Source organism: Caballeronia sp. GAFFF1 (assembly GCF_023630705.1).
Classification (GTDB): Bacteria; Pseudomonadota; Gammaproteobacteria; order Burkholderiales; family Burkholderiaceae; genus Caballeronia.
This window is the reverse complement of sequence record NZ_JALQEM010000029.1, coordinates 1-99,733: the sequence shown is the minus strand read 5'-3', so window position 1 is coordinate 99,733 and position 99,733 is coordinate 1. Positions and strand designations below refer to the sequence as shown.

96 protein-coding genes and 1 pseudogene are annotated in these 99,733 nt (G+C 64.8%); 50 read left to right on the top strand and 47 right to left on the bottom strand.

The features are described 5' to 3' along the window. Positions 1-240, top strand: a pseudogene (locus NCR37_RS16120) (hypothetical protein); the annotation flags it as partial. A 3-nt stretch (positions 241-243) separates the two neighbouring features. On the opposite strand, the gene NCR37_RS16115 reads toward NCR37_RS16120, so the two are convergent. Next, positions 244-2,376 (bottom strand): serine/threonine protein kinase, encoded by a 2,133-nt coding sequence (locus NCR37_RS16115; protein ID WP_250473864.1) that lies wholly within the window; start codon positions 2,374-2,376, stop codon positions 244-246. 393 nt (positions 2,377-2,769) lie between these two features. Here NCR37_RS16115 and NCR37_RS16110 point away from each other — a divergent pair, with 393 nt between their 5' ends. The 3 genes from NCR37_RS16110 to NCR37_RS16100 all read left to right on the top strand — a co-directional run bounded on the left by NCR37_RS16110 (position 2,770) and on the right by NCR37_RS16100 (position 3,722). Further along, on the top strand, positions 2,770-3,060 hold the full coding sequence (locus tag NCR37_RS16110) for a hypothetical protein (protein ID WP_175941819.1): 291 nt from the start codon (positions 2,770-2,772) through the stop codon (positions 3,058-3,060). A gap of 30 nt (positions 3,061-3,090) precedes the next feature. Further along, entirely contained in the window at positions 3,091-3,351 is a 261-nt protein-coding gene (locus tag NCR37_RS16105; protein ID WP_250473863.1) for a hypothetical protein, read from the top strand. A gap of 155 nt (positions 3,352-3,506) precedes the next feature. Beyond that, positions 3,507-3,722, top strand: a complete 216-nt coding sequence (locus NCR37_RS16100; protein ID WP_248323227.1) for a hypothetical protein — start codon at positions 3,507-3,509, stop codon at positions 3,720-3,722. 10 nt (positions 3,723-3,732) lie between these two features. Here NCR37_RS16100 and NCR37_RS16095 read toward each other — a convergent pair whose 3' ends face one another. Next, on the bottom strand, positions 3,733-8,166 hold the full coding sequence (locus tag NCR37_RS16095) for a DEAD/DEAH box helicase (protein ID WP_250473862.1): 4,434 nt from the start codon (positions 8,164-8,166) through the stop codon (positions 3,733-3,735). A gap of 151 nt (positions 8,167-8,317) precedes the next feature. On the opposite strand from NCR37_RS16095, the gene NCR37_RS16090 reads away from it, so the two are divergent. The 3 genes from NCR37_RS16090 (at position 8,318) to NCR37_RS16080 (ending at position 13,352) form a co-directional block, all read left to right on the top strand. Beyond that, positions 8,318-9,613: a glycosyltransferase family protein gene (locus NCR37_RS16090; protein ID WP_250473861.1), complete on the top strand. Its 1,296-nt coding sequence runs from the start codon at positions 8,318-8,320 to the stop codon at positions 9,611-9,613. A 213-nt stretch (positions 9,614-9,826) separates the two neighbouring features. Next, the gene (locus tag NCR37_RS16085) at positions 9,827-12,226 is read left to right on the top strand and encodes a phosphoketolase family protein (RefSeq protein ID WP_250473860.1); all 2,400 of its coding nucleotides are present in this window, start codon (positions 9,827-9,829) and stop codon (positions 12,224-12,226) included. Positions 12,227-12,230: 4 nt separating this feature from the next. After that, a complete protein-coding gene (locus tag NCR37_RS16080) occupies positions 12,231-13,352 on the top strand; it encodes an acetate/propionate family kinase (protein ID WP_250473859.1) in 1,122 nt (373 codons plus the stop codon). Positions 13,353-13,470: 118 nt separating this feature from the next. Here NCR37_RS16080 and NCR37_RS16075 read toward each other — a convergent pair whose 3' ends face one another. The 9 genes from NCR37_RS16075 to amaB form a co-directional block, all read right to left on the bottom strand. After that, positions 13,471-14,808 carry an MFS transporter gene (locus NCR37_RS16075; RefSeq protein WP_250473858.1) on the bottom strand — a complete coding sequence of 446 codons (1,338 nt, stop codon included), beginning with the start codon at positions 14,806-14,808 and terminating at the stop codon, positions 13,471-13,473. A 54-nt stretch (positions 14,809-14,862) separates the two neighbouring features. Continuing rightward, positions 14,863-15,795, bottom strand: a complete 933-nt coding sequence (locus NCR37_RS16070; RefSeq protein ID WP_250473857.1) for a hydroxymethylglutaryl-CoA lyase — start codon at positions 15,793-15,795, stop codon at positions 14,863-14,865. Continuing rightward, complete coding sequence (locus NCR37_RS16065) at positions 15,792-16,985, bottom strand: CaiB/BaiF CoA transferase family protein (protein ID WP_250473856.1); 1,194 nt, start codon at positions 16,983-16,985, stop codon at positions 15,792-15,794. Before NCR37_RS16065 ends, NCR37_RS16070 begins: the two co-directional genes overlap by 4 nt. Positions 16,986-17,094: 109 nt before the next feature. Then, on the bottom strand, positions 17,095-18,015 hold the full coding sequence (locus tag NCR37_RS16060; protein ID WP_250473855.1) for a LysR family transcriptional regulator: 921 nt from the start codon (positions 18,013-18,015) through the stop codon (positions 17,095-17,097). 6 nt (positions 18,016-18,021) lie between these two features. Continuing rightward, on the bottom strand, positions 18,022-18,408 hold the full coding sequence (locus NCR37_RS16055; RefSeq protein WP_250473854.1) for a PaaI family thioesterase: 387 nt from the start codon (positions 18,406-18,408) through the stop codon (positions 18,022-18,024). Between the two features lie 121 nt (positions 18,409-18,529). After that, a complete protein-coding gene (locus NCR37_RS16050; RefSeq protein ID WP_250473853.1) occupies positions 18,530-19,021 on the bottom strand; it encodes a hypothetical protein in 492 nt (163 codons plus the stop codon). A 293-nt stretch (positions 19,022-19,314) separates the two neighbouring features. Continuing rightward, on the bottom strand, positions 19,315-19,521 hold the full coding sequence (locus NCR37_RS16045) for a hypothetical protein (protein ID WP_250473852.1): 207 nt from the start codon (positions 19,519-19,521) through the stop codon (positions 19,315-19,317). A 165-nt stretch (positions 19,522-19,686) separates the two neighbouring features. Beyond that, positions 19,687-20,859 (bottom strand): NAD(P)/FAD-dependent oxidoreductase, encoded by a 1,173-nt coding sequence (locus NCR37_RS16040; RefSeq protein WP_250473851.1) that lies wholly within the window; start codon positions 20,857-20,859, stop codon positions 19,687-19,689. A 34-nt stretch (positions 20,860-20,893) separates the two neighbouring features. Next, positions 20,894-22,393 carry an L-piperidine-6-carboxylate dehydrogenase gene (gene amaB, locus NCR37_RS16035; RefSeq protein WP_250473850.1) on the bottom strand — a complete coding sequence of 500 codons (1,500 nt, stop codon included), beginning with the start codon at positions 22,391-22,393 and terminating at the stop codon, positions 20,894-20,896. Between the two features lie 210 nt (positions 22,394-22,603). Between amaB and NCR37_RS16030 the strand changes: the two genes are divergently transcribed. Then, the gene (locus NCR37_RS16030) at positions 22,604-23,236 is read left to right on the top strand and encodes a helix-turn-helix domain-containing protein (protein ID WP_250473849.1); all 633 of its coding nucleotides are present in this window, start codon (positions 22,604-22,606) and stop codon (positions 23,234-23,236) included. Here the strand turns inward: NCR37_RS16030 and NCR37_RS16025 are convergent. Continuing rightward, positions 23,230-24,675, bottom strand: a complete 1,446-nt coding sequence (locus NCR37_RS16025) for a cytochrome P450 (RefSeq protein ID WP_250473848.1) — start codon at positions 24,673-24,675, stop codon at positions 23,230-23,232. The genes NCR37_RS16030 and NCR37_RS16025 overlap by 7 nt on opposite strands. Before the next feature lie 338 nt (positions 24,676-25,013). Between NCR37_RS16025 and NCR37_RS16020 the strand changes: the two genes are divergently transcribed. Next, positions 25,014-25,841, top strand: coding sequence for a shikimate dehydrogenase family protein (locus tag NCR37_RS16020; protein WP_250473847.1), 828 nt, complete (start codon positions 25,014-25,016; stop codon positions 25,839-25,841). Positions 25,842-26,065: 224 nt separating this feature from the next. Next, complete coding sequence (locus NCR37_RS16015) at positions 26,066-26,530, top strand: hypothetical protein (protein WP_250473846.1); 465 nt, start codon at positions 26,066-26,068, stop codon at positions 26,528-26,530. Between the two features lie 326 nt (positions 26,531-26,856). Here the strand turns inward: NCR37_RS16015 and NCR37_RS16010 are convergent, their stop codons facing one another. Then, entirely contained in the window at positions 26,857-28,059 is a 1,203-nt protein-coding gene (locus NCR37_RS16010; protein WP_250473845.1) for a hypothetical protein, read from the bottom strand. Between the two features lie 573 nt (positions 28,060-28,632). Between NCR37_RS16010 and NCR37_RS16005 the strand changes: the two genes are divergently transcribed. After that, the gene (locus NCR37_RS16005; protein ID WP_250473844.1) at positions 28,633-29,112 is read left to right on the top strand and encodes a hypothetical protein; all 480 of its coding nucleotides are present in this window, start codon (positions 28,633-28,635) and stop codon (positions 29,110-29,112) included. 3 nt (positions 29,113-29,115) lie between these two features. Here the strand turns inward: NCR37_RS16005 and pdxY are convergent, their stop codons facing one another. Beyond that, a complete protein-coding gene (gene pdxY, locus NCR37_RS16000) occupies positions 29,116-29,994 on the bottom strand; it encodes a pyridoxal kinase PdxY (protein ID WP_250473843.1) in 879 nt (292 codons plus the stop codon). A gap of 396 nt (positions 29,995-30,390) precedes the next feature. On the opposite strand from pdxY, the gene glgC reads away from it, so the two are divergent. The 4 genes from glgC to NCR37_RS15980 all read left to right on the top strand — a co-directional run bounded on the left by glgC (position 30,391) and on the right by NCR37_RS15980 (position 35,520). Further along, on the top strand, positions 30,391-31,665 hold the full coding sequence (gene glgC / locus NCR37_RS15995) for a glucose-1-phosphate adenylyltransferase (RefSeq protein ID WP_250473842.1): 1,275 nt from the start codon (positions 30,391-30,393) through the stop codon (positions 31,663-31,665). A 76-nt stretch (positions 31,666-31,741) separates the two neighbouring features. Further along, a complete protein-coding gene (gene glgA, locus NCR37_RS15990) occupies positions 31,742-33,205 on the top strand; it encodes a glycogen synthase GlgA (RefSeq protein WP_250473841.1) in 1,464 nt (487 codons plus the stop codon). A gap of 70 nt (positions 33,206-33,275) precedes the next feature. Continuing rightward, complete coding sequence (locus NCR37_RS15985) at positions 33,276-34,076, top strand: SDR family oxidoreductase (protein WP_250473840.1); 801 nt, start codon at positions 33,276-33,278, stop codon at positions 34,074-34,076. Between the two features lie 7 nt (positions 34,077-34,083). Next, the gene (locus NCR37_RS15980) at positions 34,084-35,520 is read left to right on the top strand and encodes a dihydrolipoyl dehydrogenase (RefSeq protein WP_250473839.1); all 1,437 of its coding nucleotides are present in this window, start codon (positions 34,084-34,086) and stop codon (positions 35,518-35,520) included. Positions 35,521-35,601: 81 nt separating this feature from the next. Here the strand turns inward: NCR37_RS15980 and NCR37_RS15975 are convergent, their stop codons facing one another. The 3 genes from NCR37_RS15975 to NCR37_RS15965 all read right to left on the bottom strand — a co-directional run bounded on the left by NCR37_RS15975 (position 35,602) and on the right by NCR37_RS15965 (position 38,668). Beyond that, positions 35,602-35,958 carry a hypothetical protein gene (locus NCR37_RS15975; protein WP_206468467.1) on the bottom strand — a complete coding sequence of 119 codons (357 nt, stop codon included), beginning with the start codon at positions 35,956-35,958 and terminating at the stop codon, positions 35,602-35,604. Positions 35,959-36,218: 260 nt separating this feature from the next. Further along, positions 36,219-37,106 carry a 3-hydroxyisobutyrate dehydrogenase gene (mmsB, locus tag NCR37_RS15970; protein WP_250473838.1) on the bottom strand — a complete coding sequence of 296 codons (888 nt, stop codon included), beginning with the start codon at positions 37,104-37,106 and terminating at the stop codon, positions 36,219-36,221. Positions 37,107-37,123: 17 nt separating this feature from the next. Next, positions 37,124-38,668 carry a CoA-acylating methylmalonate-semialdehyde dehydrogenase gene (locus NCR37_RS15965; RefSeq protein ID WP_250473837.1) on the bottom strand — a complete coding sequence of 515 codons (1,545 nt, stop codon included), beginning with the start codon at positions 38,666-38,668 and terminating at the stop codon, positions 37,124-37,126. 187 nt (positions 38,669-38,855) lie between these two features. Here NCR37_RS15965 and NCR37_RS15960 point away from each other — a divergent pair, with 187 nt between their 5' ends. The 6 genes from NCR37_RS15960 (at position 38,856) to infA (ending at position 43,876) form a co-directional block, all read left to right on the top strand. Continuing rightward, entirely contained in the window at positions 38,856-39,818 is a 963-nt protein-coding gene (locus NCR37_RS15960; RefSeq protein ID WP_250473836.1) for a LysR family transcriptional regulator, read from the top strand. Positions 39,819-40,115: 297 nt separating this feature from the next. Then, on the top strand, positions 40,116-41,096 hold the full coding sequence (locus tag NCR37_RS15955) for a M23 family metallopeptidase (protein ID WP_250473835.1): 981 nt from the start codon (positions 40,116-40,118) through the stop codon (positions 41,094-41,096). After that, a complete protein-coding gene (locus NCR37_RS15950) occupies positions 41,083-41,439 on the top strand; it encodes a hypothetical protein (protein WP_250473834.1) in 357 nt (118 codons plus the stop codon). Before NCR37_RS15955 ends, NCR37_RS15950 begins: the two co-directional genes overlap by 14 nt. A gap of 75 nt (positions 41,440-41,514) precedes the next feature. Then, positions 41,515-41,952, top strand: a complete 438-nt coding sequence (locus NCR37_RS15945) for a bactofilin family protein (protein ID WP_250473833.1) — start codon at positions 41,515-41,517, stop codon at positions 41,950-41,952. 161 nt (positions 41,953-42,113) lie between these two features. Then, positions 42,114-43,091 carry a magnesium/cobalt transporter CorA gene (corA, locus tag NCR37_RS15940; protein ID WP_250473832.1) on the top strand — a complete coding sequence of 326 codons (978 nt, stop codon included), beginning with the start codon at positions 42,114-42,116 and terminating at the stop codon, positions 43,089-43,091. Between the two features lie 515 nt (positions 43,092-43,606). Then, on the top strand, positions 43,607-43,876 hold the full coding sequence (gene infA / locus NCR37_RS15935; RefSeq protein ID WP_175941889.1) for a translation initiation factor IF-1: 270 nt from the start codon (positions 43,607-43,609) through the stop codon (positions 43,874-43,876). Between the two features lie 70 nt (positions 43,877-43,946). Here infA and NCR37_RS15930 read toward each other — a convergent pair whose 3' ends face one another. The 3 genes from NCR37_RS15930 to zwf are packed head-to-tail and all read right to left on the bottom strand — an operon-like array spanning position 43,947 to position 47,231. Then, positions 43,947-44,828 carry an HAD family hydrolase gene (locus NCR37_RS15930; protein WP_250473831.1) on the bottom strand — a complete coding sequence of 294 codons (882 nt, stop codon included), beginning with the start codon at positions 44,826-44,828 and terminating at the stop codon, positions 43,947-43,949. Next, complete coding sequence (locus NCR37_RS15925) at positions 44,825-45,658, bottom strand: ROK family protein (protein ID WP_284506911.1); 834 nt, start codon at positions 45,656-45,658, stop codon at positions 44,825-44,827. Before NCR37_RS15925 ends, NCR37_RS15930 begins: the two co-directional genes overlap by 4 nt. A 16-nt stretch (positions 45,659-45,674) precedes the next feature. Beyond that, positions 45,675-47,231, bottom strand: coding sequence for a glucose-6-phosphate dehydrogenase (gene zwf / locus NCR37_RS15920; protein WP_250473829.1), 1,557 nt, complete (start codon positions 47,229-47,231; stop codon positions 45,675-45,677). Between the two features lie 174 nt (positions 47,232-47,405). Between zwf and NCR37_RS15915 the strand changes: the two genes are divergently transcribed. From NCR37_RS15915 to NCR37_RS15890, 6 genes are all read left to right on the top strand, one after another. Beyond that, a complete protein-coding gene (locus NCR37_RS15915; RefSeq protein ID WP_250473828.1) occupies positions 47,406-48,281 on the top strand; it encodes an arylamine N-acetyltransferase family protein in 876 nt (291 codons plus the stop codon). Between the two features lie 12 nt (positions 48,282-48,293). Further along, the gene (locus NCR37_RS15910) at positions 48,294-50,000 is read left to right on the top strand and encodes a peptidoglycan D,D-transpeptidase FtsI family protein (RefSeq protein WP_250473827.1); all 1,707 of its coding nucleotides are present in this window, start codon (positions 48,294-48,296) and stop codon (positions 49,998-50,000) included. Between the two features lie 130 nt (positions 50,001-50,130). Next, positions 50,131-50,463 (top strand): hypothetical protein, encoded by a 333-nt coding sequence (locus tag NCR37_RS15905; RefSeq protein WP_250473826.1) that lies wholly within the window; start codon positions 50,131-50,133, stop codon positions 50,461-50,463. Positions 50,464-50,481: 18 nt separating this feature from the next. Next, complete coding sequence (locus tag NCR37_RS15900) at positions 50,482-50,772, top strand: hypothetical protein (RefSeq protein ID WP_175941902.1); 291 nt, start codon at positions 50,482-50,484, stop codon at positions 50,770-50,772. A gap of 311 nt (positions 50,773-51,083) precedes the next feature. Beyond that, on the top strand, positions 51,084-51,386 hold the full coding sequence (locus NCR37_RS15895; RefSeq protein ID WP_250473825.1) for a hypothetical protein: 303 nt from the start codon (positions 51,084-51,086) through the stop codon (positions 51,384-51,386). Positions 51,387-51,551: 165 nt separating this feature from the next. Then, entirely contained in the window at positions 51,552-51,854 is a 303-nt protein-coding gene (locus tag NCR37_RS15890) for a beta-xylosidase (RefSeq protein ID WP_250473824.1), read from the top strand. Positions 51,855-51,895: 41 nt separating this feature from the next. On the opposite strand, the gene NCR37_RS15885 is transcribed toward NCR37_RS15890, so the two are convergent. Next, positions 51,896-52,771 carry a formate/nitrite transporter family protein gene (locus tag NCR37_RS15885; RefSeq protein WP_250473823.1) on the bottom strand — a complete coding sequence of 292 codons (876 nt, stop codon included), beginning with the start codon at positions 52,769-52,771 and terminating at the stop codon, positions 51,896-51,898. Between the two features lie 120 nt (positions 52,772-52,891). Then, entirely contained in the window at positions 52,892-53,935 is a 1,044-nt protein-coding gene (locus tag NCR37_RS15880) for a HoxN/HupN/NixA family nickel/cobalt transporter (protein WP_250473822.1), read from the bottom strand. A 250-nt stretch (positions 53,936-54,185) separates the two neighbouring features. Here NCR37_RS15880 and NCR37_RS15875 point away from each other — a divergent pair, with 250 nt between their 5' ends. The 4 genes from NCR37_RS15875 (at position 54,186) to NCR37_RS15860 (ending at position 57,800) form a co-directional block, all read left to right on the top strand. Further along, positions 54,186-55,196, top strand: a complete 1,011-nt coding sequence (locus NCR37_RS15875) for a fatty acid desaturase (RefSeq protein WP_250473821.1) — start codon at positions 54,186-54,188, stop codon at positions 55,194-55,196. A 169-nt stretch (positions 55,197-55,365) separates the two neighbouring features. Beyond that, positions 55,366-56,181 (top strand): phosphate/phosphite/phosphonate ABC transporter substrate-binding protein, encoded by an 816-nt coding sequence (locus NCR37_RS15870; protein ID WP_250473820.1) that lies wholly within the window; start codon positions 55,366-55,368, stop codon positions 56,179-56,181. Positions 56,182-56,345: 164 nt separating this feature from the next. Continuing rightward, positions 56,346-57,341 carry a luciferase-like monooxygenase gene (locus NCR37_RS15865; RefSeq protein WP_250473868.1) on the top strand — a complete coding sequence of 332 codons (996 nt, stop codon included), beginning with the start codon at positions 56,346-56,348 and terminating at the stop codon, positions 57,339-57,341. A gap of 213 nt (positions 57,342-57,554) precedes the next feature. Next, on the top strand, positions 57,555-57,800 hold the full coding sequence (locus tag NCR37_RS15860) for a hypothetical protein (protein WP_250473819.1): 246 nt from the start codon (positions 57,555-57,557) through the stop codon (positions 57,798-57,800). Between the two features lie 296 nt (positions 57,801-58,096). Here the strand turns inward: NCR37_RS15860 and NCR37_RS28715 are convergent, their stop codons facing one another. Then, complete coding sequence (locus NCR37_RS28715; protein ID WP_502800535.1) at positions 58,097-58,444, bottom strand: hypothetical protein; 348 nt, start codon at positions 58,442-58,444, stop codon at positions 58,097-58,099. Between the two features lie 511 nt (positions 58,445-58,955). Here NCR37_RS28715 and NCR37_RS15850 point away from each other — a divergent pair. Next, positions 58,956-59,360, top strand: coding sequence for a helix-turn-helix domain-containing protein (locus tag NCR37_RS15850; RefSeq protein WP_250473818.1), 405 nt, complete (start codon positions 58,956-58,958; stop codon positions 59,358-59,360). Between the two features lie 56 nt (positions 59,361-59,416). On the opposite strand, the gene rhaS is transcribed toward NCR37_RS15850, so the two are convergent. The 6 genes from rhaS to rhaM form a co-directional block, all read right to left on the bottom strand. Continuing rightward, positions 59,417-60,430 carry a rhamnose ABC transporter substrate-binding protein gene (gene rhaS / locus NCR37_RS15845; protein ID WP_250473817.1) on the bottom strand — a complete coding sequence of 338 codons (1,014 nt, stop codon included), beginning with the start codon at positions 60,428-60,430 and terminating at the stop codon, positions 59,417-59,419. Between the two features lie 80 nt (positions 60,431-60,510). Then, complete coding sequence (locus NCR37_RS15840) at positions 60,511-61,515, bottom strand: ABC transporter permease (RefSeq protein WP_250473816.1); 1,005 nt, start codon at positions 61,513-61,515, stop codon at positions 60,511-60,513. Further along, positions 61,508-62,548, bottom strand: coding sequence for an ABC transporter permease (locus NCR37_RS15835; protein WP_502800537.1), 1,041 nt, complete (start codon positions 62,546-62,548; stop codon positions 61,508-61,510). Before NCR37_RS15835 ends, NCR37_RS15840 begins: the two co-directional genes overlap by 8 nt. Next, a complete protein-coding gene (locus NCR37_RS15830) occupies positions 62,548-64,059 on the bottom strand; it encodes a sugar ABC transporter ATP-binding protein (RefSeq protein ID WP_250473815.1) in 1,512 nt (503 codons plus the stop codon). The genes NCR37_RS15835 and NCR37_RS15830 overlap by 1 nt, the downstream gene beginning before the upstream one ends. A 14-nt stretch (positions 64,060-64,073) precedes the next feature. Beyond that, a complete protein-coding gene (locus NCR37_RS15825) occupies positions 64,074-64,964 on the bottom strand; it encodes an amidohydrolase family protein (RefSeq protein WP_250473814.1) in 891 nt (296 codons plus the stop codon). 27 nt (positions 64,965-64,991) lie between these two features. Continuing rightward, complete coding sequence (rhaM, locus tag NCR37_RS15820) at positions 64,992-65,306, bottom strand: L-rhamnose mutarotase (protein WP_250473813.1); 315 nt, start codon at positions 65,304-65,306, stop codon at positions 64,992-64,994. A gap of 165 nt (positions 65,307-65,471) precedes the next feature. Between rhaM and NCR37_RS15815 the strand changes: the two genes are divergently transcribed. Further along, positions 65,472-66,428, top strand: coding sequence for a LysR family transcriptional regulator (locus tag NCR37_RS15815; RefSeq protein WP_250473812.1), 957 nt, complete (start codon positions 65,472-65,474; stop codon positions 66,426-66,428). Here the strand turns inward: NCR37_RS15815 and lra1 are convergent. From lra1 to NCR37_RS15795, 4 genes are read right to left on the bottom strand one after another with little or no spacing between them, the layout of a single operon-like run. Then, positions 66,415-67,197, bottom strand: coding sequence for an L-rhamnose 1-dehydrogenase Lra1 (gene lra1, locus NCR37_RS15810; protein WP_250473811.1), 783 nt, complete (start codon positions 67,195-67,197; stop codon positions 66,415-66,417). The two genes, NCR37_RS15815 and lra1, sit on opposite strands and share 14 nt — an antisense overlap. A gap of 11 nt (positions 67,198-67,208) precedes the next feature. After that, entirely contained in the window at positions 67,209-68,387 is a 1,179-nt protein-coding gene (gene rhmD / locus NCR37_RS15805; RefSeq protein WP_175941938.1) for an L-rhamnonate dehydratase, read from the bottom strand. Between the two features lie 26 nt (positions 68,388-68,413). Further along, the gene (locus NCR37_RS15800) at positions 68,414-69,748 is read right to left on the bottom strand and encodes an MFS transporter (protein WP_250473810.1); all 1,335 of its coding nucleotides are present in this window, start codon (positions 69,746-69,748) and stop codon (positions 68,414-68,416) included. Between the two features lie 24 nt (positions 69,749-69,772). Further along, a complete protein-coding gene (locus NCR37_RS15795; protein WP_250473809.1) occupies positions 69,773-70,534 on the bottom strand; it encodes an SDR family NAD(P)-dependent oxidoreductase in 762 nt (253 codons plus the stop codon). Positions 70,535-71,044: 510 nt separating this feature from the next. Between NCR37_RS15795 and NCR37_RS15790 the strand changes: the two genes are divergently transcribed. Together NCR37_RS15790 and NCR37_RS15785 are read left to right on the top strand one after the other, a co-directional pair. Continuing rightward, the gene (locus NCR37_RS15790) at positions 71,045-71,290 is read left to right on the top strand and encodes a hypothetical protein (protein WP_250473808.1); all 246 of its coding nucleotides are present in this window, start codon (positions 71,045-71,047) and stop codon (positions 71,288-71,290) included. 70 nt (positions 71,291-71,360) lie between these two features. Then, complete coding sequence (locus tag NCR37_RS15785) at positions 71,361-71,564, top strand: cold-shock protein (protein WP_175941946.1); 204 nt, start codon at positions 71,361-71,363, stop codon at positions 71,562-71,564. A 66-nt stretch (positions 71,565-71,630) separates the two neighbouring features. Here NCR37_RS15785 and NCR37_RS15780 read toward each other — a convergent pair whose 3' ends face one another. Further along, entirely contained in the window at positions 71,631-72,140 is a 510-nt protein-coding gene (locus NCR37_RS15780; RefSeq protein WP_250473807.1) for a DUF6622 family protein, read from the bottom strand. A gap of 248 nt (positions 72,141-72,388) precedes the next feature. On the opposite strand from NCR37_RS15780, the gene NCR37_RS15775 reads away from it, so the two are divergent. Continuing rightward, the gene (locus NCR37_RS15775; RefSeq protein ID WP_175941949.1) at positions 72,389-73,243 is read left to right on the top strand and encodes a helix-turn-helix domain-containing protein; all 855 of its coding nucleotides are present in this window, start codon (positions 72,389-72,391) and stop codon (positions 73,241-73,243) included. Positions 73,244-73,246: 3 nt separating this feature from the next. Here NCR37_RS15775 and NCR37_RS15770 read toward each other — a convergent pair whose 3' ends face one another. From NCR37_RS15770 to NCR37_RS15760, 3 genes are all read right to left on the bottom strand, one after another. Then, positions 73,247-75,067 carry an ATP-binding response regulator gene (locus NCR37_RS15770; protein WP_250473806.1) on the bottom strand — a complete coding sequence of 607 codons (1,821 nt, stop codon included), beginning with the start codon at positions 75,065-75,067 and terminating at the stop codon, positions 73,247-73,249. A gap of 19 nt (positions 75,068-75,086) precedes the next feature. After that, on the bottom strand, positions 75,087-76,724 hold the full coding sequence (locus NCR37_RS15765; RefSeq protein ID WP_250473805.1) for an ATP-binding domain-containing protein: 1,638 nt from the start codon (positions 76,722-76,724) through the stop codon (positions 75,087-75,089). A gap of 105 nt (positions 76,725-76,829) precedes the next feature. Further along, positions 76,830-77,501, bottom strand: coding sequence for a glutathione S-transferase (locus tag NCR37_RS15760; RefSeq protein WP_250473804.1), 672 nt, complete (start codon positions 77,499-77,501; stop codon positions 76,830-76,832). Positions 77,502-77,605: 104 nt separating this feature from the next. On the opposite strand from NCR37_RS15760, the gene NCR37_RS15755 reads away from it, so the two are divergent. Continuing rightward, on the top strand, positions 77,606-77,776 hold the full coding sequence (locus tag NCR37_RS15755) for a hypothetical protein (protein WP_175941955.1): 171 nt from the start codon (positions 77,606-77,608) through the stop codon (positions 77,774-77,776). A gap of 49 nt (positions 77,777-77,825) precedes the next feature. Here the strand turns inward: NCR37_RS15755 and NCR37_RS15750 are convergent, their stop codons facing one another. Together NCR37_RS15750 and NCR37_RS15745 are read right to left on the bottom strand one after the other, a co-directional pair. Further along, positions 77,826-78,239, bottom strand: a complete 414-nt coding sequence (locus NCR37_RS15750; protein WP_175941956.1) for a response regulator — start codon at positions 78,237-78,239, stop codon at positions 77,826-77,828. A gap of 364 nt (positions 78,240-78,603) precedes the next feature. Next, positions 78,604-79,344, bottom strand: a complete 741-nt coding sequence (locus tag NCR37_RS15745; RefSeq protein ID WP_250473865.1) for an AraC family transcriptional regulator — start codon at positions 79,342-79,344, stop codon at positions 78,604-78,606. 666 nt (positions 79,345-80,010) lie between these two features. Between NCR37_RS15745 and NCR37_RS15740 the strand changes: the two genes are divergently transcribed. Beyond that, on the top strand, positions 80,011-80,178 hold the full coding sequence (locus tag NCR37_RS15740; protein ID WP_175941958.1) for a hypothetical protein: 168 nt from the start codon (positions 80,011-80,013) through the stop codon (positions 80,176-80,178). A 9-nt stretch (positions 80,179-80,187) separates the two neighbouring features. Here NCR37_RS15740 and NCR37_RS15735 read toward each other — a convergent pair whose 3' ends face one another. Further along, positions 80,188-80,574 (bottom strand): hypothetical protein, encoded by a 387-nt coding sequence (locus NCR37_RS15735; RefSeq protein WP_250473803.1) that lies wholly within the window; start codon positions 80,572-80,574, stop codon positions 80,188-80,190. A 278-nt stretch (positions 80,575-80,852) separates the two neighbouring features. Here NCR37_RS15735 and NCR37_RS15730 point away from each other — a divergent pair, with 278 nt between their 5' ends. After that, positions 80,853-81,308 (top strand): hypothetical protein, encoded by a 456-nt coding sequence (locus NCR37_RS15730; protein WP_250473802.1) that lies wholly within the window; start codon positions 80,853-80,855, stop codon positions 81,306-81,308. A gap of 19 nt (positions 81,309-81,327) precedes the next feature. On the opposite strand, the gene NCR37_RS15725 is transcribed toward NCR37_RS15730, so the two are convergent. Then, a complete protein-coding gene (locus NCR37_RS15725; protein WP_250473801.1) occupies positions 81,328-81,543 on the bottom strand; it encodes a hypothetical protein in 216 nt (71 codons plus the stop codon). A 299-nt stretch (positions 81,544-81,842) separates the two neighbouring features. Here NCR37_RS15725 and NCR37_RS15720 point away from each other — a divergent pair, with 299 nt between their 5' ends. The 3 genes from NCR37_RS15720 (at position 81,843) to NCR37_RS15710 (ending at position 84,112) form a co-directional block, all read left to right on the top strand. Continuing rightward, entirely contained in the window at positions 81,843-82,763 is a 921-nt protein-coding gene (locus NCR37_RS15720) for a DMT family transporter (RefSeq protein ID WP_250473800.1), read from the top strand. 72 nt (positions 82,764-82,835) lie between these two features. Continuing rightward, a complete protein-coding gene (locus NCR37_RS15715) occupies positions 82,836-83,258 on the top strand; it encodes a hypothetical protein (protein ID WP_250473799.1) in 423 nt (140 codons plus the stop codon). 269 nt (positions 83,259-83,527) lie between these two features. Further along, positions 83,528-84,112, top strand: a complete 585-nt coding sequence (locus NCR37_RS15710) for a phasin family protein (protein WP_250473798.1) — start codon at positions 83,528-83,530, stop codon at positions 84,110-84,112. A 37-nt stretch (positions 84,113-84,149) separates the two neighbouring features. On the opposite strand, the gene NCR37_RS15705 is transcribed toward NCR37_RS15710, so the two are convergent. Beyond that, the gene (locus NCR37_RS15705; RefSeq protein ID WP_250473797.1) at positions 84,150-84,518 is read right to left on the bottom strand and encodes a DOPA 4,5-dioxygenase family protein; all 369 of its coding nucleotides are present in this window, start codon (positions 84,516-84,518) and stop codon (positions 84,150-84,152) included. A gap of 39 nt (positions 84,519-84,557) precedes the next feature. Continuing rightward, a complete protein-coding gene (locus NCR37_RS28390) occupies positions 84,558-84,689 on the bottom strand; it encodes a hypothetical protein (protein ID WP_284506910.1) in 132 nt (43 codons plus the stop codon). Between the two features lie 96 nt (positions 84,690-84,785). Here NCR37_RS28390 and NCR37_RS15700 point away from each other — a divergent pair, with 96 nt between their 5' ends. The 3 genes from NCR37_RS15700 to NCR37_RS15690 all read left to right on the top strand — a co-directional run bounded on the left by NCR37_RS15700 (position 84,786) and on the right by NCR37_RS15690 (position 88,474). Continuing rightward, positions 84,786-87,095 carry an ATP-dependent DNA helicase gene (locus NCR37_RS15700; RefSeq protein ID WP_250473796.1) on the top strand — a complete coding sequence of 770 codons (2,310 nt, stop codon included), beginning with the start codon at positions 84,786-84,788 and terminating at the stop codon, positions 87,093-87,095. A 58-nt stretch (positions 87,096-87,153) separates the two neighbouring features. Further along, a complete protein-coding gene (locus tag NCR37_RS15695; protein WP_250473795.1) occupies positions 87,154-87,645 on the top strand; it encodes a hemerythrin domain-containing protein in 492 nt (163 codons plus the stop codon). A 91-nt stretch (positions 87,646-87,736) separates the two neighbouring features. Beyond that, the gene (locus NCR37_RS15690) at positions 87,737-88,474 is read left to right on the top strand and encodes a 2OG-Fe(II) oxygenase (protein WP_502800536.1); all 738 of its coding nucleotides are present in this window, start codon (positions 87,737-87,739) and stop codon (positions 88,472-88,474) included. Positions 88,475-88,498: 24 nt separating this feature from the next. On the opposite strand, the gene ribA is transcribed toward NCR37_RS15690, so the two are convergent. Further along, on the bottom strand, positions 88,499-89,167 hold the full coding sequence (gene ribA, locus NCR37_RS15685; RefSeq protein WP_250473793.1) for a GTP cyclohydrolase II: 669 nt from the start codon (positions 89,165-89,167) through the stop codon (positions 88,499-88,501). 142 nt (positions 89,168-89,309) lie between these two features. After that, positions 89,310-90,005, bottom strand: coding sequence for an NADPH-dependent F420 reductase (locus NCR37_RS15680; RefSeq protein WP_250473792.1), 696 nt, complete (start codon positions 90,003-90,005; stop codon positions 89,310-89,312). Between the two features lie 189 nt (positions 90,006-90,194). On the opposite strand from NCR37_RS15680, the gene ahpC reads away from it, so the two are divergent. Next, positions 90,195-90,758 carry an alkyl hydroperoxide reductase subunit C gene (gene ahpC, locus NCR37_RS15675; RefSeq protein ID WP_250473791.1) on the top strand — a complete coding sequence of 188 codons (564 nt, stop codon included), beginning with the start codon at positions 90,195-90,197 and terminating at the stop codon, positions 90,756-90,758. A gap of 151 nt (positions 90,759-90,909) precedes the next feature. Beyond that, positions 90,910-92,496, top strand: coding sequence for an alkyl hydroperoxide reductase subunit F (gene ahpF / locus NCR37_RS15670; protein ID WP_250473790.1), 1,587 nt, complete (start codon positions 90,910-90,912; stop codon positions 92,494-92,496). 84 nt (positions 92,497-92,580) lie between these two features. On the opposite strand, the gene NCR37_RS15665 is transcribed toward ahpF, so the two are convergent. Beyond that, positions 92,581-93,810, bottom strand: coding sequence for a sensor histidine kinase (locus tag NCR37_RS15665; protein ID WP_250473789.1), 1,230 nt, complete (start codon positions 93,808-93,810; stop codon positions 92,581-92,583). Positions 93,811-94,067: 257 nt separating this feature from the next. On the opposite strand from NCR37_RS15665, the gene tam reads away from it, so the two are divergent. Next, positions 94,068-94,844, top strand: coding sequence for a trans-aconitate 2-methyltransferase (tam, locus tag NCR37_RS15660; protein WP_250473788.1), 777 nt, complete (start codon positions 94,068-94,070; stop codon positions 94,842-94,844). Between the two features lie 7 nt (positions 94,845-94,851). Here the strand turns inward: tam and NCR37_RS15655 are convergent, their stop codons facing one another. Beyond that, positions 94,852-95,787: a LysR family transcriptional regulator gene (locus NCR37_RS15655; RefSeq protein ID WP_250473787.1), complete on the bottom strand. Its 936-nt coding sequence runs from the start codon at positions 95,785-95,787 to the stop codon at positions 94,852-94,854. A gap of 152 nt (positions 95,788-95,939) precedes the next feature. Here NCR37_RS15655 and NCR37_RS15650 point away from each other — a divergent pair, with 152 nt between their 5' ends. Together NCR37_RS15650 and NCR37_RS15645 are read left to right on the top strand one after the other, a co-directional pair. Further along, positions 95,940-97,523 carry an aldehyde dehydrogenase (NADP(+)) gene (locus NCR37_RS15650; RefSeq protein WP_250473786.1) on the top strand — a complete coding sequence of 528 codons (1,584 nt, stop codon included), beginning with the start codon at positions 95,940-95,942 and terminating at the stop codon, positions 97,521-97,523. Between the two features lie 583 nt (positions 97,524-98,106). Continuing rightward, positions 98,107-99,733: zinc ribbon domain-containing protein (locus NCR37_RS15645; RefSeq protein WP_250473785.1), on the top strand; the 1,627-nt coding region annotated here is incomplete at its 3' end.

Genomic DNA, 99,733 nt, shown 5'->3' with positions numbered 1-99,733 from the left:
GCCGGCGGGGCGGGGGCGGGGGCGGGCGCCCCCCGCGCGCGGGCGCCGGCGCCGCCCCCCCCCCCCCCGCCCCCCCCCCCCCCCCCCCCCCCCCCCCCCCCCCCCAACGCGCTCGCCGACATGCAGGACATCGCGCGAACCACGCAGCAGACGCAGGCCGAAGCCTACGCGCTCGTGAGCAAGCGCATGGAGGAAGCGTTGCAGGAACTCAAGGCCGCGGTCGAGAAGCCGCAAAGCTAACGCTCACTTTTTCGGCTGTGTCGTGATCTGAACGATATCGACAACCACGCGCTCGCGACCGTAACGGGCCGCGAGCGCGGCGAGCCGCTTGTCGACGGCGCGCAGATACTCGGGCTTCGCCTCGCTGTCGGGGCGCGGGGCGTCGAAAAGCGGCGCGGGCGCGACCGTGAGCACGATCATCTCGGCGCCGAACGGCTTGCCGACCACCCAGTCGCCCATGCTGCCCAGCGTCGCGGCATAGCCGGCCGGCGCCTGGTTGTCGCGAGCATGCGCGTTCGGCAGCAGATGCACGACGCTGCCGTCGAGCATGAAGTAATCCACATTCACGTACGAATCGAAGCCGGGTGTCATCAGTTCGACGATCAGCGGATCGCCTTCGGTAAGCCGCGTCTGGCCGGACCGCGTATGGACGGATGCGGGCCGGCCCGACTGCCGGTTAGTCGTCCAGTAGGGGCCGAGGACCTTGAGCAGATCGCACTTGTCGTCGGCGACCGGCTGCACGCCGAAGTTCGTCGTCCTGACGCCCGGCACGCGCCCGAGCGCGCCCTTCAACTGCGTAAGCCCGTATTTCTCCGACACGAACCCTTGCACGTCGACGGTCTGGTCGTGGACCGATGCAACGAGCGCCGAGCACGGCACGCTCGCGAGGACCGGCGTCACGGCGGCCATCGTGAGCGTCGGCGTCGTGGCGGCGGGGATAGCGGGCGTGATCGCGGGCTTCTCGGGCGTCGGCATGGGCATCGGCGTCGGCGGAGCGACCGCGACGGCAGGCGGCGCATTGACGCTCTTCTTATGCGCGACGACGTAATACGCCGCTCCCGCAATCAGCACGAGCGCGACCGCGCCGATAACGGCTTTCGGTAAGTGCGGGGGTCTCGCCTGCGGTGACCGGGACGCGGCGGGCGGCTCCTCGCTGATCTCATCGAGAAACTGCGCGACAGTCGGCGTGCGCGCTTCGCGCTCGAACGCAAGCGCCGCTTTGAGCGCCTTCCATTGCTTGTTGCCGAGTTGCTCGGGACGCTGCGGCTTCATGCCAGCGCTCTTCGCCTGCGTGGCCGGAACGCGGTCGAACGGATGCTTGCCGGTCAATAGCTCATAGGTGATGCAGGCGAGCGCGTAGATATCGTCGCGCGGGTCGGGCTCGCGATGTTCGAGCATCTCCGGGCTCGCGTACGCGGGCGTGAGCGCGCCGAGGCTGCCGGGATCGAACACGGTGGCTTCGCTTTCCTCTTCCGGGCGCTGGATTGCCCGAGCGATGCCGAAGTCGATGACCTTCACTTCCGACGCGTCGGTCACGAACACGTTCGCGGGCTTGAAGTCGCAATGCACGAAACCGCGTTCGTGCGCGTAGGCGAGCGCGGTCGCCATGCCCTTAAAGAGCGGAAAGACCTGTGAGAACGGCATGCCCCTATAGTTCGGCGTCCGAAGCATCCTGGACAGCGGCTGACCGGAGAGATACTCCATCGTCAGATAGACAATGGCGTTGTCGCGGTCGAAGTCGTACACCGTGACGATATTGCGGTGCGCGAGCTGCTGCGCCTTGCGGGCTTCGCGTTGCAGCGCGATGAGCGATTTCGGGTTGCCGCGAAACTGCAGATTCAGTACCTTGATGGCGACATAGGGCCGCCTGTCCGACGCCTCCAGCTTGCGCAAATCGAGTGCCTTATAGACGGTGCCCATCCCGCCTATACCGAGACACTCCTCGAGCACGAAGCGATTATTGAGCGTGTCGCCGACGCCCTTCACTTGTTCCGTGTCCGCGAGCACTTGCGTCGCCTGGCCCGATGTCGCGCCGCTCGGGTCGCTGCCTGCGCCCGGCGAGTTGGTCACGCGCGGCGGCAATGGAGGCGGAAAATCCGGCGCCGCGCGCATCCGCGTTTCGTCACAGCCGGGCTCGAACGCGGTGCCGGGTTCGCCTTCGAAGCGCGTGCGCGCCGTGTGTTCGATGCGGCGGCGGATGGCGGCATAGATATCCGGCGGCAAGGGATTGGCCGCGTCGGCTTCGTCGAGGATCTGCATGAGCCGCGCGGGCGGGCTGCGCTCGGCGGCCAGTGCGCCGTCGACCCCCGCAAAGAACGCGTCGCGCGACCCGCCGTCGCCCCGGTATGCGCGAAGCGATTCTTGAAAGCTAGTCATCTGTGCGACGCGTTGCGGCTCCGGATGAACGTGGTCGGCCGGCCATGCACTTGTCGTAACAAACGCCGGTGGATCGTTCGATACTAGCCTTCGTATCCGGCTTAAGCAAATGGCGTTTTATCGGCTGCGCGGCATCGCGCACATGTCTTTCGCAGACCGACACAATCGGTTCGGCTGTTGGGTTCGGCGCGGCATCGACGAGCGATCGGGTCTCCGTCTCATGCCCGGCTCGTCGACGCGCGATTCTCGCAAAAGCCCATGAAACAAGGCACTTCCGGCGTATGCTGCCGCGATGCGCCGCGCTTGGCACACCCTATGCGTTGAACTGGCCCGAGCAGACATGTTGCTCGAATCCGCAACCGAACGCGCCATGCGCACCCAAGGAGAACCGCTATGAAGACGCTGACCATCAAAGACCTGCCCATCGCCGAACAACTCGATCGCCGCGCGATGTCCGCCGTGCGAGGCGGCATGGGCTACTTCGTGCCGAGCTTCGACTTCTCGAAGACGTCGCTCTCGTTCAACACGCAGCAAATGGTGCAGCAAGAGCAGAACACGTCCAGCCAGAACGGCGTGAACGTCGCGTTCGCAAGCGACATCGATGCCAAGATCAAGCCGGTCCAGACCGCCAGTAACTCGAGCAACATCAACATCGGCGGCGGTCTGGGCATGCTGCGCGCCTGACCTACGGATCTCTTCGCGAGGAGCACCATCATGTCGTCCATCGTCGTACGGGACTTGTCCCACAACAAGCAACTGGACTGCCGCGCAATGTCCGCCGTTTCCGGCGGGCTATCCTACGGTCCGTATGCGAACGTCAATGTGAACGTCGGCATCCTGCAGAACATCTCGCAGTTGCAGAACGTGCAGGTCAACACGCTCAATGACGTCGGCGTAATCGGAGCGAACTTCGGCGCGCCGTCCATCAACGTGGATCCGAAGCAGTTCGCGAATCTGAAGTCCGCAGTGTTTTAATGCGCCACATGCATCGCTAACGACAAGCGCCCTCAGAGCGTCGGCGGCGAAAGGCTTCGGCCTTTCGCCGCCTGTTGGTTTTTGTTAGACGCAACCACGCGCCCGGTTGCTTTCTATACTCAATGAGACGCGGCACTCACCAAGGAGAAGCAGTCATGGCTGTCATCAAGATCAGGGACCTCGCCGACAGCGTCGAGCTCGACCGGCAAGCGATGGCCAGCATCGCCGGTGGCTCGCGCGAGCGCATGCGTTCGTCGTTTCGCATTCTGCATGCAAACCCGCAGCGCGTAGTCGATTACCCCGGCGTGCCCGTGAAAGACGTGCCCGTGCAGCAACCGGGACCGTTCGTTCACAAGCTGGTATCGAAGTGATTCAGAGCGCTCAGTCCGGAACCGCCATCTGACGCGCGGAAGACGTGCCCAACGACCGCGCGCTTCGTTTGACGAGGGCAAGACGCACGCGCTCGCGCATGGGCGCGTCGGCGTCGCCGAAAACATGCGTCTTGCCCGCGATCACCGCGCCGACCGGCACGCCGTCCAGATAGACCACGCGGTTGCCCGCCAGCGCCGGCACTTTGTCGCCCGGAAGCAGCGTTCCGGCGAGGTTCAGCGGATCGACCGCGCTCAACGCGACGAATGCGCCGTCCTTCGGCCGCCTGCGCATCTCGCGCAAAAGCGGTACGGCCTCGGGCAGCGCGAACTGCTCGCCCGCGAGTCCCGCCACGAAACGGCCGCCGCGTATCTCGCCGCGCGCCTCCAGCCGGTGATAGACGCGCAGCAGATCGCGCCACGGCGGCAGCCATTGCGCCTCGCGTTCGAGCAGCCGCCAGAACACGACGCCGTAGCGCCGAAGCAAGGTGAGTGCGACGTGCTCGGCATCGCCGCCGTCATGGCCGGGGCTTCCGCGATGCAGCAGCGCCCAGCGGCCTGCATCGTCCATTCCGCCGATGAAAAGCCCGCCGCCCGGCCTGCGCGTGCGGCGCGATAACGCGTTGCGCTTGGCGGCGGGCGTGAGCAGCGCGCGCAGACCCGCGAAGCTGTCGGCGTTCACGAGGCCGAGCGCGACGAGTTCGCCGAGCGCGTCCTCCAGTTCGGTGCGCAGCATGCGCGTTTCGGCGAGCAGTTCGTCGAAGAACATCGCGCCGTGCGCCCGCAGTGCATCGAAGACGCGCTCCGCACGCGACGACAGCGCGGGCGCTTCGTCAGGGCGCATCAGCGCATTCCACGCCGCGAGAGCGCGTCGTGGCAGCAGCACGATCGGCGTGCCGCGCACGGGACCGCCCGCAGCGCGCAGCCGTCCCGCCGGACGCGACCACGTGATCTTCCCGGCGCGACAGATTTCGTCGAGCCAGATGCCGGAATAATCAGCGATGCGCGCGGGCAGGATCTCGTCCTCCCACGCGACGGCGGGCGCCTCGAAGCCTTCGAGCTGTTCGAGCACGGCGAGCAACGCGTCGCGACCCTCGCCACGCGCATCGGGCGCGACGCGCTGCCACTCGAACAGGAAACGCATGAAATCCTGTCGCTCGACCGGCTCGATCTCGCGACGCAGCCGCCGCACCGTATAGCGATGAATGCGCGCCAGCAGATGGCGTTCGCACCATTGCTCATCGACGCCAGATGCGCCCGATGCGCTCGGCGTGAAACGGCCGCGCATCACATAGCCTTCCGATTCGAGGCGCGTCAACGCGACCGCGACCGACGACGCCGGCAGAGCCAGCGGCCGCGCGATCTCCGCCAAGGTCAGCGGGCCGAAACCGGAAAGCCGCGCGCGCACGATTTCCACGAGCGCATCGTCGGCGTTCCAGGCCGCGTCGAAGCCGGGCGGCGGCGTGAGGCGCGGGTGCATCGGCGCGCGTTCGTAGACGGCGCGCAGCAGCGACAGGCGCTCGACGGGCGTCCACAAGCCGTCGTGCTCGGCAATCTGCAGCCGCGTCGCGCGGCCGGCGCAGGCCAGCGCGTCGAGCCATGCAGGCCAGCCGTCGCTCGCGGCGGCTTCGGCGTCCGTCACCCCGGCGAGGCTCGTCAACGCCTCGTGCATTTCGTCGGCGCTCGTCACGGTGGGCCACGCTTCCGCCCGCACGCTCGCGATGGCGTCGGCATCGAGCGCGCCGAGATCGTCCGTCGAGTGCGGATCGTTCCAGCGACGCGCGAGCACCGCCTGCGTGCGGCGTTCTTCGAGCGGGGCGTCGTCGAGAAAGGCATACGGCCGCGCCGACAAAATCTCGGCGGCGAGCGGCGATGGCGCAGGCAAATCGCGCGTGACGAGCCGCACATCGCCCGCCTCGATGCGCCGCAAGAGCGCGAGCCACGCGTCGCTGTCCATTGCATCGTGCAGACAATCGTCGATGGTCTGCTGGACGAGCGGATGCGCCGGTACGTCGCGCTCGCCGACGACGTTTTCCGCGCACGCGACCTGATCCGGAAACACGGCCGCGAGCAGGTCCTCGCTTTTCATGCGCTGCAATTGCGGCGCGACCTTGCGCCCGCCCGCGTAACGCGGCAGCGCGAGCGCGTTGGTCGCGTTCCACCGCCAGCGCACGCCGAAGAGCGGCGCGTCGAGCAGCGCCTGAATCAGCACATGCTCGGCGGTGGCCGATTTCAGATAGCGCCACACGTCGTCCAGCATGAAGCTATGGCTGCCGGTCAGCGACAGCACGATCGCGTCCTCGGTCGCCGCCGCCTGAAGCTCGAAGTTGAACGTGCGGCAGAACCGCTTGCGCAGGGCGAGTCCCCACGCGCGATTCACGCGGCTGCCGAACGGCGCGTGAATGACGAGTTGCGTGCCACCGGATTCGTCGAAGAACCGCTCCATGACAAGCGTGTCCTGCGTCGGCAGAACCGAGAGCGCCGCGCGCGAGCGGGCCAGATACTCGACGATTTGCCGCGCCGCTTCCGTGCCGATGCCTGTTTCGTCGGCGAGCCAGTGGACCGTGGCATCGACGCGCGTTTCGGCATCTTGCATCTTGCATGCAGCATCCGGCGTGCAAGAGACAGCGGGCGCTATCTCGCCCGATGCGAGGCGTGCATCGACGTCCGCGCGCAGGCGCGAGATCGCGAACGAAAGCTCATCGCTGCGGCCCGGCGCTTCGCCGAGCCAGAACGGAATGTTCGGCGGCTGGCCGTTCGCGTTCTCGACGCGCACGCGCCCGCCTTCCACCCGCAAGATGCGGTACGAGGTATTCCCGAGCTGGAAGATGTCGCCGGCAAGGCTTTCGACGGCGAAGTCCTCGTTGACCGTGCCGACCTGCAATCCTTGCGGCTCGAGCAACACGGCGAAATCCGCGTTATCGGGAATCGCCCCGCCCGACGTCACGGCGGTGAGCTTGCCGCCGCGCCGGGCGCGCAGCGTGCGGCTGACCGCATCGCGGTGCACGTAAGCGGCACGCACGCCCTGACGCCCCGTGTAGCCTTCGGCGAGCGTGCGCAGCACGGCGTCGTAGCGCGAGCGGTCCAGCGTCGCGTACGGATACGCGCGGCGAATACGCTCGAAGAGCGCATCCTCGCCCCACTCGCGGCACGCGACCTCGGCGGTGATCTGCTGCGCGAGCACGTCGAGCGGCGCGCGCGGAATCGTCAGGGCGTCGAGCTCGCCGCGCCGCACGCAGTCGACAAGCGCGGCGCATTCGATGAGGTCGTCCCGCGAAGTCGGAAAAAGCCGGCCTTTCGGGACGCCGCCGACATGGTGGCCCGAGCGCCCGACGCGCTGCAGAAATGCGCCGATGGAGCCGGGCGAACCGATCTGGCATACAAGATCCACATCGCCGATGTCGATGCCCAGTTCCAGCGAAGCGGTGGCGATCAGCACGCGCAATTCACCGCGCTTCAGACGCTGTTCCGCGTCGAGCCGATGCTCCCGCGCAAGGCTGCCATGATGCGCCGCGACGGCCTCCTTGCCGAGGCGGTCCGTCAGATGCCGCGCCGCGCGCTCGGCCATGCGCCGCGTGTTCACGAAGACGAGCGTCGTGCGATGCTGCGCCGACAATTCCGCGAGCCGGTCGTAGACGCGCTCCCACATGTCGTTGGACATGATCGCTTCGAGCGGCATCGGCGGCAGTTCGAGCGCGAGATCGCGTGCGCGCGCGTGCCCCACGTCGACGATGTCGCAGGAACGGCCTTCCCCCGCAAGAAACTTCGCGACGAGTCCGATGGGCTTCTGAGTCGCCGAGAGCCCGACGCGAACGGGCGGCGCCGCGCCGCGCTCCTCGCACAGCGCGTCGAGCCGCTCCAGGCTCAGGCTCAGGTGCGATCCGCGCTTGCCGCCCGCCACCGCGTGTATTTCGTCGACAATCACGGTGCGCGTGGTCGACAACATGCCGCGGCCGGAGTCGGACGAAAGCAGCACGTAGAGCGATTCCGGCGTCGTCACGAGGATATGCGGCGGGCGCTTCTTCACCGCGTTGCGCTCCTGCTGGGTGGTGTCGCCGGTGCGCACGGCAGCGCGAATCTCCGGCGCGGCCGCGCCCATCTTCCGCAACTCGCGCGCGATGCCGGCGAGCGGCTCTTCGAGGTTCACCCGAATGTCGTTTGACAGAGCCTTTAGCGGCGAGACGTAGACGACGCGCGTCTCGTCGGGCAACACGCCGCCGCCCGAGATGCCGTCGCGCACGAGCTCATCAAGTGCGGCGAGAAAGGCGGTGAGCGTCTTCCCCGAACCGGTGGGCGCCGCGACGAGCGTGGAACGGCGCGCATGAATGAGCGGCCACGCCCGCGCCTGCGCGGCGGTGGGCGCTGCGAAGTGTGCGCGGAACCAGTTGACGACAGCGGGATGAAAGCCCGCGAGGGCGTCGTCGGGCGATGTGGGGTGGGCGGTCATCGAGACATTCTAGGGGTGGTTGCGAAACCGCGTCTTGCATTCTGCATGCCGTTTTCGGACAGATCCCATGCGAACGGGCGTTGATTGCAGCCATCCTACGGCCGTCCTGGCGGGGCTCCCGCCGCTTCCTCTCTATTTGCATGTTCCATTCATGATCGTCATCAGCCTGCTTTCCGATCACGCGCCCGGCGCGCTCGCCAATCATCGCCGGTATGCACGCACTCACGGTTACCGGCACGTCGAGATCGACATCTCGGAGCTGTCCGGCAGCAGCGCGCATGTGCTATGGACGTTCAAGTACGAAACGCTGCTGCAATGGCTGAACAAAGCCGAACCCGGCGCCGTCATCGCGATGTTGACGCAGAACGCCGCGATCATCGGCGCGATGCCGTTGTCTGAGTTGCTCGAAGGCCGCGACTGGCTCCTCACCTGCAAGGACTCGCCGCATCCGCAGACCGATATTCAGGTATGGCGCAACACCGAAGACGTTCGCCGCAAGCTCTATAAGCTCATGACGCAATGCCGGTTCAGCGTCGAGCTTCCCCCGGAAGAAGGCATGCTGCTGAAAGATTTCGAGTCAGTGCACGGCCAGAGCATGATCGGTGGAGTCCATGTGGTCTTGCCCGCTGCGGCGTCGCTCCAAAGCGTGTGGGCGACATGGCCCGCTTTCTCGGTATGCATCCGCGAAGAGCCGCAGCATCGGCGGTTTCGCACGGCGCTGTTCGCGCATATCAACGCATGCATGGCGCGAGGCCTGCCGTTCCTGTCCTTCTTGGGCGGAGAAACGGACGAAACTCGCGCACAAAGCGTTTATCAGCCCGGCCAGCCGATTGCCGTGGTCACCCTCTATACGCCGAATGTCGCTCGCTACGGACGCATTGCTGAGGCAAATTTCAGGCGCTATTGCGCGCGTCATGGCTATACGCTGTATGTTCACCGCGAGATTCCCGCGCATCTGAACGACGGCAAGACAGCCGGCAACTGGCTCAAGCCGGCTCTCTTGCGCGAATACCTGCCGCATCACGAATGGGTCTTCTGGGTCGATGCCGACGTGCTGTTCAACGACATCAACCGCACCCTCGAATCCATCATGCAGGGACAGGACGCCGTATTTGCCCGGGACGTCGGCACCTGGACCTTTAACTCGGGCATCATGGGCTTTCGTCGAACGCAAGCCAACTACGACGCGTTGCATCACATCCTGCATGCATGCTCGCAACTTGACGACAAATCGAGCGTCTATGCGAATAAGGGCGATCAGTACTTCTTCATCCGCGAATACAAACGGCATGCGGACTTCGACGCGACGCGCATCGCGTCGTTCATCGAGTGGAATACGCCGTGGATCTACCGCCGTCCCGACAGTTTCATGGTGCATTACATCGGCGTGTGGGAAGACAATAAAGCCTTGCTGATGGATTACGATCTGGCGCAGTCCGCCATGTAATGAGCCGCGTCTGCGTTCTGTCAAAACTTCGTCGCGAGAACACAAGTATGATGTTGCGCGACGCTTCTACATTCCTCTCACATCTCGGGAGCGCGCTCTCGATACGCCCCTGAAATCCACTGCGTTTCATCACAGGACTCCGACACAGCCGAATCACTCGCATCAAGCCGCAAGCCGACGCTCGACCCGAACTTTCACCGCAAGGAGAAGCAATTGAACGACGACGTCCAAGGCAAGACCGCGACGCACACCCCTCTCGCTCCCGACCTGCTGCGTAATATCGACGCCTATTGGCGCGCCGGCAATTACCTCTCGGTCGGCATGATCTACCTGCGCGCCAATCCGTTGCTGCGCGAGCCGCTCAGGCCCGAACACATCAAGCGACGTCTGCTCGGCCATTGGGGCTCGGACCCCGGCCAATCGTTCGTATGGGTGCATCTGAACCGCCTCATCAAGCGCGACGATCTCAACGTCATGTTCGTCTCCGGACCCGGCCACGGCGCGCCCGCGACGCTCTCGAATTCGTATCTCGAAGGGCATTACTCGGAGATCTATCCGGACCGAAGCCCTGACGAGCGCGGTATGTTGCGACTCTTTCGCGCGTTCTCGTCGCCGGGCGGCATCGGCTCGCATTGCACGCCGGAGACGCCAGGTTCCATTCACGAAGGCGGCGAACTCGGCTACAGCCTGTCCCATTCTTTCGGCGCGGCCTTCGACAATCCCGACTTGATCGTTGCAACGATGGTGGGCGATGGCGAAGCGGAAACCGGCCCGCTCGCGACCTCGTGGCATTCGAACAAGTTTCTCAATCCAGCGACCGACGGTGCGGTGCTGCCGATTCTCCATCTGAACGGCTACAAAATCGCCAATCCGACCATCCTCGCGCGTATTCCGCACGACGAACTCGAAGCATTGTTCAAGGGCTATGGCTACGCGCCGTATTTCGTCGAGGGCGATGAGCCCGAGGCAATGCATCAGTTGATGGCCGCGACGCTGGAACGCTGCATCGGCGACATTCGCGCGATACAGCAGCGCGCTCGCGAAAACCCTGCCGATGTGACGCGTCCCCGCTGGCCGATGATCGTGCTGCGCTCGCCGAAAGGCTGGACAGGTCCGAAGGAAGTCAATGGTCACAAGGTCGAAGACTTCTGGCGTTCGCATCAGGTGCCCGTGCTCGATCCGGCGACGAACTACAAGAGTCTTGCGGTGCTCGAAGACTGGATGCGAAGCTACAAGCCGGAAGAACTCTTCGATGAAGATGGACGCCTTGTCGAAAGCCTGCGTGAACTCGCGCCCGTGGGCGGCCGGCGTATCAGCGCTAATCCGCACGCAAACGGCGGCTTGCTGCGGCAAGCGCTCGATATGCCGGATATCCGCGATTACGCCTTCGAATTCAAGAGCGCGGCGAGCGTCTATCATTCGCCGACGATGGTCCTCGCTACCTTCCTGCGCGATGTTATCCGTCGCAACATGCAGACCTTCCGTCTCTTCGGCCCGGATGAAACGGCAAGCAACAAGCTCGACGGCGTGTATGAAGCATCGGGCAAACGCTGGCTCGCGCAGATCAAACCCGAAGACGCCGACGGCAGCGCGCTCGCAACAGATGGCCGCGTGATGGAGATGCTTTCCGAGCACACGCTCGAAGGCTGGTTCGAAGGCTACGTATTGACGGGCCGTCACGGCCTCTTCGCGACGTACGAAGCGTTCGTGCATGTGATCGATTCGATGTTCAACCAGCATGCGAAATGGCTGGAGAAAGCGAAGAACGAACTGTCGTGGCGCGCGCCTGTGCCGTCCATCAATTTGCTCATCACGTCGCTTGTCTGGCGTCAGGACCATAACGGCTTCACGCATCAAGACCCCGGCTTTCTCGATGTCGTCACCAACAAGAGCCCGGAGGTCGTGCGTATTTATCTGCCGCCGGATGCGAACTGCCTCCTGAGCGTGGCGGACCATTGCCTGCGCTCGCACGACTATGTGAACGTGATTGTCGCGGACAAGCAGCCGCACTTGCAGTACCTGAACATGCAGGACGCGATGGTGCATTGCGCGAAAGGCATTGGCATATGGGACTGGGCTTCGACCGATCAGAACCACGAGCCGGATGTGGTCATTGCATCCGCGGGCGACATCGCGACAATGGAAGCCCTTGCCGCCGTCGAGATTCTCAAGACGCAATGCCCTGACCTGAAGATCCGCTTCGTCAATGTGGTGGATCTGTTCAGGCTCATGCCCGACACCGATCATCCGCACGGCTTGTCCAATCGCGATTTCGATTCGCTTTTCACGCGCGACAAGCCCGTGATTTTCAACTTCCATTCGTATGCGTCGCTTGTGCACAAGCTCACGTACAACCGCACGAATCACGACAACATGCACGTGCATGGGTACCGCGAACGCGGCAACATCAATACGCCGTTCGAACTCGCCATCATCAACGGCGTCGATCGGTACAGCCTCGCTATCGACGTGATCGACCGCGTGCCGGGTCTTTCGAGCACGGCGGCGCATACCAAGGAAATGCTCAAGAATCAGATCATCGAGAGCATTCGATATGCGCATGAGGAAGGCATTGATCGGGACGAGATCCGCGAATGGACGTGGAAGGGTTGATGCGATGACACAAGGCATCGTGGTGTTGAATAGCGGCTCGTCGTCGCTGAAGTTCGGCGTGTTCGTGCCGCGCCATGACGACGAACATGCGCGCGACGAACATGCGTGGCTCACCGGCAGCGCGAAAGGCATCGGGCGCGAGAATGGATCGCTTTCCATGCACTCGGCGGATGGCAGCATCGATATCTCGCAGGATCACCTGATGGAGTCGCAGCACGACGCATTGCAGCGCGTCGCCGATGCCCTTCGCGAGCACCTGGACGAGCCGCTTGCGGCGGTGGGGCATCGCGTCGTGCATGGCGGCCCGCGTGTGCGCGCGCATTGCGAACTCACGCCGGAGGTGAAGAAACGCCTCAGCGAAGCGGTTGCATTTGCGCCGCTGCATCTGCCGCAGTCGCTCGCGTTGATCGACGAAGCGCAACGCATCTTCTCCGGCATCCCGCATTTCGCATGCTTCGATACGGTGTTCCATCGCACGATGCCGGACCGCGCGACGCGCTTTGCGTTACCGCGTGACTATGCGCAACGCGGCGTCGTGCGTTATGGCTTTCACGGCCTGTCCTATGAGTACATCGTGAGCACGCTGGGAGACGCAGTGCCCTCGCGCGTCGTGATCGCTCATCTCGGGTCCGGCGCGAGTCTCTGCGCGGTGAAAGACGGCCATTCCGTCGATACGTCGATGGGCATGACACCGACAGGCGGCATCCCGATGGCGACGCGGAGCGGCGATCTCGACCCGGGCGTGATCATTCATCTGCTGCGCAACGAATCGCTCGACGCGGACGCGCTGGAAGCGCTCGTCAATCGTTCGAGCGGCCTCAAGGCGCTGTCGAATTCCGACGACGACATGCAGACCCTGCTCGCCCGCCGCGATCAGGGCGATGCAGACGCGACGCTCGCTATCGACGTGTTCTGTGACGCGATCCGAAAGACCATCGGCGCCTATGCGGCCGTGCTCGGCGGGCTCGACCTGATCGTATTCACCGGCGGCATCGGCGAGCACAGCGAGGCCATTCGCGCGCAGATACTCGAAGGACTGGCGTTCCTGAACGCGCCGCATCGCGCCGTGCCTACCGATGAGGAAACGCAGATTGCGCGTCATTGCCGGAGCTTGCTTGCCGGCTGACACTGTGTTGACCGCATGCTGATTGCATCTTGCACGGTGCATCTTGCATGCAGCATGCAAGATGCAAAACGCCCGGCGGCAGCGATGCTCGCCGGGCGCTCGTCCTACCGATCAGGCCTCAACGCGGACTTGCGGCAGGGTCTCGCTGCCGCAACGCCTGCGGCAAGCCGAACAGCAACAACAGCGCACAAACGACGCTCATCGCGCCAATTGCATACAGCGCGGGCGTCGTGCTGCCGGTGACATCGCGGATACGCCCGACCATCACCGGGCTCACGATTCCGCCCAACTGCCCGAGCGTGTTGATCAGCGCGATGCCGCCCGCCGCGCCGGCGCCCGTCAGCAGCTTCGGCGGCAATGCCCAGAAGGCGGGGATCGAAGCAATGACGCCCGCGCCCATCACGCCGAGCGCGACGATCAAAAACGTCGTCTGCTTGTCGAAAGCGCCTGCCGCGAAGAAACCCGCCGCCGCCATCAGTAGCAGCGCGCACACGAACTTGCGGCGTTCGCCGGAAGTGTCGGACATGCGCCCAACGACGACCATGCACACCGCTCCGCAAATGTACGGAACCGCCGTCAACAAGCCGATGATCGTCGGATTGTGCGTACCCGCCGCGCGGATCAGATGCGGCGCCCAGAAGTTGAGGCCGTATGACGCGATCTGGATCAGAAAGTAGATGAGGCCGAGCATCAGAAAGCCCGGTGTCCGGATTGCGCCGAAGAGCGAATGACCCGTCGAGGTCGCCTGACTTTGCGTCGCGATCTGGCTCTTGAGCGTGCTCTTTTCCGCGCCGGTGAGCCATGCGGCATCGTCGATGCGGTCCTTCAACACCTTGAGCACGAGCACGCCCAGCAGCACGCAAGGCAAGCCGCCGAGCAGGAACAGCCAATGCCATCCCGCGATGCCGAGCACGCCGTTCATATGCCCGAGTACGAGGCCCGACAACGGCGCGCCGACGAGCCCCGAGAATGCCGATGCGAGAAACAGCAAGGACGTGATACGCCCGCGATAGCTCGCCGGAAACCACAAGGTCAGGTAGTACAGCACGCCGGGCGCGAAGCCGGCTTCCATTGCGCCGATGACGAAGCGCAGCGCATAGAACTGCCATTCAGTCTGCACGAAGACCATGAGCGCGGTCGCGATTCCCCACGAGATCATGATGCGCGCGATCCAGCGCCGCGCACCGACCTTGTACAGCAGCAAATTGCTTGGCACCTCGAATATGACGTAACCGATCACGAAGAGGCTTGCACCGAGACCGTAGGCGGTATCGGAAAAGCCGAGCGTGCTTTGCAGCTGGAACTTCGCGAAGCTGATGTTGATGCGGTCGAAGAAGGCGAAGAGATAACACAGCATGATGAGCGGCATGAGCCGCCATGCCACTTTGCGAACGATGTCGCTGGTGTTCTGCCAGGCCTGCGGCTTGTCCGCGGCGGATACGCTTAGATCGCTCATGATTGTCTCCTTGTTTGTCCGTCCGTGATCGACGTTGTTATCGGACCGGCTGCTTCAGATGGTTCGGACGTAGTCGGGCACCGGATGCAGGTTGCTATTGCGCCCGGCTTTCGCCAGTTGCCCCGGCACCTCATGGCCGACGAGCGCAGGCAGCGTCCGGGACAGCGCGATAAGTCTCTCCAGATCGATGCCCGTCGGAATGCCCATCTCGTCGCACATGTTCACGAGGTCTTCGGTGCAGATGTTGCCGGATGCACCGGGCGCGAACGGGCAACCGCCCAGCCCGCCTAATGCGGCATCGAAGCGTCGCGCGCCGGCGTCGTATGCGGCCAGCACGTTGGCGAGGCCCAGACCGCGCGTGTTATGGAAATGCAGCGTCAACGCAGCAGCCGGAACATGTTCGAGCACGCGCGATACGACGCGCTCGACCTGACGGGGATTCGCCATTCCCGTCGTATCCGCAAGCGTGATCCCTTCCATGCCCATCTCGCGATAGCTGCGGACAATGGACACGACGCGATTTTCATCAATGCGGCCTTCGAAAGGACAGCCGAACGCCGTGGCTACCGTGCCATTCAAACTTATATTCGTTATCCGAACTATCTCCGCAAAGCCGTCGAGCGATGCTTCGCAACTCATGCGCATGTTGGCGCGATTGTGCGTCTGGCTTGCCGACATCACGAGGTTCAGCTCATCGGCTCCTGCCGCGACCGCGCGCTGTGCGCCCTTCACGTTCGGCACGAGTGCGACGTACACCACGCCCGGTGCGCGCCGGATGCCGTGGAAGACCGCATCGCCGTCGCGCAGTGCGGGAATCGCCTTGGGAGAGACGAACGAGCCCGCTTCGATGCGGGTGAAGCCGCACGCCGACAGCCCGTCGATCAGCGCGATCTTGTCTGCGGTCTCGACCCATTTCGCTTCGATTTGCAAGCCGTCGCGTGGCGCGACTTCCTGCACGATCAACCGTTCGCTGTAGTCGCGCGTCATTGGACGGCTCCTTCGGCGCGCAGCCGTTGCACGTCGCTTTCGTCGAAGCCGAGGGAAGCGAGCACGCTTTGCGTGTGCTCGCCGAGAGCCGGTCCCTGCCAGCGCACTTCGCCCGGAGAGTCGGAGAGCTTCGGCACAATGCCCGGCATCTTGACCGATACGCCGCCCGGCAAGCTCGCCTGCAACAGCATGTCGCGCGCCTGATAATGCGCGTCGCCGATGATGTCAGCGACCGAATAGATGCGGCCGGACGGCACGTCCGCGTCTTCGAGGGCGGCCAGCACGTCATGCATCGCGTGATGCGATGTCCACGCGCCGATCGCTTCATCGAGCATCGCGCTTTGGCGCACGCGGCCATCGTTATGAGCGAGCGCGGGATCGTCGGCGAGATCCGGGCGGCCGATGACATTCATCAGGCGCTTGTAGATGGGATCGCTGTTGCCCGCGATCACCACGAAGCCGCCGTCTTCCGTGCGGTACGTGTTCGACGGCGCGATACCCGGCAAGGCACCGCCGCTTCGCTCGCGGACGTGCCCGAGCAAGTCGTACTCGGGAACCAGGCTTTCCATCAGGTTGAACACGCTTTCGACGAGCGATACATCGACGACCTGCCCGTCGCCCTGCCCCGTCTTGACGCGCAGCAGCGACATCAACGCGCCGATCACGCCATGAAGCGACGCGAGCGAATCGCCGAGACTGATGCCGACGCGCGCCGGCGTGCCGTCCGCGTCGCCGGTTGTATACCGAATGCCACCCATCGCCTCGCCGATCGCGCCGAAGCCCGGACGATCGCGGTATGGACCGGTCTGTCCATAGCCGGAGATGCGAACCATCGTGAGTTTCGGGTTTATTGCATGCAAAACGTCCCAGCCGAGCCCGAGTTTTTCGAGCGCGCCCGGCCGCATGTTTTCGATGACGATGTCCGCATCGGCGGCCAGACGCTTGATGACGTCCGCCCCGTCGGGCGACTTGAGATTCACGCAAACGGACTTCTTGTTGCGCGACTGGAGATACCACCAGAGCGACGTGCCCTCGTGAAGTTTTCGCCATTTGCGAAGCGGATCCCCGCCATTGGGCGCCTCGATTTTGATGACTTCCGCGCCGAACTCGGCCAGCATGCGCGCGGCAAACGGTGCGGCAATCAGCGTGCCGATCTCGATGACGCGAATGCCCGTAAGCGGTCCGCTCATGTGCTTGTCTCCGTGACTGTATCGTTGAAAACAAGCTTATGGGCGGCGCATGCACTGCGTCCAACCGCATTTCGGCAAGCACCGTTCGTCAAACGCGAACGCTCGGCGATCAGCGCTGCGCGGCTTCTATCGAACGAAGATGGTCATATAGCAGCCGGCTTACCGGGGAGAGCGCCGTCGCATCGCGCACGACGATTATGAGACTGCGCGCGGCCCACGCTTCGTCGAGCGGAACCGCCGCGAGTCCGAGTTGCCGCCCCATCGCCTCGAACACTGCAAGCGGCAACACGCCGACGCCCATGCCAGCCTGCACCATGCGGCACACGGCATCGAAGCCGGGCACGTGAATGCGCAGCCGCAGCGGCTTGCCCGCCTGCCGCGCGGCGAGGTGCGTGCGCGCGTTGATGGAACTGGCCGAATGCAGGCCGATGTGATCGAAGTCGAGCGTATCGGCGAAGGACACGCATTCGCGCCTGGCGAGCGGATGATCGCCCGGCGTGACGATAATCAGCCGGTCATGTCGATAATGCGTGCTTTCGAGGCCGCGCGTATCGGCTTCGCCCGAACAGATGCCGAGATCCACAAGGCTGTCCAGCACGCCATCCACGATGCCGCCGCTCGGCCGCTCTTCGAGATCGATCTTGATCTGTCCGTGCGCGGCGGAGAATGCCCGCAGGTCTTCCGGCAAAAACTCCACGATGGCCGAGAGGTTCGCCATCATGCGCACGTAGCCGCGCACGCCGCTCGCATGCTCGGCCAGTTCGATGCCGATGTTCTCGACATCGCGCAGCACGCGGCGGGCGTGATGCAGTAGCGTCTCGCCGGCGGGCGTCAGCGCCATGCCGCGCGCCTTGCGTTCGAAGAGCGCGGCGCCGACGGCCTGCTCCAGTTCCAGCAGCCGCTTGCTGGCCGCCGACACCGCGATGGCCTCGCGATCCGCCGCACGGGTGAGCGTGCCTTCCTCGAAGACCGCGACGAAGAGCTGAAGTGTCGTAAGGTCGAGACGCCGCAGCAGGTTCTTGAGCGCCATGACCGTTCAGCGCGCGTATTTGAAGGTTCCCTGCGCGCTCGCGATCATCACGCGATCGTCGATCCACGCCTCGCCGCGCGCAAAGTAAACGGAGCGTCCCTTGCGTTCGAGAAAGCCTTTGGCCACGACCTTATCGCCGATGCCGCGATCGAGATAATTGACCGTGAGCGAGAGCGTGAAGCCGTGAATGGGCGCGGATGCCGTCGTGAAGAGACCGGTGTAGCCGCAGGCGGCATCCAGCAGCGTCGCAATTGCTCCGCCCTGCAAGATGCGCTGGCGGTTGAGATGGCCTGCATGTATCGGCATCGTGAATTCGGCGTAGCCGTCGCGCCACGCGGTCAGTGTCGCGCCGAGTGCTTCGAGGAAAGGATTGTCGAGATCCAGATTCGCCAACTGTGCGTCTCCCTGCGTCAGTGCTTCTTCGTCGCGTCGACTTTTGAGCTTGGGAGGATTGTGCCATTGCAGGGCCGCGCCCGCGCGCGCCGGCACCGGCACCGGCGAAGACGACGCAGGTTCAGCGCAGACGAGGCTTGAGGTGAAGCGCGATGAGCGTCAGCGTGGCGAGCTTGGTCACGCATTCGACGGTCGAGAGAACGGCGAGCCATGGCGCATGCCCGAACTCGCCGGGGAGTTCGGGCGCAATGGCGAGCACGCTCGTGACGCACACGAACAACAGCAGATAGCGCGCAAAGCGCCGCCCGCGCAGCGCAAGCCCCGCGATCAGCATCAGGAGCGCCTTCGCGGTCAGCACGGCGGCGATCTGTTGACCGCGGCTGTCGGCGTCGATTTCCCACGGCACTTCGAACAGCGACCACGCGACCATCACGCACGTCGACGCCGCGAGTGCGCCGCGCAGGCGGTCCGCTTCCTTGCGCACGTCGATGAACGACCGTCCGCGCGCAGGCGAGTCGATGCGATGCGCACGGCCGTCGATTTCCGACGCGACGGTGGACAGGGAAGGCGGCAATCGGGGCTCGACTGCCGCGCGTTCATCGACGTGCATCATACGGCGCTCCAGTCGATACGCGAACAGACGCGGTGAGGCGTTTCATGCGGACAGTCAGCATGCGCCAGCGTAGGGGTTCAAAGAAAACGGATTCGAGCGACGCACTGTGCTCTTCTTGCGTCGGCGCAATTGCCTTCTAACGATGAAATGTAGCGAACCGACCGCGACCACTGCGCGTCCTCTACGATACGCAAATCCGCCGTGCAGCGCGAATTGCCTTTGTCTATCGATATTCGCTGCGCGCCCATTCTCGAATGCCGAATTGCCGCGCAACGAATCGCAGTGCAAAACGCCTAGTTATATCCGCGAACCACGCAGGACTTTTGTTCCTCTTCTGTTTTTTCTCCCGCGAAACGGCCGCATACATCGGCAACATATTCCGGTTCGGCGCACACCTGGCTAGAGCGGTGTGAAGCCGTTGCAGTGGATTCGCCCGGTGCCTGTTGGTCATCCATCCATTCTGCAAAATGCGCGTGCTGCGTGTTAGATCGAGCATCCATCTTTCGCCTCCTGTTTACCCTCGAATAATCGAGACATATTCAGCATGCGCTTCCTCGGGCCAACTGGCCCTAGTGGATTTCATCGATAGACTTGGGGGAAGACGGTGCCGATCATTTAAAGAGTGCAGTTCAAAGCGTATTCGCGACGTACGAAACAGCATTACGCTAAACGACGTTTTTCTCCACGATCGGCCGGCCTTCCATGACACGCGCCCAACCGAGCGGCGATAGATCGAGTGTCGTGTAGCGGCCATTCAAAATCAGTTCGCTGACGCCGCGCCCCGTTGCAGGACCGTGCTGCAAGCCGTGTCCGCTGAAGCCGCTTGCAAAGACGCAATTGTCGATGGCCGGATGAAAGCCGATTATCGCGTTCTGGTCCAAGACGTTGTATTCGTAATAGCCGGACCAGCAGTGCTCGACCCGCAACGCCTCGAATTGCGGCACGCGATGCGCAAGCGTCGGCCAGATCACGTCGTCGAAAAGGACGTGGTCCACTTCGTCGAGCGGAAGGTCGTCCGGGTCGTTATCCGCCGATGGCGACGTCCCGCAGATGTACGTGCGCCCTTCCGGGCGGAAATAGACGCCGGTCGGGTCGATCAGAAGCGGACAGGCGTCGAGCTTCGCCGGCGACGACACGTTGAAGATGCTGCGTCGCCGCGCGTGTACCGGAAGGTCGATGCCGAGCATCGCCGCAATGGAACGCGACCAGGCGCCGGCCGCATTCACGACCACATCGCATGAGTACGCTTCGCCGTTCGAAGCGCGCACGCGCGTCGCGCGCCGCCCTTCCCGTTCGATGCCGGTCACGTCTGCCGTCACGTAACGCGCGCCCAACGACTGCGCCTTGCGTCGCAACGCCTGCACGAGGCCGTAGCCATCGAACCAGCCTTCGCCACGCTCGCCGAATGCGCCCGCCGCCAGATCGTCGGTATTGAGCCACGGAAAGCGCGCCCGCAACCCGGCGGGATCGAGCAGCGTGATGTCGGCGCCGAGCGCGCGTTGCATCGCGTGATTCTCGCGCAACGTGTTTTCGCCGCGCGGCGTCGCGAGAAAGAGATAACCGCCCTCGTGCAGGTCGATGGACGGCCGCTCGCCGTTCACTTCGAGCCGCGCGCCGATATCGCGCAGGAACTCGATGCCGAACAGCGACATGCGCACGGAAAGCGGCGTCGAGAATTGCTGGCGGATCGATGCCGCCGACAACGCAGAGGACGAGCGCGCGTAAGTCGGATCGCGTTCGATCACCGTGACCTGCACGCCCGGGTCCGATGCCCGCAGGAAATACGCGACCGAACTCCCGATCACGCCGCCACCGACGATCACTACCTGTTGAGTCACGCCGCCCCCGTCGCAGTCGTTTGCGTTGAACGCTTCAGCCCAGATTGAAGTCGATGCCCTGAGCGAGCGGCAATTCGGACGAGTAGTTGATCGTGTTGGTCGCGCGGCGCATGTATGCCTTCCACGCGTCCGAGCCCGATTCGCGTCCGCCGCCCGTTTCCTTTTCGCCGCCGAACGCGCCGCCGATCTCCGCGCCGCTCGGCCCGATGTTCACGTTTGCGATGCCGCAGTCGCTGCCCGATGCGGACAGGAATCGCTCGGCCTCGCGCAGGTCCGTGGTGAACGCGCACGACGACAAGCCGTGCACGGCCGCGTTGTTCAGCGCAATGGCTTCGTCGAAATCGCCGTAGCGCATGACATAGAGAATCGGCGCGAACGTTTCCTTTAGGACCACTTCGGTTTGCGCGGGCATTTCGACGAGGGCGGGGCGTACATAGTAGCCGTTCTCGCAGCCTTCGACCGTCACGCGCTCGCCGCCGAAGACCTTGCCGCCTTCGCCCTTCGCCTGTTCCAGCGCGTCCTGCATGCGCGCGAACGACTGCACGTCGATGAGCGGGCCCATCAACACGCCGTCGTTCAACGGATTGCCGATCGGCACTTTCGCGTACAGGTCCTTGAGACGCGCGACGGTTTCATCGTAGATGCTTTCGTGGACGAAAAGACGCCGCAGCGACGTGCACCGCTGGCCCGCCGTGCCGACCGCCGAAAACAGAATGCCGCGCAGCGCGAGATCGCGATTGGCCGTCTGCGAGACGATGCCCGCGTTATTTCCGCCGAGTTCGAGAATCGAGCGGCCGAAGCGACGCGCGACCTCGACACCCACCGCGCGGCCCATTTCCGTGCTGCCCGTCGCGCTGACGATATCCGAGCGCTTGTCCGCGACGAGCTGCGTGCCGATGTCACGGTCGCCGATCACGACCGCTGAGAGTCCCGGCGGCGCGCTGCCGAATTCGTCGAGCGCTTCGCGAAAGATGCGATCCACGGCGAGCGCGGTCAGCGGCGTTTTCTCCGAAGGCTTCCAGACAACGGCATTGCCGCACACGAGCGCGAGCGCCGCGTTCCACGACCAGACCGCGACCGGAAAATTGAACGCGGAAATGATGGTGCACACGCCGAACGGATGCCACGTCTCCGCCATGCGATGCCCCGGTCTTTCCGATGCGATCGTCAGGCCGTAAAGCTGCCGCGACAGGCCGACGGCGAAATCGCAGATGTCGATCATCTCCTGCACCTCGCCGAGTCCTTCCTGCAGGATCTTGCCTGCTTCCAGCGAGACAAGCCGCCCGAGCGCAGTCTTCTTCTCGCGCAAGCGATTGCCAAGCAGCCGCACGAGTTCGCCGCGCCGCGGCGCGGGCACGTTGCGCCAGTGAGCGAACGCGGTGCGCGCCTGAGCGAGCGTGGCGTCGACCTGGGCGGCGGTGTGGCGCTTCACGCGCCCGATGACCTGCCCCGTGATCGGCGACGTGACGGCGAGATCGCCGTCCTCGACGAGCCCCGCAATGCCGAGGTCGGAAAGAATCGATTGAGCGTCCACGGTGAAATCCTCTCGTGCTGCTGCGTTGAACGGTGCGCCAATGTGTTTCTGATCAGAAACTTTGCGCGGTTGCGGAAGACTATACGCGCGGATGCCTCACGTCACAATGCCGCCAATATACGGGTTCTCCCGAGGGTGCGTCGGCTTGCCAGCGGTGCGGTCGACAGCCGTCCTGATGTTATTATCGGAAACAAAATTTCCTCCCTCACGATGACTACCCTCCCGACCCGCCAAGCGCCCGAGCAGTCCGCAGCCGATCTCGGCCGCCGCGTCAGACAGGCGCGCGTGGCGCAGGACATGACGCTGGAGACGGCGAGCCGCATGTGCGGCGTGTCGCGCTCGGCGCTTTCGAAGATCGAGAACGGGCTGATGTCGCCCACGTTCGATGTGCTTCAAAAAATCGTGCGCGGCTTGCGGATCGATCTGGGCGAACTGTTCGGCAACACGAGCGCGCCGAGCGCGAGCGGAAGGCGAGCGCTCACGCGCCGCGATCAGGGCCAGCGCCACGCGTATCGCGGCTATCAGATGGAACTGCTCGCCACCGAACTCGCGCACAAGGCGATGCTGCCGTTTCGCATCCGCATCTCCGCGCACACGCTCGACGCCTTCGACGATTGGGGCCGTCACGAAGGCGAGGAATTTCTGTATGTGATCAGCGGCAGCGTCTGCCTGTACTCGGAACTCTACGCGCCGACGCATCTGCACGCCGGCGACAGCATCTACTTCGACAGCCGCACTGGGCACGCCGCGATTTCGACGAGCGAAGAAGACGCCGAAGTGCTGTGGATGGCCACCGGAGGCGGTGTGCCCGCGGCCCCGGCGTCCGCACCGGATGCTCAGTGAGAAGCCACGGGCTTGTCACGCAACTGAAGACGCATCGGCATGTCGCTCGGCACCATCGTGAAGGCGCAGACTTCGCGGATGTTCGCCGGATCAGTCGCCAGCCGCGCGACGAAGTTCGCCGTCAGCATCGACACGACGAGCCGCATTTCCACCGACGCCAGATACCGCCCCGGACACACGCGCGGCCCCGCGCCGAATTGCAGCCAGGCGCGGGTTTCATGCGTCGGCGCGTTCGCGTCTCCACCTCGCCGACGATCGCGCAGCCACCGCTGCGGGTCGTAGCGCGCGGCATCGGCGAAATGGCGCGCATCGAGCATGGCCGGGCGATTCAGCATGAACATCTTGGTGCCGGCCGGCAAGTGCACGCCGGACAGCCGCACGTCTTCCAGCGGTTCGAACGACAAATACGGCGCGACCGGATGCAGGCGGCTCGCCTCGGTGCACACGGCTTCGCACGAATCGAGCGCGCGCATCGCGTCATAGGTCGGGCACACGGGCGCGTTGCCGAGCGCGTGGCGAGCATCGGCGGCCACGCGCGCCTGAAGCGCTTCGTCGGTCCCGAGAAACAGCAGCGCCCAGGCAATCGACGTCGCCGTCGTGTCTTCCCCCGCCACCAGTAGCGTCATCACGTTGGCGGCGACGTCGTCGTCAGTGATGTCGGCGCCGGGCGCATCGCGCAGGGCCAGCATCGCGTCGAGCAGATTGCGCGGCTCGTTCTGCGTCTGCATGCGTTCGCGCGCACGGGCCATCAGCGCGCGAATATAGCGATGCACTTCGGCCATCGCGTGTTCGAAGCGGCGGTCGCGCGGCATTTTCAGATAGCGCCAGTAAGCGAACGGCGCATTGACGCGCGACATGAGCATCGGCAGAAGAAGCGCGAGATGCTGCTGGATGAGGTCGCCTTCGCGTTCCAGCGTGTTCGGGTCCTCGCCGAAGGCGAGCGCGCTCGTCGCATCGACCGTGAAGCGCTTCAGGTCCGCGATCATGTCGACGACGCGCCCGGCCCGCGCCGCCGCTTCCCAACGCCGCCGCAGCCGGTCGGTGATGGCCGCGAGCGTCGGATAGAACGCCTTGATGTGCGGAATGGAAAGCGCCTGCATGACGAGGCGGCGTTGCGGCAGCCAGGCCGCGCCTTCGACCGAAAAGAGCCCGTTGCAGCCGAACTCCTTCAGCACGGATTCGATCGGCTCGTAACGCCGGTAGCGATGTGGCCGCTCGCGCATCACGGCATGGCTCAATTCGATGTCCGACCACACGGTGACCGGCGTGCGGCCGAGCCGGAAGACGTACGGCGTGCCGAGTTCCGCGGCCCAGCGTTCGAGCGTCAGATGATGCGTCGCGGGCGGCAGCTGATGCAGGTTGCCGATGAGCGGCAGACCGCGCGGCGACGGCAAGTCGTGGACTTCACGCGCGGGAGCGATGGCGGTCGCGACTGACATGATCGGCCTCCGAAGGGGCTTGATCTGCAAAGGATAGTGCAGGGTCAGCGGGTCGAGGGCGTGCGTTGCTTTGCGTTCGGACACATGTTGACCAATCGCGCACCGCGCAGAGGCGTCAGCAGCCGCTCACCGGCTCGGTCATCTGCCTGCTATTAAAGACGCTGTTTTTGCTTGTGTGTTCCTCTCTTGAGTCGGTGTAGCCGTCGCGGCTCGACCGTTAGTTGCTTCTGACGGCGAACTTCATTGAAGCGCTTTTCAATCTCCACTACAGTTCGCCATCCACGCTTTTTCACATCGACGCACGCACCCCCCGCGCGTCCAACGGAGAGACCCGACGCATGGCGCAGGACACATCGTTTTCCGCATCGCTCGATGCGGGCTTGAGCGGCGCGACCCGCCTGTATTTCATCGTCGGCGATCCGATCGCGCAGGTGCGCTCGCCCTCCGGCGTCACGGCGGCGATACGCGCGGCCGGCCGCGACGCGATCGTCGTTCCCGCGCACGTCGCGCCGGCCGATCTCGACGCCTTCTTCGCCGGCGTGACGCCGATGCAGAACGTCGACGGCATCATCATCACCGTGCCGCACAAGTTCAGCGCCGCGCGGTACTGCCGCACGCTCACCGGCGAGTCGAAGTTCCTGGGCGCGACCAACATGCTCCGACGCAATGCCGACGGTACGTGGCACGGCGGCATGTCCGACGGCGTCGGCATGGTCGCCGCGCTCATCGACGCAGGCTGCGAGCCGGCTGGAAAGCGCGCGCTGTTGATCGGCGCGGGCGGCGCGGGCTCGGCCATCGGTCAGGCGCTGATCGAGGCCGGCGTGGCGTCGCTAGCCGTCCGGGATTTCGATGCCGAGCGCACCGGCGCGCTCGTCTCGCGGCTCGCCTCGCTGGGACGCGGCGCGGTGCGCATCGCCGATGACGGCGACGCGCCGACACACGACATCGTCGTGAATGCGTCGCCGGCCGGCATGCGCGCAGGCGATGCGCTGCCCTTCGACGTATCGCGCCTTCCCGCGACGACGTTCGTCGGCGATGTCGTCACCAAGCCGCCCATCACGCCATTTATCGAAGCCGCCCGAGCGCGCGGCTGTCCGACCGTCACGGGCACGCAGATGTTCGGCCGCGTCTGCGACGCCATGGTGGATTTCCTGCTGCGCGATTGAATCGGCGGCTGGCGGAATCGGACGAGTCTGGTTCAAATAGGCACGGCGCTGCTGCACCATACCGCGGCGCGCGCGCCTCCCTCAGCCGCGCATGCCGGCTGCCGTCGATACATCGGCTCGCCGCCCTTGTCGGGCGGCTCTTTTTTGTCCGATGCTTCGCGGCCTGTGCGGCATAGACGCTCGTCGTCGAACGGAGGGTTTTCAGAAGTTCAATGAAGGCTGCAATGAAATCGTATCAACGCATCGTCAAATGCCCGGCGCTGGCTGGCGTCGCCGTCGTCGCATGCGCGCTGCTCGCGGCGTGCGCAAGCGGTCCGGGCGCATCCGGCGCGCTTCCCGCCGACGCCCGGCTCGCCAACGGACGCATCGCGGACAAGCAGTACCTGACCACGGTCGCAACCGGCGCGGCGTCGTCGTCGGGGCCGGCGGTGAGCGTCGGCGGCGGCGGCGTGGGCGGCAGCGGCTGGAGCGGCATCGGCGCGGGCGCGGGACTGAGCTTCGATCTGACGAGCCTCTTCGACAAGGCTCCGGAGCAGACCGCGAAGGTATATCGCTACGGCGTGCAGACCCGCGACGGCGCGAAGCGGGAAATCGACAGCACGCTCGACGTGCAACCCGGCGCATGCGTCACGACGATCGATTCCGCGCAGCCCGGCTATCCGCGTCTGATGCCGTCGAACGAGTGCTGATTCGCTTGGATGGCGTCGGGCTTCGGCGGCGGACACCGCTAGGAATGCGCGAATCGCGATAATCCCGCCAACGCGAAACGCAGTGCTTCCAAATGCCGGTTGAGTCGGCCATCCGGCCTTGCGATACTCACCTGCATCCCGTTGTCTCCTCACGCGTCCGTTCCCCCGTTCGGGACAGTCTCGCAACGGACGCGCTCTCGCCGCCTACCCCGGGCGGCTTTTTTTTGCCCGGCGCAATGGAAACGGGCGGCGTTCACCGAACGCCGCCCGCTTGCCTCGACGCCGTTTCCGGCGACGCTTACCGCTTATCGCTTATCGCTTATCGCTCATTGCGGCTCGTACCACGAGTACGTGGGGAGCGCACTGACCGGCGAGCCGATCTGGAAAGTAATATCGCGATGCGAGGTCAGCACGATATCGCGCGGATCGCCCAGGTAACGCCGGGAGTCGCCGTTGTCGTTGATATAGACCACGACGTTGCCCTGAATACCCGCGACGTTCGTCGTCGTGAGCGGCTGGCCCCAGATGTCGAACAACTGCCCGAGCGTGTAGGTCTTCACGTTCGGCGTTTCGATATGGACGATGCCGGTCTGGTCATGCGTGTGCATCTCGTAGTTGCAGCTTCCCGGAATGCCGACTTGTTTCGGAAATTGCAGCCACTGACCATCCTTGATGATCGCGACGTGCGCGTGGACGTGGAACGTCTCGGCCATGCCCGCGGCGCAGGTGATGCCGTCGATGGTCGTGCCCGTCGCCGTGCCGCCGACCGGCCAGGCAGCCGTATCGCCGACGACGCCGCCATAGACCAGCGTGACCGGATTGTTGTTGAACGCCGGCGGATCGATCCACGTGTAGGTCGGAATCTGCGCGGGCGGCGTGCCGATGACAAGCGTCACTTCGCCGTGCTGCGGCAAGACGAGGCTGGCGAGATCGCCCGTGTACTGTTGGAGCGCGCCGCCCGTGTTCACCCATGCCGTGACCGGCCCGGTGATGCCCGCCACGTTGGTCGAGGAAAGCGGCTGCCCCCACACGGCGAAGAACTGGCCGAGCGTGTACGACGCATTGCTCGTTTCGTCCATGCGAATCTTGCCGGTGTTGTCGTTGGTATGCACCGGATAGACGCAGCCCGTCTGCAACGCCAGGGTCGGCGCGACAGTGCCGATATTCGCGGGCAACGCCAGCTGTTTGCCGTTCTGATAGATGGACAGATGCGAGTAGCTGTACGTATTGCCCGCGACCGCGCAATTCAGGCTGCTCACCTGCTGGCCCGCGCCGCCGCTCGCGGTGGAGCCGCTCGCCCATTGCGCCGCGCCGAGTGCCGTGCCGTCGACGACTTGCGTCGCCGCAGCGAGTGTCGGCGTGGCGCTGGTTGAACTGCCGCCCGACGAAGTTCCGCCCGAACTCGTCGTCGTGGTCGTGCCCGTTCCGTTCGAACTGGTCCCGCCACCACCGCCGCCGCAACCGGCAAGTAAAACCAACGCGGCCGCCGAAGCGAGGGCGCTAATCCAATAAGTATGTTTTCCTTCCATGTCTCAACTCCGCCTATCGTTAAATAAATTCGTTGCGGCATGCGTTTTCAGGCGCACAACGCTCCGCGATGACATGCGCATGCATGCCTTCTGCGTGAATCGAGCATCAACAAAACGTCGCGCACGACATAAGACCGGGCGAAACGGGTGTTTCGCTCGGAGGCGCTGGTCTCATGCGCGCAAGTTTTGCCTATATGGCTTTTGCATGCGGTCGAATTAGCCCGACGCACGCACTGGCCACAGAATCACGCCCTGACGGGCGCTGTTTGTAATGGCTCAAAGATTCTGAGCAATAAAGAAACGTACACCTGCGAATGGATAATTCGCTGGTGGAACGAAGCGTAACGTTCAAGGCTAATTGCCGCAAGTGTATTTGTCGGGCAATTAAGCGTTTGTGGTTATCGCGCGGCTATTAGTCATTCAAATGACGGGACAATAAGAATGCGGAAGACAAAACAAAGCATTAATCCGCAATGTCGCGGCTAACGCTAATTGACACTCGCCGGCGCCGCGTGAAAGCATCCACGCGCATTGCCTCGTGCAAACCGCGCCGCTCTCTATCGGAGTGCTCACATGATATTTCACGCGTCCATTCCCGCCCGCGACCCGAAACACGTCGCGCACGTGCTCGCCGAACTATGGGACGGCTTCGCCGCGCCCTTCTCGCCGTTTCCCGATGCATGGATGGCCGTCGCGGGCGACGAGCGCGGCAGCATCATCGAGGTCTATCCGAGCGATCGCGTGATCACGCCCGGCGGCGGACACGAAACCAGCGTGAGCTACGGCGCGGGCACGGTCGAGCGGCCGCAATACAGCGCTTTCCATATGGCTATCGCAACGCAGCGCAGCGCCGCCGAGGTGCTGGCCATCGGCGAGCGCGAAGGCTGGCGCGCCGTGCGTTGCACGCGCGGCGACCATTTCTTCGACGTGATCGAGTTCTGGATCGAGAACGCCACGATGCTCGAATTCCTCACGCCCGAGATGCAAACCGAGTATCTGGCGTTCGCTACGCCCGAGAACTTCAGGGCGATGGCGGCAGCGGCTGCCGCCTGATCTTCAGCGGGCGGCGGGCGCGTTACCGGTCACGCGAATGGCGGGAAAGCGGTCGGTCGGTTTCGCGATCTCGTCTTGCGACGCCACGATCTCCAGTTCGTAGCGGCCCGCCTCGTAGGTGGCCTTGACCACGGCATTGACCGCCGCGAGCGAATGTTCGAGCGCGTTGCGAAGCGAATCGCCGAGCAGCGTGCGCGCGACGAACACCGCGCTCGTGAGATCGCCGACGCCGACCGGCTGCCGCGCGAACGGATACAGCGGCCGCTGCGCGAACCATGCCTCGTTCGCGCTGACGGCGAGCATGTTGAACGTATCGGCGCGGCTGTTGCGATCCAGCAGATGCTTGACGAGCACGACGCGCGGCCCCCGCGCGATGACTTCCCGGCAGGCATCGACCGCTTCTTCGACGGTCTCGATGGTCCGCCCCGTGAGCTTCTGAAGCTCGTTGTGATTGGGCATGATCGCATCGGCGACTTCGGGCATCGTCGTGACGAGAAAATCTTCGATGCCGGGCGCGACCGTGCAGCCGCCCTCCACGCCCATCACCGGGTCGCAGAAGTAAAGCGCGCGCGGATTCACGGCCTTCACCATCTTCACGATCTCGACGACGGCGCGGCCCTGCTCCGTCGCGCCGAGATAGCCGGAGAGCACCGCGTTGCAGCGCGCAAGCACGCCGATCGCGCCGATGCCTTCGATCACGCTTTGCAGTTCCTCCGCATCCACCACGCCGCCGGTCCAGCGGCCATATTGCGTGTGATTGGAGAACTGCACCGTGTTGAGCGGCCAGACGTTGACGCCGAGCCGCCGCATGGGAAAGACCGCCGCGCTGTTGCCCGCATGCCCGAACACGACGTGCGACTGGATACTCAGGACATTATTCATGTTGTCATTTCCGGACTGGCGTAAGAGCGGTCAAAGTCGATTGGGCGGGCCATTGTGTATTGTGCCGCCCCAACGCGCGGCGCGGCATCGCGTGCTCGTTATAAATTGCGGCGCCGCATTTTGTCCAGTCGCGCGCATGCAACAGCGCCGCCGCGTCGCACCCGCGTGCCTTGCGACGCGCGCTCTGGCATATGCCTTGCTCAGTGCGCTCGACGACCAATGCCTGCCGGCAACAAAAATTCGAACGCCAGCCCCGCAGGATTCGAACGCGCGCCGATAATGCTACGAACATCAACGCGCGCACCGCCCGACGCAGCGGCCGCCAACCCTCGAGGACGAAGCACCGCCTAGCATCCACACGACATCAACAGACGCAGGTCAAAATCAGGAGCCGACATGGAGACGCCGTCAAAGAATCGCACCGACTTGCAGAAGTCCACGCTCGCAATCGTCCTCGCCGGCGGTCGCGGCACGCGTCTCGGGCCGCTCACGGACAAACGGGTCAAGCCCGCCGTCCACTTCGGCGGCAAATACCGCATCATCGACTTCGCGCTGTCCAATTGCCTGAATTCGGGCATTCGCCGCATCGCGGTGGTCACGCAGTACAAGGCGCATTCGCTGTTGCGCCATCTTCAGCGCGGCTGGGGTTTCCTGCGCGGCGAGTTCAACGAATTCATCGATATCTGGCCGGCGCAGCAGCGCGTCGATTCGAGCTGGTATCGCGGCACCGCCGACGCCGTGTTCCAGAACCTCGACATCATCCGGTCGATCGCGCCGGAATTCATCATCGTGCTCGCGGGCGATCACGTCTACAAGATGGACTACACGCGCATGGTGCTCGACCACGTCGAGAGCGGCGCGGACTGCACGGTCGGCTGCATCGAAGTGCCGCGCATGGAGGCGGTGGCCTTCGGCGTGATGCACGTGGACGAGAACCGCCGCGTCACCGCGTTCCTGGAGAAGCCCGCCGATCCACCCGCCATGCCCGGCAAGCCCGATGTCGCGCTCGCGAGCATGGGCATCTACGTGTTCAGCGCGAAGTATCTGTATCAGCTGCTCGAAGAAAACATCGCCGCGTCGAGCACGGACCACGATTTCGGCAAGGACATCATTCCGCGCGTCGTGACGAGCGGCCGGGCGATCGCGCATCCGTTCGGCATGTCCTGCGTCACCTCCGACAACGATCCGAACGCGCCCGCCTATTGGCGCGATGTCGGCACCGTCGATGCCTACTGGGCCGCGAATCTCGATCTCGCCTCGACCATTCCGCAACTCGATCTCTACGACCGCAAATGGCCGATCTGGACCAATCAGGAACAGTTGCCGCCCGGCAAGTTCGTGCGCGACCTGAACGGCCAGCAAGGCGCGATCACGAATCTGCTGGTATGCGGCGGCTGTGTAATCTCCGGCTCGCAGGTGTCGAAGTCGGTGTTTTCGTCGGCGGTGCGGGTGCACTCGTTCTGTAACATCAATGAGGCAGTCTTGTTGCCTCAGGTGACGGTGGGCCCGAGTTGCCGGTTGCAGCGCGTGGTGATCGACCGCGGCTGCACGGTGCCCGAGGGACTGGTGATCGGCGAGGATCCCGAAGAAGACGCCGCGCGGTTCTTCCGCACCGAGTCGGGCGTCACGCTCGTCACGCGCGAGGCGCTCGCGCGGCTCGCCGAGCGCTGATCGCGAGTCCAGGCCGGACGGGGCGGGCGCGCCGCTCGCCCGATAACGCAGTCAACCATAATCGACGGGAGCGCCGATGACCGTATGCGTGCTGCATGTCGCAGCAGAGATGTTTCCGCTTCTGAAAACCGGCGGCCTCGCCGATGTGGTCGGCGCGCTGCCGCCCGCGCAATCGCAACTCGGCGCGGACGTGCGCGTCGTGTTGCCCGGCTTTCCGGCCGTGATCGCCGGGCTCTCCGATATCCAGCCGGTGACGAGCCTCGGCGCGGCCTTCGGCGCCGGCGAGGTGCGGCTCGAACGCGGCGTATTGCAGCCGCACGGCGTCGTGGTTTATGTGGTGCGCGCCGATCAGTTCTATGACCGTCCGGGCAATCCGTATCTGGACGCGTCGCACAAGCCGTACGCCGACAGCGACCGCCGCTTCGCGCTGCTCGGCTGGAGCGCCGCGCGCATCGCGACGGGCGCCGATCCCGCGTGGCGGCCGCATATCGTCCATGCGCACGACTGGCACGCGGGCCTCGCGCCCGCGTATCTGCGCGCGTTCGAGCGTGGCGGCGCGCCGCGCGTGCCGACTGTGATGACCGTGCACAACCTGGCGTATCAGGGCGTCTTTCCCGCGTCGCACTTCGGCGCGCTCCAATTGCCGGCGGATTTCTTCGCGGTGGAAGGCGTCGAGTTCTACGGTCAGACTTCGTTTCTCAAAGCCGGCCTGTACTACGCGGACCGCATCACCACTGTCAGCCCGACCTACGCCCGCGAAATCCAGACGCAAGCGCAGGGCGCGGGCCTGCATGGCCTGCTGCAGACGCGCACGCACGACATCAGCGGCATTCTGAACGGCGTCGACTATGCGATCTGGAGCCCCGCTATCGACGACGCGATCGCCACCCGCTATACCGCCGCCAAGCCGGCCGGCAAGAGCAAGTGCAAGACGGCGCTACAGGAGCGCATGGGACTCGCCCGCGACGACGACGCGCTGCTCTTCGGCGTCGTCAGCCGGCTTACGGAGCAGAAAGGCATCGATCTGCTGCTGTCGGCGGTGCCGGAGATCGTGCAGCGCGGCGGGCAACTCGTCGTGCTAGGTACCGGCGACCCGGCGCTCGAAACCGGCCTCAAGAACGCCGCGGCGGCGCATCCGGGCGCGGTGGCGGTCGAACTCGGTTTCGACGAAACGCTCTCGCATTCGATCATCGCGGGCAGCGACGTCGTGATGGTGCCGTCGCGTTTCGAACCCTGCGGGCTCACGCAGTTGTACGCGCTCGCGTACGGTTCGTTGCCGCTCGTGCATTGCGTGGGAGGCCTCGCGGACACGGTCGTCGATTGCTCGCTCGAAAATCTCGCCGACGACACGGCCACCGGCTTCGTGTTCGACCGGTTCCAGCGCGCGGGCATGGTCGCGTCGATCCGCCGCGCGTTTGCGCTGAAGGCGCGGCGCACCGAGTGGAAGACGGTCGTCAAACGCGCGATGACGCAGAACTTCGGCTGGGAGACGGCGGCGCAACGCTACGCCGAGGTCTACCGGCAACTTATCGGCGCGTGAGAAGGCGTCGCATGTCGGGCGCGCACCTTGCTGCGGCTCCACATCGAATTAACCGACACCAGGAAGGCTCATGCAAAAAGCCCTCGCAGGCCAGATCGCGCTCGTGACCGGCGGCAGTTCCGGCATCGGCGCGGGCGTCGCTAAGGCGCTCGCGGACGCCGGCGCGCACGTCGCCATCAACTATCACTCGCACGGCGAGCCGGCTGAGAAGCTCGCCGACGAGATCGCGGCGCTCGGCGGCGAGGCGTTCGCCGTCGGCGCGGACGTGTCAGACGAGCAATCCGTCGACGCCATGTTCGATGCCGTCGTGCAGCGCTACGGCACAGTAGATATCGTCGTGGCGAATTCGGGCTTGCAGCAGGACGCGAAGTTCGTGGACATGACGCTCGACGAGTGGCGCAAGGTCATCGACACGAATCTGACCGGGCAATTCCTGACGGCGCAGCGCGCGGTGCGCGAGTTCGTGCGGCGCGGGCCGCGGCCGGTGTCGAAGGCGCTGGGCAAGATCATCTGCATGAGTTCCGTGCACGAAGTCATTCCGTGGGCTGGACATGTGAACTACGCTTCGTCCAAGGGCGGCATTCAGATGCTGATGAAGTCGCTCGCGCAGGAAGTCGCGCCGCAGCGCATCCGCGTCAATTCGATCGCGCCCGGCGCGATCCGCACGCCGATCAACCAGGACGCGTGGGATTCGAAGGAGGCGCTCGACCGGCTGCTGACCCTCGTGCCGTACGGACGGATCGGCGAGGTCGACGACATCGGCCGCGCCGCCGTCTGGCTCGCGTCCGATGACAGCGATTACGTCGTCGGCACGACGCTCTTCGTCGATGGCGGCATGACGCTGTATCCGGGTTTCGCCGATAACGGCTGAGTCGCCTATGGACCCGATGAAAGTGGATGTCGCCGTGATCGGCGCGGGCACGGCCGGCATGGCCGCGTTCCGCGCGGCACGCGAGGCGGGCGCGAACGCGGTGCTAATCGAAAGCGGCGAACTCGGGACGACATGCGCGCGCGTCGGCTGCATGCCGTCGAAGCTGCTGCTCGCCGCCGCGAACGGCCTGCACGACGCGCGCGCGCTGGCGGCGCGCGGCATCGAAGACACGCATGCGCTCGATGCCGACTGGGCGCGCGTCATGGACTACGTGCGCCGGGAGCGCGATCATTTCGTTCGCGGCGTGATCGAGGAAACGGAAGCCTTTCCGGACGGCTCCATCCTGCGCGGACAGGCGCGCTTCGAAGCGCCGGGGTGCCTTCGCGTCGGCGACGACACGCGCGTCCAGGCGAAGAGCGTCGTCATCGCGACGGGCGCGGCGGCAAGCGTGCCCGACGAGCTCAAGGTCTTTGGCGACAAGCTCATTACGAGCGACGATCTCTTCGAAGTGCGCACGCTGCCCAAGCGCATGGCCGTGTTCGGCACCGGGCCGCTCGCGCTGGAACTGGGACAGGCGCTCGCGAGACTGTCGGTGGAAGTCTTCATGTTCGGCAAGAACGGCAGCGTGGCGGCGCTCTCCGACACGCCGGTGCGCGACGCGCTCACGGCGGCGCTCGCCGACGAGTTCTATCTCGATCCGGACGGCGACATCGAACACATGTCGCTGGAAAACGGCCGGCCGACGCTGCGCTTCAAGTCGCGCGACGGCGCCACGCGCACCGAGCAGTTCGACCTCGTGCTCGCCGCCACCGGCCGCACGCCGAATCTGAAGCCGCTCGCGCTGGAACATGCGGGCATCGAACTGAACGAAAAGGGCGTGCCGCGCTTCGACGAATCCACGATGCAGTGCGGCGACAGCGCGACCTTCATCGCCGGGGACTGCGACGGCACGCGTCCGTGGCTACAGGATGCCGCCGACGAAGGCAAGCTCGCCGGCGAGAACGCCGCGCGTTTCCCCGACGTGCAGCCAGTAAAGCGCAAGATTCCGTTCTCGATCGTGTTCTGCGAGCCGCAGGTGGTCATCGTCGGCGCGTCGTACGAATCGCTCGACAAGCAGATGACGGTCACGGGCGCGGTGTCGTTCGAAATGCAGGGACGCAGCCGCGTCATGCGCCAGAACCGCGGCCTTCTTCACGTCTACGCCGACGCAAAAACCGGCCAACTGCGCGGCGCGCAAGGCTGCGGCCCGGCGCTGGAGCACGTCGGCCATCTGCTCGCGTGGGCGATCCAGCTCGACCTGACGCTCGACGACGCCTTGAAGCTGCCGTTCTATCACCCGGTCGTGGAGGAAGGCTTGCGCACGGCGCTGCGCGACGCCAGCAACAAGTGGTACGCCGAACGCGCCGCCAAGCCGCCGAGCCTGGCGAGCGCGGCGGGCTGCTAGCACGGCGTGTCTCGCAAACGAAAAAGGCCGGCGTCGAAACAGCCGGCCTTTGCTTTGTGACGACTAAAACTGCGCCGCGGATCAGCTTCCGCTCAACCCATATTGCAGCGCAAGGTCGAATCCGAGCACGACCATCGAGCAGAACAGCCCGAGCAGCAGATTCGCCAGCCGGTGTCCGACATCTTTATGGCGCGTCAGCACGGCCCCCGCGAGGAACGCGATTTCCACGATAACCTGCATGGCGAACACGGCGATCATCAACGCGAACTCGTAGCCCATCGCGTTGAAGTTCATGAAGTTGAAGCCGTTCACCGCGACCCAGGATCCCACTCGCCAGGCTTCGTATGCCAAAAGCAGCAACGGAAAGAAATAGCTGGCTACGTAAGTCGGCATCGTGGCATGCCGGAGTTCCATATTCAAATGACGTGTAACTTGCATCGCGTGCTCCTCATCTGATCGCCCGAAAGACCGGGCTCGTCGCCTGCATCGGAGGCGCGCGCGACACCGTTTCTCCTGGAGCGGAACTCACGGCACACGCGCGTCGTGCTTTCAGAATAGGACATTTTTTTGGAAAGCGAATCATCGTAATCCCGATGACTCCGTCGCATAAGGCGAAGCGAGACGCATTGTGCAGTGCAACTTAATAAAGCAGTTATAGCGAGCACCTGATTCGGCACGCACGTGCGTGCCGAACCGACTCAGTCATGCTTGCCGTACAGCTTGATGATGCCTGAAAAATCGAGCCCGCCGAGACGTTGCTGACTCATCGACTGATAGAGTTGCTGCGCGATTGCGCCCATGAAAACAGGCTGCTTTGCGCCGCGCGCAGCGTCGACGGCAAGACCGAGATCCTTGAGCATCAGGTCCGCGCCGAAGCCGCCGCTATAGTCGCGCGATGCCGGCGCAGTCTCGACAATACCCGGATAGGGATTACACGTATCCGAGCTCCAGCAGCGCCCCGTTGACGTGTTGATGATTGCAGCGAGCTTCGCCGGATCGATACCCAGCGTTTCACCGAGCTTCATCGCTTCGGCAACGCCGATCATCGAAATGCCGAGCAAGAGGTTATTGCAGATCTTCGCGATCTGTCCGGTGCCCGTTTCGCCGCAGCGCACCATGTTCTTGCCCATGCCCGAGAGCACCGGCCGCAGCCTTTCGAAGAGTGCCTCGTCCGCGCCGACCATGAACGTGAGCGTGCCCGCCTGCGCGCCGACCACGCCGCCCGAGACCGGCGCATCCGCGAACGGATTGCCATGCGCCGCCGCGGCCTCTCCGATGAGCTTCGCGGTGGCCGGATCGATCGTGCTGCTGTCGATGAGCGGCACGCCCGCGCTCGCGCCTGCCAGCACGCCGTCGTCGTTCAGATAGACCGATTTGACGTGCGGCGCGGCGGGCAGCATCGTGATGACGACCTCCGCGCCTAAAGATGCTGCGCGCGGCGAACCGGCGAGCGTCGCGCCCGCCGCCTTGGCCGCGTCGAGCGCGGGCGGCGAGAGATCGAAAGCCGTCACCGCGTGACCCGCTTTTAGCAGATTCGCGGCCATCGGGCCGCCCATGTGGCCTAGTCCGATAAAACCAATACGCATCGCGTGTCTCCTTGTCGTTATCGGAGCGAGATGGTCGTGTTCACGCCGTCGTTCACGGTGGCGTCGTCGAACCAGCGCGCCGTGACCGTCTTCGTCTGCGTATAGAACTGCACGACCTGCTTGCCGTACGGCCCCAGATCGCCGAGCTTCGAGCCGCGCGAACCGGTGAAACTGAACGACGGCACCGGCACCGGAATCGGAATGTTGATGCCGACCTGCCCGATGTCGATTTCGCTCTGGAACTTGCGCGCCGCCGCGCCGCTCTGCGTGAAGAGACCGACGCCGTTGCCCATCGGATTGCGGTTGACGAGCGCGATGGCGTCGTCGAGCGTGGCTGCTTCCAGCACGCACAGCACCGGCCCGAAAATCTCCGTCTTGTAGATGGCCATGTCGGGGCTCACGTCCGAGAAAACGGTCGGGCCGATGAAGTTGCCATTCTCGTAGCCGGTGACGGTGATATCGCGGCCGTCGAGCGCGAGCGTCGCGCCCTCTTCCACGCCCTTCGCGATCATGCCGAGAATCCGCTCCTTCGCCGCGCGGGATACGACCGGCCCGAGGTCCGCACCCGGTTCCGTGCCCGCGCTCACCTTCAGCGAGCGCGCCCGTTCGACGAGATCCGGCAGCCAGTCCTTCGACGCGCCCACGAGCACGACCACCGACGTCGCCATGCAACGCTGCCCCGCCGCGCCGAAGCCCGCGCCGGCCAGCGCGTTGAGCGTCTGCTCCTTGTTCGCGTCCGGAAGCACGACGGCGTGGTTCTTCGCGCCCATCATCGACTGGACGCGCTTGCCGTGCTGGCTCGCCAGGTTGTAGACGTGCGTGCCGACCGCCGTCGAGCCGACGAACGACACCGCCCTGATATCCGGATGGGTGCAGAGCGCATCCACCACATCTTTGCCGCCATGCACGACGTTGAGCACGCCCGGCGGCACGCCGGCTTCCATCGCCAGTTCGACCAGTTCCATCGTCGAAAGCGGGTCCTGTTCGGACGGCTTCAGCACGAAGGTGTTGCCGCAGACGATCGCCATCGGGAACATCCAGAGCGGGATCATCGCGGGGAAATTGAACGGCGTGATGCCGGCGCACACGCCGATCGGCTGGCGCAGCGTGTACGTGTCGACGCCGCCCGCGACGTTCTCCGCGAATTCGCCCATTTGCAGCGTGCCGATGCCGCACGCGTGCTCCACCACTTCGAGGCCGCGGAAAATATCGCCTTCTGCGTCGGCGAGCGTCTTGCCCTGCTCCGCCGTCAAGGTCTGCGCGATGCGCTTCATGTTCTGGCGAATGAGGTCCTGAAAGCGGAGCATGAGCCGCATGCGCGTGCCGAGCGGCGTCGTACGCCACGTCTCGAACGCCTTCTGCGCGGCGCCGACTGCCGCGTTCACCTCGTCGGCCGTCGCGAACGGCACGCGGCCGACGACTTCCTGCGTCGCCGGATTGACGATGTCGCGCCATTCGCCGGTTTTCGATTCGACGAACTCGCCGTCGATCAGCAATTTGGCGGTCCGCACGGACGCGCCCGGGCGCACACCCTGCGCCGGATGTTCAGCAACGATATTCACGGTTGACTCCTCGATTGGAACGGTGCGGAGAAAGGAGCGAAGACGCGCGGGCGTGACGCGGACAGAGCGTCGGGTGGAAAGGCATGTCGTCTCCGTTATAGGTCTCGGCCCGCTATGCGGCAGGCTCGTGCCTTTGAGTATAGTTATGCAAAAGTCCGCCCCGGCACTAGAAAAACACCCGACCGATATGCAAAAACGCCCGAAGTTCGACGCCGCGAAACTGAACTGGGACGACCTGCGCTATTTCCTCGAAGTGGCGCGCACGCAGCGCGCGAGCGGCGCGGCCAAGCGCCTGGGCGTCGATTACACGACGGTCGCGCGGCGCGTGCGCGCGCTCGAAGACGCGCTCGGCACGCTGCTCTTCGACAAATCGCGCAGTGGCGGCTTCGTGCTGACCGCCGAGGGCCAGCGCCTGCTCGGCTTCGTTGACGCGATGGAAACCACGGTGCAATCCGCCGCCGAGCAGATCGCCAACACGGGGCACGCGCTGTCGGGTCACGTGCGCGTCGGGTCGACGGAAGGCTTCGGCTGCTTCTTTCTCGCGCCGCATCTCGCCCGTTTTCAGGACGCGCATCCGAACATCTCCATCGACCTGTTGCCGGTGCCGCACTTCGTGAGCCTCTCGAAGCGCGAGGCGGATATCGCGGTGACGCTCGAACGGCCCGAGCAAGGTCAGTACGTCTACACCAAGCTCTGCGACTATCGACTGAAGCTGTACGCGACGCCCGGCTATCTCGACGGCCACGCGCCGATTCGCGCAAAAGACGACTTGCGCGAGCACCGCTTCGCAAGCTATATCGACGATCTCGCGTTCAGTCACGAACTGCTGTATCTGGAGCGCGCGGTGCCGGGCGCGGTGTCGCGCTGGCGCAGCACGAGCGCGATCGCGCAGTATCACGCCGCGTTGCAGGGGCGCGCGCTCGCCATCCTGCCGTGCTTCATGGCGTCGCCCGACGCGCGGCTCGTGCCGGTGCTGCCGGAAGAGATCGTCGTGACGCGCGCGTTCTTCCTGTCGTGTCGCGAAGACTTGCGCAGGCTGAGGCGCATCACCGCCGTCTGGGACTACCTGCGCGCCGCCGCCGAGCTGAACCACGCGTTCCTCATGGGTGACGCGCCCGAGATCGGCTGGGTAGACATCAAGTCATCCTGAACATACTTTCGAGATAGGTTCAACCTTTTTGACGTTGTTGGCGCGCCCAAGTGGTTTAATGGCCGCTTTCCGCCGATGCGTTCACGCATCGGCAATCGGCATCATCCGCCGGATTCGTATTAATTTGATTCGCCATCCCGACGAACTGTCGGCGCGCCGGGCGCCGTGCGGCATAATCGCCGGCCCGCTTTATCGCGTCGTCCGTCGCGGCGTTGCTATCTCAGTGAATCGATTGAGCTTTCTCCTAATTCAACCCTGTCCGGACGCGCGCGCCGGCTCACTGCACGCCGTTCGCTGATGTCGTTCGTCATCTGGTCAAGACGCTCCGTGTCGAGCCAGCGCGTGCGCTTCGTCGAAGCGCGCACGGCCCGCACCATCGCCGTCATCGGACTGATTGCGCTTCTGATCGCCGCGCTCGCGCTCGGCATTGCCATCGGCACGACTTTCGCACGCAGTCATCTCGGCGAGGAGCAGGCGTTCGTGTCGCGCCGCTCGTACGAGATCGAGCAGCTCGGGCGCATCGACGCCGACATCGGGGCGCTCGTGCCGCGCGTCGCGGCGCTGTCGGCGCAGGTCGGCGAGTTGCGCGACTTCGATAACCGGCTGAAGGCCGCGCCCGGCGCGGGCACGGCGGCCGGCGTGCACGACGTGCCGCCGCTGCCCGACAGCGAAGGCGCCGCCAGCGCGCTCGACGGCGCGGGCGGTCCGGAACTGCCGCCGCGTCTTTGCAACGCGGAGCGCGCGCCGGACGGCACGCCTTCGCAGCGCCTCAAGAACGCGCAGAAGGTTATCGGCTGCCTGAGCGACACGCTCTCGCAGTTGCAAGGCCAGGCCATCGCGCATTACACCGCGTACATGGCGTTTCCCGGCCGCGATCCCGCGCCCGGCTCGCACTTCGGCTCGCCGTACGGCAACCGCATCGATCCGTTCACCGGACACGTGAGCTTTCATCCGGGGCTCGATCTCGTCGCGCCGAGCGGCACGCCGATTCTCGCGAGCGCGGGCGGGCGCGTCGTTCAGGCGGGCGAGCGCAACGGCTACGGCAACGCAGTGGATATCCGCCACGGCAACGGCACGGTGACGCGCTACGGCCACGCGTCGCGCATTCTCGTGACCGAAGGCCAGTACGTGATGCCGGGCGACGAGATCGCCGAAGTCGGCTCGACGGGCCGCTCGACCGGGCCGCATCTGCACTTCGAAGTGATCGTGGGCGGCGCGCAGCTCAATCCGAAGCCTTATCTCATGCTCTTCAGGCAGAAACCCAATGCGCAAGGCTGATTCGAAGCGTGTCTCGCTTAAGCTGACCCAACGTTCCTATTCGCTCACGCCCAAGCGCAGCACCGCGTATATCCCCGGCCTGATCGCGGCCATCTGCGCGGTCGGCGCGCTCGTCGCGGCCGGCTACGCGCTCAAGACCTCGCACGAACAGGCGCGCAAGCTGGACGTGCTCTGCGCGCCGCCCGTCTCCGAGCAAAAGCTGCGCGAAGAACTGGCCCATGCGCAGTTCGCGCTGGAACAGCAGACGGCGGCGCGCGCCGCGCTCGAACAGCGCGCCCTGCAAAGCGCCGCGCAGATCGAGCGGCTGCAAACCGACCTCGCCTTTTTGAAGAAGCAACGCTGATTCATCCGACCGACCGAGCACGCAATCGCGCGTGATCGTCGGAAGCCACCCTTTACCGCATCACAAGGAACCGCCATGTTCTCATCGAAGAAAGATTCGCAAGGCGTCAAGCCGGCCAAGCTCTCCACCCTGATCGCGCAGAATGTCCATATTTCGGGCGACCTCGAATTCAGCGAAGGCCTGCGCATGGACGGTCAGGTGACCGGCAACGTGACCGGCCGCGCCGGCGACGAGTCGCTGCTCGTCGTGAGCGATCAGGGCGCGATTCACGGCAACGTCAGCGCCTACGACGTCATCATCAACGGCCGCGTGGTCGGCGACGTGATGGTCGCGCATTTCGTCGAACTCCAGTCGAATGCGCATGTACAGGGCAACATCTACTATCAGAAGCTGCGCATGGACGTCGGCGCGACGGTAGAAGGCAAGCTGACCAAACTCGACGCGATGCAGTCGAACGTGGCCGCGCTGCCCGCCGCGGAAGTCGTGCCGCAGCTCGACTACACGGCAAGCTGAACGCCGCGCGCGCTTGCAAATACAGGGCGCGTGGCGTGTCGCGATCCGCTAAGATTTCCACGAGGAAGTCCGCGCCGCGCCTGTCGTGCATCTTGTGCGTCTTGTGCATCTTGCAAAAAGGCCGCGCGCGGCTGTTTACATCGAGATAACAAGGGCGCCCCATGCTGGTCAATTGCGCGGCTTATCAGAACGGCCGAAAGCTCGCAGACGTACAAATCGACGACATCAATGCGTACCGGGACCTGCCCGATTCGTTCATCTGGGTCGCGTTGAAGGAGCCCGGTCCGGGCGAGCTCGCGCACATGGCGCATCAGTTCGGCCTGCATGAACTGGCCGTCGAGGACGCGCAACACGGGCATCAGCGCCCGAAGATCGAGGAGTACGGCGATTCGCTCTTTGCTGTGTTCCATACCGTCGAATTCGACGAGGAAGGCGAACTGCTCGTCGGCGAGATCAACGTTTTCGTCGGGCGCAACTACGTGATCTCCGTGCGCAACCGCACCACGCAAGGGTTCCAGGAAGTGCGCAAACGCTGCGAGCGCGAGCCGCAGTTGCTCAAACACGGCCCGGCGTTCGTGATGTACGCGCTCGTCGATGCCGTCGTCGATCGCTATTTCCCCGTGCTGGAAGCGCTCGGCAACGCCCTCGACGAAGTGGAAGAGCGCATCTTCGAGCGTAACGGCTCGGCGGCGTCGCGCGAGATCATCGAAGACCTGTACTCGCTCAAGCGCCGCATGACGCTCATGCAGCATCACACGGCGCCGCTGCTCGAAGCCGTGAGCAAGCTCTACGGCGGGCGGCCGCCCGGCGTATGCGCGGGCATGCAGGAATATTTCCGCGACGTCTACGACCACCTGCTGCGCATCGTGAAGACCATCGAAGGCCGCCGGGAAATGATCGTGACGGCCATTCAGGTGAACCTCGGCCTGATCGCGCTCGCGGAAAGCGAAGTCACGAAGCGCCTCGGCTCGTTCGCCGCCCTTTTCGCGGTCCCGACGATGATCGCCGGCATCTACGGCATGAACTTCCATCGGATACCGGAGCTGGACTGGACGTATGGCTATCCGGCGTGCATCGGCGCGATGTTGCTGGTCGATATCGTGCTGTTCTGGCGCTTCAAGAAGGCAGGTTGGTTATAATACGGGTTCGGTGCCACCGCATCGCATGAACACAGCATCACTCGCCGGGCACCGCGCAAGGAACTTTTGCGCGGTTTCCTCTGTCTAAACGGGATTCTGTCGAGACGCAGCCTCAGTGCCTGGTCAGTAGCTTGTATTTCCGCTTTCTGACCGCACTTGCCAGTCACAGCAGACCCATTCACCGCATCACACCGCACGTCGGCACTCGCGGCATCGCCCTGAATCCCGGTCGAAGCCTCGCAGAGAGCCGGCGTCGCCGTCCCGGTCATGCCGGCCAGGGGCTTGCCGCTCGAAGGCGAGTTCCGTCGTTCCGGCCTATGCCGTCAAGCTCGCCACGAGCCTGAAAGCAAGACGCGGCGCGTTCGTCGTTCGAGCGCGCCGGACCACGCCCGACTTCGCTTCCGACGCGTTGCAGCGGCGATGCGCTGTGCGCACCGTCGCCCGCCGACACTCGGGAATGCCGTTGCGTGGCGTCGAGCGGCGCGGCACCCACTATTACTTGAACAGGAGCTCAAATGGCGAAAGAAGAACTAATCGAACTCGACGGTATCGTTGACGAAGTGCTTCCCGACAGCCGCTACCGCGTGACGCTGGACAATGGCGTCGTCGTCGGCGCTTATGCCTCGGGCCGCATGCGCAAGAACCACATTCGCATTCTGGCCGGCGACCGCGTGACGCTGGAAATGTCGGTGTATGACATGACCAAGGGCCGCATCAACTTCCGTCACAAAGACGAACGCGCAAGCGGCGGCGGCGCAGCCCGCGCGCCGATGCGCCGCCGGTAAGCGCGTCCCGAAACAGCCGTTAAGCCGTCCAGCACGCCAGTGCGAGCCGGCCGGCGTTTCCGGAACCACGCTACAACCCACGCGCCGACAAGAGCGCGTTGATTCCCACCGCGAAGCCGTCCTCGTCGTTCGTCGACGAGACGAGGCTCGCGCGTCGTTGCACCGCCTCCGACGCCTGTCCCATCGCAATCGACGTCCCCGCAATCTCGAACATCGCGATATCGTTGGTCATGTCGCCGAGCACGGCCACGCGCTGGAGCGGCACGTTGCGGCGCTTCGCCAGTTCGCGCACCGCGTCGCCCTTGTTGGCGAGCAGATGCGTGATGTCGAGGTAATAGCTCTGCGACCGCGCCGCGTTCGCGCGCCCTTCGAGTTGTGTCTGCAACTGCGCTTCGACGCGTTCGAGCAGCGGCGCGTCCGCCGTCGAACCGACGATCTTGTCGACGGCATCCAGATCCACATCGTCGAAACGCTGCACGAGCACGCCGTCATAGCCGACCGTGCGCCGTTCGCGCGGCACATACGCGCCGTCGGGATTGGTCAGATACCACACGTCGCCGACGAACACCCACGCATCCACGCCCGCGGAGGCGAGCGCCTCCAGCGACGTCTGCACGGCATCGCGCGGCAGCTTGTGCGCGGCGAGCACTTCCCACGTGCCCGGCTGAACGAGATTGCCGCCGTTATACGACGCATACGGCATGTCGACGCCGAGCGTCTCCACGATATAGCGCATGCCCGCGCCCGGCCGACTACTCGCGACGGTGAACCCGACCCCCGCTTGCCGCAGACGCCGCACCGCGTCCTTCGCGGGCTCGCTGATCGACTTGTCGGTGTGGAGCAGCGTGCCGTCGCAGTCCGAGACGATGAGTTGGACGTGCGCGAGCGCCTCGAACGCGGCGGCGGCGTCGCCGCTTATGCTGTGCAAACCGAATTGGTCATTGGCATTCATGAAGGCGCTCCTTCGCGCTGATTGAAGTCGGAGAGTTGGCGAGTCTCGCGAACCGAGCGCGGATGCCACAGCTTCGCGCCGCCCTCGATGCCCGCCGCGTTCGATACGACCGCCACGTTCGGCGGCAACTCGAAGTTCAGATGGGTGGCGTTGCCCCCGCCGATCCAGAGCTTGTCGAAATTAACGAGCGTGTCGAGGATGCCGAGCACCTTCTCGACGCGGCGGTTCCAGCGCTTGTTGCCGGCCTTCTCGCGCGCCGCGTTGCCGATGTATTCGTCGTAAGTTCGGCTCTTGGACACCGGATGATGCGCCAGTTCCAGATGCGGCATGAGTTCGCCGTCGCGAAAGAGCGCGGTGCCCGCGCCCGTGCCGAGCGTCAGCACGAACTCCAGACCGCGACCTTCGATAGCCGCGAGTCCTTGCATTTCGGCATCGTTGATCATGCGCGCCGGCATGCCGCCGAGACGCTGGGAGATCATGTCCGCTAGCGGCACGCGCTGCCAGTATTCGTTGCCGAGATTGGGCGCGGTCAGTACGACGTTATCGCGCACCACGCCCGGAAAGCCGATCGAAATGTGCGTCGGCGGCTCGGCAAGAATCGGCTGCACGAGCGCGACGAGCGTATCGACGACCACGTCGGGCAGCGCGGGCTTGGGCGTCGGCACGCGCACGCGCTCGCTCTTCATCTCGCCGTCTTCGGACAGCACCGCGGCCTTAAGCCCGGTCCCGCCGATGTCGATGGCGAGAATGCGGTCCGCCTTCACCGCGCCCTTCGCGGTGGTCACGCGTTTTCTTTGCTTCGTTCGGGTTTCCGCGCTCACGCTTGTCATCGTTGTTATCCAATGTTCAGTTCTTCTTGCGGTTGTCGGTCAGCGGACGCCACGCGCGGCCGTCTTCTGCGAGCAGACGGTCCGCCTCCTTCGGGCCGGCGCTGCCCGCCGCGTAACCATGCACGGGCAGTTCGCCGTCTGGATGCAGCACGCGATCCACCGCAGCCCACGCCGTCTCGATGCTGTCGGCGCGCTGAAACAGCGTTTCGTCGCCGAGCATGCAGTCGTAGAGCAGCGTTTCATAGCCCACGTTCGCGCGCTCGGCGAAGAAGTCGCCGTAATCGAACGCCGAGCGCACCGCGCCCATCTGCATCACCGGGCCCGGCACCTTGACGTTGAAGTCGAAGGTCGTGCCGTGCGCCGGGTCGATACGCAGCGTGTAGACGTTCGGCGTCAGTTCGTCGACGGGCGTGTCGCGGAACAGCCGGAACGGAACCGCCTTGAGCTGCACCGATATCTCCGTGCGGCGCTCGGTCAGCCGCTTGCCGGTGCGCAGATAGAACGGCACGCCGGCCCAGCGCCAGTTTTCGATGAAGACGCGCGCCGCCGCATAGGTTTCGGTGCGGCTGTCCTTTGCGACGCCGGGCTCTTCGCGATAACCCGGTCCCGCCGCGCCGGCTTCATATTGCCCGAACACCACGTCCTGCGCCGAAAGCGGCTTCATCGCGTCGAAGACTTCGGCCTTTTTGTCGCGCACGGCTTCGGCGTCGAAGGAATTGGGCGGTTCCATCGCCACCATGCCGAGCAACTGGAAGAGATGGTTCGGCACCATGTCGCGGAACGCGCCCGTCTGCTCGTAGAAGCTGCCGCGCCCTTCCACGCCTATGGTCTCCGACGCCGTGATCTGCACGTGATCGATGTATTCGCGCCGCCAGACCGGCTCGAACATCGCGTTGGCGAAGCGCACGGCCAGAATGCTCTGCACCGTGTCCTTGCCGAGGAAATGGTCGATACGATAAATCTGCGATTCCTTCGCATAGGCGAGGATGCAGCGGTTGAGCGCCTGCGCCGAAGCCAGGTCGGTGCCGAACGGCTTTTCGATGACGAGCCGCCTGAACGCGCCGTCTTGCTCCTCCAGCAGTCCGGCGCGCCCGAGATGTTCCGCGATCGGCGCAAAGAACCGGGCGCTCACGGCGAGATAGAACACGACATTGCGGCTCTTCATCTCGGTGAGACGCGCTCCGAGCCGCGCGAAGGCTTCCTCGTCGTCGAACTCGCCCGCGAAGTATTCGAGCTTGTTGGCGACGCGGTTCCACGCGTCTTCGTTGAGCTTCGACGTATGGAAGGTGCTGGCCTTGTCGGCGGCGAACTTGCGCAGCGACTCGGTGAGTTCGTCGCGCCACGCGGAGGTCTCGCGCTCGCCGTGATTCACGCCGATGATCTGCATGTCGTCGTCGAGCAGACCGTCGGCGGAGAGGTTGTAGAGCGCGGGCATCAACAGCCGCCGCGTGAGATCGCCGCCCGCGCCGAAGATCACGAGCGTGCACGCAGGCGCGCGGCGCTTTGCTGCGGGCGACGCTGAAGACGGGTTCGAAGCACTTGCCTGACTGCTATTGTCTGCATCATTCGGCATGACGTGGGTGTCCTCATCCGTTGAGCGAAAATGGAAAGACCTTCGGCGACGCGGCACAGTTCAATCGCGCATCGCTTCTTACGGCGCCCGCTTCGTTTGTAGGCTATCTGTAATTTTCCGCTTCGCGTGTCGTAGAATGCTTGCGCGACTTCGCAGCACGAGGCCAACACCGACATGACTTCACCCGACACGCTCATCGACCTGCCTGCCTACTTCGCACGCATCGGCTTCGGCGGCGGCGACCGGCCCGCGCCCACGCTCGACACGCTGCGCGCGCTGCATCTGCTGCATCCACAGGCGATACCGTTCGAGAATCTCGACGTGCTGCTCGGCCGTCCGATCCGGATCGATCTCGCTTCGATTCAGCGCAAGCTCGTCATGAACCGGCGCGGCGGTTACTGCTACGAACACAATCTGCTTTTCCGCAGCGTACTCGAAGCACTGGGTTTTCGCGTGAAAAGCTACGCGGGCCGCGTGCTGTGGGGCCGCGATGCGTCGGTCATGCCGCCGCGCTCGCACATGCTGCTCGTCGTGGAACTGGACGAAGGCGCGTTCGTCGCGGATGTCGGCTTCGGCGGCATGACGCTTTCCGCGCCGCTCGCGCTGCAAGGCGGTCTGGAGCAGATCACGCCGCACGGCGCATTCAGGCTGCAACGCATCGACTGGGACGCGGGACTGCCGAACTATCGGATGGAAGCGCTGATCGACGGAACGTGGACGGCCATCTACCGCTTCGACTTCGATCCGCAATACGACATCGACTACGAGATGTCGAACTACTTCGTCTCGACGTATCCGCAGTCGATCTTCGTGCATCACCTGCTTGCCGCGCGGCTCGCGCCCGGTCGCCGCTACGGTCTCTTCGACCAGCGTCTTTCCCTGCACGACGAGCGCGACGGCACCACGCATCGCGAACTGGTCGGCGTCGAAGCGCTTCGGCGCGTGTTGAGCGAGGACCTCGGCATTCGTCTGCCCGATGCGGACGGCTCCATTGCCTCGTCCGATCTCGACGCCGCGCTCGCGCGACTCGCGCAGTCCGATCCCGCCTGACGCATCGCGCCGATGTTCAAGAGCATTAAAACGCGCGGCCGCCGCGAATTCCACACGCATCATCGCAGCGCCATGCTCGCGCAACGGCTGCCCGCGTGGCGTTCGACGTTCGTGCTTGCGGGCGTCACCGCCGCGTTCCTCGCGCTCGCCGGGCGCGCGCTGTGGGTGCAGGTGGTGGATCACGCGTTCTATATCGGCGAAGGACAGAAACGCTACCAGCGAACGCTCGCGCTCGACGCCACGCGCGGGCGCATCGTCGACCGAAACGGCGCGATGCTCGCGGTCAGCCTCGCCACGTACGAAGTCTGGGCGAGCCCGAAGCGTTTCGACGCCGCCCGCGCCGACGACATCGCCAAGCTGCTCGACTTTCCCGCGAGCGAACTCGGCCGCCGCATCGGCACGGATCGCAGCTTCGTGCTGCTCAAGCGCCAGGTCGATGCAGAGACAGCCGAGCGCATCGCGGAAATCGGTCGCGCGGGCATCACGCTCGTGCCGGACACCAAACGCTTCTATCCCGAAGGCGAATCGGCGGCGCATGTCGTCGGCTTCACGGACAACGAGGATCGCGGTCAGGAAGGCGTGGAGCTTGCCGCCGACGCGCGCCTCGCCGGTTCAGCCGGGCAGCGCGAAGTCATCCGCGACCGGCTCGGGCGCGTGGTATCGCAGATCGGCGAAACGGAGATGCCGCAGAACGGCGAGACCATCCACTTGACGATCGACCGGCGCATCCAGCAACTCGCGCATTCGCAGCTCAAAGCGGCCGTCGCGAAGCATCGGGCGCGCGCCGGAAGCGTCGTCGTGCTGGACGCGAAGAACGGCGAAGTCCTGGCGCTCGCCAATTACCCGAGCTTCGATCCGAACGACCGCCGCCGTCTCACGGGCGACCAGCTTCGCAACCGCGCGCTCACGGATACCTTCGAGCCGGGGTCGACTATCAAGCCGCTCGTGGCCGCGCTCGCCATCGACCTGGGTCACGTGCGGCCGGACACGCGCATCGACACGAACCCCGGCACGCTCAAGATCGGGCCCAATGTGATTCACGACACGTCGAATCATGGCGTCATCACCGTGTCCGAGGCCGTGCAGATGTCCAGCAACGTGGCGCTGACGCAGCTCGCGCTGAAGATTCCCGCGCGGACCATCTGGGACAAGTACCGCGAATACGGCATCGGACAGGCGCCGGAACTGACGTTTCCCGGCGCGGCCACGGGACGGCTGCGCGCGCCGGAGCGCTGGAAGCCGATCGAGCAGGCGACGATGGCCTACGGCTACGGCCTGTCGCTCTCGCTCCTGCAGATCGCGCAGATCTACACGGCGTATGCGGGCGACGGGCGCTTTCATGCCGCGACGCTCATCCACGGCGAAACGCGCCGCGCGGGCACGCCGGTCGTGCAGCCCGCGACGGCCGCCGCCGTGCGAGACATGCTCGAAATGGCAATGGGACCGAACGGCACCGGACGCGCCGCCGCGGTCGAGGGCTATCGCGTCGGCGGCAAGACGGGCACGGCGCGCAAGCAGGTCGGGCGGTCGTATGCGGCGAACAAGTATCGCGCGTCGTTCGTCGGCATTGCGCCGATGAGCGATCCGCGCGTGATCGTCGCCGTGATGATCGACGAGCCGTCGGGCGGCGCGTACTACGGCGGGACCGTCGCGGGGCCGGTGTTCTCGGGCATCGTCGGAGGCACTTTGCCGCTCTTGGGCGTGCCGCCGGACGCGTAACCGAGGCGCTGCGCCTGAACAAGCGGAGCGCGTGCGGGCGCGGAGGTTGCTGCCATCGACACTGCGCCGAACTGTAAGACGCTGTGCTCTAATGGAGCGTTCGATTCCATACCCTCATACCGGGAAGATCATGAAGAAACTTGCCGCGGCCCTCGCGCTGCCCCTTCTCATTGCCGCTTGCGGCCGCTTTCATAACGAAGACGCCGGCCAGCCGGAAGTCGAAGCGGCATCGACGCATAACGAAGTTGCAAGCATCGTCCAGTGCATTACCGAGGAAGCCAAGAAACACAACGCCACCTATAAGCAGACGGCGATTCCGCAAGGCACCATGCTCGAATTCGGCGACTCGAACGTCGTCAAGGTCCGCTACGACAACGGCGAGACCACCTACCGCTTCTACCCCGGCGAGCGCCACGTGTCGAACATGTGGATCGAAGGCGCGGGCAAGAAGTGCGCGCCGTGAGCGGACGGGCCTAGCATCATGCGCTCTACACGGGCCATCAGCGCCGTCGAACGGCTCAAGACGCGCAGCGGCAATCCGCATTACGCGGCCGTGAGCATGCCGGGCGGCTACTTCTATCTGGTAGAACGCGCAGCCGAAGGCTCGAAGAAGCTGTGCGAGCCGTTGCCGATGGACGACTTCATCGCGTTCGTCAACGCGCGCGAACCCGCGAAACCGCGCAAGGTCAGCAAGCTCGACGAAGCGCTCGAAGCGCAGATCGGACGCAGCGGCAAGCGCGCGGAAAAGCCATCTTCCGACGACGCGGACTAGCCTCGCCGCCCGCCTCAGCATGCTCGGCGTGGCGCGGCGCAGCATCGAAAAACGCGCGAACCCCTTCATCAGTGTGCGATGACAGACGGAGGGAACAGGCCCCCGTTGCGTACATTTTTGCCAACGGTCGTACCGTTGGCAGCCGCCAAGCAAGACTGCGGATCACGCCTGCCGGTCACGCCCGAACAATTCAGAAAATGAGCAAGGGCCGCCCGCGACGTTTCAATAGAAAGCGCGTGGGTGAACGGGGTGCCCGTGCGATGGGAGACGCGAGACAGCGTCACGCCGCGCGGCTGAGAGGAAGACCAACAATGAAGAAGAAAGGCGACACCAAGGGCAGCCTGCTGCCCTCGGCGATGGCGGACGTCGAGTTGCAGCACATCGAACGCGCCGTGGCGCAGCTTCGCGCGATGAAGAGCCAGTCGTCCGGAACGCTCAACGTCGAATACTGGCGCGAGCGGCTCGCGGCCGTCGTCAGCGGCTACGCGCTCGTGCCCGCGCAGAAGCAGCGCATTCAGGCGCTGCGCGCGGCACTCGATGCCGTCCACATTCATCCACGCGACGGCGGCAGCCGCAAAAGGTCGACCAATAGGCTTTGGGCGAAAGCGGCCTGACCGCCGCTTTCGCCACCCGCGCCACGTGCGCGACGCTCATCGCCCGCACGGTCCGGCCGGCGGGCGCGCAGGCTCGCCAGCGAGAGGTTCGAGCCGCCATGGCGGAGGCGCTCCTCAGGCATCGTTCGTGCTCGGCTCTTGACTCACGAACTGCACGGAGACCTCATGTCCGCATCACGCAAAAGAATCGCCGCCACGCTGCTCGCGGGCTTCGCCGCCGCATACAGCGCGTGCGCCAGCGCGCAGATTACGAAGCCCGAAGGCTCGGATCAGCAGGAAAACCGCACGTCCGATTCGACCGCGCGGGCCAATCCGTCCGGCGTCGCAGTGCATGAGACGCAGAAGCCGCAGTCGAAGGACGCGGCGGGCGCATCGCGCGGCCCGACCGTCGGCAAGGAACACTCGACGAACGGCGCCGGCGGCTTCAACAACGGGCTGTACGGCACCGGCGCGGGCAACAACAAGTAGCGCGCGCCGCGCCGTACGTCGGCTTAGTCCGCTTAGTCCGCTTAGTCCGCGTTCTGCGGCGTGCCGTTGATTTCCGGCGCGATGGCGGCGTGATTGACGATCGCGACCAGCGACACGCCGCCGAGAATATTCCCGATGAGCGTCGGCGCGAGGAACACGAGGATATAGTCGGAGACGCTCGCCGCGCCCGACATGACCGCATAAGCCGCTTCGACGGAGCCCGCGATCACGTGCGAGAGCTTCGCGACCGCGACCGTGTACGTCACGAGCAGAATCGTGAGCAGACGCGCCGATTTCGCGCTCGGCAGCAGCCAGACCATCAACGCGATCAGCCAGCCCGCGAACAACGCTCGCGCCAACGTCACGCCGAAGCTGCCGGAATACGGCGCCTTCGCGACCTTGGCGAGCGCCTCGGTCACTTCAGGCGAGAACACGCCGGGAAGTTGCAGCAGGCCCGCGAAGATCGCCGTGCCGATCAGATTGAACACCAGCACGATGATCCACAGGCGCAAGGTCTTGGCGACCGTCTTCATGTCGCGGCGCGTGAGAACGGGCAGCACCGCCGTCAGCGTGCTTTCCGTGAAAAGCTGCTGCCTTCCGAGAATGACGAACACGAAGCCGATGGTATAGCCGAGACTCGTGACGAGGTGGCTCCCCTTCGACTCGGGCACCGCGCTTTCCAGTATCGACTGGACGAGAAACGAGAAGCCCATCGACAGGCCGGCGGCGAGCGCGGACCACATCAACGCGGCGAAAGTGCGCTCCATCGCCGCCTCGCCTTCCTCCCGCACGATTTCGTGAATGACGAGCGCGTGCGGCGTGGAATGCTCGGCCGCCTGTTCGCGTTGTGCATCGTCGAGATTCGGTGATTCCGCGCCTGCGGAACCCTCGCGCGAGCCGTCCTGCGTATCTGCCATGGTTGTGTTCTCCCTGAGAGCCGTTCGATGCCGGAACCGATGAACGGCAGGCGCTCATCGACAGCAGAAACGATGCCCGCATCAGGAAAACGAAAGCTGGCGCGAAGGCGAAAGTCGAAGCTAGCGCGCGATGCCCGAGTCGAGCGCGTCGTCGGCGGCATCGTAGCCGCGCCACCTGTAGAGCAGCGCGGAGGCCAGCCAGCATGCGGCGAAGAGGCCGATGACCGCATAGCCGAGCGCGCCGAAGTGGTCCGAGAGACGCGCGGCGAAGTCCCACAGCCCGCCTTTGAGTTGCAGGCGATCCGCGAGCAGGCCGAGCGCCTCGACGCTGCCGACGAACACCGCGATCACGACCGAGGCCAGCGTCACCGTGAGGTTGTAGTAGAGCTTGCGCACCGGCTTCATGAATGCCCAGCCGTACGCGCCGACCATCAGCAGGCTGTCGGCGGTATCGACCAGGGACATGCCGGCTGCGAACAGCACCGGGAACACGAGGATCGACCATACCGGCATGCCGCGCGCCGCTTCGGACGCGGCAATGCCCATCAGCCCGATCTCGGTCGCCGTATCGAAGCCGAGGCCGAACAGGAAGCCCAGCGGATACATGTGCCAGCTCTTGCCGATCAGCGCAAAGAGCGGCCGTGCGATGCGCGCGAGCGGGCCGCCTCCGACGACGAGCAGGTCGGCATCGTCGTCGTTCAGCGCGTCGCCGCGGCGCGCGCGCCGGAATGCGCGCCACACGCCGCGCAACACGACCAGATTCATCGCGGCGATGGCGAAGAGAAAAAACGCGGACACCGACGTGCCGATGAGCGCGCCGATTTCGCGGAATGCCGCAAAGCGCGCCTGCACGGCGAGCGCGGTGGCGGCGATGAGCGCGGTCGCGAGCATCACGACGGTCGAATGTCCGAGCGAGAAGAATACGCCGACGGAGAGCGGGCGCTCGCCGTGCTGCATCAACTTGCGGGTGACGTTGTCGATGGCGGCGATGTGATCGGCATCGACCGCATGGCGAAGCCCGAGCGAATACGCGAGCAGCGACGTGCCCATGAGCAGCGGATAGTGACGAAACGCGATGAGCGCCCAGAGCCACGCGAGCACGTTGAACGCAATGAGTCCGGCGAAAAGACGCGCGGAGCGGGCGGAATCGGTGGGTCGGGTCATAAGGGCGCGTGGCGGCGAAGAACCGGGGACAGCGTCAGAGAATACCTTGCTTCGGGTCGCGGCCAATATTCGCGTGCGGGCACGCGGCCGTGCGGCAGACGCGCATTGATTCGACATCCTATTCATTTCTTGGCGAAAGAGCGCGAAAAAACCGCTGCAATTCGCGCTGCGCGAAAAACATAGGCGTATTCGTTCGTTGGGCTTGCGGCGGCTCGCGGCTAACATGGCCCTTCGCCTTTCAGAGCCCGCCATGCCACGCTATCTCGACGACGCCCAACGCGATGCAATCCAGGATCGGCGCGCGTCGTGGCGCTGGCGCAGCGAATGGCCGACATGGCTCGTGATCGTCGCGGTGTACGGCGGCTGGTTCGCCGTCGCGACGAGCGCGCGCGCGCTCGGCATGCCGCTCGCGCTCGGGCTGCTCGCGGTGTTGTCGTGCTGGTACATGTCGCTACAGCACGAGTTGCTGCACGGGCATCCGACGCGCTGGCCGCTCGTCAACATGCTCTTCGGACTCGCGCCGCTCGCCGTGTGGTTTCCGTATGCGGTCTATCGCGCGTCGCATCTGCGTCATCACGACGATGCGCATCTGACCGTGCCCGGCCGCGATCCCGAAAGCTACTTCGTGACGCCCGAACAGTGGGCGAGCGCGGGCGTCGTATTGCGTGGCGCGATCGCCGCGCGCAACACGTTCGTGGGCCGCGTGCTGATCGGGCCGTGGTTCGCGATCGCCGCGTCGTGGCGGGAAGCGGCGCAGGCGATTATCGATCGCGACTGGCGGATCGTCGCGAGCTGGCTCGTGCATCTCGCCGCGCTGGCGGCGCTCGCGTGGTGGCTCGACACTCGATGCGGCGTGCCGTGGCGCGCGTTCGCAGGCGTGGGCTATGCGGCGCTCGCGCTTGCTTCGGTGCGATCGTTCCACGAACATCGCGCGGCCGGCGCAGAGCGTGAGCGAACGGTCATCAACGAGGCCGCGTGGCCGTGGCAGCTGCTTTTCCTGAACAACAACTACCACGCGGTGCACCACGACCTGCCGGGCGCGCCGTGGTTCGCGCTGGCTGCAATCTATCGCGAGCGGCGAGACGCGTATCGGGCGAGCAATGGCGGGTTTGTCGTGGAAGGATACGGCGAGTGGTTCCGGCGGTATGCGTTCGCGGGGGCGGTCGCGCCGGTGCATCCGTTCGCGGGCTCGGGCGAGGACACAGCAGTGCGAACGTTCGGGCATCCGGACGGCGCCAAGGCGGCTTCGGGCGGCTTGTGACGCGGGGACCGGCCGGTCCGTTCGGCAGGCTTGACGCTGCATCGCCTCGACGGCCGCACGGCAAACCGTCTGTTACGAAGACGGAGACGCCGCAGGCCTAGTCCTTCCATGGCGAGACGCGCCGCTGCGAATACCGCTACGATGCGACATCCCCTGCCAGTACCCGACGATGCACTGGACCGCCGCCCTGCCGATGTACAACGTCACGCCTGCGCTCGCCGCCGACTGGCGCGCGTTGCTCGATGCCGTGCACGCCCGGCTCGCCGACAGGCTGAAGGCCCGCGGCGATACGCTCGGCATCGCCGACGCCGTTTCCGACCTGAGCGCCTTCTGGCTGCGCGAGGACCTGCTGCTGTCGCAGACGTGCGGTTATCCGCTGCTGCATGCGCTCGATGATCGCGTGCAACTGGTCGCCACGCCCGATTTCGACGCACCCGGCTGCGAGAACGGCGGCTACCGCAGCGTGCTCGTCGCGGGCGCGCATGTCAACGCGGCGTCGCTCGCCGACTGCCGCGGGCTGCGCGCCGTCTACAACGACGACGATTCGAATAGCGGCATGAACCTCTTCCGTCATGCCGTGGCGCCGTTTGCGCAGGGCTCGCGCTTCTTCGATTCCGTGGCGAAGAGCGGCGGACATCTCGCGTCGCTGCATGCGGTCGCGATCGAGCGAAGCGCGGATATCGCCGCCATCGACTGCGTGACGCTCGCATTCGTGCGCGCGCATCGGCCGGAACTGGCGGCCGGCGTGCGCGAGCTCGGCGTGACGGCGAGCGCGCCCGCGCTGCCGTTCATCGCGTCGAAGCGCGTGCCGCGCGAAATCGTCGATGCGCTCGCCATCGCGCTCGGCGATACCGTCGCGCAAGACTCGGCACTCGCGCGCCGGCTGCGGCTCAAAGGCTTCCTGCGCCTCACGCAGGCGGATTACGCGCCGATTCTTCGCTACGAACGCGAAGCGGCGGAGCGCGGCTATCCGGTGCTGGCATAGCGTCGGCGGATACTTCGCTCAGGACCATCGGCTCGCGACCGCTTCGGCAGACTTCGCGGACTTTCGGCACAATCGAATATCCAACGCGTGGCCGCGTCGAGGCCGCTCTTCCCATGCGCATGTCGCGCCGCCACGCCATCACGCTGCAGCACGCCAAACTCGCAATGATCCCCTTCTCGCTGCTGGACCTCTCGCCCATTCCGCTCGGCTCCACCGCCGCCGACGCCTTCGCTCATTCGCTCGATCTCGCGCAGCACGCCGAACGCTGGGGCTACCGGCGCTACTGGCTCGCCGAGCATCACAACATGACGGGCATCGCCAGCGCGGCCACTTCGGTGGTGATCGCGCACATCGCGGCAGGCACCAAGACGATTCGCGTCGGCTCCGGCGGCATCATGCTGCCGAATCACGCGCCGCTCGTCATCGCCGAGCAGTTCGGCACGCTCGCCTCGCTGTTTCCCGGCCGCATCGACCTCGGACTCGGGCGCGCGCCGGGCACCGACCAGACGACCGCCCGCGCGCTGCGCCGCGACCTGCAAGGCAGCGCCGATTCGTTCCCCGACGACGTCGTGGAGCTTCAGCGTTATTTCGCCGATCCGGTGGAAGGCCAGCGCGTGCGCGCGGTGCCCGGCGCGGGCTTGCATGTGCCGATCTGGCTGCTCGGCTCGTCGCTCTTTTCCGCGCAACTGGCGGCGGCGCTCGGCCTGCCGTTCGCGTTCGCGTCCCATTTCGCGCCGGATTACCTGATGACCGCGTTGCACGTCTATCGCTCGCAATTCCGGCCGTCCGCCACGCTGGACAAGCCTTACGCGATGGTCGGCGTGAACGTCTTCGCCGCCGACACCGCCGACGAAGCCCGCTTCCTCTTCACATCCCTGCAACAGCAGTTCATCAATCTTCGACGTGGCACGCCGGGACAACTGCCGCCGCCCGTCGAATCCATTGCGTGGACGCCGGCCGAGCGCGCGGGCGTCGAGCACTCGCTGTCGTGCTCGGTGATCGGCGATCGCAGCGACGTGGAAGCCGGGCTGCGCTCGGTCATCGACCAGACGCAGGCGGACGAACTCATCGTCACGGCGCAAGTTTTCGACCATGCGGCGCGCTTGCGTTCGTTCGAGATCACGGCGCAGGTCCGCGACGCCATCGCCGGCAACGCCTGAGGGCGCAAGCGGGCGCAAAACTCGCGCGCTGGACGCCTGCGCATTTGACAGGCAATAATGAGATACCGGAGCGCGCCCGCGCAGGCGCCGCGCTTCGCGTCCGCCGTATCCGCCCTGTTTCGTCCCTGGAGCGCGCACGCCATTCGCTGCGCGCGGCTGGGCGATGCAGCGGAACAACAACAAATGCGTCGCAAGACGGGAGGAAGAATGTCGATGCCGAGAAGCGCAGCCACCGGAGCCATGACGCTCCTGACCGAATATGACGACACCACCGGCCAGGAAGTGCGCTCGTTGAAGCTCGAACCCGCTGCTGACGGCAAGGCCGTGCTGCTGATCGAGATCGATGAACGCAAACCCGGCATTCATCGCGAAGTCCGTTATGAAATAACGCCGGCGGAACTCATTGCCGCGATTCGCGCGCACGGCGCGGAATTACCGGGAGAACAACATTCGCGTTAAAACTTTTTAAACGCTGCCAAGACCGGCATACAATACAAGTGGAGCGAGCCTTTCGGCCGCCGCCTCGTCGCGGCGGCGCGGCATGCCCCTCTGCGGATCGCGGTTTTCGGCGTGACTTCCCGCACGCACTCTTGTCGTGCGTCCGTCGCGGTGATCCTCGAGCGAGTGAATGGACCGAACCGGCTCTATTCGGCGCATGCGTCAATGAGTCTGGCGGATTAAAACAGCCTCGCGGTAAATACACCAATTGACGAGCGGCAAACACTGCGCCACGCTTGGTAATACATATATTTAAGTCATCGAACCGCCCCGGTCCGCGCGGGGCATGGGTTCGTCTTCTGCAAATCAAAAAGCTGAATCAGGAAAGCCGTGGACGAAAGAAAGCGAGATAGCATCATTGCGTACTTGCGCAGCCGAATGGCCGAATTCGGGATTACCGAAACTGCTCTGGCCGAAGCATTAGCCGAAGCGCAGGCCGCGCCTCCTGCACCGCCCACGTTCACCAGGACCAACGGGAACGCGGCGAATGGCGCGCCGAAACCGCATCGCGCGATGCCGAAATTGCCGTCCGTGCCGATATCGAACGGCGCGAGTCCGGTTTTCCGAAACGCGAGCGGCGACACGTGGGACGGCGTCGGCGACATGCCGGAATGGTTGAAACGCGCGGTACATGCGGGCCAGGATATCGAGTTCTATCGCGTTTGACGTGTCCGCGAGGCTTGGTCCTTGTCCACGACTGACGAAAATCAGTCGCACCACCGAAAACCGACACCCGCAGCGTTGCTCGCCGCGCCTCGTGCATGGGCCGAATACGCGCGCCGATCCGCCCATAGGCAATTCACGCTCAATATTCAAGCCGAAATATTTTCGGCCATGCGTGTCCATTGCGCCGTAAAACGTTTATTGGTAGCCCAAAGTAGCCGGCCTGGCTTTCGCGGCCGCGCATCCTTTCGCCGTTGAGCACGCCCGATCGAGTTCCGCAGTCTCCCGACAAGGAGCCACGCATGAACGCATACGGACGCCGTGACGCCGCGCCCCGTCTGAACGCGCCCTGCGCCTCCGAGGCGCTCTCCACCGCGCGCGGCTGCGCCGCCGGGCTGTGCGGCTGACCGGCCGCGCCAAGAAGCCGCGGACCGCGACCGAGCGACCAGCGCGATGCCGTCCCGCCCCGCCACCCTTCCGAGCGTCGTCCGGCGCATGACCGCCGGGCGCAGACTGCTGGAAGGCGCATCGGTAGAGACGGTCGCGGACGAATTGCATCTCTCGGTGCAAACAGTGCGCCGCTACCGCGCCATCGTGTCGGACGGCGGGCTCGATGCGCTCGCGAAAATGGGCGTCGGCGGGCGCACGTCCGTGCTGGATCGGGACGCGCTCGACTGGATCGCGGCCGCGTTGCAGAATTCGCCGCGCAAATACGGCTTTCCGAGCGACGCGTGGACCAATGCGCGTCTGCGCGAGCTGATCGAGCGGCGCTTCGGCGTGCGCTTCTCGCGCGTGTATGTCTGGCAGATCGCGACGAACCTGGGCCTCGCGCACCGGCTGTCGAAGTCGCGTCGATAGTTAGTCTTGCTTATCGTATGACGAAGGCGGAGCATGCAGCCGCTCCGCCGCGTCTTTCAGAAATTGAAACGATCGATATTGCTCGCATCGAACGTGGTCGGCGGCCCGAGAATCACTTCGCCGCTCTTGCCCACGGTACGCTTCCCGAGCTTGCCGGCCTCGAACGAATCGCCTTCCTTGCCCGTGATGGTGCCGGACGCGAGGTTTGCAGCCGCGAACGCCGCAAGGTAGCCCAACTGGCCCGGGTCCCACAACTGGAACGCCTGCACGGTGCCGTTCTTGATGAACGCGCGCATCTGGTTCGGCGTGCCGAGGCCCGTCACGACGACCTTGCCCTTGGCCGGCGAACCGGAGATATAGCGCGCCGCCGCGGCAATGCCTACAGATGTCGGCGCGACGATGCCCTTCAGGTTCGGATACGCCTGCAACAAGCCCTGCGTTTCCACGAACGATTTCTGGTCATCGTCGTTGCCGTACGCGATCTTAACGAGCTTCATCTTCGAATACTCGGGCTTCTTCAACTCCTCCTGCATCCATTTGATCCACGTGTTCTGGTTCGTCGCGTTGGGCGTGGCCGACAGAATCGCGAATTCGCCTTCGCCGCCGACCAGCTTCGACAGCAATTGAATCTGCCCGCGCCCGATGGCCTCCGACTCGGCCTGGTTCACGAAGATCTGCCGGCCTTCGGGTGCCGTGTCGGAATCGAACGTAACGACCTTGATGCCCTGCGACATCGCTTTCTTGAGATACGGCACGAGCGCGTTGGCATCGTTGGCCGCGATCACGATGGCGTTCTGGCGCTGCGTGATGAGCGTGTTGATATAGCTGACTTGCGACGACGCGCCCGCGTCCGACGGGCCGACGACCTTGCCATCGCCCTTCATTTCCTTGATCGCGGCCATGCCGCCATCGTCGGCGATCACCTCATACGGGTTGTTGATCTGTTTCGGCACGAAGGCGATCTTGAGGCCGCTTTTCACTTCGGCGGCGCTCGCGGTCAGCGCCACGGTAACGGCCAGGAAGGCCGCTGCGAGCATCGGGCCGCGTGCGAATCGATAGGGATTTTTCATGTCGGAACGTCTCCTGTCATTGCGCGCAGGCCCTGAAAACAGGCTTCGCGCGGGTTATCAACGCGGGGTATAACGGTTCGTCATAGGGTCTGCGTCATCAGGCGTTTCTCTCGTACTGCGCGCCAGCGCGCGACCAGGTTCGGTATCAGCACCGACGAAAGCAGCAACGCGCCGGTCACGATGGTGAGCGTTTCGCTCGATACGTCCGCGAGCGTCAACGCATTGCGCAGCACGCCGATGATGACGAGCGACAGCAGCACGCCGATCATCGAGCCGCGTCCGCCGAAGATGCTCACGCCGCCGAACAGCACCGCGGCGATGACGGACAGCTCGAAGCCTTCGCCGTTGTCGCCGCGCGCGCTCGTGAAGCGCAGCGTATAAACGATGCCCGCGAGCGCCGACATCGCGCCCGACATCATGAAGAGCCTGAGCTTCGTCTTGCCGACGTCGATGCCGGAGAACTGCGCGGCTGTCGGGTTCGCGCCGATGGCATAGAGGCTGCGTCCGAAGGGCGTCGCCTGCAACAGAACCGTGAAGACGATGGCGCCCGCGATCACGAGCAGGAACGGCGTGGGCAGGAACGTATCGCCGACCGTGTCGATGCCGAACGCCGTGTACGACGCGGGGAAATCAGCGATGGCCTGATCGCCGAGCAAGACGTACGCAAGGCCGCGAAAGAGCGCGAGCGTGCCGATGGTTACGGCAAGCGAAGGCAAGCCGAAGCGCACGATGACGAGTCCGTTCAGCAGCCCCGCGAGCGTCCCTGCGACGAGCACGATGGCGATGACGAGCGGCATCGGCAATCCCATGTGCCAGAGCACGGCCATCAGCGCGCTCGATGCGCCGAGCACCGACGCCACCGACAAGTCGATCTCGGCCGCCACGATGACGAGCGTCATCGGCAGCGCGATCAACGCGATCTCGGTGAAATCGGCCAGCATGTTCGACAGATTGGCCGACGACAAAAACATGGGCGCGATCGCGCGCCCTGCCACGAGCGAGACGACGAGCACGATGACGAGCATCGCCTCCCACTGCAAATGACGGCGTTTCGCGATAGACAAAGCCGAGTCGGGTTTAGCCATGATCGCGTTTCCTCATCATGCGGCGCGCGACAGAACGCGCGAGCAACGTATCGAGCGTGATCGCCGCGACGATCAGCGCGCCTTGTATCGCCTGCTGCCAGAAGGGCGACACGCGCAGCACCACCAGCGCGATATTGATGACGCCGAGCACCAGCGCGCCGAGCGTCGCGCCCGCCACCGTGCCGACGCCGCCCGTGATCGCGACGCTGCCGACAACCGCCGCCGCGACCACTTGCAACTCGATGCCCTTCGCCGTGCTGGCATCTACCGTGCCGAAACGCGCGAGCCACAGCACGCCGGCAAGTCCCGCAATCCCGCCCGACAGCAAGAAGCCGATCATCACGCGACGGTCCACGCGAATGCCTGCGAGCCGCGCCGCTTCGGAATTCGATCCGATCGCGTAATGCTCGCGTCCGCCGCGATACTGCTTCAGATACACGGACAGCGCGACCAGCACGACAAGCGCGATCAACACGAGATTCGGCACGCCGAGCAACGAGCCGGTCGCGATTCTCGCGAACGCATCGGGCAGGCTCGTCGCGTTGATCTGTCCGCCGTGGACCCATGCGTAATCCGCGCCGCGCACGATATAAAGCGTCGAAAGCGTGGCAACGAGCGACGGCACGCGGCCGAACGTGACGAGCGCGCCGTTCAACGCCCCGATCAGGAGTCCGATGCATATCCCGGCGAGCATCGCGACGGCTACGGGCATATGCGGAAACACGACGAACAGGCTGCCGACCGCATACGCGCTAACGCCGACGATCGACGCCACCGACAAGTCGATGTGCCGCATCAACATCACGATGGTCATGCCCGCCGTGAGCAAGCCGATGATCGACACGTTGAGCAATACGTCGCGCAGGTTTTGCAGGTTGAGGAAGTCGGGCTTCACTGCCGCCGTCGCGCCGACGAGCACGAGCAGCACGACGAAGAGCGTCAACTCGCGGCTCTTCGCGATGGATGCGGCGAAGCCGTCGCGCTTGTCTTGCGCGGCGGGCATGGCGGGCAAGCTGGGAGAGTGTCGTGTCATCATGCCGCGTGACCCAATGTATGCGCAGGCGCGCCCAATGCCGCGCTCATTACGCGTTCCTCGTTCGCATCGGCGCGGGCGATGTCCGCGCTGATACGGCCTTCGTGCATCACGAGCACGCGGTCCGCCATGCCCAGCACTTCGGGCAGTTCGCTCGATATCATCAGCACAGCCATGCCCTCCTTCACGAGTTCCGCGAGCGTGCGGTAGACCTCGGCCTTCGCGCCCACGTCAATGCCGCGCGTCGGCTCGTCGATGATGAGCACCTTGGGGTTCGTCGCCAGCCACTTGCCGAGCACGACCTTCTGCTGATTGCCGCCCGACAGCGTGCCGACGGGCGCATCCAGATCGCTGGCTTTCAGGCGAAGGCGCTTGCCCCAGTCCGCGGCGAGCGAGGCTTCGCTACGCGACGAGATGAGACCGTGCCGCATCAGTCGCCCGAGCACGGTCAACGACGCATTGCGCGCGATGGACAACTCCATCGCGAGTCCTTGCGCGCGCCGGTCCTCGGGCACGAGCGCGAGTCCCGCTCGCACGGCCGCAGCCGGCCTGCCGAGTTCTATCGTGTCGCCGCCGACCCTGACTTCGCCGGCATCGACCGGATCGATGCCGAAGATCGCGCGCGCGACCTCGCTTCTTCCCGCGCCGACGAGACCTGCCAGCGCGACGATTTCGCCCGCGCGTACATCGAACGACACGTTCTTGAATACGCCTTCTCGCGTCAGATTGCGCACGGAAAGACGCACATCCCCCGGCAAAACATCGGCCTTCGGGTAGAACGTGTCGAGATCGCGGCCCACCATTTTGCTCACAATGGAATCGATAGTCATGTCCGCGGTCAGCGCGTCGTGAACCTTTACGCCGTCGCGCATGATCGTCATGCGTTGGGTCAGCGCAAAGACTTCATCGAGTCGATGCGTGATGAACAGCACCGCCGCGTTGCGCTCGCGCAGCCCGCGTACGATCGCAAAGAGCCGCTCCACTTCCGGCAGCGAAAGCGCGGCGGTCGGCTCGTCCATGATGAGCACGTTCGCATCGAGCGAGAGCGCCTTGGCAATCTCGACGACCTGCTGATCCGCAATGGACAGCCCGCGCACGAGCCGTTGCGCGCGCATGCTGACGCCGAGCGAGGCGAGCAACGCATCCACTTCGCGATGCATTTCGTCATAGCGGATACGCCCCAGCCGGTCGCGCGGCTGGCGTCCCATGTAGATGTTCTCCGCGATGGAGAGATCCGCGAAGAGCGTCGGCTCCTGATAGATCACCGCGATGCCGGCATTGCGTGCTTCGGCGGGATTCGCGAAACGCCGCGCCGCGCCGTCGACCAGCAGTTCCCCCGCATCCGGCTGATAGACGCCCGCGAGCAGCTTGACGAGCGTGGACTTGCCCGCGCCGTTTTCGCCGAGCAGCGCGTGCACTTCGCCGGGGAAAAGCTGCAAGCTCGCGTCGCCGAGCGCGCGCACGCGGCCGAATGACTTGCTCGCGTGCCGCATTTCAAGCCTTGGTGTCATCGGACGTCTCCTGCTTAGATGCGGTAAATACTTTCTGCATTCCGAACGAATAATGCTTCCTTCTCACTCGCGCTGGCGTCCTCGACGATTCGCGCATACGCGTTCCATATGGCCGTGAAAGAGCCGAACAAGCGGTCCACCGGAAAGTTCGATGCGAACATGGCGCGCTCGCTGCCGAAGGTGTCGATGGTTTCGAGCACATAAGGACGGAAGCTCTCGACGGTCCATTGATGGTCGAACATTGCGAGACCGCTGATTTTCACCGCGACGTTCGGGCACGCCGCCAGCGCGCGCATCCCTTCCCGCCACGCGCGATACCCCGCTGGCGACGCGCGATCCACGAACATGCCCGCGTGATTGACGATGAATTGCGTGTCGGCATGTTCCCGCGCAAGCTGCGCGGCATCGAGCATCTGCGATGGATAAAGCTGCAAGTCGAAAGACAAACCGAAGCGCCTCAGCAACGCGAAATGCTTGCGCCATTGCGACTCGTGCATATAGTGGCGGCCCACGTAGTCATAGAGCGGGTTGTGATGCACGTTCAGTATCTGGCGAATGCCGCGCGTATTCGCAAACGCCGCGTGCGCTTCGAGCACTTGTGGCGCGTCGTCGCGCGACAGATCCGCGCCCGCGACGATGCCGTTCGGCAGGCCGCGCCCTTCGCCATCCGCAATGCCTTGCAGCCAGCGCGTCTCTTCCACCGGATCGGCGGGATCGTGATTCGCATCGACATGCACGAGCTTGAGCACGTCGATGCCTTCTGCATCCCGCAGCAAGTCGGCGAGCAGATAGTCGTGCTGCAACTCGCGCGCATCGCCGACGAAGGACGTCTGCGGATTGGCGAGCCACGGGTAATGGTGCGTGGAAAGGTCCCAAAGATGAATATGCGGATCGACAACCTGCATGGTGATGTCCTCGCGGCTCGGGCTGATTCACGCAAGATGAAACACGGGCGCAAGCGCAACGGCGACGGGCGCGTTGTCCGCATGCGTCTCCATCAGTTCCGCCATGAAGTCCCACCATCTGCACATGATGGGCAAGTTCGGCAGCGCGTCGGTCGTGTGTGTGTCCGTGCGCTTGTATGTCGCGAAGAGAAGACCTGTCGCTTCGTCCAGAAATATCCAGTACTCGCGGATGCCGGCCGCATGCAATGCATCGGCCAGTTCGGGCCATAGCTCGCGATGGCGCCGTTCATATTCCTCGCGCATGCCCGGCTTCAGGGTCATGCGAAAAGCCACTGTCTCCATGGCGGCCGCCTTCTTATGTTCGATGCGCCGTGTCTTTGCGATCAGGCGCGTTATGGCTGCGACTATAATGCGCCGACCGATAGCACGACAATCCGAAAGCAGGATTGGCCGATCGCAAAACCGTATCAGCGAACATCGTTGCGCTGCATCATGCGGGCCTCTTTAATGAACCAGAACGTCTCACAGGTCGCGCTCGTCAATCGCCTCAAGTTCAAGCATCTGGCGCTGCTCGTCGCGCTCGACGACACGCGCAATCTTCATCAGGCCGCGGACAACATCAACGTCGCGCAGCCGAGCGCGAGCCGCATGCTCGCGGATATCGAAGAAGCGTTCGGCTTCCAGCTCTTCGAGCGCAATGCGCGCGGCATGCATCCGACGCCGCTCGGCACCGCCACGCTCGCCTACGCGCGCCGCTCGCTGGCGGACCTCACGCGCTTCGCCGACGATCTCGACAACAAGCGCCGTGGCGGTCACGGACAACTGACGGTCGGCGCGATCATGGGCGCGGCGCCCGACGTGCTCGCGATGGCCGTCACCGAACTAAAATCCGAGCGCCCGCTGCTCAACGTACGCATACTCGGCGAAACGAGCGATCAGGTCGTGCAACTGCTGCATCGCCGCGAAGTGGATCTGGCGCTAGGCCGCCTGACCACGCCGCTACAGCACAACGATTTCGACTTCGAACCGCTCGCACGCGAAGCCATGCGCCTCGTCGTGCGCGCGAAGCATCCGCTTGCAAGCAAGGCTTCGCTCGAACTGGACACGCTCGTCGGCTGGCCGTGGATTCTTCAGCCGATCACGAGTCCTGCGCGCGGTCTCTTCGAGGAAGAACTCGCGCGCGCCGGATTGACCACGCCTGCCGATATCGTCGAATGCGCGTCCATCTTCGCGACGCTGCAACTGCTGCAAAACAGCGATGCCGTCGCCATGCTGCCCGAGTCCGTTGTGCGCGACTATCTGCGCGCGCAACTGCTCGTGGAGCTGCCCGTCGAGATCGGCAAAAGCCTGTCGGGCTTCGGCCTGCTGCGCCGCAAGTTCGAAACGCTGAACGAACCGGCCGAGTACTTCATCGCATTGCTGCGCAAATACTCGGCCGTTTCGCTCGCCGTCACTGCAAGTTGACGAAGAGCCCGCCGTCGACCAACAAGGACGCGCCCGTCACATAGCGCGCGCGGTCCGAAGCGAGAAACACCACGCATTGCGCAACATCGTCCGGTGCGCCGAGACGGCCGAGCGGAATGCGCTTTTCCATGTAGGCGCGCTTGTCGGCATCCGACAAGTCTTCGGCGTTCAGGTCCGTCGCGATGGTGCCGGGCATCACGGAATTGCAGCGAATGCCGTAGGCCCCGAGCGCGATGGCGCACGACTGCATGAGCGAATGCACGCCCGCTTTCGTCGGCGTGTAATGCGTCTGCATGCCGCCGCCGACGAGCGCGCTGATCGAACTCGTCGCGACAATCGCGCCGCCCGTGCCTTGCGCCTTCATCTGATTCGCGGCGGCCTGCGTCACATAGAACGCGCCGTTCAGATTCACCGCGACCGTCGTTTCGTACACGGAAGGCGGCATGTCGAGGAAAGCATGAAAAGGACAGATGCCCGCATTGCTCGACAGCACGTCGACGCGCCCGAACGCTTCCACCGTGCGCCGCACCAGTTCGAAGCCCGTCTCGCGCTCCGCGACGTTGCCTTCGACGGCAATCGCGCGACGGCCGAGCGACTCGATCTCGCCGACGATCGACTCCACCGCCGATGCCTTGCCGTAGGACTGGTCGTTGTCGCGCCAGTAATTGATCGCGACGTGCGCGCCTTCGCGCGCGCTCGCCAGCGCAATCGCCCGCCCGATGCCGCGCGAGCCGCCCGTCACGATCACGACTTTGTTCTCTAGCAGCATGTGACGCCTCGTCAGTGGGTATAAGGCCGCGCCAGCGCGCATTCGGGGTTGAGCCGCACGCCGAAGCCCGGCGTCTCCGGCACTTTCATGCGTCCGTTGACGGGCACCGGCTCATCGAGCAGCAAGGGCGTGAACATGGGCACGACCTGATCGGCTTGCGGCGCCATCATCAAAAATTCGGCGAACGGCGAGTTGTGGCGCGTCACGACGAAGTGATAGCTATAGACCGACGACCCGTGGGGCACGACGAGCACGTTATGCGCATCCGCCATCGCCGAAATCTTGATGAGTTCCGTGATGCCGCCGCACCAGCCGACGTCCGGCTGCACGAGGTCCGCGCAGCCCATCTCGAACAGCATCCGGAAGCCCCAGCGCGTCGCTTCGTGCTCGCCCGTCGTCACCATCATGCCGCGCGGAACGGAGCGGCGCAGTTCGGCGTAGCCCCAATAGTCGTCGGGCGGCAGCGTTTCTTCCAGCCACTTCAGGCCGTATTCGTGCGCAGCCGTGGCGAGCCGCTTCGCGTAATTGAGATCGAGCGACATCCAGCAGTCGAACATGAGCCAGAAGTCGTCGCCCACTTTCGAGCGCATGTCGGCGAGCTTCGCAATGTTCGCGGCGAGCCCTTCTTCGCCTTCCGCCGGACCGTGCTGCAACGGCATCTTCCCGCCGATGAAACCCATTTGCTTCGCGAGGTCCGGCCGCGCGCCGGTCGCATAAAACTGCAATTCGTCGCGCACGGGGCCGCCGAGCAGCTGAAACACCGGCTCCTTGCGCACCTTCGCGAGCAGATCCCAGAGCGCGAGATCGACGCCGGAAATCGCGTTCAGCACGATGCCCTTGCGGCCGTAGTAGAGCGTCGCGAAGTACATCTGGTCCCACATTTTCTCGATGTCCGTCACGCGCTGGCCTTCGATGAAACGCGCGAGATGCTTTTCGACGATGAACGCGCCGATTTCGCCGCCGGTCGTCACCGCGAAGCCGACGGTGCCATCGCTCGCTTCGATCTCGACGACGAGCGAGCCGAGCACGTTCAGCCCGAACGACTGCCGGCTCTGTCGATATTCGGGGTAGCGCGCCATTGGCGTGGCGATGTGATCGTCGATCCAGTGATCGGCTCCCTGATCGTGATAATCGGCGCCGCCGCCGCGAACCACGAAAGCGCGAACCTGGCGAATGGTGGGCATGGACATGGTTTCGTCTCCGTATGTTGGAATGGTCAGGACGCGTTCGCGGGCCTGGGGCGATCGGCGCGAGATTCGGGCGCCGCGCCGCGCGCCGGCACGCGCACGAGCGCGACGATCACGAGCGCTGCCAGCACGCTCGCCGCGCCGAGCACGACCAGCCCGGCGCTCGCGGAATGGAAAGCGGCGTCGGCGGCGTTGCGGGCCATCGGCGCAAAGAAACCGCCGAGTCCGCCGAGCGAGTTGATGAGCGCGATGCCCGCGGCAGCGGCTGCGCCGGTCAGGTAACGCGTCGGAAAGGTCCAGAAAAGCGGCTGCGCGGCGATGAATCCGCTGGCGGCGCAACACAGCGCGATCAGCGAGACGATGGGCGCGCCCGCGACGCCCGATACGGCGATCGCGACGCCCGACATGACGAGCAGCGCGACGGCGCACGCGCGATGCGTGCCGGTGCGATCCGCGTAACGCGGCACGATCCACGTCACGACGACCGCCGCGATCCACGGCAGCGCGGTGACGAGCCCGACGCGAAAGCCGACTTTCGTGCCGAGCAGCGCGGCCACTTGCTGCGGCAGATAGAAGACGACGCCGTACACCGCCGCCTGAATCAGAAAGTAGACGCAGCACAAGACGAGCACGCGCGGATCGACCAACGCGGCGAGCACGCGATGCGGCCCGTGCGACGACGCGGCGCGGGCGTCCTCAGCGAGGCGCGCGACGAGCCAAGCGCGCTCGTCCTGCGCGAGCCAGCGGGCGCGGGCGGGATCGTCGTCCAGATACCAGAACGCCCACGCGCCGACGAGCGAGGCGAGGAGCCCTTCGACCAGAAAGAGCCACTGCCAGCCGGCAAAGCCCAGCACGCCATGCAGATCGAGCAGCAGTCCCGAAAGCGGCGCGCCGAAGATAAACGCGAGCGGCGCGCCGAAATAGAACACGCCGAGCGCCCGCGCGCGCGAGTTCTGCGGGAACCAGCGCGTCAGGTAATAGACGATGCCGGGGAAGAAGCCCGCTTCCGCCACGCCGAGGAGAAAGCGCAGCGTGTAGAACGCGGTCGCGGAATGCGCGAAAGCCATCGCGGATGAAACGAGGCCCCACGTGACCATGATGCGGCACATCCACAGCTTGGCGCCCACGCGATGCAACAGCAGATTGCTCGGCACCTCGAAGATCGCGTAGCCGACGAAGAACACGCCCGCGCCGAACGCGAACGCGGCGTTCGTGAGGCCGGTGTCCTGCTGCAAGGCCTTCTGCGCGAAGCCGATGTTCGCGCGATCCAGGAACGCGAGCACGTACATCAGCAAGAGGAACGGCAGCAGCCGGCGCATCACGCGGGACGTGACAGCGCCTTCCGCCGCGGCGGAGTGGTCCATGTCTCTCTCCAGTGAAGCGCGCGGTCAGTAAGTCGCGCGTCCGCCCGACAAGTCGAACACCGCGCCCGTGCTGAACGCGCAGTCCTCGGACGAGAGCCACAGAATGAGCGACGCCGCTTCCTCCGGCATGAGGAAGCGGTTCATCGGGATCTTGGAGAGCATATAGTCGATGTGCTGCTGCGACATCGAATCGAAGATCTCGGTTTTCGCCGCGGCGGGCGTGACGGCATTCACGAGAATGTTCTTGCCCGCGAGTTCCTTGCCGAGCGACTTCGTGAGCCCGATCAGTCCGGCCTTCGACGCGCTGTAGTGCGAGGCGTTCGGGTTGCCTTCCTTGCCCGCGATGGACGCGACATTGACGATGCGGCCGTAACCGTTCTTCAGCATGTGCGGCACGACCGCGCGGCAAGTGAGATACGGCCCGATCAGGTTCACGTCGATCACGCGGCGCCACACGTCGGGCGCCAGTTCCCACGTCGAACCGTTGCCGCCGGTGATGCCCGCGTTGTTGACGAGCACGTCGATCTTGCCTTGCGCGGCGAGCGTCGATTGCACGGCGGCATTGACGGACGCTTCATCGGTCAGTTCGACGACCGACTCGCTGACGGTGCGCGCTTCGTGTTTCGACGCGAGTTCGGCGCGCGTGCGCTGAAGCCGCTCGGCGTCGACATCCCACAGCGCGACGTTCGCGCCCGAAGCCAGCGCCCGCTCGGCGACCGCGAGCCCGATGCCCCGCGCGCCGCCGGTGATGACCACAGTGCGTTCCGCCAGATCGATCCGGTTCATGCCTTGTCTCCTGTTTGTGTTGTCGATAGCACTATAGTCGGCCAGCGATAACGCAACAATTCGAATGGGCGATCGTTCGATAACGAAACCGGATCGGCGAGTGTGTACGCGTCAGTGGCGATCGTCGATGGGCCGCTGCGTCGCCCCAAAGCGTATGGGCGCAGGCGCCGTTTGCCGGCTGCCGCGCCGAAACACCTTATCGGCATATAGGGCGAAGGCGAAAAGCGCGGCCACACCGACCGGACAAAGCAATAGCGCAGCAACGAACATGATGAGATTCCTCGAACAGAGCTGCGAAGCAGTGTATCCGGGGAACGTCGGCTAACTAACACAAAGCTGAAGCATTCGCCGCTTAACATCCCGAAACGACTTTTCGAACTAAGACGATGGAACTGGGCGTGCACGGCAGTACGGCGAACAGCAGGCACGGACGTTGCTAAACGCTCTGCACCGTCGACCGACCAGGCGCGCGCCGCGCGCACCGACGACCACTTATCCAACAAAAACAGCATGTTCACACCAAAGCCTTGTACCGCTACTTGCGTTCTCGACGGAATGCCCGTCACCCTCACCTACTACCCCGACACCACGCTTTTGCGCATCACCGACGCGGCCGGCCGCTGTGTGCGTGAAACGCGCTGGCCCGCGCCGTGGCGCACGCTTCTCGCGACGCTGCGTGAATTCAGCGGCCGCGAGACGGAGGGCCAACTCTCCACGCTGCTCGACGAAATTCCCGCCGAAGCCGCCTTCGCGTGAAGACGCCTTTAACGATTACTTACCCAAGCGAGACCTAACCTCGCTCAACGCTGCAAAATAAGAGGAAATAATGGCAACTGGCACTGTGAAATGGTTCAACGACACGAAGGGCTTTGGGTTCATCAAGCCGGACGACGGCAGCCCTGATGTGTTCGCGCATTTCTCGGAAATCCGGGCGGACGGCTACAAGTCGCTGCAAGAAAATCAGAAGGTGCTGTTCGAGGTGCGCCAGGGTCCGAAGGGCCTGCAAGCAGCGAACATCCAGCCGCAGTAAGCGCGAGTTCCGACGCCGAAGCCGTGAAGCCGATAGATCGGCTTCACGGCTTTTTTCTTTCGACCATCAGACGCGTTCGAACACAACTGCCGCCGGCCGCAGCGCCAGCCAGTAGATCAGGAAGCGGCCCGCGAAGATTCCCGCGACCACGCCCGAAATCAGCGCACTGAGCACGGCCCACGTCGACTCGACGCCAGCGCCCGTCGCCAGTTCGAAGCCGATGAAGAATTTCGACGCGAACGTCGCGAGGATGAGCAGCATCGGCACGACGGAGCCCGGCACGATGACGGTGCGCCGCACGCGGTCCACGGCAATGGCGCTATTTCTTGCCAGCATCGCGCCGATGCCGGTGCCTATCGCGCCGCCGATCAGCCACGTCGCTGCCGGTTCCCAGCCGGCGTCCGGCCCGGTGACGACATGCAGCAAGCCCCACGCGGCGAAGATCGCCGGCACGACTGCGAGTTTCGACAGCGGCGCCGTGCCGCCTTTCATCGCTTTGAGGCCGCGCGAAACGAGCACCGCCAACAACACCCAGACCCACACCGGCGTACCGGCCAAGACAGCTTGCAAGGACATGATCGTTCTCCGTTGGACCGCTAGATAGTCACAAGTTACATCTTTACAATGGAAACATTGTGCGTTCATAAAACAGCCGCGTCAACGGATTTTTACATTGTAAAGATTGATCGACCGGCGGGTTTTCATTCCTATGCTGAACATTGGCGGCTCGTTCATCGTTTCATTTTCGAGCACGCCGACCGCTGCCCTTTACAATGGGCGGTTCGCTGCGCATTCGCAGCTATTTCCCGCATCCGCCTGGCAGCATGGTCTCTGAAACCTCTTCACTGGAATCGCTCGCCGTCGCCGAGCGCGTGCGCGAACTGATGAGCCGTCACGGCATCGGCAAGCGTCAGCAGACGGCCGAACTGTGCCGCATTCTCGATCTCAGCTTTTCGCAAGGGCATCGCAAGCTGCGCGGCAATAGCCCGTGGACGCTCGCGCAGATTCGCCGCGTCGCCGACGCCTTCGACGAGCCCGCGCTCCAGCTTTTCGACAGCATCGATACGCGTCCCGACGAAACCGAAGGCACCGCCCACGACGCCGTGCTGAAGCTCGGCTCGGTCGAGATCCCATGCACCGCGTGGATCGGCGATGCACTGGACGCGGGCAGCCGGCCCGATTTCATTGCGCAGAAAGTGAACGGCCGGTGGATCGTCACGCGTCACGAGGGCGTGCTGTTGCAGCAAGCCAGCGACGTCCACAAAATCGAGATACAGCCGCGCCGCGCGGATACCGAAAAGCCCGTGATCGCGGTCGTCGACGACGATCACGCGTCGGCCGACAATCTGCACGACTATCTGGAGATGACCGGCTTCACCGCGATGGCCTTTTACGGCCTCGACGCCTTCTTGGAAGCGCTCCAGTCGCAAGTCTTCGACGCCGTGGTGATCGACTGGCTGTTCGGCGCGCACACGTCGGCGGGCGCGATACAGGCGGTGCGCGAGTCCGACAATCCCGACGCGCCGATCTTCGTGCTCACCGGCGAGCTCACGACCGGCAAGGCGAGCGAATCGGAAATCAGCCAGATCATTCGCGATTACAACGTCGCGTGCTTCGAGAAGCCGGCGCGGCTCGGCATTCTGGTCGCCGACCTGTCGAAGCGGCTGTTGCGGAACTGAGCCTCAAGCAGCGCGCCGCCGCGCCGTCGCCGCGCGATGCACGGCCGCCTTCAGCACCTCGAAGCGCACCGGCTTCAGCAGATAGTCGAAGAAGAGCACCGTCGCGGTCGGATCGACGAGTTCGGGCACATACGCGCTCACCGCGATGATCGGCACGCTCGCGCCCGGCGCGATCCGCGAGCGGTATTCGTTGGCGAACGAGTAGCCGTCCTTGCCGGGCATGTGCAGGTCGAGCAGGATCACGTCGGCGTCGTTAGCGCGCAGCCACGCGAGCGCGCTGTCGACGTCCGGCATGCCCACGGCCCAATAACCCAGGAGCGTCAGCATCTCGATCAGCGAATCGCGGATCGACTCGTGGTCGTCTATCACCAGCACGCGCGACTTGCGCAAGCCGGAGGCTTCGGCTTCGTCGTCGCGGCGCTCGGGCATCTCGTCGACGGACACCGCGGGCAGGCTCACGCGAAACGCCGCGCCCTGACCGACTTCGCTCGACACGTCGACGGTGCCGCCGAGCAGATCGACCAAGCCTCGCACGACCGCGAGCCCCATGCCCGCGCCGTCGAAACGCCGCGTGCTCGACGAATCGAGCTGCGTGAATTCCTGGAAGATGAGCGGCAGTTGCTCCCGCGCGATGCCAGGCCCCGTGTCGGTCACGGAGATGTCGAGACGCGCCTTGTCGCGCACGAAGCGCACGTCGATGGACCCGGCGTCCGTGTATTTGATCGCGTTGGTGACGAGATTCGTGACGATCTGGCGCACGCGATGCGGGTCCGATTCGAGCAGCCCGCGCTCGCCGCTGTATTCGCCGCGCAACTCCAGGCCCTTCGCGGACGCGGCGGGCAGATTCGCATCGACGATGGAATCGAGCAGTTCGGCGGGATCGAACGCGGCGAGGCGCAGTTCGAGCTTGCCGGCGCCGAGGCGCGCGTAGTCGGTCAGGTCACGCATCTGCGCTTCGAGATGACGCGCGCCGGTTTCCAGCCGCTGAATGATCTTGCGATCCGCCTCGCCTCGCAGGTTCAGCCCGAGCAGTTCGATGGAGGAGACGATCGCGTGCAGCGGCGTGCGCAACTCGTGGCTGATCATGCCGAGGAACGTGTCTTTCGCGACAGCCGTTTCGCGCGCCGCCCGGGTCGCCTGATGCTCGGCTGAAAGCGCGGCGCGTTGCTGCTCGATCAGGCGCGCGCGCCGGTAGCCATTGAGCAGAAGCAGCGATGTCGCCGCCGCCGATAGCAAGCCGAGCAAAATGCCGCCATAAAGCAGATAGCGGCGCTTCGCCTCGAAGTCGCGCACGATGCTTTCGCGCTCGGCGGCGTCCATCAGCCGCCTGCCGGTCGCCAGTTCCGCGACGGCGGGCGCGTTTTGCCGCAGCACGCCGATCACCCGCAGCGCGCGGCTCTGCCTGACCGTCAGCCGACTCACGTCGCCTTCGATGGAATCGAGCGCCGTATGCAGCTGGCGCAAGATTTCCTGCTGACGGTTGTGCATGGCGTCGTGGCCTTCGGGCGTGCGCGTGGCATCGGAGACGATATCGAGCCGCGCCCGCAAGCGCGCATACGAATCGCGGACAGCGCCGGCATCTTCCTCGATGCCGCTGCGAAACAGCAGCACCTGGCTCTCGAATCGCTCGTAGGCAATCTGGAACTGCGCGGCGTCCCAGTACAAGCCTTCGTAGGGCACGACCATGCCGTGCGGCTGCCGGGCGAGCAGGCCGGAGTACAGCATGTAGCCGACCGCGCCGAGCGGCGGCGCGACCGCCAGCGCGATCAGCGCCGCATACCAGAGGCGGCGCAGCCACGGACGCCGGTTCTGCGTGAATGGCATGAGACGACTGCGGCGCGGCCTAGCGCAACGCTTCCATCGCGTGCGTCGCGCGTTCGGAGGCGACCACGATGAGCTTCATCGTCGCCCGCGTCGCGCCGACGAACACTTTGCGCGCGGCCTGGTCGTCGAGCGTGTCGAAGTCGACTTCGGTCAGGATCACGCACGGCGCGGATTGTCCCTTGAAGCGATAGATCGACTCGAGCAGTACGTCGCCCTCGCGATATTCGGGATTGCCGAAGAGATCGTACGTTCCGGTGAACGCGCGCAGCCGGTGCGGCCCGAGATGATCGACGGCCGTGAGCGCCGAACCCTCGCGCCCGCGAAACGACAGCACCGCGATGTCTTGCTTGCGAAAGCCGAGCGAGAGCGCATGCGTGATGGCGCGCTTCGTGGCTTCGATGACTTCGTCCGGATGGCCGTCCTCGTAGGTGGAAACGGTGACGTCCGAGCCGTCGAACGGACTGCCTGCATCGAGCCGCACATCCGGCCCGACGACCTTGCGGATAAAGCCGAGCAAGTCGCGCGGACTGCGATAGTTTGTGGTCTCGCGCAGAATGGTCCAGCCGGGCAGCGGCACCGGCTCGCGCAGATAGAGGTTCTGCATCGGATCTTCGAGCCACCACCACGCCGCATCCGGCTTCAGCAGCCGTTCGAGCGCCTCGACCCACGCGGCCTGAAAATCCTGGCCCTCGTCGACGATCAGCACGTCCGTCTTCCAGTGCTCCGGCACGGGCACAGCGGCGAAGCGTTCTTCGAGCGTCACGAAGACGTTGGGCTGGCTGAAATCCGGCGGACTGCCCGCATCGCGCGCCACCGCTGCGCTCAACTGGTGATAGTTCGCGATCTTCGCGTCTTTCGGCGCGATGGCGCGAATATGGTCCGCGAGCGGCCGGTTGAAGCACACATAGAGCACGCTCTTGCCGGCGGCCAGCGCGTCGCGCATCACGCGCACGGCGAGCTGCGTCTTGCCCGCGCCCGCCGTCGCGATCACGCGCAGACGGAACGGCTCGAATTCGAGGCGGCGCGCCCACGTCGCCAGTCCGCCCGACAGCCGCGTGACGAGCGTGTTCGCCGCCCCGACGAGCGCGTTGGTGTCCGGCGTGAGCGAGAGTTCATCGGCGAGAAAGTGGTGAATGCGCGCGGCCGCTTCGAAGCGCGGCTCGTCGGGCGGCAGGATATCCAGCACGACGCGCGCAAGCTGCGCCTTACGGCCTGCATCGACGATACGGCCCGGCGGCACGCCCGCGATCGCCGCGTCTTTCACGGTGTAGTCGGGGCAATACAGCAGTTCCTCGATGCGATACGTCCCCGCGCCGAACGCCGCCGTGAAGCGCCGGTGCAGGTTTTCCAGCGTGCGCGCAAGCTGGATGGCGACATTGCGCTCCTTTTGCAGATAGACCTTGACGAGCCCTGCGCCCGTTTCGCGCAGAAAGCCGGCCTTCATCTCGATCATCAGCACGCGCCCCGACGGCGCGACCACGACGAAATCCGCCTCGCCGAAAACCGAGAAGCCTTCGTTGATGCGCGTCCAGTGGACGCCGTGATAGACCGTGTAGTCCTCGGGCAGCTTTTCGAGTTGCGCGAGCGTCTCCAGTTCGCGCGCCGCGGCACCGGTCGCTTCGAGGTTCTTCCAGTCGTCGGGAACGATTCGGGCCATGCGTTGCCTTTGAGCGTGAGGGACTTGCGACAAAACGCGCGGCTAGGGAGCGGCGCTTGGTGCGCTTCATTGTACGCAACGCGCGGCGCTTTCCTGCGCGGGCGGCTAGCCCGCGTAGTCGTAGCGGCCGCCGCGCTCCAATGCGCGCCGATAAGCCGGCCGCGCGTGAATGCGTTCCAGAAACGCGCGGATATGCGGGCAATCCTTCGCGCCCGCGCGCTGGCTGCCGGCTTCGAGCGGAAAGCTCATTTGAACATCGGCGGCGCTGAAGGTATCGCCCGCGAACCAGGCCGACTTCGCGAGTTCGCTTTCGATATAGCCGAAATGCAGCTTCAGTTGCGGATCGATAAAACCGCGCTGCAACGTCTCGCCGATGCGCCGCGCAATAGGCCTCGCGAAGAACGGCATCTTCGCCTTTGCGATTCGCGACGCCACGAGCTTGAGCAGGAGAGGCGGCATGGCCGAGCCTTCCGCGTAATGCATCCAGTAGTTGTAGCGTACGCGCTCAGGCGACGCCCCGTGCGGCGGCGCGAATCGTCCTTCGCCGTAGCGGTCCACCAGATATTCGATGATCGCACCGGACTCCGCGACGACGAGCGCGCCATCCGTGACGACGGGCGACTTGCCGAGCGGATGCACGGCGCGCAGTTCGGGCGGCGCGAGCATCGTCTGCGGATCGCGCTCGTAGCGCTCGATCTCGTAGGGGACGGCGAGTTCTTCGAGCATCCACAGCACGCGTTGCGAGCGGGAGTTGTTGAGGTGATGGACGGTGAGCATGTCTTCTCGTTGTGCCGGACGGTACGACTCTTGCAGGCGAAGGATGGCGCGCGGCAGCGCATTGTGCCTATCCTGACTATTCCGACAAGTAAAAGGAGAACCCGATGACCCTGATCATCTATCTCGTGGGCTGGCTCATTCTGATCGGCGGCGTGTCGTGGGCGCTCGTCGCCATGCACGTGGCGCAACATACCATCGCCATCGTGGCCGTCATTCTGCTGGGAATCGCCGTCATCACGGGCGCAACGCGGGCGCGCAACCGCGACCGTTCTTAGCGTCCTGCAAGGCGAGCGCCGCGCCGTGCCGCGCGCGGCGCTTCCTGTCTCAGGTCACGACACGCGCGTTGAGCGCGTCTTGAATCAGCGTGACGAGTTCGTCCGGGTGCGCGGGCTTGGTCATGAAATGCTGAAAGCCCTCGCCGATGCTGCGTAATCGGTACTCGTCGCCGTCGTGCCCGGTAAGCGCGATGGCGACCGAAGGCGGCAGATTCCCGCGTATTTCGTGGTCGCGCAAACGTTGAATGAGATAGAAACCGTCCATTCCAGGAAGGTCGAGATCGCAGATCACCGCATCGGGCAGCACGCGGGTCGCGGTTTCCGCGCCGTCTTCGGCGTCGGCCACGGCGACGACTTGCGCGCCCTCTTCTTCCAGCAACATCTGCAGTGATTCCCTGCTTTCGGGATCGTCTTCGATGAGTACGATCCGCGCATGCCCCAGTCTTGCCACTTCGTTCATCATGTTCTTTTCAACTGCCTAAAACGGAATTCTCGCGCACGGTCTCCACGGCTCGCCGCTTTGCTTCCCTCTGCCGACCGTCGCGCGCTTGCGTGGCGATTGACAGAAAAACGCGGCGGGAATTCCGGACGCACCGTATTTTTCGCCGCGCGTGCGCCGGTGCTGAACGTCTCGCGGTGTCCGGGCACCCGCCGGCGTGAAATGCTGCCCGGCCGCCGTGCCTCGGCAATTCCTATCGAGCAAAAAACGGACCGACGTGCGTTTTATCCCCGTGGAGCGGCGCATCGCGCGCATTTCGGACGTATGCGCCTGCACCGTTACGGCACATCCGCCGGTAATTCCGGCGCGCGCCGCGCCCGTTCTACCGTCAGACATTTGCATACTGCTCGACGCGCGGCGCGCTTCCCTGCACCAAAGCCCGGTATTCCGTCGGCGTGATGCCGACGGTCGCCTTGAACTGGCGCGTGAAGGCGCTGTGATCCGTGTAGCCGCACAACGCGGCGACGTCGGTCACTTTGTCGTGCGTCACCAGCAGCGCGGTGGCGGCATCGAGCCGCGTCTTGAGCAGCACCTGCCGCGGTGTCAGATGGAAGACCTTGTGAAAGTACCGTTCGAGTTGCGCGATGGACATGTCGGCCATTCTGGCGAGGTCCCGCATGTTGAGCGGCTGCACGTAATTTTCCTGAATGTGCTGCACGACGGCCGCGAGCCGGCTATACGCCGGGTGTGTGCTTTCGGCCGCCTGCAAGTCACGCGAAATGCCGGCCAGCCCGACGATACGCCCCTCCGCATCGTGCAGCGGCTGCTTGCAGGTCATGCACCAGCCGGGCTCGCGTCCGGGGTACAGATGCAGTTCCAGCTGATCGATTAGTTGCACGCCCTGCGCGATGATCGCCTGATCCTGCGCCGTGTAGATTCGCCCGAAGCGGCGGGGGAACACGTCTTCGGCGGTCTTGCCGATGAGCGCGGTCTTGTCGTCCTTGTGACCGCAGCGCCGGGCGAGCGTGCTGTTGACCATGGCGTAACACGCTTCGCGGTCTTTCACGAAGAACACGATGTCAGGCATGGCGTCGAAAACCGGCGCGAGCAGCGCGAAATGCGCGAGCATGTCCTGCAAGGCGGATGCACGGGGTGACGCGATGTCCTCGAACGCGCGAGGCGAGGCGCTGCCGGCAAGGGGTGCGGTCGTGCTCATCGGTGCGTTTCGGGGCGCAAGTCGGAATGGCGCCGATTATAGAGGCGCGAAAACGACGCCAATATTGGCGCTCTCCCCACTATGTTTCCGGTGACGCGGAACTTCGGAGGAGGCGTCGACCCGCGCAATCCACGGCCGCCGCATGACCGCGCTATCGACGAATGCAGCAGTGCTCGCGATGACCACAGCTAGCGCTCGGCAGATGCGCCAGGGCGGCGGCCACCTTGCGATGTCCGCCGCCTTCGAGCGCCTTTGTTCCCTTCTTCCGGTCTCCCGCGCCTGCTCTTCTCAGTCGGCCGCCGCATGCCCGCGACGGCATCTCTCGTCGCCCTGATGAAGTGCTAAACGACTGAGCGCATTAAAAAATTCCACGCGCGCCAACGTCAAGTGCGGCCTCAGGCCCACGCTTTGCGGAAAGTCAAGTGTTCTGGTGACAATGTGCGCTAGCAGCCGGTCAGGATCGCCGCGATCCGGCCTAATGACGAAAGCAGCAGGCGCACGGACGGGTCACCGTTCGGCCAGCCTGCCCTCCGGGGAAGGTCCCAAGGTCCGTTGAGAACCAAGCAAAAAGGGATTGCCATGACCAAGCACATCAACAAACATTCCGTACCGCGCCGCGAGGCCTTTCGTTGTAGCGGCCAGCAACTCGACGCCATCATGAGATTCGCCGAAGAGCGCAAGCTCGACGAACGCCCGCTGCAATGGGTCGTCGCGCAGTACTGCCGGGCCCGCGCAAAAGCCGCTTGACGGCCACGATTACTGCTGTCCCGATAGCACGCGCTGTTTGAGCACCCAGATTGCCGTCGGCACCGCGTAGTACGCGCTCACGTTGCCGGTGACCAGCTTGCCCGTGAGTTGAACGCGCGCGTTCTCGCCGGGCTCGGCGTCGATGATCTGCACTGCCGACACATTCGACTGCTGCCGTCCGCCCTGCCCGCTGCCCGCATTGACGACGCACACCGGGCTTGCCAGTGACAGCACCCACGCAGGCTTCGCTGCCGGGTCGGCCTGATGCGTGGCCTGACGCGTCACCGTGCCTTCGAGCGTGACGATATCGCCGTCGGCGTAACACTGCGCCGCCCACGCCGGACCCGCGCCCGCAGCTCCCAGCACGAAGATCCACGCGCACGCTTTCGCCGTCATTCGGGCCTCGCGAAGAGCGCGCCGCTGGCGGCACGCGGAGTCTGAAAGAAGGTAGACACTTTAGGCGATCCACGAAGGGGTCGCAACCCGGCAAACCGCCAGTTCAGCGGCGACCAAGGAACACCCGTGCGGGAACGGCCGTTGCTCCATTCGTATTACGATCAACACACGCGCACGTATCGCCAGGCGCCGTCGTTCGATCATCGGTCAGCGACGCCCGCCCGCGACAACGGCGCGAACAGGCGGCCTGTGCTTGCGCGGGCCGACGGAGGGCGACGATGCATCAGACGGCAAACCAGACGAATCAGGTAATCGTAGGCGTGTTCGACTCGTATCGCGACGGACACGAGGCGCTGCGCGCGCTGCAAACGGCGGGACTGTCGCGAGACGACGCGCATTTGTATCGCGCGGGCCACGGCGACACGCAACTTGAAGCTCTCGCGATGCCATCGCACGAAGAAGACGAAGCCGAGTACGTCGCGCATGGCGAACATCAGGGCGTGGTCGGCGCGCACAACCGCTTCGCTGCGCGCGAGCCGTTCTCGCCGCGGCCGCTGGCTCCCAGGCCATCCGACGACAGTTGCCGCGAGCGGACGCTGCTCGTCATCCGTATGACCGACGATATCAAACCCGGCGCGATCGGCGACATGCTGCACGAGCACGGCGCAGTTGCCGTGAAGGACCCGGCCGGTCACTGGCGCTTTTCACCGTACAGAAACCACGCGCGCGCCTGAAGCGCGGCGTTCGCAGCTCTTAATGCATGCGTCGGTGCGCGGTCTCGACGCCAGTCGCGCCGGCTTCGCCAGATGACGCCGAATCGGGCTCGGCCTCATCGGCGTCTTCCTCTACCGCTTCCTGCTGCGCAAGACGCACCGCCTCCTGTGCCGCCGCTGCGCGCAGCGCGCGGCATTGCGCGGAACGTCGGAGCGTGGCAAGCAGACGCACCATTTCTCTTGGTCTGGCTCTCATCGTCGCCTCCCCGCCGCAGCGTTGAGAAATTACTTTAAGTGTAGGCGGCAATCCGTGGATGGGAAAGCTTTTCGCGCAACATAATCGCGTGCGGCGTTCAGCTTTTCTCGAGGCACGGGAGATCGCAAAATCAATCGAAGTGAACCGTCCAGTACATTTTTTAGTGCCGTGACCTCCGCACAACAGCCCCTCGCGGAACCTGACTGTCGCCTTGCCAGCTTCTGTCGATGTACGCAGAATGGAAGCAACGGCTTAAAAGCGCCGTCCTGATTCACGGATGACCTACCGGTGAACACTCGATGGCGACTTTAGACGGCAAAGCACGGTACGCGGTGGCTGCGGACAACGCCGGTGCCGGCATCGCCGTCATGATTCTCACCACGGCCGCCTTCGCGGCGAGCGATTCCACGGTCAAGCTGATCGGCGCTGCGGTCCCGGTCGTCGCGCTGCTGTGGGTCCGCTATCTGTTTCAGATGATCGTGCTCGGCGTCTGGCAGGCGCGACGCGGCGCGTTCGGCCTCTTTCGCACCTTCCACACCGGCAGTCTCAAACTGCAAATCGTCCGCGCGCTGCTGCTGCTGACGAACTCGGCATGCACGTTCGCCGCCCTTCGCTACTTGCCGCTTCCCGTCACGACTTCCCTTGCGATGCTCGCACCGCTGATCTCGACGCTGCTCGCCGCGCTCGTTTTGAAAGACCACGTCTCGCGCGGCAAATGGGCGATGGTCGTGCTCGGTTTCGTCGGCATGTTGTTGATCGTGCGGCCGGGCGGCAGCGATTTCACCTGGTCGGTGATCCTGCCGATCGGTTCAGCGACGAGTTTCGCGTGCTTTCAGGTGGTATCGAGCCACCTGTCGCGCGTGGACGACGCCATCACGACCAACTTCCTGACCGCGCTTGTCGCCACCGTCGTGCTGTGCGCGCTGGTGTGGGCCGATCAGGCGCAGCTGCTGCCTGAACTTGCACGCGTCGGCGCCGGCAGTTGGCTGCTGGTCGCGTTCATGGCGACGATGGCCACCGGCGGCCAATTGCTGATGCTTCAGGCGTTGCGTCGCGCGCCGCTCGCGGTGCTCATGCCCTTTTCGTACGCGCAGCTCGCGTTCGCATCGTGCTTTAGCTGGCTGCTGTTCGGACAGGCGCCGGACGCATGGATGACGGCCGGCATGTGCGTGATCGCCGCGAGTGGAATCGGCACCGTGCTGATGCACGGCCGCGAATAAGCGGCGGACCGACGCCCGCCGTTTTCTGGGAGCGACGTATCAGGCAGCGTGCGTCTGGCCGGTGCACAGCCAATGCACATCGACATCGAGCGCATGGGCGATGCGGTTGAACGCGTGAAGCGGCGGCACCGTAATGCCGCGCCGCCAGAACTGCACGTCGTGCTCGCTCGCATCGACCCATTTGGCCGCTTTGGCGGAGCTTACGTTGGCGCGTTGCATCGCGCGGTCGAGTCGCGCGGCCATTGCGCGCCGCAGGGTGTTGTCTTCGTGACTACGTTCAAGGTGTCCGATGGTTTGGGTATGTCGGCCCATGTTGCTTCAACTCTCTCGTTTTATATTTTCGCCGTTCAGCGCCGGCTGATATTCGCGCAGGTCGGAATCATACGAAATCACGGTGACGGCTCAGTGACAAGCGATTCCTCGCTGCGTGCGTGCTGCAAAACGCAGGGCCGAATTCTTTCAAGCAGCAAGGGGAAGCGTCAAGTGGGGAAATAACGCATCGGCACGTGAAGGTCTCGGTGTTTACCCTTTCCCGTCTTTAGGCGGCTTTCGCCGTTCGATACGGACGATCGTTCAATTAAATCGCCTGCGAATTACATCACCGCTTAATACCGATTAATCCAAGCCAAAGTCGTCCACGCAATCAGCCGATTATCGTGATGCCGGAAGATGGGAATTGACAGGCATTATCTTTTCTCTAGAATGAGTCGTTCGCTGCGCTGCACAATCACGCGTACCAGAGGCAACTTTTAATGGAGTCCAGCATGAGCAGTCTTGCGCCAGAAACCTTTCTCGCGACCCAGCGGGCCGGCTTGGATGCCACCTTCGGATTCGCCACTCAGGCGGTTCAGGGCTTCGAAAAGCTGATCGACCTGAACGTCCGCACATTGCGAACCGCTCTTTCGGAACAGCAGGAATTTATCGGCAAGAGCTTCTCCGTCCGCGATTTTCAGGAGTTCTTCGCCGTTCAGAACGCCCGCATGCAAGCGAACGCGCAGCGCGCACAAGCCTATTGGCAAGACGTCAACGGAATCGCTACCGGCGTGCGTGGCGCCTACATGCAAGCGGCACAAGACCAGTTGGAGAAGTCGCAGCGCAACGCGCAGGCGTTCGTTGAGAGCTTCTTTACCAGCGCGCCGCTAGGCAGCGAGGCGGTCGTGTCGGCGTGGAAATCCGTCATCGACTCGGCCACGCAGTCGGCGAACTCGGCCTACGAAGCGGCGCGCACTTCGACGCGCCAGGTCGTGGAGGCCGCGCAGACCGAGGCGAGTGCAACCGCGACCGCCAGCTTGCCGACGCCGCCCGCCGTGCGCGTCGTCTCCAACAAGCCGGCCGGCACGAAGAAGTAAGCATTGCGCGCGAGGCGGACGCGCTCCGCTTCGCGCGCTAGCGGGAAAAGGCCGCGAGCACGAGTTCGTGCGAATGGCCGATCCACACCGCCGAATCGCGATGGTCGCGCAGATCGTCGCCCGTATTCGGATGCATGAACACATCCAGTTCGCCGTGATTCAGCGCGAGCCATTCGAGCATCGGCGTCAGTCGCTGGCTGCCGAAGCCGAGCTGAAACGACCATAGCGGATGAGGTCCGACCGGACGTTCGTGAAAGCGGCCGAGCGTCAGCGCGCCGATTTCGAGGTCGCCAGCGAACTGCTTTGCGATCACCTGCCGAAACTGCCATGCCGCGTCGCGGCTTGCGGCGTCGAAATAAACATGCGCATGCCAGCCTGATACCGAGGGCGCGTTGTCGGGTCCCATCGTTCGATCCATCCGTCGTGAGTCGATAGACGTCCGATTCTAATACGCGCCGCCGCTGCCGCTCCCACTGGACGAGCGGTTATACGACGCGCCGCTGCCGTCCGTCTGACAACCGGCAAGCGCGGCCGTAAGCAGCGCCAGAGCGACCACGACGATTCTTGCGAGCTTCATAAGATGCCTCCGTTCGTTGGACGGCGGCCATGATCGACGCCGCATCCACTAAACGCGCCGCCTGAGCCGGTTATTCCGCGTGCTAGACTACTGTACATGCGTACAGTTTCCGAGCCCGCCTACACCGTCGCCGTGCGCGCGCTCTGCGAATTCACCGCGAAGCAAGGTGATCTCGACCTGCGTTTCACGCCTACGCCCACGGCGCAAGAAGGCGTGGCAGGCCACGTCACCGTCACGAGCCGCCGCCCGGCGGGTTATCAAAAAGAAATTGCGCTGTCGGAAAACTACGGCCCGCTGCACGTGCGCGGCCGCGCGGATGGCTACGATCCCGCGCTGAACCGGCTCGAAGAAATCAAGACGCATCGCGGCAAGCTGGATTCCATGCCGCAGAATCATCGGCATCTGCATTGGGCGCAGGCTTGCGTCTACGGCCATCTCATGTGTCGCAAGCTCGGGCTCGACAGCATGGAAATCGCGCTCGTGTATTTCGATATCGTCGATCAGACGGAAACCGTGCTCACGGAGACGCGAACCGCTGAAGCGCTCAAAGAACATTTCGACGCCCAATGCGAGCAGTTCATCGCGTGGGCGGAGCAGGAAGTGCAGCATCGCGCAGCGCGGGATGCAGCGCTTGGCCGGCTCTCTTTTCCGCACGGCGCGTTCCGGCCCGGACAGCGGGCGCTCGCCGAAGCGGTTTATCGCGCGGCGGTGTCCGGCCGATGCGTCGTCGCCGAAGCGCCGACGGGCATCGGCAAGACGATCGGCACGCTCTTTCCGCTGCTCAAGGCGTGGGCCGCGCAGCAGCTCGACAAGATTTACTTTCTGACCGCGAAAAGCGCGGGCCGCCAGCTGGCGCTCGGCGCGCTGGCGACACTCGGCGCGTCCGCGCCGAAGTCACTGCGCGTGGTCGAACTGGTGGCACGCGACAAGGCGTGCGAGCATCCGGACCGCTCGTGCCACGGCGAGTCGTGTCCGCTGGCGCGCGGCTTCTACGATCGCCTGCCGGCTGCGCGCGCCGCCGCGCTGCAACGGGCGCATCTGGACCGCGCGTCGGTGGCGGATGCGGCGCGCGAACACGCCGTGTGTCCGTACTACCTGAGTCAGGAATTGACGCGCTGGGCGGATGTCGTCGTCGGCGACTACAACTATTACTTCGACACGAGCGCCATGCTCTTCGCGCTCGCGGAGGCGAATCGCTGGCGCGTGGCCGTGCTGGTCGATGAAGCGCACAACCTCGTCGAACGGGCGCGCGGCATGTATTCGGCATCACTAGATCAGGCCGCTTTCAACGCGATGCGCCGCAGCGCGCCGCCCTTTTTCAAGCGGATGCTGGCGCGCGTCGGCCGCAGTTTCAGCGACGCGAGCCGCGATCAACTGGCGGCGGGCATCGACTACGCGGCGCACGACGAGCCGCCCGCGGCGCTCTTGAGCGCGCTCGGACACGCCATCTCGGCGCTCACGGAAACGATGGCCGAGCAGCCGGACGCGTTCACGCCGGACGTGCTGCGCTTCTATTTCGACGCGCTGCACTTCACGCGCATCGCCGAGCGTTTCGGCGCGCATTCCATCTTCGACATCACGCTGTCCGGCAAAGGCCGCGCGGTGTTCTGCCTGCGCAACGTGATTCCCGGCCCGCATCTCGCGCCGCGCTTTGCCCGCGCCCATAGCGTCGCGCTCTTTTCGGCGACGCTCACGCCCGCGCATTACTACGCCGACACGCTCGGTTTGCCCGCGACGACCGTGCGCATCGACGTCGAACCGCCGTTCACCGCCGATCAGCTCGACGTGCGCGCCGTCGCCGACGTATCGACGCGCTTTCGCGACCGCGAACGATCCGTCGACCGCATCGCGGACCTGATCGCCGCTCAATACGTCCGCGCGCCGGGCAACTATCTGAGCTTCTTCAGCAGCTTCGACTATCTCGCGCAAGTGGCGTCGGCGCTCGAACGGCGTCATCCGTCGATTGGGTGCTGGCAACAGTCCCGCGGGATGAGCGAGGCCGACCAGCAGGCGTTCCTCGCCCGCTTCGAACCGGACGGGCGCGGCATCGGCTTCGCGGTGCTCGGCGGCGCGTTCGGCGAGGCGATCGATCTGCCGGGAACACGGCTCATCGGCGCATTCGTCGCCACGCTCGGGCTGCCGCAACTGAACGTGGTGAACGAGCAACTGAAGGCGCGCATGCACGCGGCATTCGGCGACGGCTACGCCTACACCTATCTTTTTCCCGGCCTGCAGAAGGTCGTGCAGGCGGCGGGCCGCGTGATTCGCGGCCCGCAAGACCGCGGCGTGCTGTATCTGATCGACGACCGTTTCGCCCGCGCCGACGTACGGCGCCTTTTGCCGGCGTGGTGGGACGTCAAGCTGCTGCGCGAGCGGGACGCAGCGGGCATCCTCCTTGCTGGTTGACGGCACCCCATGAGCCTGCGGCTGTCCGAAGCCCGGGCCACACATAAGGAGAAGCCCGATGTCCACCGCACAAGACTCGCTCGACGCGCTCAAGATTCTCGAAGAAGACCATCGCGCGGTCGAACAGTTGTTCGAAGCCTTCGACCGTGCGCCGAAAGACGATCTCGAACGCAAGTCGACGCTCGTTCAGCGCGCCTGCGAACTGCTGACGATTCACGCGATCGTCGAAGAAGAACTGCTCTATCCGGCCGCGCGCGAAGCCTTCGGCAGCGATGAGGAGAAGATCGACGTCGAGGAAGCCTACGTCGAGCACTTTCTCGTCAAGACGCTGATCGAGAAGTTCACGCAACTGAAGGCCGGCGACGAAGGCTTCGACGCGACCTTCCGCGTGCTGAAGGAAAACGTGATGCATCACGTCGAGGAAGAGGAGTCGGAGCTCTTCAAGGAAATTCGCAAGACGAAGCTGGACGTCGCGGCGCTCGGCCAGAAGATCGAGGCGCGCAAGACGGAGCTGCAGAACCGCATCACCGAAGTGGCGACGCCGCGCTGAATGGCGCAGCAAGACCCGGAGTGTGCGGGCGGCGCCTGAGGCGCACAGTGGCATCCGGCACACGCACATCCGGAGTAACTGCATGAAGGCGATGGACAGCGCGCTCGCACCCGATGCGAGCGCGGACATTCCCGGGCGCATCGACGCGCTCGACTGGGACGATCTGGGCACGCAACTCGACTGCCAAGGCTCGGCCGTTGCGCCGGGCCTTTTTTCGCGCGACGAATGCGCGGCGCTCGCCGCGCTGTACGACGACGACGCGCGCTTTCGCAGCCGGGTGGTGATGGAGCGGCACAGCTTCGGGCGCGGCGAGTACAAGTACTTCGCGTATCCGTTGCCCGACGTGCTCGATGCCGTGCGCGACGCGGCCTACCGGCATCTCGCGCCGATCGCGAATCGCTGGAACGAGGTCATGCGCATCGAGACGCGCTATCCGGACGAACATACGGCGTTCATCGAGCGATGCCATCGCGCGGGGCAGACGCGCCCGACGCCGCTCCTGCTTCGCTACGTGCCGGGCGACTACAACTGCCTGCATCAGGATCTATACGGCGAGCACGTCTTCCCGATTCAGATGGCAATTCTGCTGTCCGCGCCGGGACGCGACTTCACCGGCGGCGAGTTCGTGATGACGGAACAGCGGCCGCGCATGCAGTCGCGGGTGGAAGTGGTGCCGCTCGCGCAAGGCGATGCGGTGTTCTTCGCGGTGCATCAACGGCCGGTGAACGGTACGCGCGGCGCGTATCGCGTCAATATGCGGCACGGCGTCAGCCGCCTGCGGTCAGGCAAGCGCCAGATGCTCGGCGTGATTTTTCACGACGCGCGTTGAGTCGCGAAGGCGAGCACGAGCGCCTTATTCGTTTTCGTCAAAGTAATGACCGAAGCGCGCCTGCTTCGTCTTGATGTAGCGCTCGTTTTCTTCGCGCATGGGAATGGCCAGTGCCACGCGCTCGCTCACCGGGATGTCGTGGCGCAGGAGCGTGTCGAACTTCGACGGGTTATTGCTCATCAGCCGCACCGACTTCACGTTCATCGCGCGCAGGATGGCGGCGGCGGAGTCGTACTCGCGGGCGTCGTCGGGAAGGCCGAGGTGCAGGTTGGCATCGACCGTATCGAGCCCCTGCTCCTGCAACGCATACGCGCGAATCTTGTTCGCGAGGCCGATGCCGCGCCCTTCGTGTCCGCGCAGATACAGCAGAATGCCGCGGTTCTCCGCGGCGATATAGCGCAGCGCGAGGTCGAGCTGCTCGCCGCAGTCGCAGCGGTACGAGCCGAACACGTCGCCGGTCACGCATTCGGAATGCAGGCGCGTGAGCACGGATTCGCCGTTGCTCACGTCGCCCATGACGAACGCGATGTGCTCGACATCCGTCTCCTTCACGCGATAAACGTACGAACCGAAGGTGCCATAGCGCGTCGGAATGGTGGCGGTCGCGGCCAGTTCGACGTCCGCGCATTCGGCGCATTCGCCGAAGCGGTGATGAGAGTTCTGTACGTCCTGCGAGGGAGAAGCGGTTTTCATAGTCAATCAGCGAGTCCACGATGCCGGGAATGGCGGCGGTGTGCGCCGCGCCGGCCCGGCATGTCATGGTAAGGCCCATCGGGAAAGTTTGCAGATTGTCGCACGGCGCGCGCCGGCTTTACTCCTTTCCCTTAGTCGACGCTTACGCCGGATTCTCGAACGTGCCGGGACTGCGGTCGGTCGCGCGCCATTCGGGCTTGCGCACCGGATCGGCCTTCTTCAGCGCCTCGCGCACGCCCGCTGTGTCGAGGTCCGCCGTGTAGACCGGCGTCGCGGGCTGCTGGCGCCAGGAATCGTCGATCTCGCCGTTATCCACCGCATCGAAGCCGATCTCGTCGATCAGCTTCATCACAATGCCCTTCGCGCGGTGATCGTCGCCGGACACCGGCAGCGCGATGCGTCCCGGCGTGCCCGCCGGCTTGCCGCCCTTGCGCAGATGCGCCGCGTAAATGTTGTTGAAGGCCTTCACCACCGGCCGGCCGATCTGCTGCTCGACCCAGCGGCTTTCTGGCATGCCCTTCTCGATCTCCTCGATGCGCCCGTCGCGCTGCTGCGGATAGTAGTTGCCGGTATCGACCACGACCACGTTCGACGGCACGCCCGCGAACAGATTCTTCGGCAGATCCGGCACCTTCGACTCCGGAATCGTCACGACGATGAGTTCCGCGCCCTTCACCGCGTCGCTCGCCTCGACGGCGGTGGCGCCGGTGGTGCGCTCCACGTCGCCGAGCGAAGCCGGCCCGCGCGAGTTGGCAATGTTCACGTCATGGCCGCACTTCGTGAAATGCTCGGCCAGAACCTGTCCGATGTTTCCTGCTCCAATGATTCCGATCTTCATGAACACCTCTTGATGGACGATTGAGACAGCCTCTTCGCAAACCGGATGCCGCCGCCGCGCGGCAACGGGTGGATCGACACAATAGCCCAGATCAATTAGAATGATAAAATCAATCCACTTCCAAGGATTGATAGTTTTAGTTCATAATCCATTCACTCCTTCAACAACACAGCTAGAGGAATCTGCTAAATGCCGATCATCAACAGCCAAGTCAAGCCGTTCAAGGCCACCGCTTACCACAACGGCGATTTCGTGACCATCACCGACGAAAACCTGAAGGGCAAGTGGTCCGTGTTCGTGTTCTATCCGGCCGACTTCACGTTCGTCTGCCCGACGGAACTCGGCGATCTGGCTGACCGCTACGAAGAATTCAAGAAGCTGGGCGTCGAAATTTACGGCGTTTCGACCGACACGCACTTCACGCACAAGGCATGGCACGACACGTCGGAAACCATCGCCAAGATCCAGTATCCGATGATCGGCGACCCGACGCTCACGATCTCGCGCAACTTCGACGTGCTGATCGAGGAAGAAGGTCTGGCGCTGCGCGGCACGTTCGTGATCAACCCGGAAGGCGAGATCAAGCTGTGCGAAATCCACGACAACGGCATCGGCCGCGACGCAGGCGAGCTGCTGCGCAAGGTGCAGGCCGCGCAATACGTCGCAGCGCACCCGGGCGAAGTCTGCCCCGCCAAGTGGACGCCGGGCGCTGAAACGCTGACGCCGTCGCTGGACCTCATCGGCAAGATCTAAGCCTCGTCTTTCGACGAGCGCACCACGGACCTCGCCGCTGAAACGGCGGCGGGTCCCACGCTCCAAACACGCTTTCGATGCGGCGCTTCGCGCGCCGTGTCGGAGCGTGTCCGCAACATCCCAAGAACAACGCCACGGAACGGACAACGCCATGCTGGACGCCAACCTCAAGAATCAGTTGAAAGCCTATCTGGAAAAGGTCACCCGGCCCATCGAGCTCGTCGCCTTCCTCGACGACAGCGACAAGTCGCGTGAGCTGAAGGGCCTGCTCGACGAAATCGCTTCGCTGTCGACGCAGATCAGCGTCGTCGAGAAAGAGGACGCCTCCGCGCGTCGTCCGTCGTTCACCATCGGCGAGCCGGGCAAGGCCGCGGGCATTCAGTTCGCGGGCATTCCGATGGGTCACGAATTCACGTCGCTCGTGCTGGCGCTGCTGCAAACCGGCGGCCACCCGATCAAGCTGGATGACGCGACCATCGAACAGATTCGCAGTCTCGAGGGCGACTATCGCTTCGAGACGTATTTCTCGCTGTCGTGCCAGAACTGCCCGGAAGTCGTGCAGGCGCTGAACGTGATGGCGATCATCAATCCGCGCATCAAGCACGTTGCGATCGACGGCGCGCTGTTCCAGAACGAAGTGGAAGAGCGTCAGGTCATGGCCGTGCCGACGATGTTCATGAACGGCGAGAGCTTCGGCCAGGGCCGCAGCGGCGTGAAGGAAATCCTCGCGAAGCTGGATAGCGGCTCGGCCGCCCGCGCCGCGAAGGAACTGGAGAAGAAGCCCGTGTTCGACGTGCTGATCGTCGGCGGCGGGCCGGCCGGCGCGGCAGCGGCGATCTACGCGGCGCGCAAGGGCATCGCGACCGGCGTCGTCGCCGAGCGCTTCGGCGGTCAGGTGCTCGACACCATGGCGATCGAGAACTTCGTCTCGGTGCAGGAAACGGAAGGACCGAAGTTCGCCACGGCGCTCGAACAGCACGTGAAGAGCTACGAAGTCGACGTGATGGACGTGCAGCGCGCTGAGAAGCTCGTGCCGGGCCGCATCCACGAAGTGCAACTGGCGAGCGGCGCGGTGCTGAAGGCGAAGACCATCGTGCTGGCGACCGGCGCGCGCTGGCGCGAAATCAACGTGCCGGGCGAGCGCGAGTATCGCGGACGCGGCGTGGCGTACTGCCCGCACTGCGACGGCCCGCTCTTCAAGGGCAAGCGCGTTGCCGTGATCGGCGGCGGCAATTCGGGCGTCGAGGCAGCGATCGACCTGGCGGGCGTGGTTGCGGCGGTGACGTTGATCGAATTCGGCGCGGAACTGCGCGCTGACGCGGTGCTGCAAAAGAAGCTGCGCAGCCTGCCGAACGTGACCATCGTCACGAGCGCGCAGACGACGGAAATCACCGGCGACGGCAAGAAGGTCAACGGCCTGAACTACACGGACCGCGCGACGGGCGTGAGCCACCGCGTGGAGCTGGAAGGCGTGTTCGTGCAGATCGGTCTCGTGCCGAACACGGAGTGGCTGAAGGGCACGGTGGAACTGTCGAAGCACGGCGAGATCGTTGTCGATGCGAAGGGCGCGACCTCGGTTCCGGGCGTGTTCGCCGCCGGCGACGTGACGACGGTGCCGTTCAAGCAGATCGTGATCGCGGTGGGCGAAGGCGCGAAGGCATCGCTCGGGGCATTCGATCACCTGATCCGCGCATCGGTGGAAGACGAAGCGCCGGCCGAGGAAGCAGTCGCCGCGTAAGACAGTAAGACAGCGGTCAGCGGTCACAGTCGACGAAAGGCGAACGGAGCGATCCGTTCGCCTTTCTTCATTGGCGCGCCCGAGTCACTCCGCGTTTGCCGACTTGGGCGTCAGAACGAGCGGAAACGTGACTTCGAACACGCTTCCGTGTCCCTTCGACGAATGGAAGCGCAATTCGCCATCGAGCGTGCGCGTCAGTTCCTTGACGATGGCGAGGCCGAGCCCGGTGCCGGGAATATCGTCCCCGGCGGCGCGCTGGAATTCCTCGAACACGCGCTCCTGATCCGCTTCGCTGATGCCGACGCCGGTATCGGCCACGCGCAGCCGCCAGCGGTCCTCGGGCGCGGCGGTGATCGATAACACGATCTCGCCCGACGACGTGTACTTGACCGCATTGGACAGCAGATTGAGCGCGACCTGCTTCACCTTCAGCCGGTTCGACACCACGGTGCTCAGCGTGGGTTCCAGATGCCCGGTCAGCTTGAGCCCTTTCGCCTCGGTGGCGACGCGGCTCGACTGCATCAGTTCGTCGAACAGGCTTGCCAGATCGAAGCTGTCGACCGTCAGCATGGAATCGTCGCTTAGCAGCTTCGAGTATTCGACCATCTCGTCGACGAGCGTCGCCATGTCCACCACCTGCCTGTTCGCGAGCCCGAGCGCCGTGTCGCGTCTGCCGGGCGAGCGCGCGGCCAGTTGCAGCGCGGTCGAAAACACGTTCAGGAAATTGCGCAGGTCGTGCGCGACGCGCCGCGTGACCTGCATGCGCGACTCGTAAAGATCGCCGATAAGCTGCTGGCGCAGCGTCAGTTCCTGATTCGCGCGCTCCAGCATGCCGGTGTATTCGTCGATCTTGCGGTCGCGCTCGGTCACCGCTTCGCGAACCGATGCCAGCGTGACGAGACTCACCACTTCGTCGGTCATGAGGCGCGCGTATTCTTCGTCCACGCGGCTGAAATCTTCATGCGACGCCGCGTACTCGCCGATCGCGGACAACAGAACCTGTCTGAAGAGATCGAGCTCGCGCACCAGTTCGTCGATGCGATAGCCTTGCTGCCAGCGCCATTGGCCGTGCTGGCGGGCGTCGTGCTCGAGCGCGCCTTCCTGCCCGCTCAGGTTGCGCGATTCCAGCACGTTGCAGATTTCTTCGAGGATGCTCGGCAGATGATCCGCAAGCTGCCGATACGTGAGCTGGTCCGAATGCTCGACTTCCTGATCGCCGAAGACGAGCTTCATCCATCTCTCGGTCAGCGCGGCCTGCTGCGTGCGCAGCGCGGCCACGAGTCCGTTCATGCCGTCGGCGGGAATGTCGCGCATGTGCGATTCTCCGATTTGCGTGCGCCGGAGACGGCGCTAAAGGACCGGCCGTTGGACCGGAAGTGCGACAGTGCGACAGGGCGGCACATACCTTGGCAGTATAGGCCGACAGATGTGTGTCCAGTGCAAATCCGACCGGTCTGTTCAACCACTTGCGTCAAGCTTTACCTGCGGCGCTCGCCTTCGTGCGCTCGCGCGGCTGCGTCATCGTGCAAGATTGCACGGTCATGCGTGACGCAACCATGGCAGGAGAGAAAATGACCTCATCGGGCGGCTGGGAAGCGAAGCAGTACAGTGTCTTCAAAGCGGAGCGCACGCGGCCGGTCCGCGATCTCCTTCACGCGGCGCAGGGCGCGACGGTTCGTGCGGCGGTGGATCTCGGGTGCGGACCCGGCAACTCGACCGAGACGCTGCTTGCCTATGCGCCGCAGGCAAGCATCGTGGGCATCGACAGTTCCGCCGACATGATCGACGCCGCGCGCAAGCGTCTGCCGCAGTTGCGCTTCGAGCTAGCGGATATCTCGGCCTGGAACGAAGCCGGTCCGTACGACCTGATACTGGCGAACGCGTCTCTGCAGTGGGTCCCCGATCACGAGACGCTGCTGCCGCGACTCGTCAGCCTGCTCGCGCCCGGCGGACGGCTCGCGGTGCAGATGCCGGACAATCTCGACGAGCCCTCTCACAGGCTCATGCGCGAGGTGGCGGCGAACGGGCCGTGGCGCGAGCGGCTTGCAGGCACCGAGCGCGCGCTCCGCCACGATGCGCAGTGGTACTACGCGCGACTCACGCCGCTTTGCGAGCGCGTCGATGTGTGGCGCACCACCTATCATCATCCGCTCGCCGGCGGCATCGATGCGGTGATCGAATGGTTCAAGGGCAGCGCGCTGCGGCCCATGCTCGCGAAGCTCTCAGCGGACGAACAGACCGCCTTTCTGGACCAGTACCGCCAAGCGCTGAAATCGGCCTATGCGGTTCTCGCCGACGGCACCGTGCTGCTGCCGTTCCCGCGCCTCTTCTTCGTCGCGACGCGCTGATGCCGCATTACTGCGCCCGCCCGTTGTCCCGCAGCATCTGCACGAACTGACGCGCCGCCGGTGAAAGCGCGCCGCCCTTCCGCGTCACGACGCCATACGTCTGCGACTTGAGCTTCATGCGAATCGGCAGCACGCGCAGCATGCCGTGGCGCTCGAACACGCGGGCGACACTCGCCGGCAGAATCGACACCAGTTCCGGGCTTTCCTGCAGCAGCGTCACCGTGACGAACGGCGACGCCGTCGAAATGGGATTGGCGGGCATCGGCAAGCCCGCGAGATCGAGTTCGCGCTCGAGCAGCGCGCTCATCGGCAAATAGCTCGGGTACGTGACCCAGCGGCGGTTTGCCAGATCCGCCAGCGCGACTTCGCGCCCCTGCCCGTCGCCGCGCGCCCGTCCCGCCACGATGCACAGCGGCTCGTCCGTCAGCGGTTGATAGTGGTACTTCGACGGCTGCTCCGACACGCTCGCGCGGCCGATCACGAGATCGACGCGGCCGTCGTCCAGCATCGCCAGCATGTTGGCGCTCGTGTCCTCGACGATCTCGACCGCCAGATCCGGATGCTTCGCGTGCATCTCGTTGACCATCGGCGCGACGACGCCCGGCACCGCGCCCATGATCGTGCCGACGGTCAGCCGCCCGCCCGTGCCCGCGCGAATCTGCGCGACTTCCTGACAGAGCGCGGACAAATCGGCAGCCAGCACCCGCGCATAGCGCACCACGCAGCGGCCGAACGGATTCGGAATGAGGCCGCTTTTCGCGCGCTCGAAAAGCGGCGCTTCGAGCATCGACTCCAGTTCGGCGAGGGCCTTGCTCGCGGCAGACTGGGTCATCGCCATCGCGCTCGACGCCTTGTGCAGCGACTTGTGATCGTCGAGCGCGATCAGCAGTTGCAGCTGCTTCATGCGCAGCCGCGACATCAGGACATCGAGAGTTGTCTTCATCGTAAGAAAAAAAGCGCCGGGTGATTCCAAAAAGCGATCAAGCGATGGAAAGCTTTCACTATACAGGCGCGTTCGCCGGGTCGTATAGTCGGCGCAGCACGACGCTCGCCAAGGAAGCGTCGCGACCCTCTATCACGGAAGGACGAGACACCATGGAACTCACAGGCAACCTGCTCATCGGCCAGCAATCGGTGCGCGGCACGAACGGCACCATCAAGGCCGTCAACGCATCGACGGGCGCAGCCATCGAACCAGGATTCGGCGGCGCAACGCTCGACGATCTCGACCGCGCGTGCGCGCTCGCATGGACCGCGTTCGACGTTTATCGCGAAACGGCGCCGGAAGCCCGCGCGAAGTTTCTCGAAGCGATCGCGCAAAACATCCTCGATATCGGCGACGACCTGATCGAACGCTGCATGATCGAAAGCGGCCTGCCGCGCGGGCGTCTGGAAGGCGAGCGCGGCCGCACGGTCGGTCAGTTACGCATGTTCGCGGATGTGGTGCGCAACGGCGATTACCTCGGCGTGCGCATCGACCCGCCGCAGCCCGACCGCAAGCCGATGCCGCGCGTGGATCTGCGCCTGCGTCATATCGGCGTCGGTCCCGTCGCCGTGTTCGGCGCAAGCAACTTCCCGCTGGCGTTTTCCGTCGCCGGCGGCGACACGGCGTCCGCGCTGGCCGCGGGTTGCCCGGTGATCGCGAAGGCGCACTCGGCGCATCCGGGCACGGCGGAACTCGTCGGCCGCGCGGTGCAAAAAGCCGTGAAGGACTGTGGCATGCCGGAAGGCACGTTTTCGCTGCTTTTCGACAGCGGCCGCGACATTGGCCAGGGTCTGGTGAAGGACAACCGCGTCAAGGCGGCCGGTTTCACCGGTTCGCGTGGCGGCGGCACCGCGCTGATGAAGCTCGCGGCCGAACGCGCCGAGCCTATCCCGATTTACGCGGAAATGAGCAGCATCAACCCGGTTCTGCTGTTCCCGGCAGCGCTCGCTAACCGCACGGAAGCGATCGCGCGCGGTTTCGTGCAGTCGCTCGTGCTTGGCGCTGGCCAGTTCTGCACGAACCCCGGCCTGGTGCTCGCAGTCGACGGCCCGGACCTCGACAAGTTCATCGAAGCGGCATCGGCCGCGCTCAAGGAAACCGCCGCGCAGACGATGCTTACGCCAGGCATCCACAAGGCATACGAAGGCGCGGTCGAGAAGATTGCCTCGCACGACGGCGTCAACACCGCCGCTCGCGGCCTGCCGGCGCAGGGCGGCAATCAGGGTCAGGCGGCGCTCTTCGTCACGACCGCCGACGCATTCCGCCAGAACCACGCGCTGCAGGACGAGATTTTCGGCGCGTCGTCGCTCGTCGTGCGCTGCCCGGACCTCGCCACGATGCGCGATCTGATCGAATCGCTCGAAGGTCAACTCACCGCCGCGCTGCAGATCGACGAAGCCGATTACGCCGACGCGCGCAGCTTCGTGGCTCCGCTCGAACGTCGCACGGGCCGTATTCTGGTGAACGGCTTCGGCACGGGCGTCGAAGTGGGCCACGCGATGGTCCACGGCGGCCCGTATCCCTCGACCGCCGATGGCCGCTCGACGTCGGTCGGCAGCCTCGCCATCAACCGCTTCTTGCGGCCCGTCAGCTATCAGGACCTGCCGGAGGCGCTGCTGCCCGATCCGGTAAAGTCGGATAATCCGCTCGGCCTGAACCGCCGTATCGACGGCAAGCTGCAACTGGCCAGCTGATCGCTGCCACGGAGCGCCCCTCGGGGCGCTTTGTCTGTGGACCGGCAATAGTTCGGAATCCTTGTTATTTGACGCCCTAGCATTCGCCGCGCCCGATGCGATGGAAAAACAACACGGCGCGCGCACCGGAACGCCTTTCGCATCAGCGGCTTAGCGAGCGGCCGCCGGGCATTGTCGGTTTTCGGCTAAAGAATGGCGTCTCACCGCCGCTGCCCCGCGCCCAGAATATCCTGATGAGAGTAGCGAAGCGTGGCGCTGGGCGCGCACCGGAACGGTGTCGCGGCTGCATCGATTGCGCATTCGCATCCCACGAAGGCCATGCGCTGCCGTTTCACCGGCAGGCGCGAGACGACACGCAGCACGGAGCCACCGCGCAGCCGCAGTCGGGCGGCCCGAAGTAGGTGCGAAACGCAATTGACGTGCGTCGTTGGTTGACGCCATATTCGGATTTCGTCTTCCGCCGGCCAGCTTGACCGGAAGAGGAAACAATACGAAGGATTGCTGCCGCCCGGACGGCCCGGTGTACATACGAGCCGGGCGCACGGCGGCCACGTTATCGCACATGTCCTTCGAGGGCTTCAGCATGACCACGCGTTTGACGTTTCCCGCATCCATGTTCTCCGTCGTCTGCCAGCGCTGCGGCAGCACCGTGCGCAAAAACGCCGACAGTTGTCCGAACTGCGGCGCCGATCGCAGCGCGGCTTTCGGCCGCAAACGCGGCGGCGCTGCACGCCCGCGCGCCAACATGTTCGAGCAACAGATGTCGAATCCGCCTTTCGTCTCGGCGTCCGCTTCCACGCCTGTCGACGACGGCGAACCCGGCATGCACTCCGGCTGGCCCGGCGGCTGGGACCCGAAGCGCGCGAGCGAACGCATCGCGCAAAAGGCCGCCGAGCACCGGGCAAAGCGCGTCGAGCAATCCGCGCGCAACGCTTACGCCGATCCGAGCAACGATCCAGACGCCCTGCCCCGCCCCGACCGATGGAGCGGCAGCAAGACGCTCATCGCCGGCGCGTGCGCGCTGGCGCTCGTGGCGGGCGGCGTCGCCTATATGCAATACGGCACGGACGACCGCGCGGCTTCCGGCGAACGGAGCGCGTCCGGTGCGATCGACGCGAAACTCGGTCCGTTCGGGCGCGGCGCCACCGATGCGTCCGATTCAACCGACGCCAGCACTTCCGCCGACGCGCTCACGCAGCAGGCTCCCGGCGCCGCGAAAACAGCCGCGCTGACGCTCGCTCCCGGCGACCCGCTGCAAGGTACGCGCGCGGCGCTGGACCAGCACGATCTGACGCTGGCGCGCGCCCGGATGAAGGCGCTGCCGGCTCGCGAGCAAGCGCGTCCCGAGTTCGACGCGCTGAAAGACGAACTGGTCAAACGCGAACAGCAACGCGACGCGGCGCTGCAACTGGCGCGCGCCTGCGAACGCACGTCCGCGTGGGCGTGCGTGCAGCAGAACGCCGCCGAGGCGCTGGCGCTCGATGGCGGCAATGCCGAGTCGCAAGCCATGCTGGAGCGCGTGATCACGCATGCCGGCTGGCTCGTCGCGACACCGCAAGGAGCAAAGAAAGGCACAACGGCCGGCAGTCCCACCGACGTCCCGAATACCGGCACGGCCGTCGCCGGCAGTGTCACCCCAGCGCCCGCTGCGGTTGCGACACCGCCCGCCGCCGTTGCTGCGCAGGCAAACGTTGCATCGGCTCCGCAGGCGGACAAGACCGACGTGCAGGCCGCGAAGCCCGCGCCCGAGAAGCGCAACGTTCAACGTAACGCGAACGCGAACGCGGCGGCGGCGGCCGCTGCTGCCGCTGCCCGCCAGGCCGCGCTCGACGACGCCCGCGCCGCCGAATACACGTCGCGCGCCGAGAAGATCGCCCGCGCGCAAGCCGCGACGAACGCGATGGTCGCGGCCACGATTCTGCCGCCGTCGCCCAGTGTCGCAGCTCCGCCCAAGCCTGCCGCGCCCGCAGCGACCGAGCCTGTCGCCGCCGCGCCCGCCGCTCCGGCAGCGGCCAGGCCGTCGACCGCTGCGCCGACGCAGGCTCAGGAGTCGGGTAACGGCATGTACGTCGCGACAAGCCCGCCGAACAGCAACGGCATGTATGTCGCGCCGAGCAGCGTGCAGGGCGACATGTATGTCGCCCCCGCCGCGCCGACCGGCATGTACGTCGCGCCGGCCACGCGGCCCGCGCCCGCGCCGTCGCCCGCGC

Excerpts from the sequence above, each read along its gene's own strand:
- NCR37_RS15775 (WP_175941949.1), top strand. The coding sequence starts at position 72,389 with ATGGTCTCTGAAACCTCTTCACTGGAATCGCTCGCCGTCGCCGAGCGC.
- rhmD (WP_175941938.1), bottom strand. The coding sequence starts at position 68,387 with ATGTCCATGCCCACCATTCGCCAGGTTCGCGCTTTCGTGGTTCGCGGC.
- corA (WP_250473832.1), top strand. The coding sequence starts at position 42,114 with ATGCTGGTCAATTGCGCGGCTTATCAGAACGGCCGAAAGCTCGCAGAC.
- NCR37_RS16075 (WP_250473858.1), bottom strand. The coding sequence starts at position 14,808 with ATGAGCGATCTAAGCGTATCCGCCGCGGACAAGCCGCAGGCCTGGCAG.
- NCR37_RS15860 (WP_250473819.1), top strand. The coding sequence starts at position 57,555 with ATGCCGAGAAGCGCAGCCACCGGAGCCATGACGCTCCTGACCGAATAT.
- NCR37_RS15905 (WP_250473826.1), top strand. The coding sequence starts at position 50,131 with ATGAAGAAACTTGCCGCGGCCCTCGCGCTGCCCCTTCTCATTGCCGCT.
- NCR37_RS15870 (WP_250473820.1), top strand. The coding sequence starts at position 55,366 with ATGCACTGGACCGCCGCCCTGCCGATGTACAACGTCACGCCTGCGCTC.
- NCR37_RS28715 (WP_502800535.1), bottom strand. The coding sequence starts at position 58,444 with ATGTCGCCGACGCCGTCCCACGTGTCGCCGCTCGCGTTTCGGAAAACC.
- NCR37_RS15875 (WP_250473821.1), top strand. The coding sequence starts at position 54,186 with ATGCCACGCTATCTCGACGACGCCCAACGCGATGCAATCCAGGATCGG.
- NCR37_RS16115 (WP_250473864.1), bottom strand. The coding sequence starts at position 2,376 with ATGACTAGCTTTCAAGAATCGCTTCGCGCATACCGGGGCGACGGCGGG.
- NCR37_RS15680 (WP_250473792.1), bottom strand. The coding sequence starts at position 90,005 with ATGAAGATCGGAATCATTGGAGCAGGAAACATCGGACAGGTTCTGGCC.
- NCR37_RS16065 (WP_250473856.1), bottom strand. The coding sequence starts at position 16,985 with ATGAGCGGACCGCTTACGGGCATTCGCGTCATCGAGATCGGCACGCTG.
- NCR37_RS15695 (WP_250473795.1), top strand. The coding sequence starts at position 87,154 with ATGTCCACCGCACAAGACTCGCTCGACGCGCTCAAGATTCTCGAAGAA.
- NCR37_RS15915 (WP_250473828.1), top strand. The coding sequence starts at position 47,406 with ATGACTTCACCCGACACGCTCATCGACCTGCCTGCCTACTTCGCACGC.
- NCR37_RS15900 (WP_175941902.1), top strand. The coding sequence starts at position 50,482 with ATGCGCTCTACACGGGCCATCAGCGCCGTCGAACGGCTCAAGACGCGC.
- NCR37_RS15910 (WP_250473827.1), top strand. The coding sequence starts at position 48,294 with ATGTTCAAGAGCATTAAAACGCGCGGCCGCCGCGAATTCCACACGCAT.
- NCR37_RS16020 (WP_250473847.1), top strand. The coding sequence starts at position 25,014 with ATGGCGCAGGACACATCGTTTTCCGCATCGCTCGATGCGGGCTTGAGC.
- ahpF (WP_250473790.1), top strand. The coding sequence starts at position 90,910 with ATGCTGGACGCCAACCTCAAGAATCAGTTGAAAGCCTATCTGGAAAAG.
- NCR37_RS15700 (WP_250473796.1), top strand. The coding sequence starts at position 84,786 with ATGCGTACAGTTTCCGAGCCCGCCTACACCGTCGCCGTGCGCGCGCTC.
- NCR37_RS15895 (WP_250473825.1), top strand. The coding sequence starts at position 51,084 with ATGAAGAAGAAAGGCGACACCAAGGGCAGCCTGCTGCCCTCGGCGATG.
- NCR37_RS15765 (WP_250473805.1), bottom strand. The coding sequence starts at position 76,724 with ATGGCCCGAATCGTTCCCGACGACTGGAAGAACCTCGAAGCGACCGGT.
- NCR37_RS15655 (WP_250473787.1), bottom strand. The coding sequence starts at position 95,787 with ATGAAGACAACTCTCGATGTCCTGATGTCGCGGCTGCGCATGAAGCAG.
- NCR37_RS15790 (WP_250473808.1), top strand. The coding sequence starts at position 71,045 with ATGTTCACACCAAAGCCTTGTACCGCTACTTGCGTTCTCGACGGAATG.
- NCR37_RS15830 (WP_250473815.1), bottom strand. The coding sequence starts at position 64,059 with ATGACACCAAGGCTTGAAATGCGGCACGCGAGCAAGTCATTCGGCCGC.
- NCR37_RS15880 (WP_250473822.1), bottom strand. The coding sequence starts at position 53,935 with ATGACCCGACCCACCGATTCCGCCCGCTCCGCGCGTCTTTTCGCCGGA.
- NCR37_RS16025 (WP_250473848.1), bottom strand. The coding sequence starts at position 24,675 with ATGTCAGTCGCGACCGCCATCGCTCCCGCGCGTGAAGTCCACGACTTG.
- NCR37_RS15800 (WP_250473810.1), bottom strand. The coding sequence starts at position 69,748 with ATGGACCACTCCGCCGCGGCGGAAGGCGCTGTCACGTCCCGCGTGATG.
- NCR37_RS15705 (WP_250473797.1), bottom strand. The coding sequence starts at position 84,518 with ATGGGACCCGACAACGCGCCCTCGGTATCAGGCTGGCATGCGCATGTT.
- NCR37_RS16100 (WP_248323227.1), top strand. The coding sequence starts at position 3,507 with ATGGCTGTCATCAAGATCAGGGACCTCGCCGACAGCGTCGAGCTCGAC.
- NCR37_RS15750 (WP_175941956.1), bottom strand. The coding sequence starts at position 78,239 with ATGATGAACGAAGTGGCAAGACTGGGGCATGCGCGGATCGTACTCATC.
- NCR37_RS15735 (WP_250473803.1), bottom strand. The coding sequence starts at position 80,574 with ATGACGGCGAAAGCGTGCGCGTGGATCTTCGTGCTGGGAGCTGCGGGC.
- NCR37_RS15950 (WP_250473834.1), top strand. The coding sequence starts at position 41,083 with ATGCGCAAGGCTGATTCGAAGCGTGTCTCGCTTAAGCTGACCCAACGT.
- NCR37_RS16015 (WP_250473846.1), top strand. The coding sequence starts at position 26,066 with ATGAAATCGTATCAACGCATCGTCAAATGCCCGGCGCTGGCTGGCGTC.
- NCR37_RS15955 (WP_250473835.1), top strand. The coding sequence starts at position 40,116 with ATGTCGTTCGTCATCTGGTCAAGACGCTCCGTGTCGAGCCAGCGCGTG.
- NCR37_RS15825 (WP_250473814.1), bottom strand. The coding sequence starts at position 64,964 with ATGCAGGTTGTCGATCCGCATATTCATCTTTGGGACCTTTCCACGCAC.
- NCR37_RS15730 (WP_250473802.1), top strand. The coding sequence starts at position 80,853 with ATGCATCAGACGGCAAACCAGACGAATCAGGTAATCGTAGGCGTGTTC.
- NCR37_RS15690 (WP_502800536.1), top strand. The coding sequence starts at position 87,737 with ATGGACAGCGCGCTCGCACCCGATGCGAGCGCGGACATTCCCGGGCGC.
- NCR37_RS16105 (WP_250473863.1), top strand. The coding sequence starts at position 3,091 with ATGTCGTCCATCGTCGTACGGGACTTGTCCCACAACAAGCAACTGGAC.
- NCR37_RS16030 (WP_250473849.1), top strand. The coding sequence starts at position 22,604 with ATGACTACCCTCCCGACCCGCCAAGCGCCCGAGCAGTCCGCAGCCGAT.
- NCR37_RS15755 (WP_175941955.1), top strand. The coding sequence starts at position 77,606 with ATGACCCTGATCATCTATCTCGTGGGCTGGCTCATTCTGATCGGCGGC.
- NCR37_RS15840 (WP_250473816.1), bottom strand. The coding sequence starts at position 61,515 with ATGGCTAAACCCGACTCGGCTTTGTCTATCGCGAAACGCCGTCATTTG.
- NCR37_RS15890 (WP_250473824.1), top strand. The coding sequence starts at position 51,552 with ATGTCCGCATCACGCAAAAGAATCGCCGCCACGCTGCTCGCGGGCTTC.
- infA (WP_175941889.1), top strand. The coding sequence starts at position 43,607 with ATGGCGAAAGAAGAACTAATCGAACTCGACGGTATCGTTGACGAAGTG.
- NCR37_RS16060 (WP_250473855.1), bottom strand. The coding sequence starts at position 18,015 with ATGGCGCTCAAGAACCTGCTGCGGCGTCTCGACCTTACGACACTTCAG.
- NCR37_RS15885 (WP_250473823.1), bottom strand. The coding sequence starts at position 52,771 with ATGGCAGATACGCAGGACGGCTCGCGCGAGGGTTCCGCAGGCGCGGAA.
- NCR37_RS15725 (WP_250473801.1), bottom strand. The coding sequence starts at position 81,543 with ATGAGAGCCAGACCAAGAGAAATGGTGCGTCTGCTTGCCACGCTCCGA.
- NCR37_RS15835 (WP_502800537.1), bottom strand. The coding sequence starts at position 62,548 with ATGACACGACACTCTCCCAGCTTGCCCGCCATGCCCGCCGCGCAAGAC.
- NCR37_RS15865 (WP_250473868.1), top strand. The coding sequence starts at position 56,346 with ATGATCCCCTTCTCGCTGCTGGACCTCTCGCCCATTCCGCTCGGCTCC.
- NCR37_RS15795 (WP_250473809.1), bottom strand. The coding sequence starts at position 70,534 with ATGAACCGGATCGATCTGGCGGAACGCACTGTGGTCATCACCGGCGGC.
- NCR37_RS15745 (WP_250473865.1), bottom strand. The coding sequence starts at position 79,344 with ATGCTCGCGCATTTCGCGCTGCTCGCGCCGGTTTTCGACGCCATGCCT.
- NCR37_RS15710 (WP_250473798.1), top strand. The coding sequence starts at position 83,528 with ATGAGCAGTCTTGCGCCAGAAACCTTTCTCGCGACCCAGCGGGCCGGC.
- NCR37_RS15715 (WP_250473799.1), top strand. The coding sequence starts at position 82,836 with ATGCACATCGACATCGAGCGCATGGGCGATGCGGTTGAACGCGTGAAG.
- NCR37_RS16080 (WP_250473859.1), top strand. The coding sequence starts at position 12,231 with ATGACACAAGGCATCGTGGTGTTGAATAGCGGCTCGTCGTCGCTGAAG.
- NCR37_RS15760 (WP_250473804.1), bottom strand. The coding sequence starts at position 77,501 with ATGCTCACCGTCCATCACCTCAACAACTCCCGCTCGCAACGCGTGCTG.
- rhaM (WP_250473813.1), bottom strand. The coding sequence starts at position 65,306 with ATGGAGACAGTGGCTTTTCGCATGACCCTGAAGCCGGGCATGCGCGAG.
- NCR37_RS15980 (WP_250473839.1), top strand. The coding sequence starts at position 34,084 with ATGGACCCGATGAAAGTGGATGTCGCCGTGATCGGCGCGGGCACGGCC.
- NCR37_RS16095 (WP_250473862.1), bottom strand. The coding sequence starts at position 8,166 with ATGACCGCCCACCCCACATCGCCCGACGACGCCCTCGCGGGCTTTCAT.
- NCR37_RS15850 (WP_250473818.1), top strand. The coding sequence starts at position 58,956 with ATGCCGTCCCGCCCCGCCACCCTTCCGAGCGTCGTCCGGCGCATGACC.
- ahpC (WP_250473791.1), top strand. The coding sequence starts at position 90,195 with ATGCCGATCATCAACAGCCAAGTCAAGCCGTTCAAGGCCACCGCTTAC.
- NCR37_RS15740 (WP_175941958.1), top strand. The coding sequence starts at position 80,011 with ATGACCAAGCACATCAACAAACATTCCGTACCGCGCCGCGAGGCCTTT.
- NCR37_RS16045 (WP_250473852.1), bottom strand. The coding sequence starts at position 19,521 with ATGGATGCTCGATCTAACACGCAGCACGCGCATTTTGCAGAATGGATG.
- glgC (WP_250473842.1), top strand. The coding sequence starts at position 30,391 with ATGGAGACGCCGTCAAAGAATCGCACCGACTTGCAGAAGTCCACGCTC.
- ribA (WP_250473793.1), bottom strand. The coding sequence starts at position 89,167 with ATGAAAACCGCTTCTCCCTCGCAGGACGTACAGAACTCTCATCACCGC.
- NCR37_RS15975 (WP_206468467.1), bottom strand. The coding sequence starts at position 35,958 with ATGCAAGTTACACGTCATTTGAATATGGAACTCCGGCATGCCACGATG.
- NCR37_RS15665 (WP_250473789.1), bottom strand. The coding sequence starts at position 93,810 with ATGCGCGACATTCCCGCCGACGGCATGAACGGACTCGTGGCCGCGCTG.
- NCR37_RS16010 (WP_250473845.1), bottom strand. The coding sequence starts at position 28,059 with ATGGAAGGAAAACATACTTATTGGATTAGCGCCCTCGCTTCGGCGGCC.
- pdxY (WP_250473843.1), bottom strand. The coding sequence starts at position 29,994 with ATGAATAATGTCCTGAGTATCCAGTCGCACGTCGTGTTCGGGCATGCG.
- NCR37_RS15925 (WP_284506911.1), bottom strand. The coding sequence starts at position 45,658 with ATGACAAGCGTGAGCGCGGAAACCCGAACGAAGCAAAGAAAACGCGTG.
- NCR37_RS16110 (WP_175941819.1), top strand. The coding sequence starts at position 2,770 with ATGAAGACGCTGACCATCAAAGACCTGCCCATCGCCGAACAACTCGAT.
- NCR37_RS16070 (WP_250473857.1), bottom strand. The coding sequence starts at position 15,795 with ATGACGCGCGACTACAGCGAACGGTTGATCGTGCAGGAAGTCGCGCCA.
- NCR37_RS15780 (WP_250473807.1), bottom strand. The coding sequence starts at position 72,140 with ATGTCCTTGCAAGCTGTCTTGGCCGGTACGCCGGTGTGGGTCTGGGTG.
- NCR37_RS15960 (WP_250473836.1), top strand. The coding sequence starts at position 38,856 with ATGCAAAAACGCCCGAAGTTCGACGCCGCGAAACTGAACTGGGACGAC.
- NCR37_RS16005 (WP_250473844.1), top strand. The coding sequence starts at position 28,633 with ATGATATTTCACGCGTCCATTCCCGCCCGCGACCCGAAACACGTCGCG.
- NCR37_RS16050 (WP_250473853.1), bottom strand. The coding sequence starts at position 19,021 with ATGATGCACGTCGATGAACGCGCGGCAGTCGAGCCCCGATTGCCGCCT.
- NCR37_RS15650 (WP_250473786.1), top strand. The coding sequence starts at position 95,940 with ATGGAACTCACAGGCAACCTGCTCATCGGCCAGCAATCGGTGCGCGGC.
- NCR37_RS15945 (WP_250473833.1), top strand. The coding sequence starts at position 41,515 with ATGTTCTCATCGAAGAAAGATTCGCAAGGCGTCAAGCCGGCCAAGCTC.
- NCR37_RS15815 (WP_250473812.1), top strand. The coding sequence starts at position 65,472 with ATGAACCAGAACGTCTCACAGGTCGCGCTCGTCAATCGCCTCAAGTTC.
- mmsB (WP_250473838.1), bottom strand. The coding sequence starts at position 37,106 with ATGCGTATTGGTTTTATCGGACTAGGCCACATGGGCGGCCCGATGGCC.
- zwf (WP_250473829.1), bottom strand. The coding sequence starts at position 47,231 with ATGCCGAATGATGCAGACAATAGCAGTCAGGCAAGTGCTTCGAACCCG.
- NCR37_RS15985 (WP_250473840.1), top strand. The coding sequence starts at position 33,276 with ATGCAAAAAGCCCTCGCAGGCCAGATCGCGCTCGTGACCGGCGGCAGT.
- NCR37_RS15720 (WP_250473800.1), top strand. The coding sequence starts at position 81,843 with ATGGCGACTTTAGACGGCAAAGCACGGTACGCGGTGGCTGCGGACAAC.
- lra1 (WP_250473811.1), bottom strand. The coding sequence starts at position 67,197 with ATGCTGCTAGAGAACAAAGTCGTGATCGTGACGGGCGGCTCGCGCGGC.
- glgA (WP_250473841.1), top strand. The coding sequence starts at position 31,742 with ATGACCGTATGCGTGCTGCATGTCGCAGCAGAGATGTTTCCGCTTCTG.
- tam (WP_250473788.1), top strand. The coding sequence starts at position 94,068 with ATGACCTCATCGGGCGGCTGGGAAGCGAAGCAGTACAGTGTCTTCAAA.
- NCR37_RS15770 (WP_250473806.1), bottom strand. The coding sequence starts at position 75,067 with ATGCCATTCACGCAGAACCGGCGTCCGTGGCTGCGCCGCCTCTGGTAT.
- rhaS (WP_250473817.1), bottom strand. The coding sequence starts at position 60,430 with ATGAAAAATCCCTATCGATTCGCACGCGGCCCGATGCTCGCAGCGGCC.
- NCR37_RS28390 (WP_284506910.1), bottom strand. The coding sequence starts at position 84,689 with ATGAAGCTCGCAAGAATCGTCGTGGTCGCTCTGGCGCTGCTTACGGCC.
- NCR37_RS16090 (WP_250473861.1), top strand. The coding sequence starts at position 8,318 with ATGATCGTCATCAGCCTGCTTTCCGATCACGCGCCCGGCGCGCTCGCC.
- NCR37_RS15930 (WP_250473831.1), bottom strand. The coding sequence starts at position 44,828 with ATGAATGCCAATGACCAATTCGGTTTGCACAGCATAAGCGGCGACGCC.
- NCR37_RS15785 (WP_175941946.1), top strand. The coding sequence starts at position 71,361 with ATGGCAACTGGCACTGTGAAATGGTTCAACGACACGAAGGGCTTTGGG.